The sequence below is a fragment of the Paenibacillus sp. B2(2019) genome, from assembly GCF_008370385.1.
Taxonomy (GTDB): domain Bacteria; phylum Bacillota; class Bacilli; order Paenibacillales; family Paenibacillaceae; genus Paenibacillus_AQ.
In genome coordinates, this window is sequence record NZ_VTZR01000011.1 from 173,014 (window position 1) to 282,817 (window position 109,804).

79 protein-coding genes, 11 tRNA genes and 1 riboswitch (1 of these 91 cut by a window edge) are annotated in these 109,804 nt (G+C 43.9%); of the genes, 16 read left to right on the forward strand and 74 right to left on the reverse strand.

What is annotated here, in order from left to right; translation table 11 throughout:
• The 6 genes from PAENI_RS09130 to PAENI_RS09155 form a co-directional block, all read right to left on the reverse strand.
• Window positions 1-1,232, reverse strand: partial view of a glycosyltransferase family protein gene (locus tag PAENI_RS09130; RefSeq protein ID WP_149645027.1) — the 5' portion only. 223 nt of this gene lie to the left of the window's left edge; 1,232 of the gene's 1,455 nt are visible here — the first part of the coding sequence; it begins with the start codon at window positions 1,230-1,232; its stop codon lies beyond the left edge, outside the window.
• Between the two features lie 69 nt (window positions 1,233-1,301).
• Entirely contained in the window at window positions 1,302-2,384 is a 1,083-nt protein-coding gene (gene yunB, locus PAENI_RS09135) for a sporulation protein YunB (protein WP_410477461.1), read from the reverse strand.
• 145 nt (window positions 2,385-2,529) lie between these two features.
• Entirely contained in the window at window positions 2,530-3,141 is a 612-nt protein-coding gene (locus PAENI_RS09140) for a TVP38/TMEM64 family protein (protein ID WP_076285278.1), read from the reverse strand.
• A 264-nt stretch (window positions 3,142-3,405) separates the two neighbouring features.
• A complete protein-coding gene (locus PAENI_RS09145) occupies window positions 3,406-4,275 on the reverse strand; it encodes a glycine betaine ABC transporter substrate-binding protein (RefSeq protein WP_149645028.1) in 870 nt (289 codons plus the stop codon).
• A gap of 15 nt (window positions 4,276-4,290) precedes the next feature.
• On the reverse strand, window positions 4,291-5,124 hold the full coding sequence (locus PAENI_RS09150) for an ABC transporter permease (RefSeq protein WP_042191673.1): 834 nt from the start codon (window positions 5,122-5,124) through the stop codon (window positions 4,291-4,293).
• Window positions 5,124-6,320: a quaternary amine ABC transporter ATP-binding protein gene (locus PAENI_RS09155; protein WP_042191675.1), complete on the reverse strand. Its 1,197-nt coding sequence runs from the start codon at window positions 6,318-6,320 to the stop codon at window positions 5,124-5,126. Before PAENI_RS09155 ends, PAENI_RS09150 begins: the two co-directional genes overlap by 1 nt.
• Window positions 6,321-6,579: 259 nt before the next feature.
• On the opposite strand from PAENI_RS09155, the gene PAENI_RS09160 reads away from it, so the two are divergent.
• Window positions 6,580-7,140: a GbsR/MarR family transcriptional regulator gene (locus PAENI_RS09160; protein ID WP_042191677.1), complete on the forward strand. Its 561-nt coding sequence runs from the start codon at window positions 6,580-6,582 to the stop codon at window positions 7,138-7,140.
• A gap of 61 nt (window positions 7,141-7,201) precedes the next feature.
• Here PAENI_RS09160 and PAENI_RS09165 read toward each other — a convergent pair whose 3' ends face one another.
• Window positions 7,202-12,391, reverse strand: coding sequence for a carbohydrate binding domain-containing protein (locus PAENI_RS09165; protein ID WP_188114512.1), 5,190 nt, complete (start codon window positions 12,389-12,391; stop codon window positions 7,202-7,204).
• A 307-nt stretch (window positions 12,392-12,698) separates the two neighbouring features.
• Between PAENI_RS09165 and PAENI_RS09170 the strand changes: the two genes are divergently transcribed.
• The gene (locus tag PAENI_RS09170; protein WP_149645030.1) at window positions 12,699-13,715 is read left to right on the forward strand and encodes a LacI family DNA-binding transcriptional regulator; all 1,017 of its coding nucleotides are present in this window, start codon (window positions 12,699-12,701) and stop codon (window positions 13,713-13,715) included.
• 114 nt (window positions 13,716-13,829) lie between these two features.
• Here the strand turns inward: PAENI_RS09170 and PAENI_RS09175 are convergent, their stop codons facing one another.
• From PAENI_RS09175 to PAENI_RS09190, 4 genes are all read right to left on the reverse strand, one after another.
• Window positions 13,830-21,350 carry an S-layer homology domain-containing protein gene (locus PAENI_RS09175; RefSeq protein WP_188114513.1) on the reverse strand — a complete coding sequence of 2,507 codons (7,521 nt, stop codon included), beginning with the start codon at window positions 21,348-21,350 and terminating at the stop codon, window positions 13,830-13,832.
• Between the two features lie 454 nt (window positions 21,351-21,804).
• Window positions 21,805-22,815 (reverse strand): ketoacyl-ACP synthase III, encoded by a 1,011-nt coding sequence (locus PAENI_RS09180; RefSeq protein ID WP_149645032.1) that lies wholly within the window; start codon window positions 22,813-22,815, stop codon window positions 21,805-21,807.
• A gap of 136 nt (window positions 22,816-22,951) precedes the next feature.
• Window positions 22,952-23,620, reverse strand: coding sequence for a hypothetical protein (locus tag PAENI_RS09185; protein ID WP_223178927.1), 669 nt, complete (start codon window positions 23,618-23,620; stop codon window positions 22,952-22,954).
• A gap of 557 nt (window positions 23,621-24,177) precedes the next feature.
• On the reverse strand, window positions 24,178-25,575 hold the full coding sequence (locus PAENI_RS09190) for an MATE family efflux transporter (RefSeq protein ID WP_149645034.1): 1,398 nt from the start codon (window positions 25,573-25,575) through the stop codon (window positions 24,178-24,180).
• Between the two features lie 160 nt (window positions 25,576-25,735).
• On the opposite strand from PAENI_RS09190, the gene PAENI_RS09195 reads away from it, so the two are divergent.
• Window positions 25,736-26,617, forward strand: a complete 882-nt coding sequence (locus tag PAENI_RS09195) for a helix-turn-helix transcriptional regulator (RefSeq protein WP_149645035.1) — start codon at window positions 25,736-25,738, stop codon at window positions 26,615-26,617.
• Window positions 26,618-26,686: 69 nt separating this feature from the next.
• On the opposite strand, the gene PAENI_RS09200 is transcribed toward PAENI_RS09195, so the two are convergent.
• From PAENI_RS09200 to PAENI_RS09210, 3 genes are all read right to left on the reverse strand, one after another.
• Window positions 26,687-28,288 carry an extracellular solute-binding protein gene (locus PAENI_RS09200; RefSeq protein ID WP_410477462.1) on the reverse strand — a complete coding sequence of 534 codons (1,602 nt, stop codon included), beginning with the start codon at window positions 28,286-28,288 and terminating at the stop codon, window positions 26,687-26,689.
• Between the two features lie 75 nt (window positions 28,289-28,363).
• The gene (locus PAENI_RS09205; protein WP_149645037.1) at window positions 28,364-29,257 is read right to left on the reverse strand and encodes a carbohydrate ABC transporter permease; all 894 of its coding nucleotides are present in this window, start codon (window positions 29,255-29,257) and stop codon (window positions 28,364-28,366) included.
• Window positions 29,258-29,268: 11 nt separating this feature from the next.
• Window positions 29,269-30,147 (reverse strand): ABC transporter permease, encoded by an 879-nt coding sequence (locus PAENI_RS09210; protein WP_143759548.1) that lies wholly within the window; start codon window positions 30,145-30,147, stop codon window positions 29,269-29,271.
• A 500-nt stretch (window positions 30,148-30,647) separates the two neighbouring features.
• On the opposite strand from PAENI_RS09210, the gene PAENI_RS09215 reads away from it, so the two are divergent.
• Window positions 30,648-32,882 (forward strand): AraC family transcriptional regulator, encoded by a 2,235-nt coding sequence (locus tag PAENI_RS09215; protein ID WP_149645038.1) that lies wholly within the window; start codon window positions 30,648-30,650, stop codon window positions 32,880-32,882.
• Window positions 32,883-33,120: 238 nt separating this feature from the next.
• Entirely contained in the window at window positions 33,121-34,869 is a 1,749-nt protein-coding gene (locus PAENI_RS09220; protein ID WP_149645039.1) for an exosporium glycoprotein BclB-related protein, read from the forward strand.
• Between the two features lie 139 nt (window positions 34,870-35,008).
• Here the strand turns inward: PAENI_RS09220 and PAENI_RS09225 are convergent, their stop codons facing one another.
• From PAENI_RS09225 to PAENI_RS09335, 24 genes are all read right to left on the reverse strand, one after another.
• Window positions 35,009-36,121 (reverse strand): cysteine desulfurase family protein, encoded by a 1,113-nt coding sequence (locus PAENI_RS09225; protein WP_149645040.1) that lies wholly within the window; start codon window positions 36,119-36,121, stop codon window positions 35,009-35,011.
• A 51-nt stretch (window positions 36,122-36,172) separates the two neighbouring features.
• Window positions 36,173-37,210 carry a tRNA 2-selenouridine(34) synthase MnmH gene (gene mnmH / locus PAENI_RS09230; RefSeq protein ID WP_076285291.1) on the reverse strand — a complete coding sequence of 346 codons (1,038 nt, stop codon included), beginning with the start codon at window positions 37,208-37,210 and terminating at the stop codon, window positions 36,173-36,175.
• A 57-nt stretch (window positions 37,211-37,267) separates the two neighbouring features.
• On the reverse strand, window positions 37,268-38,326 hold the full coding sequence (gene selD / locus PAENI_RS09235) for a selenide, water dikinase SelD (protein ID WP_149645078.1): 1,059 nt from the start codon (window positions 38,324-38,326) through the stop codon (window positions 37,268-37,270).
• Between the two features lie 156 nt (window positions 38,327-38,482).
• Entirely contained in the window at window positions 38,483-39,310 is an 828-nt protein-coding gene (locus PAENI_RS09240; RefSeq protein ID WP_081383015.1) for an alpha/beta fold hydrolase, read from the reverse strand.
• An 88-nt stretch (window positions 39,311-39,398) separates the two neighbouring features.
• A riboswitch (cyclic di-AMP (ydaO/yuaA leader) is annotated at window positions 39,399-39,583 on the reverse strand.
• Window positions 39,584-39,804: 221 nt separating this feature from the next.
• Window positions 39,805-39,978 carry a hypothetical protein gene (locus tag PAENI_RS31785; protein WP_170880375.1) on the reverse strand — a complete coding sequence of 58 codons (174 nt, stop codon included), beginning with the start codon at window positions 39,976-39,978 and terminating at the stop codon, window positions 39,805-39,807.
• Window positions 39,979-40,062: 84 nt separating this feature from the next.
• Complete coding sequence (locus tag PAENI_RS09245) at window positions 40,063-40,857, reverse strand: Nif3-like dinuclear metal center hexameric protein (protein ID WP_262495563.1); 795 nt, start codon at window positions 40,855-40,857, stop codon at window positions 40,063-40,065.
• A 114-nt stretch (window positions 40,858-40,971) separates the two neighbouring features.
• Window positions 40,972-41,991 (reverse strand): endo-1,4-beta-xylanase, encoded by a 1,020-nt coding sequence (locus PAENI_RS09250; RefSeq protein WP_149645041.1) that lies wholly within the window; start codon window positions 41,989-41,991, stop codon window positions 40,972-40,974.
• A 45-nt stretch (window positions 41,992-42,036) separates the two neighbouring features.
• Entirely contained in the window at window positions 42,037-43,569 is a 1,533-nt protein-coding gene (locus PAENI_RS09255) for a glycoside hydrolase family 43 protein (protein WP_149645042.1), read from the reverse strand.
• 47 nt (window positions 43,570-43,616) lie between these two features.
• Window positions 43,617-44,519 carry a carbohydrate ABC transporter permease gene (locus PAENI_RS09260; protein ID WP_143759544.1) on the reverse strand — a complete coding sequence of 301 codons (903 nt, stop codon included), beginning with the start codon at window positions 44,517-44,519 and terminating at the stop codon, window positions 43,617-43,619.
• Window positions 44,520-44,578: 59 nt separating this feature from the next.
• The gene (locus PAENI_RS09265) at window positions 44,579-45,547 is read right to left on the reverse strand and encodes an ABC transporter permease (RefSeq protein ID WP_076285296.1); all 969 of its coding nucleotides are present in this window, start codon (window positions 45,545-45,547) and stop codon (window positions 44,579-44,581) included.
• An 84-nt stretch (window positions 45,548-45,631) separates the two neighbouring features.
• On the reverse strand, window positions 45,632-47,335 hold the full coding sequence (locus PAENI_RS09270) for a type 2 periplasmic-binding domain-containing protein (protein WP_149645043.1): 1,704 nt from the start codon (window positions 47,333-47,335) through the stop codon (window positions 45,632-45,634).
• Between the two features lie 115 nt (window positions 47,336-47,450).
• Complete coding sequence (locus PAENI_RS09275) at window positions 47,451-48,989, reverse strand: response regulator transcription factor (RefSeq protein WP_149645044.1); 1,539 nt, start codon at window positions 48,987-48,989, stop codon at window positions 47,451-47,453.
• A gap of 15 nt (window positions 48,990-49,004) precedes the next feature.
• A complete protein-coding gene (locus PAENI_RS09280; protein WP_076285332.1) occupies window positions 49,005-50,810 on the reverse strand; it encodes a sensor histidine kinase in 1,806 nt (601 codons plus the stop codon).
• Window positions 50,811-50,838: 28 nt separating this feature from the next.
• Window positions 50,839-52,368, reverse strand: a complete 1,530-nt coding sequence (locus PAENI_RS09285) for a response regulator (RefSeq protein WP_149645045.1) — start codon at window positions 52,366-52,368, stop codon at window positions 50,839-50,841.
• A gap of 194 nt (window positions 52,369-52,562) precedes the next feature.
• A complete protein-coding gene (locus tag PAENI_RS09290; RefSeq protein WP_149645046.1) occupies window positions 52,563-53,627 on the reverse strand; it encodes a bifunctional transcriptional activator/DNA repair enzyme AdaA in 1,065 nt (354 codons plus the stop codon).
• Window positions 53,628-53,634: 7 nt separating this feature from the next.
• Complete coding sequence (locus PAENI_RS09295; RefSeq protein WP_149645047.1) at window positions 53,635-54,423, reverse strand: isocitrate lyase/PEP mutase family protein; 789 nt, start codon at window positions 54,421-54,423, stop codon at window positions 53,635-53,637.
• Between the two features lie 159 nt (window positions 54,424-54,582).
• Window positions 54,583-55,509, reverse strand: coding sequence for an EamA family transporter (locus PAENI_RS09300; RefSeq protein WP_149645080.1), 927 nt, complete (start codon window positions 55,507-55,509; stop codon window positions 54,583-54,585).
• Window positions 55,510-55,752: 243 nt separating this feature from the next.
• Window positions 55,753-58,416, reverse strand: coding sequence for a copper amine oxidase N-terminal domain-containing protein (locus tag PAENI_RS09305; RefSeq protein WP_188114514.1), 2,664 nt, complete (start codon window positions 58,414-58,416; stop codon window positions 55,753-55,755).
• 177 nt (window positions 58,417-58,593) lie between these two features.
• Entirely contained in the window at window positions 58,594-60,666 is a 2,073-nt protein-coding gene (locus tag PAENI_RS09310) for a peptidoglycan D,D-transpeptidase FtsI family protein (protein WP_262495564.1), read from the reverse strand.
• Between the two features lie 550 nt (window positions 60,667-61,216).
• Window positions 61,217-63,286: an iron ABC transporter permease gene (locus PAENI_RS09315; protein ID WP_262495565.1), complete on the reverse strand. Its 2,070-nt coding sequence runs from the start codon at window positions 63,284-63,286 to the stop codon at window positions 61,217-61,219.
• Window positions 63,283-64,305: an ABC transporter substrate-binding protein gene (locus tag PAENI_RS09320; protein WP_042191724.1), complete on the reverse strand. Its 1,023-nt coding sequence runs from the start codon at window positions 64,303-64,305 to the stop codon at window positions 63,283-63,285. The genes PAENI_RS09315 and PAENI_RS09320 overlap by 4 nt, the downstream gene beginning before the upstream one ends.
• A gap of 205 nt (window positions 64,306-64,510) precedes the next feature.
• Complete coding sequence (gene licT / locus PAENI_RS09325; RefSeq protein ID WP_042191726.1) at window positions 64,511-65,350, reverse strand: BglG family transcription antiterminator LicT; 840 nt, start codon at window positions 65,348-65,350, stop codon at window positions 64,511-64,513.
• Window positions 65,351-65,630: 280 nt separating this feature from the next.
• Entirely contained in the window at window positions 65,631-67,502 is a 1,872-nt protein-coding gene (locus tag PAENI_RS09330) for a beta-glucoside-specific PTS transporter subunit IIABC (protein WP_149645050.1), read from the reverse strand.
• A gap of 208 nt (window positions 67,503-67,710) precedes the next feature.
• Window positions 67,711-69,123 (reverse strand): glycoside hydrolase family 1 protein, encoded by a 1,413-nt coding sequence (locus tag PAENI_RS09335; RefSeq protein ID WP_149645051.1) that lies wholly within the window; start codon window positions 69,121-69,123, stop codon window positions 67,711-67,713.
• A 113-nt stretch (window positions 69,124-69,236) separates the two neighbouring features.
• Here PAENI_RS09335 and PAENI_RS09340 point away from each other — a divergent pair, with 113 nt between their 5' ends.
• The 6 genes from PAENI_RS09340 to PAENI_RS09365 all read left to right on the forward strand — a co-directional run bounded on the left by PAENI_RS09340 (window position 69,237) and on the right by PAENI_RS09365 (window position 76,214).
• On the forward strand, window positions 69,237-70,205 hold the full coding sequence (locus tag PAENI_RS09340) for a LacI family DNA-binding transcriptional regulator (protein WP_149645052.1): 969 nt from the start codon (window positions 69,237-69,239) through the stop codon (window positions 70,203-70,205).
• 94 nt (window positions 70,206-70,299) lie between these two features.
• The gene (locus PAENI_RS09345; RefSeq protein ID WP_149645053.1) at window positions 70,300-70,971 is read left to right on the forward strand and encodes a response regulator transcription factor; all 672 of its coding nucleotides are present in this window, start codon (window positions 70,300-70,302) and stop codon (window positions 70,969-70,971) included.
• Window positions 70,968-72,047, forward strand: a complete 1,080-nt coding sequence (locus PAENI_RS09350; protein ID WP_223178928.1) for a HAMP domain-containing sensor histidine kinase — start codon at window positions 70,968-70,970, stop codon at window positions 72,045-72,047. Before PAENI_RS09345 ends, PAENI_RS09350 begins: the two co-directional genes overlap by 4 nt.
• Window positions 72,044-72,529, forward strand: coding sequence for a GNAT family N-acetyltransferase (locus PAENI_RS09355; RefSeq protein WP_149645054.1), 486 nt, complete (start codon window positions 72,044-72,046; stop codon window positions 72,527-72,529). Before PAENI_RS09350 ends, PAENI_RS09355 begins: the two co-directional genes overlap by 4 nt.
• A gap of 167 nt (window positions 72,530-72,696) precedes the next feature.
• The gene (locus PAENI_RS09360; RefSeq protein ID WP_149645055.1) at window positions 72,697-74,454 is read left to right on the forward strand and encodes an ABC transporter ATP-binding protein; all 1,758 of its coding nucleotides are present in this window, start codon (window positions 72,697-72,699) and stop codon (window positions 74,452-74,454) included.
• Window positions 74,454-76,214 (forward strand): ABC transporter ATP-binding protein, encoded by a 1,761-nt coding sequence (locus PAENI_RS09365; RefSeq protein WP_149645056.1) that lies wholly within the window; start codon window positions 74,454-74,456, stop codon window positions 76,212-76,214. The genes PAENI_RS09360 and PAENI_RS09365 overlap by 1 nt, the downstream gene beginning before the upstream one ends.
• Window positions 76,215-76,286: 72 nt before the next feature.
• Here the strand turns inward: PAENI_RS09365 and PAENI_RS09370 are convergent, their stop codons facing one another.
• A complete protein-coding gene (locus PAENI_RS09370; protein ID WP_042194519.1) occupies window positions 76,287-77,075 on the reverse strand; it encodes a TrmH family RNA methyltransferase in 789 nt (262 codons plus the stop codon).
• A gap of 98 nt (window positions 77,076-77,173) precedes the next feature.
• Complete coding sequence (locus PAENI_RS09375) at window positions 77,174-77,833, reverse strand: potassium channel family protein (protein WP_149645057.1); 660 nt, start codon at window positions 77,831-77,833, stop codon at window positions 77,174-77,176.
• A gap of 136 nt (window positions 77,834-77,969) precedes the next feature.
• Here PAENI_RS09375 and PAENI_RS09380 point away from each other — a divergent pair, with 136 nt between their 5' ends.
• The gene (locus PAENI_RS09380; protein WP_042191747.1) at window positions 77,970-78,206 is read left to right on the forward strand and encodes a small acid-soluble spore protein SspI; all 237 of its coding nucleotides are present in this window, start codon (window positions 77,970-77,972) and stop codon (window positions 78,204-78,206) included.
• Window positions 78,207-78,304: 98 nt separating this feature from the next.
• Here PAENI_RS09380 and PAENI_RS09385 read toward each other — a convergent pair whose 3' ends face one another.
• A complete protein-coding gene (locus tag PAENI_RS09385; protein ID WP_042191749.1) occupies window positions 78,305-79,903 on the reverse strand; it encodes a peptide chain release factor 3 in 1,599 nt (532 codons plus the stop codon).
• Between the two features lie 1,124 nt (window positions 79,904-81,027).
• Window positions 81,028-82,578: a glucose-6-phosphate dehydrogenase gene (zwf, locus tag PAENI_RS09390; RefSeq protein WP_149645058.1), complete on the reverse strand. Its 1,551-nt coding sequence runs from the start codon at window positions 82,576-82,578 to the stop codon at window positions 81,028-81,030.
• Window positions 82,579-82,931: 353 nt separating this feature from the next.
• Between zwf and PAENI_RS09395 the strand changes: the two genes are divergently transcribed.
• From PAENI_RS09395 to PAENI_RS09405, 3 genes are read left to right on the forward strand one after another with little or no spacing between them, the layout of a single operon-like run.
• Entirely contained in the window at window positions 82,932-84,359 is a 1,428-nt protein-coding gene (locus PAENI_RS09395; protein WP_149645059.1) for a spore germination protein, read from the forward strand.
• A gap of 32 nt (window positions 84,360-84,391) precedes the next feature.
• Entirely contained in the window at window positions 84,392-85,486 is a 1,095-nt protein-coding gene (locus PAENI_RS09400; protein ID WP_149645060.1) for a GerAB/ArcD/ProY family transporter, read from the forward strand.
• The gene (locus PAENI_RS09405; RefSeq protein ID WP_149645061.1) at window positions 85,483-86,610 is read left to right on the forward strand and encodes a Ger(x)C family spore germination protein; all 1,128 of its coding nucleotides are present in this window, start codon (window positions 85,483-85,485) and stop codon (window positions 86,608-86,610) included. The genes PAENI_RS09400 and PAENI_RS09405 overlap by 4 nt, the downstream gene beginning before the upstream one ends.
• Window positions 86,611-86,628: 18 nt before the next feature.
• Here the strand turns inward: PAENI_RS09405 and PAENI_RS09410 are convergent, their stop codons facing one another.
• The 21 genes from PAENI_RS09410 to PAENI_RS09510 form a co-directional block, all read right to left on the reverse strand.
• A complete protein-coding gene (locus PAENI_RS09410; RefSeq protein ID WP_149645062.1) occupies window positions 86,629-87,441 on the reverse strand; it encodes a YwmB family TATA-box binding protein in 813 nt (270 codons plus the stop codon).
• Between the two features lie 162 nt (window positions 87,442-87,603).
• Window positions 87,604-88,257, reverse strand: a complete 654-nt coding sequence (locus tag PAENI_RS09415; RefSeq protein ID WP_179085807.1) for a response regulator — start codon at window positions 88,255-88,257, stop codon at window positions 87,604-87,606.
• A gap of 18 nt (window positions 88,258-88,275) precedes the next feature.
• Window positions 88,276-89,310, reverse strand: coding sequence for a sensor histidine kinase (locus tag PAENI_RS09420; RefSeq protein WP_042191761.1), 1,035 nt, complete (start codon window positions 89,308-89,310; stop codon window positions 88,276-88,278).
• 30 nt (window positions 89,311-89,340) lie between these two features.
• Complete coding sequence (liaF, locus tag PAENI_RS09425) at window positions 89,341-89,988, reverse strand: cell wall-active antibiotics response protein LiaF (protein ID WP_042191763.1); 648 nt, start codon at window positions 89,986-89,988, stop codon at window positions 89,341-89,343.
• Window positions 89,989-90,157: 169 nt separating this feature from the next.
• Window positions 90,158-90,862, reverse strand: coding sequence for a PspA/IM30 family protein (locus PAENI_RS09430; RefSeq protein ID WP_149645063.1), 705 nt, complete (start codon window positions 90,860-90,862; stop codon window positions 90,158-90,160).
• A 3-nt stretch (window positions 90,863-90,865) separates the two neighbouring features.
• Window positions 90,866-91,333, reverse strand: coding sequence for a PspC domain-containing protein (locus PAENI_RS09435; RefSeq protein WP_042194525.1), 468 nt, complete (start codon window positions 91,331-91,333; stop codon window positions 90,866-90,868).
• A 4-nt stretch (window positions 91,334-91,337) separates the two neighbouring features.
• The gene (locus PAENI_RS09440; RefSeq protein ID WP_149645064.1) at window positions 91,338-92,015 is read right to left on the reverse strand and encodes a PspA/IM30 family protein; all 678 of its coding nucleotides are present in this window, start codon (window positions 92,013-92,015) and stop codon (window positions 91,338-91,340) included.
• Window positions 92,016-92,059: 44 nt separating this feature from the next.
• A complete protein-coding gene (locus PAENI_RS09445) occupies window positions 92,060-92,362 on the reverse strand; it encodes a LiaF transmembrane domain-containing protein (protein WP_149645065.1) in 303 nt (100 codons plus the stop codon).
• A gap of 227 nt (window positions 92,363-92,589) precedes the next feature.
• On the reverse strand, window positions 92,590-93,615 hold the full coding sequence (locus tag PAENI_RS09450; RefSeq protein ID WP_188114515.1) for a sensor histidine kinase: 1,026 nt from the start codon (window positions 93,613-93,615) through the stop codon (window positions 92,590-92,592).
• A gap of 2 nt (window positions 93,616-93,617) precedes the next feature.
• Window positions 93,618-94,295 carry a response regulator transcription factor gene (locus PAENI_RS09455; protein ID WP_149645067.1) on the reverse strand — a complete coding sequence of 226 codons (678 nt, stop codon included), beginning with the start codon at window positions 94,293-94,295 and terminating at the stop codon, window positions 93,618-93,620.
• Between the two features lie 65 nt (window positions 94,296-94,360).
• Window positions 94,361-96,859 carry an ABC transporter permease gene (locus tag PAENI_RS09460; RefSeq protein WP_149645068.1) on the reverse strand — a complete coding sequence of 833 codons (2,499 nt, stop codon included), beginning with the start codon at window positions 96,857-96,859 and terminating at the stop codon, window positions 94,361-94,363.
• Window positions 96,859-97,533: an ABC transporter ATP-binding protein gene (locus tag PAENI_RS09465; protein WP_042191775.1), complete on the reverse strand. Its 675-nt coding sequence runs from the start codon at window positions 97,531-97,533 to the stop codon at window positions 96,859-96,861. Before PAENI_RS09465 ends, PAENI_RS09460 begins: the two co-directional genes overlap by 1 nt.
• 184 nt (window positions 97,534-97,717) lie before the next feature.
• The gene (locus PAENI_RS09470; protein WP_149645069.1) at window positions 97,718-98,545 is read right to left on the reverse strand and encodes a MetQ/NlpA family ABC transporter substrate-binding protein; all 828 of its coding nucleotides are present in this window, start codon (window positions 98,543-98,545) and stop codon (window positions 97,718-97,720) included.
• 71 nt (window positions 98,546-98,616) lie between these two features.
• Window positions 98,617-99,279, reverse strand: a complete 663-nt coding sequence (locus tag PAENI_RS09475) for a methionine ABC transporter permease (protein ID WP_149645070.1) — start codon at window positions 99,277-99,279, stop codon at window positions 98,617-98,619.
• On the reverse strand, window positions 99,272-100,033 hold the full coding sequence (locus tag PAENI_RS09480) for a methionine ABC transporter ATP-binding protein (protein WP_076285323.1): 762 nt from the start codon (window positions 100,031-100,033) through the stop codon (window positions 99,272-99,274). The genes PAENI_RS09475 and PAENI_RS09480 overlap by 8 nt, the downstream gene beginning before the upstream one ends.
• Window positions 100,034-100,409: 376 nt before the next feature.
• On the reverse strand, window positions 100,410-101,807 hold the full coding sequence (locus tag PAENI_RS09485; protein WP_149645071.1) for an ADP-ribosylglycohydrolase family protein: 1,398 nt from the start codon (window positions 101,805-101,807) through the stop codon (window positions 100,410-100,412).
• Window positions 101,808-101,810: 3 nt separating this feature from the next.
• Window positions 101,811-102,764 (reverse strand): nucleoside hydrolase, encoded by a 954-nt coding sequence (locus PAENI_RS09490; RefSeq protein ID WP_076285325.1) that lies wholly within the window; start codon window positions 102,762-102,764, stop codon window positions 101,811-101,813.
• 44 nt (window positions 102,765-102,808) lie between these two features.
• Window positions 102,809-103,747, reverse strand: a complete 939-nt coding sequence (locus PAENI_RS09495) for an ABC transporter permease (protein ID WP_042131005.1) — start codon at window positions 103,745-103,747, stop codon at window positions 102,809-102,811.
• Entirely contained in the window at window positions 103,744-104,790 is a 1,047-nt protein-coding gene (locus PAENI_RS09500) for an ABC transporter permease (protein ID WP_042131006.1), read from the reverse strand. Before PAENI_RS09500 ends, PAENI_RS09495 begins: the two co-directional genes overlap by 4 nt.
• Window positions 104,783-106,345 (reverse strand): ABC transporter ATP-binding protein, encoded by a 1,563-nt coding sequence (locus tag PAENI_RS09505; protein ID WP_149645072.1) that lies wholly within the window; start codon window positions 106,343-106,345, stop codon window positions 104,783-104,785. The genes PAENI_RS09500 and PAENI_RS09505 overlap by 8 nt, the downstream gene beginning before the upstream one ends.
• A gap of 101 nt (window positions 106,346-106,446) precedes the next feature.
• Window positions 106,447-107,586, reverse strand: coding sequence for a BMP family ABC transporter substrate-binding protein (locus PAENI_RS09510; RefSeq protein WP_076285326.1), 1,140 nt, complete (start codon window positions 107,584-107,586; stop codon window positions 106,447-106,449).
• Window positions 107,587-107,912: 326 nt separating this feature from the next.
• On the opposite strand from PAENI_RS09510, the gene PAENI_RS09515 reads away from it, so the two are divergent.
• The gene (locus PAENI_RS09515) at window positions 107,913-108,662 is read left to right on the forward strand and encodes an AraC family transcriptional regulator (RefSeq protein WP_042191790.1); all 750 of its coding nucleotides are present in this window, start codon (window positions 107,913-107,915) and stop codon (window positions 108,660-108,662) included.
• Window positions 108,663-108,792: 130 nt separating this feature from the next.
• On the opposite strand, the gene PAENI_RS09520 is transcribed toward PAENI_RS09515, so the two are convergent.
• The 11 genes from PAENI_RS09520 to PAENI_RS09570 all read right to left on the reverse strand — a co-directional run bounded on the left by PAENI_RS09520 (window position 108,793) and on the right by PAENI_RS09570 (window position 109,803).
• A tRNA-Leu gene (locus PAENI_RS09520) sits at window positions 108,793-108,871 on the reverse strand.
• A gap of 14 nt (window positions 108,872-108,885) precedes the next feature.
• Window positions 108,886-108,959, reverse strand: a tRNA-Cys gene (locus PAENI_RS09525).
• 12 nt (window positions 108,960-108,971) lie between these two features.
• Window positions 108,972-109,046: transfer RNA gene (locus PAENI_RS09530), tRNA-Gly, on the reverse strand.
• Between the two features lie 6 nt (window positions 109,047-109,052).
• Window positions 109,053-109,127: transfer RNA gene (locus PAENI_RS09535), tRNA-Gln, on the reverse strand.
• Between the two features lie 21 nt (window positions 109,128-109,148).
• Window positions 109,149-109,221, reverse strand: a tRNA-His gene (locus tag PAENI_RS09540).
• 40 nt (window positions 109,222-109,261) lie between these two features.
• A tRNA-His gene (locus PAENI_RS09545) sits at window positions 109,262-109,337 on the reverse strand.
• A gap of 36 nt (window positions 109,338-109,373) precedes the next feature.
• Window positions 109,374-109,447, reverse strand: a tRNA-Trp gene (locus tag PAENI_RS09550).
• A gap of 8 nt (window positions 109,448-109,455) precedes the next feature.
• Window positions 109,456-109,541: transfer RNA gene (locus tag PAENI_RS09555), tRNA-Tyr, on the reverse strand.
• A 5-nt stretch (window positions 109,542-109,546) separates the two neighbouring features.
• Window positions 109,547-109,622: transfer RNA gene (locus PAENI_RS09560), tRNA-Thr, on the reverse strand.
• A gap of 20 nt (window positions 109,623-109,642) precedes the next feature.
• Window positions 109,643-109,718, reverse strand: a tRNA-Phe gene (locus PAENI_RS09565).
• A 7-nt stretch (window positions 109,719-109,725) separates the two neighbouring features.
• Window positions 109,726-109,803 (reverse strand) — tRNA-Asp (locus tag PAENI_RS09570).
• Window position 109,804 lies beyond the last annotated feature (1 nt).

Here is a 109,804-nt window from a genome sequence, read left to right on the forward strand (position 1 = left end):
ACGATCAGATCAGCGGAGCCTTGGGTTATGGCCTTCACCACCCGCTCAATATAATGTTTCTCATATTGGATAGAAGTGGACAAATACAGAATGATCTCACTCTCATATAATGCAGATGCGTTCTTTAACGCCCGTAGCCATACATCCTCACCATGAACCGTTATCACTACATCATGTTCGCTAACCGGAAACTCAGGAGCAGCGTCCACCAAAGTATCTCTGATCCAAATCCAGCGAATAGACTTGTAGCTCTGCTGCTCCCGTGCAGCTATCCATTGCTCCTTCAGCTCATCACAATCCCAAGCTTCATCACAATACACTATGGCCGTTACCAACGGAGAAGCTAAGGATATCCTGCCCAATGGTATAACCGGCTGTGGAAATTTTAGGGATTCAGTAGGCGGTACTAAAAGTCCTTCGTTCTCTATCCCGCTTTCAAGTGCCCATTTCTTGTAGTATGTCTGCCAGCCATTCGTCTGTTTGGATTCGTCCTTCGTTCTCAGGTATCTATCCAGTGACTGAATAGCATGAACATACACAGCTTCACTCAGTGCCAGTTTCGCTCCAACCTGCCGCGCTCGGAGACACCAGTCAGCTATCATGAGATGCCGCGCTTGAAGCGAGGTGTCAAAGCCGCCAATTCGCTGAATCAATTCCTTAGTGAATAGAAGACAAGATCCGGTTAGCACTTCCACCTCGCGCCATTCGCCTTGATACCGCCCAAGACTGTAGCTTACATGCTCAGCTAATTCATGATGAGTACCAAAGTGAAGCCGTTTCTTCCCTTCTCCCCTCTCGGTAGAAGAACGCGGAGCAATGACTCTAACGGAAGCATCATCAAAGGAAACCCACATTAACTCGCTTAACCAGCCAGGCGATACCATAATCGAATCTTCAAGCAGAACAGCAAAGGTGGTCTCGATATGGGCCAGAGCTAGGTTGGGCATATACTCCTCCTTCTCATAGGGTAGGAAGAGCACTGGTTCCTCTGGCGAGAACTGTCTTGCTAATACCTCCATGGGGAAATCGGGCGTCATTGAAACAGCAATAATGCGCACAGCCACTCCCGAGTGACGCAGCAGCAGGGGTAAACAGACCCTGGCACATTCCATACGGCTAAGCTCAACTACAATAGAAATCCCATCTTCACTAGGCAAGGGTAGAAGTCCGGCACGTTCAAGGAAACCATATCTCCCTGCCAAGCGTTCCATATTCAGCGATTCATGTGACATTAGGACTCACGCTCCATTTATTTAAAGCAACTCTACCTATAGTCTATGAGCGGTTAAGCACGATATCCCTTAATTCCCTCCATTTACACCTTTGCCGCCTTCTTCTGTATGAGCTGCGCCTGTATTCGAAGAATTGGGTGCGGCTGGTGATGAATTGCTATCCTCTTGGCTATTCCCAGGGGTATCCTTGCTCTGATCTGATACTCCATTTTTATCTCCACTTACAGATGGTGCAGGAATAGCAATTCCCGGGGCACTGCTGCCATTAGCTCCGACAGGCTGACCCTGATTATCGTAGTAATACATAGGCACGTCTCCGACGACCATCAAATATGACACAGGAATTTCCGTATCCACTACTTGGGGTTCCATGTCAAAAGGAATAACCACCGCTACCTCCGTAACAATATGGATATAGACCTCAACTAAAATCATATTAATTCCGGCATTTTGCTGGCGAGTGCTGAGTTCAACCTTAACAGCACCTTGCGGTTCAATCTTGATCGGGATATCAGGTCCATAAGAGGCGATGAGAGGACTACCTAGTGCCTGACCGAGCGGAATATATTCTGTCTGATTATGCAAATCCTGCAACGTGGTCTGGATTACCTCTGCTGCTTGCGAAGTAATACGCATATGCTCCGCATAGTTCAACATAAAGCCTGATATTTTCCCGTTCTTATCGGTCTTCCAATCAATTAGTTCCTCCGCATTTCCTCCGTTCGCAACTTGTGAAGTGATCGCTTTATTTATCGACTCTGTTGCGATTTGCTTCACACGAATTTGCGCTAAATGCAAGATAGGTGGCTTCATGTGCAGCTCCACGTATCGCAGTGCTTGTAGTACAAGCACAATCAATACCAAGGATGCAATCAACCAAAATTTGCGCCGGCTTCTTGGCTTACGCGTGTTTCCGCCGGAAACGGTCATCTTTCTCTCTGACCTACTGGATGATCTCATATGACTTCTACTTCGCTTAGCTTCAAAGCGTGCACTCTGTGGTCTTGCCGCTGCCCTACTAGGTTTTGACTTGAACGCGGAGCTTCTTCCAGAGAACCTCGGCGTACCGCCCCCATTTATTTTTGGCAGCCGAAGCTGACCTAGATCAGGTAATCTTAGCCCTCGGTTCCCCCATTTTCTTAATCTCCCCATTGCGATAGTCCCTCCCACCTTACGTAGAGGTCAAGCCACCTCCACTTAGTTTAAGGTATTCGGAAAGAAGACAAAAAAGAAGAACGTTCCCTCCGGCAGATAATGCCAAAGAAACGTTCTTCATTCATTTGATGATCAAATAATATTAGTGCATTCTACTCCGTTTATCTTCCTGTAGATGGTCCCAGTGCCGCCGTATAAAGATACCGATTAGAATAGCGATAAACACGGCATACCAAGTAATATATCCATTCCATTCTTCCCTAGGGACGATTAAGCTTGAGCCGATCGTACCGAATAGCCAAATGTAGGACAGATTCCCAAGCACGGTTCCCCAAATAAAAGATGATGCTTTTATCGGTGAAACAGCGGACATAAAATTGATTACATTGTTCGGAATAATGGGAATCGTACGTAGAAGGACCAGCGTCCAAATTCCATATCGGTCCAAGTAACGCTGCCATTTGTCATACCTTTTCAGCTTGGACCTCCATTTTCGATCAAACCAATTGTAAAGATATCGTCGAATCAGGAAGTACATCAGTATTCCACCCAGATTACAAGCCAGCCAACTAATTATCATACCTCCAATAACGTTAAATACAGACACATGGAGGACAATCAAAATTACGAACGGAAAAAATCCTAATATACTCTGCAACAGCGCCAATGGAATCGTCACAAATAAAATAGAGGGTCCACTAAGGCCAAGCGTTTGCAGCAGCCAATCTATCCAGGTATTTATGGTCTCTGTCATGAAGCAGTCTCCTCTCTTGACTCCTTGCAGCAGCTGCCTCCTGATTTACTTCGCTAAAGCATAAGTGTGAGCATTAAAATATATGCAAAGTATAGATATTCCTTTTAATACTTTGCTTATATTCCCAAGAAAAACACCCCTTCCGGGGTGTTTTATTGAATGATTTTGCTTATGAAGTGCATTTGTAAAGAACAGTGGTTAGCGTACAAGTTACACTTTTGTAATCCATTGATTCTTCACATCATACCACAGAATTCTATCTACTTACAATTCTACACCTTGAATCCACGCATTCACTTTATCCGGGTTGTTTTCTACCCAAGTTTTAGCAGCTTCTTCTGGTGACTTCCCACCTTGAACCTCAACCATTACTTTCGCCATGTCTTCTGCTGTCCACTCGAATTGATCCAAGAACTTATAGACATTCGGCATGTCTTCTTTCAGACCTTGACGAACCATCGTATGGATTTGCTCATCCGCACCATATACACCTTTTGGATCTTCCAGATATTTCAGGTCCATATTGGCGAACATCCAGTGTGGTGTCCAACCTGTTACAACGATAGGCTCGTTGTTGTCATAGGCTTTTTGCAGCTCCTGAGCCATCGCTGCCGATGAACTTTCTAGAAGCGTATATTCACTAAGACCATATTCCGCAATAGCCTTTTCAGTCGTCGTCATAATACCAGCACCAGGCTCAATTCCGATAATTCGATTGCTCAATTTACCTGCCAGGTCACTGTTCTTCAAGTCTTCAATAGAATTAATATCCATGTACGCTGGAACCGCTAAACCAACTTTAGTTCCGTTCAAATTAGCACCTAAATCTTCGATTTTCGAACCATACTTCTCTAAATAAGCTGCATGCGTGCTTGGTAGCCAAGCTGCGACCATAGCATCCGCACTACCATCAGCAACCCCTGCCCACATTGGGCCTGCATCTACCTGTAGCATTTCAACGTTAGCTCCAAGCTTAGTTTCAAGTACTTCTTTAACAACATAAGTACTCGCAATTTCGGAATCCCATGCCACATAAGCCAATTTCACTTTTTCTTTACTAGTGGATGAACATCCGGCAATAACAGTAATCATCATAATCACTAACAGGAATAAACCTATATTTTTTTTCTTCATATCTATTTAAAACCCCTATCTCTGTTTTGGTTTTAGTGCGTTCTGCGTTAAACGGTCGAGTAGAATAGCTATAATAACGATAGCAATCCCCGCCTCGAACCCATCTCCTGTCTTAGCCTGCGATACCGCGCGGTATACATAGGCACCTACACCTTGCGCACCGATCATAGATGAGATGACAACCATAGAGAGTGATAACATAATCGTCTGATTGACGCCTGCCATAATCGTTGGCAGTGCGATCGGCAGCTGCAATTTAACCAGCTTCTGAGTTGGTGTTGAACCGAAAGCATCGGCTGCTTCAACTAACTCCTCTGAAACTTGACGAATACCGAGATTGGTCAAACGAATTGTCGGTGGAATCGCAAAGATGATCGATGCAATTACACCTGGAACTACCCCAAGTGAGAAAAAAGATACCGCTGGCAATAAATACACAAATGCCGGCATCGTCTGCATAAAGTCCAAAATAGGCGTAACTGTATTTCTAACCGCATTTCTCTGCGCACACAAAATACCAATCGGTACGCCGATTACTACAGCCAATATCGAGGCGGTTAGAACAAGGGCTAAAGATTGCATCGAAGGTCCCCATAATCCGAGATTATCGATTAAGAGCAGTCCGATTACCGCAAATAAAGCCATGCGCCATTTCCCAATCCAATAAGACAAAGCTGCAATAAGTACGATAAGCACTAATGCAGGCAGGAAGGTCAGCGCACCTTCAATTGCAGAAACCATTCCACCGATTATTGTAGCGATAAAGTCAAACAAGGGGCCACAATACGTAGTTAGCCAGTTTTCCAACCACTCGAGGGCCTTTCCTAAAGGCAGTTTTGGAATGTCCATTAAGATCCTTCTCCTTCCGGTACCGCGTTACCCGCGAGTGCGGAAAGAACGGCTCCCTTAATCACAATGCCTTTTAATTTATCCGCTTCATCTACGACGGCTACAGGCAAATGTGTCTCAGATATTAGTTCAAAGAAATCATTGAGCAGCGTTTCTGGATATACACGAGGGATCTCCCGCCGTGTAACCTCTAGGATGGATTTATTATCCTTTAGTGCCTGTGCTGCGTCCTCAGCTGTAATAACACCCAAGAGCTTGTTTTCTTTGTCTACCACATACAAGCTGAATATGCCGCTATCACGCATTAATTGAAGTGCTACCCGAGGTCCACGCTCAGGTCTAACCGTTTCCGGTTGCCGCATCACATGAGCTGCTGTTAGCACCTTGGACAAGTCCACATCCTCCACGAACCGCTCTACATATTTATTGGCAGGTTGAATGAGAATCTCTTCCGGTGTACCAATCTGCACGATAACACCGTCTTTCATCAGTGCAATCCGATCACCAATCCGCAGGGCTTCGTCTAGATCATGAGTGATGAACACAATCGTCTTCTTCACTCTGGACTGCAATTCCAGCAGCTCCTGCTGCATGTCTTTACGGATCAGCGGATCCAGTGCACTAAAGGCCTCGTCCATGAGCAGGATATCTGGGTCATTAGCAAGTCCTCTTGCTAGTCCCACACGCTGCTGCATCCCTCCGCTAAGTTGATCCGGGCGATGGTTCTCCCAACCCTTTAGACCCACTAGATGCAATGCCTCCATGGCCCGTTCAGTTCTCTTCTTTTTATCTACGCCCTGAACCTCAAGTCCGTATTCCGCATTCTCCAATACCGTCCGGTGTGGAAACAATGCGAACTTCTGAAACACCATGCCGATGTTCTTGCGCCGAAATTGCCGAAGCTCCTCCGGGTTCATTTTCACGACGTCTTTTCCTTTAAAAAGGACTTGTCCCCCTGTAGGTTCAATCAAACGGTTCAATAAACGAACCAACGTTGACTTCCCGCTGCCGGACAATCCCATAATGACGAATATTTCTCCTTCTTCAATGCTGAATTCGGCTTTGTTGACTCCGACCGTCAACTTTAATTCCTGAGCGATCTTTTCCTTCGACCACCCTTGCTCTAATAATGGAATCGCCTTTCCCGCATCATGACCGAATACTTTGGTTAGCTTTTTCACCTCTATAATAGCCATGCCGTCCTCCTTCTCCCGAAGATATATCCGGGTTTAGTTCACTTATAGTAGTGTACCGGACTATTGAAAATTCATGCAAACACCATATACGGATAAAATTTAGTGTACAGTTTTAACTTTACGTACTTTATGTATAGAATACTCTGTTTTACACCAAATTCCTTTCTTCATGATTTCTTTACTTATGGAGGGGGATTTGATTACAATACATTGTATAAGGTTGCAGCAGTCTATCGACCTATTCCTCAGGAGGGACATCATGAACGATTTAGAAGGGTTAACACCCGAACAAATAGAGAAGATTAGTAAGGCCCGTGAACGCGTGATAGACTCTATCGGTAAAAATATGGACCTATACGGCATCACTTTATCCATTGGGCATTTATACGGTTATATGTATTTCAATCAAGGTCCAGTGACATTGGACGAGCTTAGCAAAACAATGGGAATGAGCAAAACGTCCATGAGTACGGGAGTCCGTACCCTCCTAGATCTGAAAATGATCGATAAAGTTTGGGGGAGAGGGACTCGCAAAGACCTGTTCACCACTGTGCCTGACTGGCATCAGAACTTCAGTGATTACTTCTCTATTAAATGGAGGAAAGCCGTCGAAGGAAATATGATTTCACTAGCGAAATCACTTGCAGAAATTAACGATATGAAAAAAGAGTATAGTGACGATAGTAAACTTATGCAGCTCTTAAATACAGATGAAGAGAAGATTACCGAATCCATTAATTACTACCGCTGGTTGCTAAAATTAATAGAATCCTTTGAGAATGGTAAGATCTTCGAATTTATCCCTAAAGAAGAATCTTAATTCCAAACCAAAAAAAACGACAGTGCTCCTGTAAAAAGGAAAACACTGCCGTTTTTTTCGTTCAACTTTCGATTAAGCTTACATCATCCAAATAAATCGTGCTGCCCGCACTAATTTCACTATTCGTCTCCGTACTGTTCCCATCAATAAGCCCTACTAAAAATACCAGATGAGCCCCTGCGTCTGTCGCACTGTTCATGGTAAATGTGTAGCTGAATTCTTTCATATTCTGGGTCAAAGCTATAAGCTCAGCTTCCAAATATTTGGTGTAGTCCCCGCCTTTATGCTCCACAGCTACCTGAATATTACGGTTTACCGTAGAACGGGCCTTAAACTTCAAGGTGTACGTCTTTCCCTGAATAAGCTTCAGGTTTTCGTAATCCACTTGTGCGCTGTAGGCAGCTTGCCCTGTGCCCGTCAGGTCTATCGTAAATTCCCCATCTTTTACAGCAGCAGATCCAATTCCATCAAAATACTGGCTCCACCCCTTGGAATCCACATCAAAGGTTCCATTATCCAGCGTGCCGCTTGGTGGTGTCACTGGCGGACCACCTTGTACCTCCCGGACCACAATATCGTCAAAAGAAATCGTATGTGGCGTACTGTTAGCCTTAGGATCAGCGCCCAGCGATTTGCCGATCAGATAATTCAGCTTCAGCGGATTGCTGTTAGACACCGTAAATTGTGCGCCATACGTTGCCCAATCGGCAGTAATATCAAACTTAGCTTGAGCGGAAGCTGCAGAAGTATTGGAGTATTCTAGGATGATCTGCCGCGGAACCGTTGATTTCGCCTTAAAGCTCACCTCATACGTTTTTCCGCCTTCCAGTGGGATACCCTCTTGGTAAAATTGTGTATGCCACGCCTCCCATCCTGCTGACGTAATCAAAATTTCTGCCTCGCCATCCTTCACATCAAACGCAGAAACACCACCTTCTCCAGACCATGTAGACCAACCCGTCTTACCACTGCCGAACGAGCCATTTATGACTAGATTGTTATCGTTAGCAAGTATCGTCTGAAGCACAGATCCATTTGCGTAATGGTCAGCTTCTACAGTGATGGTATAGCTGCCCTCGGATGGAAATACTGCTGCATCGATTATGATTTTTCCAGGCTCAATGGTGTACTGTTCGGTTTCAAGTGTTATACCATTAACCTTCACTGCAACGATTTTCTTTCTCCAATCCTCATGGTCTATGAAGGTTAGCTCAATCGGCTGCGAAACTCTGTTATTGCTGCTATCGCTTAGTAATTCCTGCGGTTTGGCCGGTGCATTTTTGATTTCAAATTTCACATTATCGATGATAATATCATGGCTTTGAGGAATACTAATTCCCTCAACCTTTCCAAGCAGGAATTTAAGTGACAATGTGTCCTTACTGCCTTGACGGAATTCGAATGTGTAATGATTCGTTGCTGGTGTGAGCTCTACATTTTTTGTAAACGAAGCCTGATAAGACGCATTTTCAACATTCACACCGATTTTTCGGGCAATGGTTGAACTGGCATCAAACTCTAGCACATAATCTATTCCGCTTGCAGCTTTCAAGTTATTTTGAAACAACATCACGGAATATGGCTGGCTACCCGTATTCGTAATGTTAAACTTCGCTGTTCCATCTGTAGCAGTAGCAGTGCTCTGTCCGCCCTGCTCCGTCAACAGCCGATCCCAGGCATGAAATTCAGTGTTGAATTCACCATTCACCAGCGGGTAGTAAACAAGTGATGGATCATAATAAAAGCTCGTGCGCAGCAACTTGAAGTTATCCAAGATGACTGTATCGGCAGCACCGTTCAGAAGTAATACAAATTGTCCCTCATGATCCGTCGCACCTGCAAGGTTGGTGAAGACTGCTTTTATTTCTTGTTCACCTTGGGCTAAGTTAACCGACTGCTGCGCATGTACGCTGCCGTCTTTTCCAAGAAGCTGAACTGTGGCAGTACGTGCAGAGGATACTGCAGCATTAAAGGTAAGCTCATAATCTTGGCCCTGTATGAGCTGAATTCCCTTTTGAAGCAATCGAACTTCGCCACTTTCGCTGCCGCCAATCTGCAGATTCAGCTTTCCTGTATCATCTACATTGGCAGTGGTCGTTGCACCATTGGCTGTTTCTACGTGCCAATAGCTCATCCGATTGGGCTCACCAAGATCGAAAGTGCCATTGTACAGATGATTACCGCTACCGAGCGGTGTCTTTATTCCATCATGATCAAAAGGAATACTATCTATCTCTTCCAGACGGACATTACCTAACCAAGCTGGTGAAGCGTTAGTTCCCATATTGAACTCTATCCGTGCTGCAATATCAGAGTTGTCCTTCATTTGAAACATCGTTTCGTAATGGGACATCTCGGAAGTCAGCTCTGCCTTAAGTGCTGGAGAATAAGCCGCAAAGCCACGTGATTCTCCCCCCGTTAATTTAACGCTAATATTACGTGACACATCTGTTTTCGCATCGAAGCTGAGCTTATAGAATCTACCTTTTGCAACGGATACGATCGCTTGAGGTTGAACGGAATAGACATTGCCTCCAGCATTACTGATATTTACCTTTAGGAAGTTGTGTCCCCCAATCGGTACAGTGGAAACTGTAGCATCAGCTCCTGGTTCTTTAAACAAAACCCAATGTGAAGTATTCGGTATACCCATTCCATCATCTCCCGGAACCTGCTCCGTGAAGTTGTTGTTATAGACAAGGTTTCCGTCAGGAAGTGCTAGCTTTGAGCCTTCCAAGTATGGCTCCTTATCCAGCGTAACTGGTACCGGCTCACGATACTCACGGCCTGTCAGTTCATAGACTCTGACATAATCAACCTGCATTGATTTTGGAAACACGGTTTCTGGTGTTGGATCACCATCAAAGTTGCCGCCGACAGCCAGATTTAACAGCAGGTGGAACTCCTGATTGAACGGTGCTGGATAAGCATTATTCGCAGGCTGGCCATTGCTGATGCTGTACCAGTCATTTTTGGTCAAGAACAGCTCACCATCTACATACCAGCGAATTTCTCCCGGTTCCCACTCAATGGAGTACGTATGGAATTGTTCTATCGTGGAGCCTTCCGGGAACACGTACTCTTTGCCAGAGTATACATTGTTAGGCCATTCGCCGCCGTAATGAATGGTACCCGCTACCGTATTAGGACGGCTGCCCCAGCCCTCCATGATATCAAGCTCACCAGAGGAAGCCCAATTTCCGTACTCGTAGTTCTCCGGCAGCATCCAAATCGCCGGCCAGTATCCTTTTCCGGTAGGCGCTTTAGCCCGAATCTCAAACTTCCCATATTTCTTACTGAACAGACCTTTCGTTTTAAGTCGCGAAGAAGTGTACTCCTTGCCACTTACTGCTTCTTTACGCGCAGTAATCACTAGATTACCATCCTGTACCTTTGCGTTCTTCTCATCACTTGTATACCATTGCTTCTCGTTGTTGCCCCAACCTGGATTGTTAAATTGCGAACCATCTCCAAGGTCATAGGTCCATTTGGTAGGATCAATGCTTCCTTCATTGAATTCATCACCCCAAACCAGCGTCCACGGATCATTGGTTGGCGTTGCCGTTGGTGTTGGTGTTGGTGTTGGTGTTGGTGTTGGTGTTGGTGTTGGTGTTGGTGTTGGTGTTGGTGTTGGTGTTGGTGTCGGCGTTGGCGTTGGCGTTGGCGTTGGTGTTGGTGTTGGTGTTGGTGTTCGTGTTGGTGTCGGTGTCGGTGTCGGTGTCGGTGTCGGTGTTGGCGTTGGCGTTGGCGTTGGCGTTGGTGTCGGTGTCGGTGTTGGTGTTGGTGTTGGTGTTTCGGTTGGTGTAGTAGTTGCTGTAGCTGTTGCTTCAGGTGTAGAGGTTGGCGTTGATATTGGACCTCCATTACCAGAACTGCTTGAGGCTGAAGTTGCTACTGGCAGCGTCGTTTTACTAGTGTTTCCTTTCTTTAATGGCGAGCCGCCAATCGTTACTCCATCGGCTTTGTTATCTATTGAGGTTACGCTTCCGCTTCCTTGAATCGCTGTGCCTCCAGCGCTCGTAGTCAGGATTAACGCGGCCACCTGTGCATTGTTCTCCAGAGTCAATTGCGTTGAGCTGCCCACCGTAAGACTGGCAACAGTTCCTGAGATTCTTAGCAAAGAACCGCTGACTGCTGAGTCTGCCGAGCGAACCGCTGCAAATATCCCTCGAAGTGAGATAATATGAGGAACGACGTTCATCTCAACATCCCCAAAGCCCGCTCCCGTAAGATCGCTACTCTCTTCCAAGATAGCCCCGGATTGCAGCTGCACAGTACCCACAGCTGTTGACCCGCTGGTATAAATTCTAACCTTACCGTTAGGTTTGGCTACTTGAAGCGGGCCAAGTGAAGTATTGTGTAAGCCAATACTCTGCTCACCGCCACCTCGTACAAACGTAGTCCCTGTTACCTTTACACCTTCAAGCTTCGCATTCCCTTCGGCAATCCCCTCCGTTAAATAGAGATTGCCTTGGATGACAGTATCTTTAAGAACCACATCGGCATGATTAATGATTACATTGCCCTTTACTGTTCCAAGCGAAGTCTCTCCAGATTTTAAGATGAGTCCCGAAACCATTCGATCAGCAAGCTGAGCAAGCTCTGCACGTGTAATTCCGCCCTCAGGCTTAAACAAACCTCCAGGATAACCTTTAATAAAGCCAGCACTCGATAGGGCTGCTATCGCTTTCGCAGTTTCATCACTGACTCCGTTCAAATCAGTGAATGCTGCTGTGCTACTTTTGTCCGTATTGAAACGAAACACTTTCTCCAAGGATAGTGCCGCCTCAGCACGCGAAAGCGCATGTGAAGGATAAATATTGTTATTCTTATCACTGCTTAAATATCCAGCTGTAATCCCTTTGGCAATATCACTCTTATACCAGTCTGTAGCCAGCACATCCGCTGGAAGCTTATCCGATTGCTCCTGATAATTAAATATACGATTCATAATAGCCGCGAACTCTGCCTTTGTGACTTCCTTACCCGGTCGAAACGACCCATCGTCATATCCACTTATAATCCCATTTGCGCTCCAACGCTGTAATGGACCTGCAGCCCAATGGCTTGGAGATACATCCGTAAACGCTTTCAATACATCGATTGTTTCATTTTCCACTTTCGTTGCCGCTGAATCAGGTGAGTTTCCCTTTAATGGCTCTGCCGCTGAAGCATTCATGCTCCCAACCGGTGATAGCAGCCCGGTGACAAGGAGCATAGCAGCTAATGCTGCCGTGAAATTCCTCTTCATCCTAAACATCACTCCTCGAATTTCGTAATATTCGTAATTCAAGCGAAGAATCGAAATCGGTTTCGACAATGTTATTGTTGCTTAGATTTCCATATTTGTAAAGATATAATTTTGAATTTTTTTACATTATTTTTTTCGGAATATATCTCAGTATTAAAATATCCGTTTGACTTGTTTCGGCAATAAGAATAGACTTAAAATAACTGTTTTACTCTTCACTCCATTCAAAAAAACTCATAAATAACCGCTCTACTACAGTCTTTCCCCCATATTCCAACTATTAAGCGGAGGGTGGCTTATACTACATATGAATATCAAAATGATTGCCGAAATGGCAGGCGTTTCTGTCTCGACCGTTTCGAAAATTATGAATAATTACAGCGATGTTTCGGAAAAGACCAAGAAAAGAGTCCTGGAGATCATCGAGCAAACTGGATATTCACCATCCAACTCCGCCAAGACACTTGCAACCAAAAAATCAAATCTGATCGGTGTGATTTTCGCGGGTGAGCTTAATGTAGAATTTACGCACCCTTTTTTCGTTGAGGTATTAAACTCCTTCAAGAAACAGATGGGTGTACTGGGATACGATCTCATCTTCTTTTCAAACGAAAAATTTATTAGCAGCGGAGATTACTTCGCGCGCGCTGTTCATTTTAATGTGGATGGCTGTGTCATTATATCTGGACAGAAGATGGAGCCAACGATCCACGATCTGGACATGAGCAGTATCCCTTGTATCGGGGTAGATCTCGAACTAACAGGGAAGAAGTCAGGCTTTGTTATGTCAGATAACTTCCAAATATCCTCTAAGGTCGTAGAGCATTTTTACCTTCTTGGTTATAGGGAGCTTGGTTTTATAGGAAGTGCCGCGGATTCAGAAATATCCAATCTACGGGAAGCAGGATATACCAAAGCTATCGAAAGTTTCGGTCTCCCTTTGAACCGGCGTTGGTTTGTACATGGCGACGATTTCTTTGAGTCCAGCGGGTATACGGCTATGCAACAATTAATTCAAAGCGGCAGTTTACCAAAGGCCATTTTTGCTGCCTCTGATTTGCTGGCTTTAGGAGCCATCCGTGCATTAAAAGAACATGACCTCCGGGTCCCTGAGGATATCGCCATCATCGGCTGTGATGACATCGAAGCCTGCAAATATACTACACCAAGACTGTCTACCATCCGTCAAAACAAACAACGCCTTGGTATCCTCGCTGCCCATATGCTCTATGACTTGATTAACAATCAGTCAGGTGGCGGTTCATTTGTTGTGGAGCCAGTGCTTGTTGTGCGCGAGTCCTGCGGAAGCCAATTGAAATTTTAAGGTATAACATGAATAAATCCCCTCAAAGTTTACAACGCCTCAGACCTCGATAAGATGTCTAAGGCATTGTCTAACTTGAGGGGATTTTTCATGTAGGGAACTTACAATTTCATTTTAGAATTTCGCAAGTAGATTTGAAATACTCTGAGCTGCCTCGGCACGGGTTGTCATCGATTGCGGAAGGAAGTTACCATCCTGATGACCCGTCAGAAGCTTAGCTTCTAGCGCACCTTGTACATAGGTTACTGCCCAAGAACTAACTTTAGAGCTGTCATTAGTCGCATGGAATGAGCTTGCTTCCGGCTTAACGCCCGTACGATATGCATAGGCTCTTACCAGCATAGCTGCCATTTCCTCGCGGGTAATCTGTTGATTCGGGTTAAAACGATCCTCGGATACGCCTTGAATAATACCTGCTTCAAAGGTTGCATTGACCGCCTCTTCGTACCACGATCCAGCGACTACATCTTGGAATGAAGTCGGACGACTCGCAGTTAAGGAAAGCGCTCTGCTGAGGAGAGCTGCATATTCTGCTCTTGTGATGGAACCCGATGGGTTAAACATAGAGTCAGATTGTCCCTTCACAATTTGTTTAGCAGATAGTTCCTGAATAGTCTTGTATGCCCAGTGACTTTCAGGTACATCTCGATAGCTGCTTTGGAACGAAAGAACAACGTATTGGCTAAAATGATTCAAATCTACGGTAAGACTGGTTTTGGACGGATTCATCGTCCCCCCTAGATAGGTAAAGCTGCCATTTTCCTCAATACGATAAATACCCGCTAGAGCTGGATTGGTTCCATTTAGAATCGGTAGTGTTATCTTCACGGGTACTGGGAATTGCTTCAGTGAATATTTATTACCAGACTCATCTGACATGATTAATGAGAAGTCCATGATGTCACTAACCCGTGAATACGGTGTAGTTATTGTAAGTTGATTCGATTGAATGGCTTCCATCTTCAAAAGTATTGTTGCTGTCTTCGCAGTTGATGGCAGAAGCTTACGAAGCTCGTTCAATACTTTGGAGGACATAATGGCACGAACCCCATTCACTTGAATCTCTAGATCCCTATTGCCGATCTGATCGAGTTGATCGATCGGAATCATAACTTGATTCTTATCCGCTTGAAGCTGCAAGATGATGTTTCCTTCAGCACTCTTCGTTAAGAGTTCATCTGGGATAACAACCGCCCCTGCAGGCAGCTCCGGCTTCACCACCACTGGCGGCGTAACGCTTGATCCTGGGTTCCCCCCACCCGTTGGTGGTGTTGTCGAGGTATCATTTTCGCGCATAACAGCAATAGTGTAAATCTGTTTGGTTCCATCTTGAGCTGTCACAGTTACGGTGATCATATTAGTGCCGACTTGTAAATCTCCACTGCCTGTTATCGATACAGTAGCCATAGGATCCGCTGCTGTATAGGTTACTTGCGTAACGGTTGTCGAGTAAGGTACAGTCAGTTCGTAGTTGTATTGCCCAGAGGCAAATCCACGAATCGTAGTTCCATTAACGCGAAGATCTACCAGATCTGCATTGCTTGAAGACTCCGCTTCAGGCTGACGCGTAATGATGATCGTATAAATATTTTGTAATCCGTCTTGAGCTGTCACGGTAACCTTCACGACGTTCCTACCAACCTCAAGGGCTCCACTACCCGTAATCTTAACTACGCTAGTCGGATCGTATGCCGTATAGGTAATATCCGTTACCGACGTACTATAGGGAACCGTTACGTTATAGTTCAACGTACTAGGTGCAAAAGCTGGTAGAGTTTCCCCATTCATTCGTAGATCGGACAGCAGAATTTGGTTAGGTAAGGATTCTGACTCACGGATGACGATAATGGTATACACATTCGAGCTGCCGTCTGGAGCTTGGACATGCACTTCCACCAGATTCTCGCCTACTTGCAGAGATTTACCACCTATGACATGAACGCTTAGTAAAGGATCTGCTACCTTATAAGTGACCTCTGCGACCGAAACATTATTCGTTACACGAATCGCATAGTTCATTTGATCCGGTGTGAAGCCGATCAACGATTGACCGTTTACCTGAAGATCTACTAGTGTTGCCTGAGAGATCTGTACTTCTTTAGTTGCAGTGGTCAAATTCGGCATCGTTTCATGCCCTTTCGCATCTGCAATCATCGCTTGCGTAATTTGTACAGCAGTAGCCTTTTCTTGTGGTGATACTCGTAGCTTAAGAATCGGAGCATCTGCTTGAATGCCATTCGTTGAGGTTAGAATGATTCTTGTCATTCCATTAACCGTCTCTTTGCGCATAATCTTAACGCCAGGTTGAGCCGGTTCAATCGATGAGAAGATGAGACTGCTGGAGTCTACATTCAAATCGATGGCTGTCACATCTGAAGTCGCATTGTTGATTGATACTTCATAACCGTTAACCTTTTGTGTAGCAGCATCAACTAATTTTGTGAATCGCAAGTCCGAAGCACCCGATTGTTTCTGTTCGGTTTGAGGTATGAACATACCGTCAATGACATGAGAATCTCCAATGGATGGGTTCAGGCCAAGTGCAGTTAGAACTGTTGCAGCCAAGTCTCTTGTATTCCCACCTTGCAATAATTTTTCCTTCCCGTCTTCGGTGGCTACTGTTCTACCATTCGCCGCGAAGAAGATTGTGGTGGCAAGGGGCTCGTCTTGCCCATGACTTGTTGCCATGCCCAAAGTTCCGTCTGCATTCTCTTTACCCCCACCATGGTCAGGCAGCATGAGGATGAGCGTATCTTCCAACAAATGATTGTTCTTTAAAGCATCATAGATGGTCTGGATGTTCTTATCCGTCTTCTTTATTTGCTCATAAAACGACTTCGTATAGAATCCATCACCGTGGCCCGCCCCATCCATATCATCCAATTGGAAGAAAATTAACGAGGTATCTTTCGCTTTGCCGCTAGCTGCGTATTGCGTGAACGCCGCTACATCAGCTTCATCTCCTAGGGAATAACCTTCGACACCAACAGAAGGTTCAATATGCCCCTGAACAATGTTGCTCCAGGTGGAGAATACCGTTTGTTTAGTAGCAGGCAATGCCTCCCTAATTTTTTTGAATACCGTTGGGTAGTCCCATGATTCACTGTATGTGTAGGCTGCGGTATCGTCATTATATAGACCATGCTTTTCATAACCAACACCATTAATCATCGAACCCCAGTTTGGGGATGAGCTGGAAGGTAAAGTAGTTTTAGCCGTATAGCTAATAGCTCCATGCTCGATAATGTTCCGAATGGCTGGAATTTGCAGGCGATCGCCTACCTTTTCTTTCTTGGAGCCAGGCGTCTCCCAATAAGGAGCATCCTTGGAGACCGCTACACCCCCACCATCAATCCCGATGACAACTACACGTTTATAGGGCTGGTATTGGGCTTGGGCTGCCATATCTGCCAGCTCTTCATCCGAAATGCCTTTCGCAAGTGCAAGGTCACCTATTGTAACATAACCATCTGCATTAAGATCTTCGGAAGCTTTAGCATGGATCTGAATAACGGCAGGCGCCGAATCAAATGCCTTAATCGTTAGTTTTGTTGATCCAGTATAGAAATCCGCATGCTTAACTTCAATGATGCCTTGGCCGGAAGCACCAAGCGTATTGAATTTGAGCTCCGAGATTCTGGACTTTGCATACTCCAGCGGATTCTCGATGTTATAGACATTACCTCCTGGCAGTTCTAGTCTAACGATACCAGGGGTCGAAGCGTCTGTCTTCGTTGCGCGAGATGCGCTGACAAATTCGAACTGTTCTGGATCATAAGCTATCTCAACGACAGCTTTGTCCACTTTAGTCGTCATATCAGGTGTACGCAGATCTAGATTATATCGGAATTGCGTACCTTGAACCGTGTGCTTAGCTCCGATCAGATTTAATGAACCTGAAAAATCCTCAATGGAAGCAAGCGGTGGAGCACTGTTATACATATTAGAAACTTCCTGCGCGGTTAATGTTCTTCCATACATATGAAGCTCATCAAGCTGTACTTGCAGCGCATTGCTGTAATTGCCTGTACCATCATTTCCGATCATGGTTGACAATCCTGTATCCAGCGTGCCCGTTCGACCTGCAATGGTCATGGTGCTTGCTATACCCTGATAGTTCATGCCATTAACTTTGGTCACATTTACAGGAACACCATCTTTATAAAAATCAACTCGCCCTGAAGCACGATCATGCGATATGGCGATATGATGCCAGGTGCCATCTACAACATTTGGAATTTGGGCATCTGCACGCGATTCGCCGGATGTATTAAAGTTCCATTGGAGTGCACTTCCCTTCAGCGCTAAGGCATAACCTACATTTGCACCGGAATCCCAATTTTTGTTGGATAGAATCGCAGGGTCTCCTGAGACAGAAGGCGATTTAACCCAAAATGCGAACGAGAAGTTCTTGTCCTTACCGAATTGCAGACTTGTTGGCTTGCCAAGATCAACATATTGCAGCGCTGAGCTCTTGGAATCGATACTCAAGGCTTGTCCGACGCGACCTTTCACGAACTGTGGATCTTTAACCGGTGTTGCCGGTATAGCATTTACAGATTGATCCTCCAAATTATTCTCGAAGGACATCTGTAGAAGTGTATCCGCAGAGAGCACTGAGCTACCAGTAAAATCGATTTCACTCATACTGGTGAATAAAGCGGTTGGGTTATAGGTGCTCGTGACAACAAATTTCACATATCTACCTTGTATCGCTTTATCCAGAATATTGAAGTCTTGATAGCTCGTGCCTTTCCAGGTTTTCTGGAATGTGCCGATCGCTTTATTCGCCGGATTGCTCAAGTACGCCGGATCGGTCAAATCCGATAATTGATCCGAGGCGTAGAGTTCAAAATCCTTTGGAAATTCCAGAGCCGTCTGACTTAAGCGGCTAGTGCGCCCAATACCAGTTAAGTTCTTACTACCCTTCATGTCGATAATCACCCAATGTGGAAATGAGGCTGCAGGCTCCTGCCATTTGGAATGCCAAATCGTAGCGGTATCGTTATCTAGGATGTTCGCAGCATTGGCATTTTCATTGTCCGCATAAGAACTAAAGGAGTTGATAGTGAATGCGTTCTTAGGAATAAAGGAATATATTGCTGCCTGTTGTATTTTTTTATAGACCCACTGAAGCTCGACATAAGCAAGGTCAATTTCGGTTGGGCTATTACTTGCCGTCAGTTGTCTGGCTTTCTGAAGTTGGTTCGCAAGCTCGTCCAGCTGGTCTTTCGGGTAAGATACACCACTGACTTTATCGCTGTTCTTTTGGAAGGATGCAGCGTCATGAATTAATGTGGTGAGCTGTTCAAAGGTAAAGAGCTGAACACCCTTATAGGAATCCGACAATGCTTTGTTTTCCGTAGCTGTGAGCGATCTCTTCCAGATTCTCAGATCATCTATGGTAATCGTTGCTCCGCCATTTCCTTTGTTTCCATCCACACCAATCAGCGTGTTAAAGGTTGTATCTACACTTTGAGTACCAAGCGAGGCAATACTCCCCGATGCCTTCTCCGTCCCATCTACATAAACTTTTGCTAAGTTGTTTGTTCTGTCCACTGTAATGGTAAAGAGATGCCACTCCGTTCCTACACTTGATGCTGTAATATCCGCTCTTTTCGTTCCATCACTAATATTTAAGGTCATACCATTGGTGGAGGCAGGTCCAATATACCAACCTAGATTACCGCCACTATTCCAGTTTTTATTGGAAAGGATAGTCTGATCCCCGGAAAGATTGCCTTTGTGCCAGAAAGACACGGTGAAGCTTCCTGCTCCGAATTTCAAATCATCACGCTTGCCCAAATCAATATAATTACTATTACCCGCTGCAATGAGCGCAGCTTTATTGGATTTACCATCGACATACGTTACATTGCCTGCTAGACTTGCAAGCCCTGTCACGTCTTTAGCTTCATCGGATAGGTTACCATCCAATCTCATATCGACCACTAGATCCTTCCACATGGTTGATGGATCAATTGGCGTCAGTTCAGGTGCTTCATTGCCGGCTGTGAACGATTGCTCTAGCGTTGCAGAGCGATTCCCGTAGGCATCAACAGCTGTCACTTGAACAATGTATGAAGTTTGAGGTGCAAGTCCTTCGAGTGGAATATTCATTGCATTCGGAACCGGGGAAAAGTAATAGTCAGAGAATACATTCACAGATTTGCTGCTAACTCCAGACCTTTTATCGATAACATTGATTTCATAATGATGCATAGATTGATCATCTTTCGCTTGCTTAAAGGAAAGTAAAGGTACCGTATCCTGATTCGTTATGTCGAGTTCACTATTGAATACAGGAGCAACCTTATTACGGTTAGCTGTAGTGTACTTGAAATTGCTCTTAATTGCTTCATTCGTCGAGCCTTTTAGCTGAATGACCCACTTGTCTCCAGCAACTGTACCCGCACTGTTGAATGGAGGCTGCGGCTCAGCCGTCCATTTACCGTCTGTGTAGATATCTCCAGGATCTGCGTTAAACGCAATCCGATCCACCTCAACCCGATCCGCATATACCTCAACGAAGTCGGCCTGACTGACAGGAAATTCAAAACGTCCTTCAAGTCCCTTCTTAGTCACTTGGGAGTAACCGCGATCGGATTCAATGTAAGACATGGAGCCAAGGTTAACTGAAGTGAAATCCTTCTGGTAAATGGAGCGATCATCACTAATATTCAGATGGGAATGTCCGGAGAAGGTAATCACTTGAGGATAGTCTTTGAGATCCGTATAAAGATTAGGATTCGATGCCTGTTGCCCATCCATTACCGTATTCGATATAGGTTGGTGCACATTCACGAAGATGGGGGTATTCTGATTCTTCGGATCAGCTGTAAGTTCTGCAAGTCTACCCTTTAGCCAATTACGCTGACCTGTATCTGAGTTGTAGTTGTTCCCGTTTAAAAATAAGAAATGATAGCCACCGATTTCAGATTCATAATAGCCATTCGGCTGGCTTGTGAACCAGTCCGTGGGATAATGTTCGTTGACTTTAGCAACGGTGGAATCGTGGTTACCTATAGCCATTCGGATCTGGGTGTTATTCCACTGCTTTCTAGCTAAATTTTGTTCAAAAATTTCCCGAACCATCACATGGTCATTAGGCTTGTCGTTCCCATTATCATTAATCATATCGCCAACGACGAGTATCGCATCCGGGTTCGGGAAAATCGACCCTATCGTATCAAAGAATTGGGTATAACGTGCATCTGCTGAAGCATGTGAGCCCACATGTACGTCTGACATCGCTACAAACTGGAGCAATGGCTTTTCTTTGGTCTTGATGATATAAGAGAAGGTTACTCCTTTACTTGCCACACCATTTTTGATCGCAATGGCTGACAAATTCGTTGTTTTGGAGATCGAGATCGGCCCGTTATATTTCAAACTATGAACATCCGGAAGCGTGCCGTCGAGTGTATAGTAAATGTCAGCATTCTGCGTTGCAGTTGTGAGGTGGATCGTCTGTGCTTCTTCATATCGGCCGGTGGGTACAGAAGTCGTTGGTTGATCTACAGATAGAATCTCAGATTCTTCAGCTGCAAACACAGGGGTGATATTCGGCATCGTAGAACAAATCACTGTGAGTGCCAGTAATAATGCAACAAATTTCCTACCTTTTCTGAACAAAATCATCTCTCCCAAGCATTATTTTATAGTTTTGAATCCCATGAAAACTCTCCATCAACAGATGAGCTAGCTACCCTTATCTCGGATATATTCGATAACTCCTCCTTTCTTCATCCCATTCAACCCATACTTTTTTTGGGTAGACTGGAGTCTGCTGTGTATATTGTAGGTATGGTTTATTTGCCTAGCATTAAATATCTGTAAAATTCAAAAGATGCATCCTAAGACTGTGATATGGGTCAAAACGCCTAACTCAATCCCAAAAGATGCCTAATAAATGAATAACATCTGCATATCATTAGCCGAATATGATCACAACAGTAGCCTAATACATGCATAATATATGCCCAAAAATACTTTTAGTAATGAAACAAAAACGACCATCCCTCGGAAAAATACCGAGAAATGGTCGTTGCTTTAACAATGTTTTATTATTTATGTTTACCTGAACAACTCACAATAAAGTCGGCTCCCCTACTTGCTCATCCAAGTTCAGCTCTACCAGTTGACCGGCCTGCGTCAGCCCCGCACCAAAGCCATACATCAGAATCTTGTGCCCGTTCTTTACTTTGCCTTCACGAATGCCCAAATCAAGAGCTAAGGGAATTGTTGCGGCAGAAGTATTGCCAAAATTCACAAGACTATGCAGCACTTGCTCCATCGGATAGTTCATACGCTCGCAAATCGGCTCAATCATTCTCATATTTGCGCTGTGTGGAATAAACCAATCGACTTGCTCCAGACCCACTTCTGCTTTTTCAAGCAGCTGCTGTACACCGAGAGGAACGGTTCTGACCGCCCAACGAAATACCTCGCGTCCGTTCTGTACGAGCATCTGTGTATCTACCAGTTCAATATTATTCACCGTATGGGCTAGACCCGTGCGATACACATGATGTGCGCCGCTGCCATCACTAGCTAGCTGAAAGCCTAAAAATCCCGTCGATTGCTTATCACTCTCCACAAGCACTGCACCGGCCCCATCACCAAAAAGGATACATGTACTGCGATCAGTATAATCTGTAATCTTGGAGATCGTATCCGCACCAATCACTAGAACCTTACGGTGCATCCCTGAAGCAACATAGCTATGAGCTGTATGAAGTGCATATACAAAACCCGCACAGGCTGCGCTCAAATCTATAGCTCCTGCAGTCTGCGGAATATTTAAGCGGTCTTGAATCAAAGAAGCTACTGAGGGAAAGGAAAAATCAGGTGTACTAGTAGCTACAAGGACCATATCCACATCCTCAACGTTTTTTCCATAACGTTTCATTAGATCCTGTACTGCCGATACACATAAATCGCTTGTGTATTCATCCTGCCGACTAATTCTGCGTTCACGAATTCCAGTCCGCCCCACAATCCACTCATTATCAGTATCCACCATCTGCTCAAGATCGGCATTCGTCAGTCTTTTTTCCGGGACATAAGTTCCGATAGCTGTAATTTTTGCACCTGTCATTCCAATCACCTCTTCATTTAGTATCTGATATTAGTACTTGGTACTAATTATAACTCTACACCTGCTATAAAGTAAAGAAAGCCGGTAAAGCAGCATGGCTTCCCGGCACTCACTATCAATACATATCTCGAACCACTTAAGCACGATTTACTTTACGGTATTTTCTTTTTCTGACGAAAAATAGAATCGCAGCAATGATCACCACCACTAGGATGATTAACACGATCACTATATTCCATACATTTGGCACATAAAGCTGCATTTTGATCGGCTCTGTATCCCCCAGGGTAACATTCCAGGTAAGTGTTCTGCCTTCATCAACAGCTGCATTATTATCACCAATTAGATCTATTGGCAACGTTAGTTTAAAATCAAATGCCAAGTTTTTCAGCACCGCCCGAATAATCGGCTTTGATAAACTCAATGTCCCCATGTTATCCATAATGGTATCCATATAACTATTAAATTGAGGCTGTGCCTCAACATCATACGTGGTATATAACAAATTCTTTTTAGTAACAAGCTGTAGATCCACAATATCCAGCCCCATAGAGGTTGAACCTATATCCTCAAATGAAGCGTAATTTTTCTGGATTTCATAGACTGTAGACTTACCTTCTTGTCGTTTTTCTAGCTGAATCCCTTCCTCCTTCAATTTGTCTGTCAGACTCTTCTCCATTTTATCGTTGATCAATGCTTCTGTTCGGGAATCCAATTTCACATTCATTGCTAAATCTACGCTTTGATTCTTATTCACCGTGACGTGAACGGTACCATTAGAACATCCCGATATTAGTATCATCATTAAGAGCAGTGTTAGGATCGTCAAGCCTCTCCATTTTAACGGCATTTTCCTCAAACCCTTCAGTAGTATGTATTCATAAAACAGGTACCCATGCTCTAAAGGCTAACTCATTTATATCATAGAATCAAATTCTATATGAATGAATAATCAAATTTCAGAACCATCAAACTTAAATTTTATACTCGCACAAAAAAGAGGCTAACCCTTAAGTAATTATTTACTCATGGGTAGCCTCTCTCCAAAAACATCACCCAACATCCACAGCTCGGTGAGCGATTGCGCAGCAGATGGGGATTGGTGCTTGGCGCACTTAGGGTGCTCAGTGGTGCTTGGAATGCTTGATGCTTGTTGTCGTTCGATGTTACTTGCAGTTCTCAAACTTTCTATTGGACTCCAGAGTCGCTATTTTCGAAAAAACGGCTCTTTTGGGCAACTATCGGACCCCAGAGACACTATTGGTGCAAAAAGACATCATTATGGGCAATTTTCCGAGGAATAGCGCCTCTCCAGTCCGAAAGCACTCCATTGCCCACCATGGTCGGCTTATAGAGTCCCGCTCATATAGTTAACGAAGTACTCCTTTTTCCGGCTCCATGTAGTGAGGCATTCCCTTCACTCAAACCGATATCCGCCTGACGGATAACTTTCCTCCCTCTCCAGCGCATTAGAACAAGAATCCCCCGCACAAATTCATCAGCAATCATACAGCAGTATATCCCTGTGAGCCCCCAGCCTAAGCTGATTCCAAACCAGTAAGAACATCCCACTCCAATAATGGACATAGACACGATGGAAGTATACATCGTATAACGGGTATCGCCGATGGCGTTCAGCGCATTACCCATGCCCATGTTCAGCATTTTGCAAGGTTGTAGTAGGAGATTTAGGGCCAATAGGGAAATCCCAATCGCAATAATCCGCGGGTCGGAAGTGAAATAGCCTAGTAGGTTCCTGCCGAAAAGAAATAGCAGTAACATGTTCGCTGATACAATAGCCAAGCCGATATACAGCGTACGATATGCACTACGATAAGCCTCTTTCAGCTTCCCTGCCCCGAACAAATGCGCGATCTGTATCTGTCCAGCCAGCGCGATTGCATATCCTAACGTGAAGCAAAAGGACTCTAAGGTATTGAGATAAGTCCGTGCGGCTAACGCTTCTGCGCCCAGTGCAGCTAGAAAGGAATAGACAATCAACTGAGAGAACACCCAGCAGGAAGAATTAATTCCAAGTGGCCAAGCAATCCTTATAATTTCCTTGAATAGCTTGCCGTTGAATATACGGAAATCCCTAAGTCTAATCTTAATCTCGAAGGAACCTCTAAACATGGTATACAGCATGATCACACCGACCAGTCTACTGATAATACTTGAGATTGCGATTCCCGCAAGCCCTAGCTGTGGCAGACCGAACATCCCGAATATAAAGGTATAGTTCAGAATAATGTGAATGACATTTATGATGACCCCTGTGTACATTGGTCCTCTGGTGTTCCCTGTATTACGAATCGCTGTTCCAAGGGAAGCAATCATCCCCACCAAAAACAGACCGCCACCGACATACGAGATATAGATATTGGACAGCGATAATAGCTCAGGCGATATATTTAGAATCCCCGCTATTGGACCCGCATAGAAGAACAGGATGATACTCACGACAATACCAAGAATGAGACTAACCGATACGCCCATAATTGCAATCGTACGCGCTTCGCTGAAACGTTTTGAACCCATTCTTTGCGCGATCAGGATCCCCGCCCCGCCCGCAAAGGTGGTAAAAAGTGTGGTCAACGCACCGAACAATTGATTGGAAATGCCGACTACGGCGACTGCATCATCTGAAATACGGCTGACCATGAGTGTATCTACCGTACCTAGCAGGGTCTGAAGAAACACCTCTATAAATATAGGCCAAGCCAATACCCATAGTCCAAAGCCCTGTCTTTCTTTTTTCACTAAATAAACCTCCCCTTAAACCAAACATGCATACTGGACCTAAGAAACAGCATATTTTTTCTTTAGGTCAGACTAAATTATAGATGATATACTTTTGGTGATGGTACAGATTTCAAACCAATAATTTCATTATTTCAACCTCATAAAAGGAGATCTCTCCATGAACATTATTAATTTTACCGTCCCGCCAATGCCCTATTATATCGTAAGTGGATTGCACACCTTCTCACCAGGGCATTACCACATGAGCCGCCACAATATCAAGGTTTTTGACTTGCTTGTAGTCAAGCAGGGCTGCCTATATATGAATGAAGGAGGCCTCACCTTTCAGGTACGTGCAGGTCAGGCACTGCTTCTTCGTCCAGATAGCCATCATTTCAGTACGGACAGCTGCAAGGAACACACCTCTTATTATTGGCTGCATTTTCAGACAGTGGGCGATTGGAATATCTCCGAGGCTACGGCTACAGCACCAGAGACAGAACACACCAGAGTGGAGCATCCTCTTCATTCAGACGAATTTAATATACGCACTTTTACCTTACAGCTGCCCCAATATACCTCTCTGCTGCAACCGTCCAAGATGGAAGAACTGCTCTCGCAGCTGAATCAACTAGCGCCTAATTCCCATTTGAGCGATACTCCATTTCAGCAGCAGCTGCTATTCCAAGAGGTTCTCCAGCAATTATCTGCCTCTCTGCGCCATGAGCGTCCCTCTCCCTCCAAAGTATGTGCAGAGCAAGCTGCCTCCTATTTGCGCAGTCATTTCCGTGAGCGCATTACAGCACAGCAGCTAGGGGAGAACCTGAACTTTCATCCTGTATATATCGCTCGTTGCATGAAAAAGGAATACGGCTGCACACCTATGGATTACCTGCTGCACTACCGAATTCAGCAGAGTAAGCTATTGCTGATGCAGACCAGTTACACGATTGCCCGGATCGCCGAGGAGGTCGGCTTCAATCAAGCGCCTTACTTCAGCTCCAGCTTCGTCCGCATTGAGGGAACCACTCCGCGGGAATTCCGCCAGCGCTTCTCGTAGTCTCCTAAAATACAAAAAAGGGATGTCCCCCGCCTTTATGGCTTAAGGAACATCCCTTGCTCTTTTTTATTACAGACCCTTCTCCTGTACGTAAGCATTCCATTGCTTGATATATTCCGCCTGAATTTTCTCAAGGCCGGCTTGCTTAGCCTTCTCCATGAAGGTAGCTAGACCCGCATCAACATCCTCTACCAATCCGGCTTGCAGCGGATACAGGTATTGCTTCTCTACCTGCTCCAGTGCCGCTTTTTCAGCCTGATAAGAGGTGTAATCTTCTGCAAATCCTGTGAAAATATCCGGCTTCTGAATCTTATCAAGCTCAGCGAAAATCTCTTTGACGCCATCATAGGATTTGTCGAATAACATAAATTCCGGGTTCCGCCATGCCCAGCCGTTCATCCCTTCACGAGTGAAGCCGTTCGTAGAAGCATCTCCAATAAGCTCATAATAGCCGTTTGCATCAACCTTATAATTTTTTCCCTCAACACCGTATTGTGTCAGCTGGTTATAACGTTTATCCAAAACCATCTTCTCATAAAAGGCTAATGCACGTTCTGGGTTTTTGCTGTTCTTAGGAATGGCAAACCCATTATGAATGGGATGAACCGGAGTGGCGTAACCAATCGTTTTACCATAAGGATAGTAACCCAGCTCCCAATCCGGATGGGCTGCTTTAAACTTCAACAGCGTATCGTTGAAGCGGGTCGGGTTATCTCCGAAAATAGTTGCCGCCTTTCCTGCAATAATTGGAGCCTGAATAGTATCTTTCACATTCAATACATTCTTGGAGATTAAGCCTTTTTCCTGCCAGCGTCTCATGGTCAACAGTTCTGCTTTATGTTCCTCCGAACCCCAGTAAAGGTAGGCCTTTGATGGATCGCTGTACTTGATTCCAATACCATAGGGTAGCGGACCTCCGACCATAGCGTTAAGTGCGGTGTAAGCATCATGCAGACTCCCCTTCACATCACTGTTAAAGGATCCTGGCGACATCTTCGGTTCGTTCTTCTTTATCCCTTCCATATAGGCTTCATAACTGGCCAAATCTGTCGGCTGAGGCAGATTGTATTTCTTGCGCAGATCCTCACGCCATACGAAACCATTCGTTACATATTCCTTATAAGTCGCGGGTACAGTGTAAATCTTGCCATCAATCTTAACTGCCTCCCACATATCCTGCGGTACAAATTGCTGGAGCGCTGGCGCAGCCGTCGGCAGCAGATCATCGATAGCCAAAAAAGCTCCTTTTTTAGCATAAGCTTGATACTGTGTCCAATCCGCAGTAAAAATCAAATCAATCGATTGTCCAGAAGATAGTAGCAATTTGTACTTCTGATCCCAGTCTGTCCAAGTTGTATAGTTGAATTTAACGGTTGCATTCAGATCTTCTTCAGCCATCTTGTTAATTTGCGATTCAATACTTGAAAGATCTTTCGGGGCATCACCCAGCATATAAAACTGCAGCTCTACCTTCTTCGATGTATCCAGCCCCGACTTCTCCTCAGTCTCAGCATTGGTGCTCTGAGCCGTATTCCCGCCGCTATTACTCTCTTTTACCGCTGCATTTTCCCCGTTCGTGGAACTAGAATTCCCCCCACAGCCTGCCAGTAGAGCTAAGCTCAGTACTGACGTGAGCAGAATAGACATGCTTTTGCCTCGTAGTTTGTTCATCTGAATCCTCCCTTTTCACTATGCTTCTATGTTAGCCGACTATACCTAAGCCTGGGTAGGGGCAAGGTTGCGGTTCTAACCTTTTACAGCTCCGATGGTCAACCCTTTGACAAAGTAACGCTGAACGAACGGGTACAGAAATAGAATCGGTCCAGTCACAACAATCGCCATCGCCATTTTGGTAGACTCACCAGGGACTTCTGTAGCCAGCGACACCCCAGTTCCAGCACCCATCTGTGCAATGAACTGCGCTGAATTGATAACATTGTACAGATAGAACTGCAGTTGATATTTATGGGTATCATTGATGAACAGTGAAGATGTGAACCAGTCATTCCAGTAATACAATGCAAGGAACAATCCGACTGTAGCAATCCCTGGCATGGAGAGCTTGAGGACGATCTGCCAGTAGATTCTGAAATCACCGGCCCCATCGATTTTCCCAGAATCAAATAGCTCCTCAGGGACTGCTGATTTAACGAAATTCTTCATTAAAATAATTAAGAACGGTGTCATCAGGCCTGGTAGCACCAATACAGCATAGGAATCCAGCAGACCGAGGTATTTAGTAATCATGATGTACCAAGGAACAAGTCCTCCACCAAACAAGGTCGTAAAGTATATATAGAAGGAAAAGGTATTGCGGTATTTGAAATCCTTGCGGGCCAGCACGTAACCAGCCATCGTCATGAAGAAGAGTCCTAATGTCGTTCCCACTACAGTGGTGACGATGGTGACCGTGTAAGCACGCAGTACTTCATCCGGGAAAATGAACACCGTCTTGTAGCCTTCAAGAGAGAACTCACCCGGAATCAGATGATAGCCATCCCGGATAATAGATTCATTGCTGGTTAATGATGCGGATATAATTAGCAGAAAGGGCAGCAGGCAAGCAACCGACAGTCCAATGATGACCACATAGGCGATTGCATGAAGCACCCGTGTATATTTATCCTTTTGAATTTTCATTTCTTGTCCTCCTAGAACAGGGCGTAGTCATCATTTATTTTGCGAATAATATAGTTAACCGTCATGATGAGGACAAAACCGAACAAGGACTGATAGACCCCGGCAGCAGTAGCCATGCCCACATCAAACGTTACTTTAAGCGAGCGATAGACGTAGGTATCGAGAATATCCGTCGTATTATAGAGAAGCCCGTTGTTTCCTATTAATTGATAGAACAGATCAAACTGCCCTTTCATAATACTTCCGAGCGCAAAGAGCAGCAGCACCACAAAGGTTGATTTCAGCATTGGCACTGTAATATACCAAATCCGCTGAAAAATATTAGCGCCATCGATCTTAGCCGCTTCATAATATTCATCGCTAATCCCCGTAATCGCTGCTAGATAGATAACCATGCTATAACCGAGATTCTTCCATAGATAGAAGATAATAATTAGAAAAATCCAAGCCCAGGGTTTGCTGTAAACGTCCACCGGATCAAGCCCAAATTGTGTAAGCATTGTATTTAAGAAACCGCTGTCATAATTGAACAGGTTGTAGACAATAACACTTAGAATGACGAAGGATACGAAGTATGGTAGAAACATTATCGATTGGCTAATCTTTTTAAACCATTTCCCATTCAGTTCACTTAAGAGAATCGCACAAGCAATCGCCAGCACATTCCCAAGTACAATAAAAGCGATGTTGTAACCTATCGTGTTCATCGTCAGCTTCACCAGTGTGCCGGATCTCCAGAGAAACTCGAAATTCTGCAAGCCGACGAACTTGGAATTAAACATACTGCTGTTGAAGTCAAATTGAGTGAACGCATAATAGATACCTACCATTGGAAAATAAGAATTCACTAAGAAAAAGATCAAGGTGGGCAGCAGCATCAGAAACATCATCCGATTGTGTATCAGTTCATAAATAAATCCCTTCTTCTTTCTTGTCGTCCGTAAGCGTGCTCTTCCATCGGCCTGGATGCCAAGTTCGACGGTTGAGATTCCTTTGGATGAGGTTTGGCTCAAGGTCTCTCACTCCCTTTAATGTAGAAACTGCATAATTCCACTATAGGGTGGTTCTTTTGAACACAGAAGTGAAGCTTCATAGCTTTCCTGCACAAACTGGAGAAATCGCTGTTGAACAATAAGGATGTTTATGAAGAAACGATGAATAGTGTTAATGCCAGTGTACATAGGGGAATGCACTCGAATATCCCGAAAATAATGATGATAAGTGCACAAATATTTATTTTCTTCACAGCTATATATTGGTAAAATACAACATTCTAGTGTTACTCCACTGTTCTGTTCACTCTAGGGCAATTATAATAAGAGGACTTCATATCTAGAGTTCATCCAGAGCCTTATCCAATAAGCCGCATACATTTCGGGGGAGGGCTATTATGAAGAATAATGATATACGGAGAAAAAGACTGCTGTATGGCAAGCTGCTAACAACGATTACACTATGTATTTCGTTAACTCTTCTGGTCTCTACAATCGTGTACTATACATACTACATCGGCGTCGAGAAGACTCAGACCTTCCGTTCCGATCTAAGAGATCTAACTCAGACTGGCAAAAAAGTAGTCAACATGGCTGAAGTAGCTCAAACGCTTTCATTTCAGCTATACAGGACCTCCACTATTTCCCATCTGTTGTTCTACAACAAACCTTCCATTTATGAGGTTACGGCTGCAATGTCGGATCTCGGAAACTATCTGAACTCCATGCCATACATTGAATCCATCTATGTTTATAATCCGAATAATGACACTATATATATCTCAGCGGCGCAAGGGCAGAATGGTGTGTACTCCACAGGAGAGTTAGAGGATACTGAAATCATACAGATGTTGAATCATTATCAGGATTATAAAACATTCACTCCGATCCCACGCACCTATTCCATCGGTGAACCCAAATCAGAAGCTATCGCTGTCTATACTTATCTCTGCTATGATGCGATCAACTGGGACCGTGCCATCAATTCTGCAGTTATTGTTAATATATCAGCAGCTTGGATAAACAAGGAGTTGGCTAACAGCAATACCGCCGGTAGTGGTAATACTTATCTTCTTGATGACCAAGATCGGTTTCTATCGGGGAACAAGCTGACATTAGAGAAGCTCTCGGGGGATGAAAGCAGCTGGATAGAGAATAAAGTTAAAGCCCGCTCCGCAGGTTATTTCACAGCTCCTTTTAAAGGCCAGAAATCATTAGTGTCCTATACTTCACCAGATTCTCTTGGTTGGCAGTATGTTCGCATTACTCCTTATGATGTAATCACAGAACAGACTAAGCAAATCCGTAATACAACACTACTGATTTCTTTGATTATTTTAATATTCGGACTTATCATTTCTAGAATGCTGTCCAAACGCCTCTACCTTCCTATTGATTCCATTGTAAGCCGAATGAATAGCCTTGAAGCTGACAAGCGCAACAGTATGTTTACGATTAGACAGAATTCATTACGTAATCTTGTTCTCGGTATAAAAGCCCCCCACAGCAGCCGGCCTAGTGATTTCGAGCAACTAAGCATTGCTTTCAACTTAAACGAAGGTTATCGGCTTGTATTGCTGCGTATTGATGAATACAATCCCCTGCGACAAGACCGAGGTGCTTATCTACTTGCATACAAGTTCGCGATCATGAATATTGCTTCGGAAATTTGCGGTCAGACTTATCAAGTTGAAAGCGTAGATATGAACGACGACAGCGTAGTTATGTTACTTAGCAGTATGACGTCCGCTGAATCTCTCGATACAGAATTGATCGAAGTACTGCTGCGACAAATCCGTGTGGCTTGCTGCGATTATCTGAAAATAGGATTATCGCTAGTATACAGTCCCGTTAGTGATAATCCAGATCGATTGAACCACCTATATAGCCAGGCCAAAGAAGCTTCTAAACATAGACTTTTTTATGGGCATGGCTGCCTAATCAACGCGGAGAAGATTAACGAATTGCAGAATAACCTATACTCTTACCCTGCGGATAACGAGAAAAAGCTGGTCGATGCCCTCACCAGTGGTAGAACAGACGAAGCCCGTAGCCATTTCTCTGACATCGTGCGCGAATTGGACCAATACCCCTACCATGTACTAGAACTAACGCTATCCAGGGTGACGCTAACGATTAAGAGAATCATCGATAATATCAAAAAGCTCAGCTCTACATCTGTGGAAGATATCCTCAAGATACCTTCACTTGAGAATTACGAGACGATGAAGGAGCTTGAAGAAGCTTTTTACCAACTCTTCGATGATATTCAGGAATTACAGGCCGATAAACGTAGCTCTAAGCAAAGTGATCTGATCCGTCAAATTAACCAAAAAATCAATCAATCTTACATGGACCCCAGCCTGGGCCTGAATCAGATTGCTGATGAGCTTAACCTGTCACCTATATATGTCAGCCGTCTTTATAAGCAGCAAACAATGACAGCTATTGTGGATGTCATCATGGATGTACGAATGCAGGAAGTATGTCGCCTCTTGAAAGAGAGCGATCTGTCCGTATCGGATATTGCTGAAATGACCGGTTTCACGAGCAGTTCTTATCTCCATCGGATGTTCAAACGCAACTTCAGCATCACGCCGATGGAATACAGGCGTTCTAATACTCGTTCATAAAACTGAAGGCTGAGTGAGAAGGCGAACGGAGTACAGATCAATAACACTACTAAACTACTCTATCAAAAAAGGCAGGCTACTGTATTAGCGGTGGTTTGCCTTTTTAATGTAGGTTCATGTGTATCGACTTCCAGAGCGATTACCGTAACAACTTCAGCTTCTCTGAATATGCTGATTGGGCAGGTTCCCAATTTTTAAAGGTATGAAAAGGAGAAGCTCAAGGAGGAGATACAGAAGCATGTCGGATCATTATCATAGACCATTCAAAGGTGACGCTATCCTAAACAAACAAGGAAGAATAAGCAGTCCTGTTAGAAAAAGAGAGTGTGCTGCACTATTAAAAATAGTCACAGAGCTTGCTACAGTGGTACCTCCCGCACTTACGAATCCCACTACACTTCATATTTCCAATCTTCAAAGAGTGTTAAGAGAACTCATGGAATTCTTGCATGAGGCTAGGATATGCAGCCCTTTTAGAACGGAGCTTCTTTCTGTAGTAGAAATAACCATTGTAGCTACTGAGGTCAGTCCCTTCTCCGTCGTGAGCGTGGGTACTAATCTTCAACAGCTGTTAGCCGAGTTATTATCTTTTATCCTCGCCACGAAAATAGACTCTCATTGCAAAGATCAGTTAGTAATTCAAATCAGACATATTCAAGCTTCTATTTCACAAGCGCTCGGCTTACCTATTAAGGGTGCGACGGGGCCACAAGGTCCTCAGGGACCCCAAGGAACTCAAGGGCCTCAAGGACCTCAGGGTCCTCAAGGAGCCACTGGTGCTGGGCTGCAAGGTATTGTAGTCTTTAATCCGGCACAAAGCTCATTGTATCCAGCGGGTCAAGTAGTAACCTTTAATGGCAGCACTTATATAGCTACTGTTGCTGGACCCAAAGGAACACCAGGTAGTTCGTCAGATTATTTACTAATTGCTGGTGGAGCGACAGGCGCGACTGGAGCGCAAGGACCTCAGGGAATTCAGGGACCTCAAGGTCCGCAAGGTCCTCAAGGAGAATATGGTGGTGGTGGGACAGGCGCAACGGGTGCAACTGGGGCGCAAGGTATACAGGGACCTCCAGGTCCTGGAGCAGGGGCAACTGGAGCGACAGGCGCTACAGGTACTGCCGGGCTTGTTGGACCGACAGGCGCTACAGGTACCGCCGGGCTGGCTGGACCGACGGGCGCTACAGGTGCGGCCGGGCTTGCTGGCCCGACGGGGGCGACGGGTACTGCCGGACTTGCTGGACCGACGGGCGCTACAGGTACTGCCGGACTTGCTGGACCGACAGGCGCTACAGGCACCTCCGGGCTGGCTGGACCGACAGGTGCTACAGGTGCGGCCGGGCTTGCTGGCCCGACGGGGGCGACGGGTACTGCTGGCGTTGCGGGGCCGACTGGTGCTACAGGTACTGCGGGAATTGCTGGACCTACGGGGGTTACCGGAGTTACAGGAGTTACTGGGGCAACCGGTGAGGGCGCAATCATTCCACTGGCATCTGGTGGACCAATTATTATGACCACGGTTTTAGGTGGCTTGGTTGGAACAACAAGCCTCATAGGCTTCGGAAATTCAGCTACTGGCATTTCTCTTGTTAGTGGAAATATTGATTTGACAGGTACTGTTCTTGGACCTCTTATCAACTTTGCCATGTCGGTTCCTCGTTCAGGAGTGATTACATCTATTGCTGCTTACTTCAGTAATACCATAGCTTTATCGCTTCTTGGTACTACGTTAAATGTAACAGCGCAATTGTACCAATCTGCCACACCAAATAACACATTTACTCCTATTCCAGGCGCAATAGTACCACTTCCATCTATCACCGGTACTATTAATTTAGGAACTTTTGTCAGCGGAATTACGAATGGTATCAATTTCGCTGTAACACCGCAGACACGTCTTCTTATGGTATTCTCAGCCACTGCTACAGGTCTTACCCTTGTAAATACAGTCACTGGTTATGCAAGTGCAGGCTTTACTATTGTATAATCACTAATACAACAAAAGCATCTGCCCTCTCTACTAAAGGAGTGACAGATGCTTTTGTTAAAATATGCGATTTCAATTTCTTAATCTTTCGATCCGGAGAGACGCTATTGAGCAAACTTAGCTATCCCTGGCAATCTACTCACAACAAATACTCTTTCAGCTTACCGATAACCTCATCGATCTCCGCTTTAGTCGTATACCGTCCCACACTAAAACGAACCGCTCCCTGCCCAATACATGCTGAGACATTCATTGCCTTTAGAACAGGTGAAATCAATGTTTCTCCAGAATGACAAGCTGAACCTGTTGAGGCAGCCACATCTTCCAGCGAAGCAATCACTTCGTGACCCACCGCTCCAAGAAAACTAACGTTAAGCGTGTTGGGCAATCGTTTATCCCTATGACCATTCAGGTGAATTCTGTCGCCAAATGCGTTCTGCAATCTATCGTAGAAATAATCCGCTACTTCTTTCACACGCTCTCTGGAAGCAAAGTCCGAAGCAAGCTCACAGGCTTTTCCTAATCCAATAATATAAGGGGTGTTTTCCGTTCCGGCACGTCTCCCCTGCTCATGACCCGCTCCGTGAATTAATGGCTCGATGTGAATGCCCTCTCGGATGTACAATGCTCCAATCCCTTTTGGCGCATATAATTTATGGCCTGCCAGCGTTAGAAAATCCACCCCTAACTCAGCCACATCAAGCTCTACTTTTCCTGCGGACTGCGAAGCATCGGTATGTATAAGGACACCCCGTTCATGGCAGACCTCGGCTATTTCTTTGATCGGCTGAATCGTGCCCGTTTCGTTGTTAGAGTGCATAATGGAGACTAGTATAGTTTGGTCTGTAAGCTGATTTTTCACATCATCTACCTGCACCTTTCCATACGCGTCAACAGGTACATAAGTAATCGTGTAGCCCAACTGCTCCAGATACTGACACGGTTTAATTACCGCAGGATGCTCCACAGCAGACAAAATAATGTGATTGCCTTTATGTCGATACGTTTGGGCGACGCCCTTGATGACGGTATTATTCGACTCGCTGCCCCCGCCTGTAAAAAGCACCTCACCCGGCGTACAATTCAGGAAATTAGCCACCTGTGTTCTTGCTCGCTCGATTCCGACTTTAGCTTCTTGTCCCAAAGAATGACTGCTTGAAGGATTGCCAAAATGACCATAAAGATAAGGAATCATAACCTCTGCTACTTCCTTATCTACAGGTGTTGTAGCGTTATAGTCTAAATAGATCATTTGTTAATCCGAGCCTCCTCTAAACCCCTCATACTTTACGATACATAAAGCTTATACCTTCTGATTACTTAAAAAAGAGATCACCGCAGCCTCAGCTTCATCCAAATTGTTCACCTTAAAGGTAACTCTCTCAATGCCTTCATACTGAGTAGACGTATAATCGTATTTAGGATCATAGTAGTATTCTAACAGCAGCGCAACAGCCTCTCCGAACATATCAGCTTGCAAGCAACGCTCGATTTCCGCCGCAATGGGGATATGAATTCGCGATTTGATACTTCGAAATGCTGAAATGCACTGTTCTTTATATTCTTCTGGTCGATAATCCTCAAGGATTTGCTGCACTCTGGCTTGTAGTGGCATCTCAATCCAAATTTGTGTTCCAATCTCTTTCTGCTCGGCCATGAATGGGGGCATTACGACCTTCCCAATCTTTTTGCTCTCCGCTTCAAACAGTACATAAGGAGCATCCCCAAGCTTAATTAATTCCTCCATAAGAAGACTATCGAACGTTTTTTGATTGTTTGCATGAAGTCCGATCTCGCCAAAGATAGAACCGCGGTGACCTGCCATTCCTTCCAAATCCAAAACAGGATAGCTCTGTGCCTTCAGGCGGTGCAGCAGGTTTGTTTTACCTGTACCCGTATTTCCATGAATGACATAAGGCTTCGCCTTGAATTCATAGGACTCCAGTTCATCGAGTACCCATTTACGGTAAGCTTTATAGCCGCCAATCAATCGGTAAGCGTGAATATCCATTAAAGAAAGTACGGTCGCAGTTGTACGGCTGCGCATACCTCCCCTCCAGCAGAATACAGCCTTGTCCCCTTGAATCGCAGCAAATTCTTTGACAAAGGAAGGTAGCTTCGCAGCAGCAATCTCCAAACCGCGTTCTTTCGCAGCCTGCACACTTGTCTGTTTATACAACGTACCTACTTCAGCCCGTTCCTCATCATCAAAAAAGGGAATATTCAAGCTATCCGGCAGCGTTGCATCTTTATATTCAGAAGGAGATCGAACGTCGATAACGGTGATCTGCTTCTTATTCTTTAACACTCTTAGTTCTTCCAGTGTAATATCCTGAAACAATGCGCTCTCTCCTCTGGTGGCTAACTTCTTAGGTCGCCTCTAAGCTGAACTCCAGCTTTATTGCGCAGCTATAACTGCAATCTGACCCGGATGTTCTTCCGTTACCTCTCCGATCAATGCTGCTTCTACACCTGCATCTACTAACTCTTTTAGCAAATCCTCACTTTGTTCAGGAGCAACAGAGATCAGCAATCCACCGGAAGTCACAGCATCACACAGAATATAGCGGCTTAATTGGTCCATCTCTTCCGGATAAAGAATACTGCCCTCCAAATGGGCAAAGTTATTCTTAGTGCCGCCTGGAACAAAGCCCTGCTCCGCGAGCTCTCTTACTCTTGGCAGCATCGGTACATCGCCTTGACGAATAATCAGTCCGTGATTGCTCCCTTTTGCCATTTCCGAGGCATGTCCAAGCAACCCGAATCCGGTAACATCTGTACAAGCATGTACATCATAAGGCTCCATGATTTCTGCCGCTTTTTTATTCAGTGTAGACATGACTGTCGTAAGGCGTGTAGTTTCTTCTGGGGATAGCTGATCCTTTTTAATAGAAGTCGTTAAGATGCCCACACCGATAGGTTTAGTCAAAATCAGCTTATCTCCTGCCTGCGCACCTGCATTCGTTCTTACTTTGTCCGGATGCACAAGGCCCGTAACGGCCAATCCAAATTTAGGCTCTTTATCGTCGATGGAATGTCCGCCCACAAGCGTTGCTCCTGCTTCCTGCACTTTATCTGCTGCACCGCGCAAAATGTCACCGAGAATACTTTTGTCCAAAACAGAAATAGGGAAGGCCACAATATTAAGCACTGTAAGCGGCTTGCCGCCCATAGCATAAATATCACTTAACGCATTAGCTGCTGCAATTTGCCCAAAGGAATAAGGGTCGTCCACGATCGGCGTGAAAAAATCAACAGTTTGCACTAACGCAAGATCATCACTTAATCGATATACCCCAGCGTCATCACTGGTATCCAGACCTACAAGTAGATCCGGATTAGGAACGGTTGGTGGTAGACTGCGAATAACCTGCATGAGATCGGCGGGACCGATTTTGCAGCCGCAGCCCCCTTTTGAAGATAATGAGGTCAATTTTATGGTTTCGGCTTGAGACATCATGACTCAGCTCCTTTAGATAGTTAATCTCGAATATCTTTAATCTTACATCAGTAGACAGCATTGTACAAAATACAGACATACAGAAGAACGCCCCGTAGCCAGTACATACTCCCCGGCTATGGGACGCCCCTCATTTCTCACTTACCACTAAGATCAACTAATCTGCTGAGTTTCCTGCTGTTTCTCCAAAAACCGCTGAAGTATAGCATTAAATTTCTCCGGCTGACACAGATTACTAGGATCTAATGCGTTAGGGATGATCACTAACTGAGCATGTGGCAGCTGAGACACCATATCCTTCATACAATTAACTCCAAATTCACTAAAGTCACCTACAATACATAAGGCGGGACGCTTAAAAGACTTTAAGCATCTAGTGTAATCCACATGGCTCGTAGCCAGCCTTTGCCGATACAATTCCCGTGGACGTTTATCGAGAAGTCCTCTTCTAATCTCGTTATAAGCCAGATTCCAGCGTTCCCGGTACATCATACGAATCGAAGGTAGTACAAGCTCACTTGGAGCGTAATACATTAACCAACTGCAATAAGCAGCCATAAGCTGGATTTTACCGATTATCGTTGACGCCTGACTTCTACAAAAGCTATCCGCGACAACAATCGCTTTTACTCGTTCTGGATATTGTTTCGCAATATGTTGAACGACGAGCCCCCCATAGGCACTCCCAACAAAAACAGCCTCACGAATACCCAAATCATTTAATAGCATTATTATATCTAGACATTGGGTTTCAATAATCTCATTTGGGGCCTGCAGTAGTTCACCTGATTTGCCATTCCCCCGTAAATCACACAGAATCACTTTATATTTATCAGAAAAATACTCCAATTGTGGCTTGAACATACTATGTGTTAATCCATGTCCATGGATAAACACAACCGGAGTCCCTGTTCCATTGATTTCGTAATAGAGCGAAGTTCCATTCAGTTTAGCAATAGGCAAAGTTAACACCTCTTTCATAGATAGGTTCTACAACTATATCTGCTTTTTAACGCAGCAAAAAACCACAGAGGGATTCTCTGTGGCTATTCATCATCAAATACGCCATTCATCCTCTCTCCATACGCTTACGAGGTTAGCTGTCGGATTCGGGCAGTGAGAGTTGCCCTACCTGCATGGATGCATTTATGCACCTGGAACAGGATTCACCCCATAACTAGTACCGATTGTTACACTGGTTCCCAGTTGTTGGTTCCCCCGCTTTCCTTAACGGAAATTAAGCGGACTTCTTATGTAATTGTCAGTTATGTGATGAATCATACTCCGTGTAAGGTTTCTTGTAAAGTTGAGCCGTGGGCAAAATAATGTTGAAAGCCATGCTTTTCATTTCATATTGAGCATACACTTCGTTTTCTCTTTCTTTTTCTCTTGTTTACTCAATATATCTAAAAAAAGCCGAGCGGCCATCAGAGATCAATCCCTGAACCACTCGGCTTCGTTATACAATCATATGGCTACAACAGATCGGCGTTTTTCAATGCATGCTCCCAGCTCGGAAAAAAGAACAGCGCACTTCTCATAAGATCAGGATCGCTTTGCTTCACTTGTTTTTTGCTGATCGAGCTTCCATCGGTTTGAAGCTTTTTGATACGACTTAACACTTCATCAGCCTCCAAAGGAATTTCCATTGAAACACTCCTTTCTCAGTGACCTGGTTTCCAATCATTTTCTCCATAATATGCAAATTTATTCTTCATTTCGGTTTATACGAATTAAACCAGCTGATAGACCGGTTGTTCAGCAATAAAATAAGTAGGAATCATTGGGTATTTCTGTGCCAGAACTTCAGCTAAATATTTCATTCCTGGAGCTTCACTTTCCGCATGACCTAACATAATCAGCGCTTTTAATCTGCCTTGGTGGACAGCATCCCTCACATATTCTGGAGTTTCCCATTCGGGGCCCTCGCCAGCAATAATTAAATCAAGATTGTGCTGATTAAAAAGAGGAATAGCCATCGTCCCACCTCCTCTGTAACCTACTAATATCCCCACATGTCTGCATATCTGGGATAGGTCTCCGGTAGCACGTACATAGGAGATGCCTAGCTTTCTTTTTATATACAGAGCCGCTTCACTTACCGTCATAGCTGGAATCGATAGGATTGTAGCAGTGGATTGCTGCTCAACCACATAGGCTGACCATTCAAGCTCTCGTAGCAAGCCCACCATGATCCCATCCGGTTGATGCCGATGCCAATAATCATGATAACGAAAAATAGCCAGTTCAGAACGCTCAATCAAACTCCGTTTCGCGCGAGACACAGGGTCATCCTTTAACCACTTGCTCGTCTCATGATGACTGTAAAACACACCTTCATGTGTGATCAACAAATTGGCGTTCATAGCAATCGCTCGTTCCACAACATATTGCGTTGCGCAAAATGCCGTAACCATCCCTGTAATCACCATTTCTGGATTCCCCGGCTTAAGAGTATCCACAGTCCCATCTATCTGTTCCATAGCTCCTATTAAATCTTCCAGAATCGTTCTAATTGTCACGCTCACTTTAATCCGCCCTTTGAGATCTATTCTACCTACTAATCTATCAACGTATAAATAACCCGCCCTTAACGATATAAGGACGGGTTCACAGTTCATTATTTGAGCAGCTTGCCCACTCTATGATTTCGTAGCAGAGGTGATAATTCGATGGAAAGCTGGCTTCGGCTTATGCGCTTCATCGAATAGGAACGGCCAGTTCTTCCGCCCACGAACAGGGAAATCATCCAGCCAGGTATAGTCATCCGCTGCTCCCCAGAACGTGACCGAACTAATCACGTCCCGGTATTCTCTCAGCAGTGCGAACATCGCTTCATATCGATCTGCTTGAAGCTCGAGCAGCTCAGCAGGTACTGCCTTTAAGTCCATTCGTCTATCATCGAAACGGAACATGGATACATCCAGCTCTGTCAGTTGGAGCTGAAGTCCTAAAGATGCATATTTTTCGATCGCTGCACGAATATCATCCAGACTAGGATCGTATAAATTCCAGTGTGCCTGCAATCCGACGCCATGGATCGGCACGCCTTGTTCCAATAGCGACTTCACCAGTTTATAGATTTTGTCACGCTTTAATGGATGGGATTCGTTATAGTCATTGTAGAACAACAAAGCCTTTGGATCGGCTTCATGCGCGAATTCAAACGCTTTGGCGATAAAGTCTGGGCCCACAATGTCGAGCCACTTCGACTGGCGAAGAAGTTCTTCTCCCTCATCAGCGATTACCTCGTTTACAACATCCCAAGCATAAATTTCTTCCTTATAACGTCCTACAACGGTCTGAATATGTGATTTGACTCGTGCAAGCAAAATCTCTTTGCTTACAGGTCCTCCGCCCTTATCCTCAAACAGCCAGTCCGTTGTCTGGTTGTGCCAAATCAAGGTATGTCCGCGCATCGCCATATGATGTTCCCTGGCGAAGGCAACCAGCTGGTCTGCTGCCCTAAAGTTATAAGTGTCCTCAAGTGGATGCAGACTTTCAAATTTCATCTCGTTCTCAGCGGTAATACTGTTGAAATGATAAGCAAGCAAATGCTCCTGTGATTGGATAGTTAATGGGTTGACGGCTGCGCCAATCTTGAAATCCTCTGCGAACACTGTCTTTAGTGCAGGCTCTGTAAAATCACTAGCTTGTCTCAACAATCTCCCTCCTAACAAACGTATTTATATTCCGTACTCGAAACATTATGAACGATAATCGAACCAATCAAAGTAGGCAGGTATCTCAGCCACTTTGCCACGACCTGTCGTATATAGGCCGATAAGGACACCCGTAAAACCGTTCCCTTTTACAGCTTGAGGAGATAATGGATACGCTGCCGCTGTAGATAGCTCAATCCACTCCTGCCCATCCAAAGCGTACAATAAGGTATATTCGGTTAGCTCCGCTCGAATTTTCAAATACAGACGTCCAGCTGTCGTTGGAACCTCTGCCGCCACCTGTGTTATTCCATCAACGGTTAAACAAGCTACAATCACTCTTTGTCCATTTCTTTGCGATAGAGCAATCTCATAATGTGCATCCTCGTCCAATCTGGCACAGAGTCCAGCCTCTTCACCGTCCACGGTAGGGTTAAAATCCAGTAATGTACTCCATTCTGCTGAAGTATGCTGCTGTCTTCTTCCTATAAAGGCCACCTGTCCTATATCACTGAGCCCCTTAGATTGACCCCGAAGAGATAACCATCCCGGGCGTTCATTTAGAGACCAGCTTGCCTCAGCGGGATTACGAAGAAAGGTCATTGCGAATGGTAATACATCGTCTTCAAAGTCATACCTTCCGCTTAGTGCAGGCTTTGGTGATTGACCCGGTACACGCGGAACCTTCATATCCAGTCCTACGATATCTTCGTTATTATCAATCATCGGCCATCCGTCTTCATTCCACGCTACAGGGGCAAGGAAGGTCTCTCTTCCTAGCACTGTATATTTAGAACCTACTAGTCGTACTCCAAGGAATACGGCCCACCAATCCCCGTTACAATCTTCGATCAAATCAGCATGTCCTAAATACTGAATAGGATTGTCGGTACCGCTATGTGTTAATATTGGATGAGGTAACCGCTCGAATGGCCCATACGGCGAGGAGCTTCGACCAATGATCTCACGATGTTCCTTCGCCGTACCGCCTGAAGCAGACATGATATAGTACATTCCATTTATTTTGTACAGGTGTGGTCCTTCCGTCCAAGGTCCACCATCACCAGTCCAGATGACAACTGGTTCTGATAAAGCTGCGCCCGTAGCAATATCAATCTCATATTGAATGGCGTGGGAGTCATAGTCTGCCCCCTGCTGGGTAGTTACATATACCTTTCCATCCTCATCAAACATTAGAGAAGGGTCAATGCCTCCATAAGGAATAATGATTGGATCTGACCACGGACCCGCTGGGTCCGTAGCCGTAACATAGAAATTTCCCTTCCCGTGTATTTCGGTCGTTATCATGTAAAACGTTCCTTCATGATATCGGATCGTTGGTGCAAATATACCTCCAGAGCTTTTACTCTTACGTGTATCTAGCTGACTTACACGATTGAGCACATGACCAATTTGTGTCCAATGAATTAAGTCCTGGCTGTGAAAGATAGGTACCCCAGGAAAATATTCAAAGGAGCTACAAACCAAATAGTAGTCATCCCCTGCCCGTGTGATGCTTGGATCGGGATAGAAGCCTGGAAGTATTGGGTTCGTGTATGTGATTGGAGATTGGGTCATAATTTAACAAACAACCTTCCTATTCCTTAATAGTGATTGCAAGCTGCTTATTCCTTCACGCTTCCCACGTTCATTCCAACTACAAAGTATTTTTGCATAAATGGATAGACTAGCAAAATCGGAACCGAAGCAACGATAGTAACGGCTGCACGAATGGACTTTGGAGTTACCATTGACCCCGCTGACTCCGCAGTTACCCCTGCCCCGTTAGCTACACTTGCGCTACTGTTCGCATTCATACTAGATTGTATTAGTTTCATTAATTCATACTGCAATGTACTCAAGTGCTGGCGGGAAGAGGTGTAGATAAAAGCATCAAACCATGAGTTCCATGCACCTACCGCGACAAAAAGGGCAATGGTAGCAAGAACAGGTTTGCATAAAGGGAAGACTACTTTCATGAAAATCTTGAATTCCCCGGCACCGTCGATTCTCGCGGATTCCATAAGACTTTCATGTATGCTACCAATATAAGTACGGATGACGATCATATTAAATGCACTTATCATAGTCGGTATTACATATACCCAAAATGTATTAAGCAAATGAAGATCCTTAATTAGGAAATAATTTGGAATCAGACCCGCATTAAAATACATGGTTAGGACGAAAACAAAGGTAATCTGCTTGCGGAAAACATATTCTTTCCGGCTTAAAGTATAAGCAAGCATTGTGGTTAAAAATAGATTCAGGATCGTAGATATCACTGTTCGTGCTACCGAAATCCAAAAAGCAGGAATAATTGTACCAGAGGCAAAAACAGCTTTGTAGTTCTGTATAGTCCACTCCCTAGGCAATAGATAAATGCCGCCGCGGATGGTATCATTTCCCTCATTTAAGGAAACTGCTATAGTATTCAAGAATGGATACAAGGTAACAATGACTAGACATATCATAAAGATAGTATTGAAGGTACCGAACACTACTGGTTCGATCCCTATAATTCTCATACGTTTTCTACTATTACTTTTTGGAGATTTCTGAGGTATTAATTGAGTTTTTTCCATGATTATAACAGCCTCTCTTCCCCTAGCCGCTTCGACGTCCAGTTAGCTAAAAGCAGTAACGTTACACTTACGACTGTTTTAAATATGCCTCCCGCAGTGGCTAAGGAGTAATTCCCTTGCCCAATCCCGTATTTCAATACAAATATATCAATCGTATCCGACCAGTCTACAGTAAGCCCGTTCCCTAACAAGTACGGAACCTCAAATCCGACATCCAATACATGTCCTATGGACATTATCATCAGGATTACAATGGTTGGTTTAATTCCCGGCAATGTTACATTGAACATTTTTTTGTACCGGTTAGCCCCATCAATCTCAGCAGCCTCATATAAAGCTGGATCTATAGAAGCCATAGCAGCCAAATAGATGATTGTACTCCATCCAACCTCTTTCCAGACAGTTGAAGCACCCACAATACCCCAGAAATACTTCCCTTCACTCAACCAAAGGATTGGTGAATCGATAAGATGTAATTTCATGAGCACGATGTTGATAATCCCGTCGTTAACCGAGAGGGAGACACCTACAATCCCTGTTACAATAATCCAGGAAAGAAAGTGAGGTAGGTAGGATATGGTCTGCACGGTTCTTTTCCAAAATACATTTTTGATTTCATTAAGAAGTAAGGCCAATGTTATCGCGGTTATAAATCCTAGAAAGAAATTAATTAATCCCATAGCCAGTGTGTTTCGTAGTACCCTTAAAAAGGTATCATCCGTAAATAGAAACTTGAAGTGTTTCAAGCCGACCCATGTCTGTTCGCCAAATGCCTTAGCTGGTTTATAATCCTGAAAAGCCATTGTCCATCCCCAAACAGGTACGTACGCAAATAGTACAATATACAGCAGCAATGGAACTGACATCCAAATCAGCTGTTTCTGATTCTTAATCAAGGTCATAGTAATCGGTTGCTTCTTTTTTCTTTTAGGATGCCGGTTAACTTTTTTTCCCGTTAAAATCTCATCCATATATTTTCTCCCCACATCATCCATATATTTCAGAAAGTGGTTGGCTAATAAGCCACCACTTTCTGATTTTTAAGCAAGCTCTAACTATTTAACACTCCAAGTATCAAATCTCCATTTAAGCTGTTCATTGATTCTGTCTTCGTAAGCTTTAATATCCGCTTTATGAAGTTCTCCAACAAATTCAGTCCAAACTTTATCGAAATCGGAAGGGCTAGCCAAGATTGCTTTTGGCAGGTACTTGGTTTTAACTTCTCCCATCTTCGTATCGGCAATTTTTGCTGGAGAATTTTCAACAAGATCTATCGACCAAGCTGGATAAGCCACTGGGTTCGGTCCAGGCTTACTGAAGAAATCTACATAACTGTTGAATCCATATGCGTCAAGGACTTCCTTGTCATACGCTTCCAACCCTGCTTTATATTCTTCTGGTTGGGCTGCCGCATCCGTTGAGTTACCGTCTGCAAAGTACCCTTGCATTTTCGGAGCAGTAGCATACCAAGCTTCTGCTTTGTTACTTAGCTTCCATGTTGCATCAACTGCGTTGTCCCGTTGTTCTTGGGTTCTTATAAAGCGACCGTCTACCACTTGATAATCTTCGCCTTCAATCCCCCAAGTAAGAATTTTTTGCCAATCTTCTTGAATTAATGTGTCCATAAGTTTAAGGATTCTCACTGGATCCTTAGCATTGACAGTGATCCCGAATCCATTATTTAAGTTAAGAGCAGGGCGATCCAGATAATAATCCTTGGTGTTAGTATCATATACAAGAGGCAGACCTACATAAGTGCTCATATCTTTCCCTTGTGTCTTGAGTGAATCTTCTGCTTTACCAAAGTTCCAGTGCTGATCAAACATTCCCAGTACGGATCCGCTGGACAATTTAGCTAAATATTGGTCATAATCCATTACAAACGCTTCTTTGTCAATAATACCCAATGCATTCATATCATTAAGCTTTTTATAGTACTGCTTAGCATAGTCTTTATCCGCAAAGATTTCTGCTACGTTATCCTTAACTACTACTCCGCCATCATTAGGATGCCCGATCAGATGCTGAGGAGCGTTAAACAATCCCCAGTTTCTCCAGTCTTTGTTATGAATCTCAAACCCAATTGTTGGTTGACCATCAATGGTTGGATTTTTCTCTTTATATTTCACGATAAGATCGAAATACTCGTCCAAAGTTTTAACGGTTGGATAACCGGCATCTTTAAGTACGGCTTTCTGAATCCAGAAAGCTGGGCCAGAGTAATAGGTTGTATTCATCTCACCGTTATACGCACCATAGTTTGGAAGTGTATAAATGTGTCCATCATTGGGATCCTTCATCATGTTCCAGTAAGCTGCGTAATGCGCTTTCAAATTCGGAGCGTGTTCTTCAATCAAGTCCTCGAGAGGAATAAATGCACCTGCTGCCGTCAGTTGGGTATTGGAACTCATCAGATCTGGATAATCCGAACCGGCAATCATAACGCCAAGCTTCTGTTTAAGGTCTCCAGCCAAGAATTCAAAGTTGAATGATGCGCCTGTTTTTTCTTTGATCATCTTGTAAATTTTGTTATCTGGTGTGGGTTGCTGACCTGCTTCTCCAAGAAAGATACTAACTTCAAAAGGCTCTATCTTCTTGTCATCGGTTCCAGCTGCAGTTGCAGCTGTTGTTTCTGCCGGTTTGTTTTCCCCCTTAGCAGTATTACCGCTGTTATTTCCACCGCACCCTGCTAGAGCAAAACTTAGGGATAACACAGCAATCAGACTAAGTTTGAACTTTGATATTGACTTGCCCCCCATAAAGCACCTCCATATTTTGTTGGTGTAACCATATTGTAAGCCCTTACAAGTTAAATTATAGAGGTGATGATGCCATTGATAATACACCAGAACTAAAGGTGTACCCCCAAAAAGTTTAGGTATTCGTATGTTTAAATTCATTAGGGCTCATCTTCATCTTCTTTTCAAATTGTTTGAGAAACTGACTATAATTGGAATACCCTACTTTCTCGGCGATCTCACAGTTTTTCAGCTTATTGTGTTGAAGTAAACGCGCAGATTCCTTAATCCGGAGGTCATGCAGTTGCTCATTAAAATGAATGCCATTCTTCTTGATCAATAATTGTCCCAGATACACTGGATGCAGGAAGAATACCTCCGACAGCTTTTTAATTGTAAGATTTTCGTGATAATGCGCTTCAATATAGTTGTTGATTTCCTGTACAATCCCCTGTGATTTTTGGATTTGTTCTTTTAGAAGAATATCAATACTCGCCTCACCACATGATAAAAGATTACGCATTAAATCGTTCAACTTCATCATCGAGTCCCGCATTTCGGGGATTGTTATTTGGGTTAACAAGGAGGATACCTGAACTTCACTAGCTTTCGAAGTAAACTCAACGATCTTATACATAATATGAATAACGATCTTCTTCACAACCTCTGGAGCGATGCGCATCTCACGAAAACTGCGAGAGGCCAAGCCCACAGCTTGTTTAAAGCCTTTTATGTCCAGTGTGTTAATGGGTCTCATTAAGTCATCCATCAGTTGAATTTGATCATAGTGATAGCTGAAGGGACTATCTTTGGTTCCCTGATAGGTCAAGAATCCTGAATGATCCGAATTATAAAAATAATACATTAACGCTTCTTTCGCCGTTCGGTAGCTATTCGCAATTTGAAGCAAAGAGCCCTCGCTATCCCCTACTGCAATATACATGGCTTGCTTAGGGTGTTCATTCAGCAAGGGAGCTACTGCAGGATATATTGCGGCACCCTCATCAGACTCCGAAGGATAGCCGTATACGATTCCAAAGCAAAAAGCCTCCAGATCGATCAGAAACATCGATTCCGTATTCGTTAGGAGAGCTACTGCTTTCTCTCTGATTTCCGTATACATCGTCGGGTCTGTCTGTAGTAAACAAATATTCCAAAGGCTTTTGCCTTCCGATAGACGTGTAAGTACTGTAAAGTCTGACTTATCTTCTGCCTTCTCATTCAGAATGCTCTTAAGAAGAGAGACAACTTCCTCTGAGTTTGCCATTTGATTTAAGCTTCTCTTCTGAGTTTCCTGTTCTAATTCCCGATATATCTCCTTCAATTCTTCTGACGCCTCTTCTTCGAAAAGCGGTTTCATCAGATAATGGTTAATGCCATAACGTATAGCTGTCTTAGCATATTCAAACTCACTATAACCGCTTAGTATGGCAAACTTAATCGGTTTAGTCTCCTCTTGCTGCCAGGCGGAAACCATTTCCAGACCATTCATTAGCGGCATATTTACATCTGTAATGACAAGATCCGGCAGTAGCTGCTTTATTAACTGTAAGCCCTCTTTGCCATTACTGGAGGTTCCACATACTTCAAAGCCAAGCGCCTGCCAGTCTATCCATAGCTGCATCCCCTCAAGAGCACTAGGCTCATCATCGATCAACAATACTTTGTATTTCATAGGCTCCCTCACCTTCTAGCTATTTTTTCGTTCCAGGAGCTTTAGCGGAATGCCAAACGTGACAACAGTCCCTTCATTCGGGACACTGCTGATTTCAAAGCGAACCTGATCTTCATAATATAGTTCCAGTCTGCGATACACGTTGCGGATTCCGATATTCGTTCCTGAGGAGGCTTCTTCATTTTGAACATTAAATAAAATTTCTTTAAGCTGGCTTGGTTCGATCCCTTTGCCGTTATCTGAAATCGTAACTTGCAAACGACCATCCTCGATTTCCGTCTTTACTTTAATGATACCGAGTCCTTCTATGGCCTGCAGACCATGCTTACAGGAATTTTCTACTAACGGCTGCATGCTTAGCTTTGGAATTTTATATTGCAGCGACTGCTCATCGATCTCAAATTGATAGTCAAATTTATCTCTGAACCGGAATTTTTCTATTTTCAGATACATCTCAATGAACGTCATTTCTTCTTCCAATGTAACGAGATCTTCTTTCCAGCTAAGTAGTCTTCTGAGCAACTTGGATAAACTCTTAATGATGTCTGTAACGTCCGAATAATTATTTTTGGTACAGACCACTAAAATGGCATTTAAAGTATTGAAGAGAAAATGGGGATTCATCTGACTTTGCAAAAAATTCAGTTCAGCCCTTACTCTTTCCATCTCCAGGTTATTCTTTTGAATCTCTAGTTTGTATACATCGTTAATTAGAGAATTAATTTTAGTGGTCATTCTATTAAAGTTGTGAATCAAGTCACCAATCTCATCTTGTCCTTCATCGATTTGAATAAGATCGAATTTCTCATTCGTTACTTTCTGCATATGCCTAGACAACCGTTTCACCCGATAATTGTACGATCTTAACATCACATATAAAAAGGCGGTTGTGAGCAAGGTGACAATGGACGCCAAAATACCCGCATAAATTCGAATCTCCATAATCGCCTGAGCAATACGCTCCCCTTGCGTAACCCCTATAATTCGCCAGCTTTTTATATAACTAGCCCCGCCAACGGGTACAATATGTATGTCTTCCTTGTGCTCATCATCCTGAAGCTCGAACACAGGATAAGGATCCTTCGTACCCCTCTGATACCCGCTCTGAGCAGACATAATGATTTCATCCTGCCCGTTAACCAGGTAAAGACTCAAATAATCCTTTTCTCTAATTATAATGTCATATATTTTACTGAGATCCAGGTCAATTCTAAGCAGCTTTTCATAGGTATTCAGTGAGCTGTATACATCCATTCGCTCAATTACACTTAAATACGGGGCATTAGAAGCCACATTAGGCGCTGCGCTCATTTGATAAGCAGCAAGAAACATATGTTTATTCGCAGCACTGAACTGCTTATACCACTCACTCTCCCTTACCTTGTCCGTGATGACCTGATAGTTACTACCGGAAACAATGGAGTCATTATTCGTAAATACAGTAATTCGTTCAAGTTGATTGTTAACTGGCATATAACTGTTCATCCGATCTCGAAGCTGTTCGTCGAAGGTGTCATAAAATTCAATCAAGTTCCCATACCTCCGCTCTAGCAATTCATACAGATTCTTATCCGAGGACAGCGTATAACTAACTGCTACTCCACCCTCAATGAAATCTTGAATATCCTTTCTGGCCCTCTCTAAAGAGATTTCTAAGTTTTGCTGTTCTCTGGATTTGATCAAATCGGAAATCCGATCCAAAAAAACAAGGTTAATAATAATAATAGGGAGTAGAACGCCTATAACGTAAATGAGGGAAAATTTGTAGTTCAGTGGAATGTCATTCACTACTTTTCTAAATCTGAATTTTTTTCTCTCCATACGAAACACCTTGCTTCCCCTAGAGCTATTAGTTTTTATTTTCATTTTTATAAACCGATGGGACTACCCCTACAATCAGCTTGAACTTATCAATAAAATAGTCTGTGTTTGAGAATCCCACCTGCACCGCAATATCCGATATTTTCAGCTGCGTTCGCTTAAGCAGACTTTTGGCTTCCTCAATCCTTTTGGCATTTAAATATTCACTAAAGCCCTGACCCGTTTGTTTCCTGAATAGCTGTCCCAAATAGGTAGAATTGATATGAAATTGCCGTGCTAAATCCTGAAGCTTCAATTTATTCCGAAATTCACAATCCACATACTGAATCACCTTGTAAATCGTATTTTGTTCATTCTGCTGCTCTAATTCAGATAGATAGACCGTCGCCAGCATACACAGACTTTGAACATAACGGCTTAATACAAAATAATCATTTAGTTCACCTAGATTTCCATACTCTTGCTGAAGCTTTATCATCATCGTATCCGGGATACCATTCATTTGGGCTATCAGTGTACAGATCGTAAGCTCTAAATGAGCCACCTGGGCTTGCACGACCTCAATCGTCAACAGATTCTCTACGAAAGAGGCGAACGCTTCTTTTACACAAGGTTGTATCTGTTCTAAATCATTTGCCAGGACCTTATCCATCAGCTGTTTGAAGTGATCTTCATGGTGTTCCTTCTTCTTTAGAATCCTAAGCTCGCTATAATAAAAAATCCCCCTCTTCTGCTGATGTGTCTTTCGTTTCCATACATCAAGTGCTTGCAAATAGATTTCTCGAATCGAACATATGCCTACCATTCTAGTGCTAATCGCTAGGAGTACCGGTTCATATAATTGTTCAGCGATATCCGAACGAATCTGGTTGACGATAGCGTCCAGACTCTCATTCCCAATGAAAGCAGACTCAAGAATGATCCCTGTTCTTCCCGATCGATCCTGAAAGAAACGGATACATTCCTTGGGAAAATAGTCGACGATCCGTGGATGCAATGGATTGATAGACATGGCTGGTTCGATAAGAATACACATTAACTCTGCATTCGCTTGAAGCTTCAACGTGCTCTGGGTTAGAAGCTCTAAATTTTCGTTATACTCGCCTTGTATTAGGCGGTTGACGATATTATTTACGACAAAGAATTGCTTCTTATCAAGCTCCTCATTGGAAGCGATTTCATTTTGGATCATAGGCGTAATCCTGCTTAATAAGGACTCTATTTCTTCATCATCAATAGGTTTTAATAAATAGTCATTCACTCGTTGCTGCAATGCCGTACGCGCAAGTTTAAAATCGTCATACCCGGTCAATACCACAAATTTCGGAGGCTTTGGCATCAATTCATTCAACTGTGTGATAAGCTCGAGACCATTAATAACCGGCATATTAATGTCAGTTAGAACCAATTCCGGTTTATATTCCTGTATAAGTCTCATAGCTTCTGAGCCATTATGGGCTTCCGCGCACACTTCAAAGCCGTATTTTTCCCAGTCAATCATCGTTCTCAGCCCTTCAAGTACCCAGGGCTCATCATCCACGATCAGAACCTTCAGCATGATGCTCGCTCCAATCTCTTAAGATAAGGCTGCACTTTCTTATGAAAATATATATTATGCTAACACAATTGGATATTGTTGTGAATTCATAATTTTTCCTTCTTTTGCTTAAAACAGTACTTTTAAATCTGGTAAAAGCATAAAAAAACGACGTATCCAGACTTTCAGACACATCGAGTTCAGTATGTTTTTAGTTAATAAGCTACCTTCGAACTAAGGTTGTTCTCGTGATTGATTAACCATTCTTTTCTTGCAATGCCGCCGCCGTAACCCCCTAATTCACCATTACTATTGATCACGCGATGACACGGAACCAAGATCGATAATTGATTCGCTCCATTAGCTCTGGCTACAGCTCGACAAGCCGAAGGGTTGTTTATATTCTCTGCAAGCTCCTTGTAAGAGACCGTCTGGCCTACAGGAATTCTTCGAAGTTCATTCCATACCTTTTGCTGAAAATCAGAGCCTAAATAACGAATCGGTGATTTAAACTCCGTAAGTCCCCCTACGAAATAAAGAGTTAATTCCTCTTCAATTTGCTCTAGCACCGGTACTTTTTCAGGCAAAATAGTTGCATTCAAGCGAGTACGTAATTTCTTAATTTCGTTCTCAAGTCCCTTTCGATCCACAAATTCCAGCAGTAAAAGGCACTCTTCATCTGAGATCGCAAGCATAGACCCTAATATCGTTTCTATCCAGGTACAGTACAGTACTTTAATCTGCTTAGAGTGATTCGGGACCGTTCCCATCGTTCTTGAAAAAGCATCCCTAAACCCATTACTCGAATCATACCCGCTGTCCAGTTGTACGTTTATGATAGAATCCCCATTCCTGATATGTTTGAATGCCAGCCCTAAACGTCTGGAACGTGCATATTCAATAAAGGTCATCCCAAATTGCTTCTTAAATTGCCGGCGTGCTGTATTTGCACTTATCGACAGCTCATCAAAATCTTTATCGGTCCATTTTCTTTCCGGATTATGCTCAATAGCTTCGACAAGAAGCTTTACTTCTAAGGACATTTTCGTGGGATTAGACAAAGGCTGGCATCTTTTACAAGGTCTATATGACGCTAACAAAGCTTCTTTGGCTGTTGCAAAAAACTCGCAATTTTCTTTATAAGGCTTTTTAGCGGGGCAAGTTGGCCTGCACATAATACCTGTTGTTTTTACGCCGACAAAAAATACACCTTCATAATTGGAGTTTTTTTCGACTAACATCTCATAATATTTATCGATTTGCTGTTTATTAGTGATCATAGTGTTGTTAGCTCATTTCTGAATAATGTGCAGGTAGCTGCAGAATGGCCCGAGCATCTTCTTGAAGATTATGCTGTGCTTGAAAGTAACTATACGGACCATAGCTAATTCTTTTTACGCCAAGCTCTTGCAATTCAACATTTGAAATCATACCATCCATTACCATAACATTTACAGGCAGTGGTGACTGCTGCACAAAATATTCAATCAAGTTTCGATCGGTGAGTCCCGGTATAAAAATTCCATCCGCTCCAGCAGCAGCGTAAGCACAGGTACGCTCAATTGCTTCATTCACTAAATCCAAAGAATGCTCCCCATTTTTGAAAAACAGATCGGTTCTGGCGTTAATAAACACGCTCTTCTGAAGTTTGGCTGCCACTTGCTGTATAGTTCGAATACGATGACTTTGTTCCTCGATTGCCCATAATTCATCATTCGGATGATTCACCTTTTGATCTTCGAAATTGATCCCACATATATCTAATTGGAATAATTGTTCTATGTTATTGGCTAAGGACTCTTCATTTACAGCATACCCACCTTCAATATCTACCGTCAATGGCACAGATACATGTTCTGCTATTCTAGAAAGAGCCCACAGTAGCTGCTCAAATGAGAGCTGTTCACCATCCGAATACCCCCATGCATCCGCCATAGCGAAGCTGCTTGTGGCTATAGCTTTTGAACCGGCTTTTTCTATCGCTTTAGCCGAAGCTATATCCCAGCAGTTATATAGCATTAGCGGATTTTTTTGATCGTGCAAAGACTTAAAATAGTCATAGTCATTTCTGTTCATCAGTGGTCATCTCCATTAAATAGAATAGCACCACTATATAATAGACAATGATTCGCTATACCAGAAAAATTAACACCAATCTTTTTTCTCAAAAAAAAACACCGATTGATGATCTCATCCTATAAGGACCTGATCATACCATCGATGTTAGTATACAGTTTAAAGTTCTACCTTACGGAGTGATGGTTTGGAGGATGGTTTGGGTGACTTTTTCCCTGTTCCCATCGGTATGATTTGAGGTGCCGCGATTCCGATCAGAACAACGAAAATTCCAACCCACCGAAGCAAAGACACTTCTTCTTGCAGGACTAACACGGAGGCTACTACAGCTGCCGGCAACTCCGCCGCACCAAGAATCGTTCCCAGACCTGATCCCAGTTTCGGAACACCAATAGAAAAGAAAAGCACAGGAATAACTATACCAAGCAACCCTAAAGGAAGACCATACTTCCAAAGTCCATCTGTAAGTGCTCCGTCATAAATAAAGGAAGGGGAAAAAACAACCATAATAATAATCATTGCACTTGTAGTCATATACAAGCTTTTATTCACAGCAGGTACCTGAGTAGCCACTCTTCCACTAACAAAAATATAAAAGGCAAACGACACCGCAGACATCAAACCGAAAACAATACCACTCGTAGTCATTTCGCCTACACTAGGTTCTAGAATCCCCCCAGCTAATATGGTTCCTATCAGAAGGATAACCATTGAACTTATTTTCTCTCGACTAGGCCATTTTCTATCTACAACAGCCTCCAGAATCACACCAATCCAAGTAAATTGGAATAAGAGAACGATCGCAATCGAAGCAGGTAATTGTTCAACGGCAAACCCATAGAAAATACCCGTCATACTAATGGTAATCCCCGCGCCTAATAACGAAGCACCTACCTTTAATCCGAGTTTTTTCCGGGAAAATAATACAACTAACAAGAGCAACATGCACCATCCAAAAAAGTATTGCGACCCGACCAGTTGCTGCATTCTAAATCCATCGTTCATTCCAAGCTTGACGATCGTAGACAGCGATCCATAACTACATGCTCCTATAAATACTAGTAAAGCATATTTGAGTAACTTCATATTCATCGTAATCTTCTTTCCTTTCTGTTGAACCGTCCTATTGAACCGTCCAAATCACATAATAAAGCCCCTTGTCATCGAAATGACAAGGGGCGACTGAAACCAAAGAATACATCTTTGACAAAATTCCGCCACTCCATCCACTGGATAGAGTTTGGTTTATTTACTTATAACAATACGAATTATAATATGATAAATCACACAGGGTGTCAACTTGAAATGTTTACAATAACTTAATTTCGGTTATATTTCAAACTCTTCTGTTGAATTTGAAAGACCACCATTCTGTACACCACTATTATTGGCTACAGCAAGAACATACACTTTATATTTGACACCTTTAACAATTGAATCGCCGTTAACATCCCTTGTCGCAGTGAATATTGAAGGATTCGTCCCGTTAGGGGTTACAGACGTGTAATACGAGGACTTCACCTCAATAGCATCCGCAGAACCAAAACCTTGTTTGGAAGGAACCACCAACACTCGGTATTCTGAAATGTTGGACTCATTAGCTGATTTGACGAAACTGATCAGGATTCTACCGTTATCCTCTTTATACGTTACATTAGTTACAGAGATCACTGGGCTCTTAGTCGTAGACAACGTAATGACCGATGACTCCCAGGACAAAGCATTTGGACCGGCATAATTCCCACTACCGCTAGATAACACATACACTTTATAGCTGGTTCCAGCCTTTATCAAATTGCCACGTACGTCTCTGGCTGAGGATTCTAATACTTGACTGGTACTGTTGCCTGATGTACTTACCGAAGTGTAGTTAGAACTGGATACATTATTCGCTTCGGATAGGCTAAAGCTGCTGTAATATGACGTAGGTACCACCATAATTCGGTATTGGTTAATGTACGTTTCATCTGTGGCATGGCTAAACGACACCTTCAAATCTCGGCCATCGCCATAGTCATTAACATCGCTAACACTCAAGTTTGTAACAGCTTTTACGCTAGCATCATTCAACAATGTAATGACCGATGAAGCGGAAGAGAGCACATTCGAATCCCAATAAATCCCGCTTCCGATGGATAACACATACACTCTATAGCTAGTTCCATTCTTTATCAAAGCTCCGAGAACGTCTCTAGTTGAAGAATTTAATACTTGACTGGTAGAAGACCCGGATGTGCTCACCGATGTATAATTGCTACTTGATACATTATTGGCTTCGGCTAAACTAAAGCTACTGTAATAGGATGTAGGTACTACCATAATTCGGTACTGGCTAATATAGGTTTCGTCCGTCGAATGAGTGAATGACACTCTCAGATCTCGGCCATCACCATAGTCGTTAACGTCGCTGACACTCAAGTTTGAGACGATACTCACACTGGAATCATTCAACAACGTAATGACCGATGAAGGAGACGAAAGCACATTGCCTCCTGTATTACTGCCGCTTCCAATAGATAAGATATATACTTTATAGTTGACTCCATTCTTTATCAAAGCTCCACGTACATCTTTGGTTGACGAGCTCAATACTTGATTGGTTGTAGTACCAGTTGTACTCACCGCTGTATAGTAGCTACTTGATACATTATTAGCTTCGGCTACACTAAAGCTGCTGTAATATGACGTCGGAACTACCATGATTCGGTACTGGCTGATATAGGTTTCGTCCGTCGCATGAGTAAATGACACCCTCAAATCTCGGCCATCATTATAGTTGTTAACGTCGCTAACACTTAAGTTAGAGACCCCTATGTTGGACAGCGTTATTGCAGATGAAACAGAAGACAACACATTATTTGCTGCATTACTGCTATCAATCGCCACGACAAACACTCTGTAGCTCACGCCTGTTTTAACAAGAGCTCCGTCCACATCTCTGGCTCCTGAAGATAAAATTTGGGTGATATTATTACCCGTCTTGCTGACTAGCGTGTAATTAGCACTGGACACATTATTTGCTGCCGCTAAATTAAAATTCGAATAATTAGTAGCTTTGACAACGAATATCCGATAAGAACTTATCTTCGACTCATCTGACAGCTTATTGAAGCTAACCGATAAATCTCTTCCATCCCCAAAATCACTTATATCATTTACTTGTACATTGTTGATTACTGCGACAGTCTTATTCACTAGTGTCATAGTGGAGGACCCACTAGAAAGTGTACTGGTATTACTTCCTTTGCCAACCGTTAAGACATAAGCCACATACGCTTGATTACTCATAATTAATTCACCATCAACAGTCCTCGAAGCAGAGGTCAATTTAATCGAAGGATTAGTACCTGTTGGTAATACAGTAGAATAATTGTAAGAGGCTATCGTTTGTGCGGACGACAAGTTGAGAATATTCCCTGATTTTACAATCAGAACACGGTAATGATCCACTAGTGACTCATTTGCCGCTCGAGTGAAACTAACCTGAAGATCACGACCATCACCGAAATCACTCACATCCTGCGCTACTACGTTGGATACGGGGCCTGCATTTCCAACGTTCGAGGATGAAGTCGTTATGGTTACAACTTGCGTCTTGGGGTTCCATCCCACTTTATGACCCAGTGCTTCACTGACGAACCTTGTTGGGACCATTGTTCTCCCCTTCAGATTCAAACCAGGCACATCTAGAGTTACAGCTTTATTGTTAATTGTGGCTGTCTTTGCGCCAATCTTTAACATAATCGTTGTATCATCTTTAGTTGCCGTTACAGTTTGTGCTTTTTGATTCCACTTGATGGTGGCATTAAAGGCTTCAAAAATAGCCCGCAGCGGTACCATCGTCCGCCCATTCACCATCACCGGTGCTTGATCTGTAGACAATCGAACCCCGTCAATAATAATACTGATCGGAGTAGCAGCCTTCACAGAGGATTGAAACATCATCGGAATGACTACTAAAACTACTAAAATTGAAATCCATAACTTCTTCACAGATCCACCCTCCTGGAATGACGAATACATTTTTTACCTACTCATTTGACGCTTCTAATTATATAAAAGTTTCATGATTTATTGGTTACAAAAAAATAATCTAGATTCTACCCCTCCATCCTCCACAACCCTCTTGGAAAAAGAAAAAGGAAAGAGCGGTGTGCTCTCTCCTTTCGATTAATCGTTCATATTTTCAACAATATTTTTTTTCGGAATTCCATCTAATCCATACTCCCAATCATAAGCATCAAAAATTTTTCTAGCTACAGGTGCGGCGCTATTTGATCCGAACCCACCTTCAGGAATGACTACAGCCACAGCAAGTTTTGGATTATCACGTGGTGCAAAGGCTATGAACACTCCGTTATCCCGGTTAATTTTTTTATCATCCGTTTGTTGTGAAGTCCCTGTTTTACGAGCAAAATCATAGGGGAAATCACCGAAGGCACTTTTAACGTCACTGTTCATCCCTTTCTTGATTTCCCGCCAAAAGGATTTATCGAAATGGGTCACTTCATCAAGCACTTCCCGTTTGAACGCTTTGATAACCTTCCCATTTGAATCAGTGATTTTACTTACCAACTGCGGTTTGATTCGTTGCCCTTCATTGGCTAAAGTAGCTGTATATTGCGCCAGCTGAAGAACTGTGTAACGCCCTTGCTGTCCAAAAGAAGCATATACAAGCGCAGACTGAACTGATCCAGCTTTCGCTTCAACCTTATAATTCAAATCGCCCAAGTATTCTCTAGGTAAACCTATACCTGTTGGAACACCAAGGCCGAATTCTTTCATATATGTGTCCCATACATCAATACCCTTAGACTTGTATTTGTCGTACAATTTTTTCCCGATCATATCAACCATATATACGTTTGAAGATTTTTCAATTGCCGTGCGAGGATACAAAGAGTTGTATACATGATTCGATGAATTCCTTACAAAGGTCTCATGTCCCTCTCTACCAAACGAGGTGATTCCTTTATCTTGATAAGTAGAAGATGTATTTATAAATCCCTCTTTTAATCCAATCAGTACACTTAATGGTTTTATTGTCGAGCCGAGCAGTACCGTGGACTCGAAATTATGCCCTGATCTTCCTGATGAAAAGGGAGTAATCGTTCCGTTTTGGTAATGCTTTTCGATTTGTTCGTACTTCTCCGGTAATATCGAACCCGTAGCCCAATAATTGGTATCATAGTCAGGCATACTCGCCATCGTAATAATATTGCCTGTATCGACCTCCATGGCTACAGCGTAACCTGTTAAAGCATCGGGATGTGTTTCTCCCTGTACTGTGTGCGAATGCAACCACTGAATCTGATCTTTAATAGTCTCTTCAGTCTTCATCTGAATTTTTTTATTTATCGTAGTCCAGATATTGCTCCCTTTAACCGGCGGTTCAATACTGACGATTTTCTCCGCCATGTTCTGCGGATCTACTGAGACTTCCTTATAACCATTCTGTCCCCGAAGCTCCTTCTGGTATTGCAGCTCCAAGCCATCAAAGCCTACGAGCTCATCCTCTTTATAGTTAAGTCCAGGATTCTGATTATTTTTCATTGCCTGAAATACATCCTTATAAAAATCTAAACTAGTAGAAGATTTAAAAAATTTCACATAGCCAACAGCTTGTACAGCCACCGTATCGGTATCATAATGCCTAGAACTCTCCTCTAACACCTCAAGATTGGGATATTCGTTTTTGTGCTCCAAAAAATAAGCGATTTCTTTCTTGGATAAGCCTGATTTAATTCTTCTTGCCACATAACCAGAAGACTTTTTAGAATATAAATCCATAGACTCAAGGATCTCTTCTTTTGTTATTTTTTTATCATTAGGATCACCATAGGTTTCGAAGGCTCCTGCTAACTTGCTAGCTAGTGCCATCGATTTATAATTTGCCTCAGTAGTTAATGTAGTTTTTTTTGTCGTTTCATCTGTTTTTGTGGCGGTATATTCCTTTTGTAAGGTGAGATATAAAGATTGAACAGGCGTAGAATACGCCAATTCCTCACCTTCAACCGCGAGGATATTCCCTCGGATAGCCGATAATGGCACTATTTTCGTATCCCGATTAGCCTCGGCTTCAGTTAGCGTAGATCCTTCGACAAATTGCAAGACAGCAAGACGAAGGATAATCACACAAAAAATAATAAAAGTGCTAAAGAAAAAAATATTGATTCTTAATTCACTAGAGTTATTTATAGTTTTGCTATCATCTTGTATTCCTTTTTTGTCAAAGAATCTCACATAATCCCACTCCCTGTTCCCAAAATTATACAACATAAGATTCAAGTATAAACTAGCAAACTCAAATATACAAAATTAAGAATAATAGTTAAATAATTGTTCACAATCGATAATATCCAATTAAAAAGCAGCGATCCTCGGGATGGGAGAATCGCTGCTCTGTTTTTTTGGGCGGTGGTAGCCTGCACCTATGAATTGTCATCATTCGCTGAAGCTTACGGACCCAGATGACGTAATTTAATTTGCAAGATTTTAGTTTAGCCTTTTGAGCTTGGTTTCGGACTCCAGCGACGTTATTCCCTTGGAAGAGGGGCAAATTGAGTACTCTTCATGCCCATAGCGGCTTTGCGGTCCGTTGTCACTTCAAATGCGAAATAAAGCGGTATTTAAGGCCAGCTGTGTCCGATAGCTAGCATAAGCGAAAGTCTTAATCGAATGAACCGAAGTTGGAGGAGTTCTAGATCGAGTAAGCTCTAACTAATCAGGGTTGCCCCATAAGCCATAAAAATGGCCGATGGGGCAACCCTGATTTTTTTCTTATAGCAAAACCTTACACCTTTCTGACTTGCGACCGATACATTAAAAACAGGAAATACGGAGCTCCGATCAACATTATTATAAGACCCGATGGAATTTCTTTCGGCGCCATAATGGTTCTACCCAGCGTATCCGCAATCACGAGCATCAATCCGCCAAGTAATCCTGACAGAACAATAGATCGTCTCGTGTGATGCCCAATCATCATCCGTACTGCATGGGGCGCCATAAGTCCGAGAAACCCAATGGTTCCTACACTTGCAACAGCTCCCGCTGCAAGCATCACACCGATAATCATCGCCCAAAGCCGAGTTCCGCGAACGGGTAAGCCCAGACCTGTTGAACTCTCATCGCCAAATGCTAGTAAATCGAATCTACGTCCCAAATAATAAGCAAAAGGAACGAGTACAATCAGGAAGATAAACAAGCTATTAAATTGATTCCAGCTTCGTCCGTAAGTCGAACCCGTTAACCAAATTAAGGAGCTGCTGCTCCATAAACTGCCCTTGACGATCATGACCTGTATTCCCGCAGAAGCAATTGCCGAGACTGCAATTCCAAGCAGAATAAGGACCGATGGATTCAAGGCTCTACGCCATGCCATAACAAACACAAAGGCTGCAGCCAAAGCACCACCCGCAATTGCTGCAATAGGGACTGCTAATACCGTCAATGCCGGAAAAACGACCATTACGGTTAACGCCCCCAATCCAGCACCCGAGGTCACACCAATAATGGAGGCGTCAGCCAGCGGATTTCGGACAGCGCTTTGAATCAAGACACCGCTAATGGCAAGCGCGATACCGCCTCCAGCCGCAACGAGTGTACGCGGAAGCCGTAAATTCAGCAGGACGGAATAAGATCCATCTCCGCTGTGGATAAGACTGCTCAGTAGCTCACTAATCGGTATTCTCGTTCCCCCAAGTGACAAACTCACAAGGATAACCGCAACGAGCAGTACGGTCATGGTTATCACCGCCGGAACAAAGCGCATCCGAAGCGCAGTTCCACCTATATTCATAGATGACTGACCTGAGCCTGAACCCGATATATTCTTCATCTTGGTGAGCACCAGCCATATGAGCCAAGGTGCTCCAATAATCGCCATAACCGCCCCAACTGGCATCTCACCTACACTGCTACGAACCATACGCGCAAGCGTATCCGCTGCCGTAATGAGCAGTGCTCCCCACAGCGCACTTGCAGGAATGAGCAGGTGATGCTTTCGAATACCGCTAAGCCGAACCAGATGAGGAGCCACCAGACCAACAAATCCGATCGGACCGACCACGCTGACCACGACCGCAGCCAACAATACAGATAAACCTAGACCTAACCCCCGTGTCAATCCAACACGTTGCCCGAGTGAACGAGCAGTGGACTCATCAAGCTCCAACGCGTCAAAATGCCTACCTGCGAGCATAGCTGCTATTAGCAATGGAATAACAAAAGGCCAGGCATACTTAACACCGTCCCAATCTAGCTGAATCAGTGAGCCTGAGCCCCATAAAAATAGGTTTTGCGTTTCGTTCTTGTTAAAAATATGTAGGGCCGATGTAAACGCGCCGAGAACCATAGACACGATCATACCTGATAAAGCTAATCGGACAGGCGTGGCCCCCTTACCACCACTCAACAAATAGGCAGCCAGTGCAGCAAGCAGCCCCCCTGCTACTGCAAGCAAAAATGGGAACTCATGCTGCAAAGCTGGAAAAGTAACCATACCTAGGACAACCATAAAATAAGCTCCAGCATTAATCCCCAATGTATCTGAGGAAGCAAGCGGGTTCTTCGTTATCGTTTGCAATAATGCTCCAGCCGCAGCTAGAGCGGCCCCAGCCAGTAGGCCAATCACCGTACGCGGCATCCGGATATCCCAGAGCAGATTATGTTCCATCACATCCTGACGATTTAGCAATCCCTCCAATACCATAGCTGCAGGGATTTTGGCTTCACCGAAGCCTAGGCTTAGAATGGACAGAACAAAGAGGGCGGCAAGGCCGCCCCCAAATATTCCAATGATTCGCCAAGTCATTCCACTTGAGGCTTCTTTGCTGCTCTTCCCGTTCATAAAAGCACTCATTTCGTTAATGTATTTATAACTTCATCCACGATAACTTTGGAGGATATCGGACCGCCGAACACCCAAGTAGTACTGCTCAATCCGAAGGTACGATTTTCTTTCACAAAGTTAAGGCCGTTCCACACGGAATTATCCTTCAGCTCTTTCGTGAAAATATTATCATCCTTCTGAACGATATACATCAGGTTAGTATCCTGAACAGCCGGCAATGCTTCAACCGTTGATGTAGTGAATCCGTAAGCTTCGAATTTTTCGGGTTTCCAGTCGTTCTTCAAACCAATCCGTTCCAATGTTTGTACAGCAAGTGAGTTATCTGTAAAAAGACGCAATGTTGCCGCATTCTGATAGCTGTAAGCTTGCGTCAGCACGTAATTCAAGCCTTCTTTACCTGCTTCAGCCAGCTTTGCCTTCGCTTCCGCATAATGTGCATCCAGGTCAGCAAGAACCTTATCGCCTTCCGCGGTTTTACCTACAGCCGCTGCAATTGTTTTGAAAGTATCTTCCATCAACGTATACTGATTGCCTTGTCCTTCTTCCGGATACAGACCGAAAATCAGTGTTGGAGCGATGCCTTTTAATTGATCATAAATTCCTTCGTGTCCGCCCGTATTCGCAATAATCAAATCTGGCTTTAATGAAGCAATGGTCTCTAGATCCGGCTCATCACGTGAACCAACATCCGTTACGCTTGCATCGAGTGGCACTTCAGAAGTTACATATAACTTGTAATTTTCGTTATCGGCATTCCCCACCGGCTGCATTCCGAGCGCAATAATATCTTCCGTAAATGTCCACTCCAGAACTACAACCTTTTGCGCAGGCTTATCCAGCTTAACCTCGCCTTTAGAATCTTTTAATACGATCGGACCGCTTGTAGATTCACTACTTGCGTTTTCAGAAGCTGGTTTGTCATTTGCTCCCGTGTTTGATGTTGAATTATTCTTTTGGTTAGTACCACAGCCTGATACTACCAATATGATAGCAATAACCATAAATAAACTAATTAACCTTTTGTGCATTCTCTTTATCCCCCTGTATATAACGCTCGAAGTTATATTCTATGATAATTGTTATCATTCTATTGATAATGATTATCATAGATAACATAATAGTTATCTTATACGTGATTCCACCGAAAGTCAAAGTTAAAATTTAATATAGCTGGACTTTTTTCTAAAAAAAATCCTAATAAATCAAGGGCTTCCTTGATCATTAGGATGTTTGCTACTCCATTTTTTGGTTTGTAATTCTTTCAATGTGTATGGTGAGATACAACATTTCATCATTTGTTAATTCACGATTGTATGTTTTATCAATATAGATTTTTATTTTCTCAACGCTGGCGAAAGCTTCTTTGTATTGCTCCTTCACTAAATTAAATAGGCCATTCTCATTATCCGGCGGTGGAGTGCCATTAATGAGACGTTGGGCAAAAAATTTCAAGTGAGTGATAAACCGATAATAAGCGAGTGACTCCTCATCATACTCTAGTCTAAAATGATGCTTCACGATATTTAAGATGTCATTCATAATCTTCGTAATATTGACCATATTCGGCATCTCTTCATTCAGTTCAGCATTCACCAGATGGAGAGCAATATGTCCAGCCTCATCCTCGGGAAGCATAATGCCAAACTTTGAATGAATAATTTGAAGTGCAGCTTTCCCAACCTCATATTCTTCCTTATAGAACTTTTTGATCTCCCAAAGCATGGCGTTTTTAATCTTCATTCCTTTTGAGAATCGCTCTAACGCAAAGCTGATATGATCGGTCAGACTGATGTAGATACTATCATCCAGCATTTTACCTAGTTGCAGCTTGGCGAAATTGATAATCTCTTCTGAAAGCTCCATATGCTCTATTGGAATCTCAGAAAGCAGTGTTTTTAGCTTATCAGAAAGCTTTTGATTGCTTAAAGTGAAGATCTTTTCAATTTTGTCTTCTTCTAAATAGTCCCCTTGTTTTTTCTTAAAGGCAAGTCCTCTTCCCATGACTACCAGTTCAAAATTAAGATCATCTATGACAGTAACAACATTGTTGTTTAACACTTTTTCGATCCGCATACTGCAACCCCTTGTACCAAAAATTAAAAAAGGCAAAACCAAAAGTAACCATTAACAAATGGCTTAACTTCGGGTTTTGCCTGCACGACCAGTAACAATCCACAATTATTAATTTATAAAAATCATACCATGGACTTATTTAATCGACAAGCATCTAACAATCCTTTCCATTATGCGCAGCTAGCTATATTTTTATAATGTTTTTCATAAAAAAAATCGACCTCTCAGCATCCATACTAAGAGATCGATTTCGTGTTAATTCTTATGGCCTGCCATTAAATCAAACGACAACAGTCATCAAATCTTCCCCCGGTGTGATCGCTGCTTTCTTGGTGCCAATGACGTCACTATAGTTAGCTGTATTGGTGATAATGATCGGCGTTGTGCTTTGATAGCCTTCATTTTTTATTTGTTCGAGATCAAATTCAATCAGTAAATCCCCCTGTTTAACCGTTGCTCCTTCTTCCACTTTCACATCAAAGTATTTCCCTTTTAACTTCACAGTTTCTATACCGATATGGATTAGAACTTCAACGCCATCATCCGATACAACTGCAATACAATGACCTGTTCTGAAAATGGTGGATACAACCCCGCTTACCGGGGAGTACAGCTTACCTTCTGAGGGTTCGATTGCCATACCCTTCCCCATTGCTTCAGAAGCAAATGCAGCATCATCTACTGAGGATAGAGGGATTACGTTACCAGCAAGAGGGCTTACAACCGTTGTACTTTTTACAGCGTGTGGGAGAATATTCTCGCTCTTTTCAGTAATCGTATTCGTCTTTTCTTCTACACCATTCGATGTTTCTTCTACAACATTAACTTTCTTTTTGTCTTCAAAACCAAAGAACATCGTAATCACCATAGCCAATATAATCGTCCCAAGAGCTATGATCGCTTGAATAGCCAAAGGATTGAATGCTGGAAGACTTAATACGCTCACAAATGCGAATACTTCCATTTTTACACCAGCAAGACCCGACATTGCTCCACCTAGACCACCGGCAATGGATACATAAATAAAAGTCCGTTTGTAACGTGTCAACAATCCGTAAATAATAGGTTCAGTTACGCCTGAGAGCGCGCCAGGTAAAAAGGTGCTTCCTGCCAATGTTTTCAACTTTTTGTCTTTTGTTTTCAAGAAAATCCCTAAGGCGACACCAAGTTGAGCGAAAATAGCCATACCTGCCATTGCATAGATCGGATCTCCACCCTTAGCAATGTTTTCAAGAATAATCGGAACGAGTCCCCAGTGCAAACCGAGCACGGTCAGGTACGTCCAGGAAATCCCCACAATTGCACCCGTAATAATACCACTCTTACTGCTGAGGAACACAATAGCATCTCCGATTAAGTTCCCTACATTCACTCCAAACGGTCCGAAAACCAAAATGGTTAAAGGAACAATTAACATCAAACATAACATAGGTACCAAGAACAATTGTAAATCCTTGTGTATAAATTTTCTTAGTTGCTTATCTAGTAAAGCATATATACAGATGGCGATGAAAATCGGAAAAACGCTCGATGAATAATCCGACATTACTAAAGGAATACCTAGAAAATGTGGAGATTCAACACTGGCTAATCCCGTAATATTAGGTTCGAGTAAGGCCGCACCGATAGCGCCCCCTACATAAGCATTTACACCAAGTCTAATCGATAACGTAATGCCTAGGAAAATTGGCAGAAAGTAAAACACAGCATTACTAGCGCCGGCTAATACTTTGTAAGTTTCTCCATCCGCCGCTAAAACATGTAACGAAGTCAGTACAGTTAATAGCGCTTTCAACATACCCGCACCCGCTAAGGCACCAATTAAAGGCGAGAAGCTTCTAGAAATCACATCAAAAATCAGGGTTCCTATAGGTTTCTTAACCGTATTATCGCCAGAATTACTACTAGGGGATATGGATTTGCTTATCTCTTTATAAACATCAGCAACATGGGTACCCACAATGACTTGGAATTGTCCCCCTTTGCTAACTGCACCAATAATCCCTTCCATTTTATCCAGCTTTTCTTTATCAACTTTCTGTTCATCATTAAGCGTGAATCTTAGTCGAGTAGCACAGTGAATTACGTTGTTAATATTTTCCTCTCCACCGACAGATTGAATGATGTCTTTACCTAGCTGTTCATAACTCATTATCCTACACCCCTTTGGTAACCGATATATTAATCAATCGAGAAGGAATGAACGCAAAAAAACCTAAATCACATTCATGCACGAGAGAGAAATCTCCCGTAAACATAAATGAAACTTAGGTTTTGCCTGCTATGCAGTAGCAATCCTGATATCCGATTAATTGTTATTTACAAATTAACATGTTCAATTCATGATGTCAACCGACATCCTAGAACAGGTTCTGTCCATTTGATTCAATCACTTCTTTGTACCAGTGGAAGGACTTCTTCCGGTATCGTTCAAGAGTACCTGAACCATCATCATGACGGTCCACATAAATGAAGCCATAACGTTTCTTTAGTTCGGCGCTCGTTGCGCTAACCAAGTCGATGCAGCCCCAGCTTGTATAGCCCATGACTTCCACTCCGTCGGCAATAGCCTCCGCGACCTGAACCAGATGATCTCGTAAATAATTGATCCGATAGTCGTCGTTTATTACCTTTTCGCCGTTCCCATCTAATACCAGCTGATCGACAGCGCCAAGACCATTTTCCACGATAAACAGCGGTTTCTGATATCGGTCGTAGAACATATTCATAACATAACGCAAGCCTTGTGGGTCGATCTGCCAGCCCCATTCGCTCGCTTCCAGATACGGATTAGGCACCCCACCCAGCAGGTTCCCTTCTCCTCTGATCTGTTTCTCTGGATCAGCCGTTTCACAAGTGCTCATATAGTAACTGAACGATATGAAATCCACAGTATGCTTCAGAATCTCTTCGTCCCCTGGTTCAAAATGAATGTGAATCCCATTTTCTTTGAAGAACCGCTTCATATAGCCAGGGTAATACCCTCTAGCATGAACATCCGCAAAGAACATATTTTTGTGATCACTTTGCATGGCCTTGATCAAATCGTCCGGATGCGGAGTGAGCGGATAAATCGGCATACTGAGCACCATACACCCGATTTGGAAATCAGGATTGATTTCATGGCCGATCTTCACAGCCAGAGCACTTGCTACGAACTCATGATGAATGGCCTGATACAGATCCTGCTTGCTCAATTTCTCCAACGGCGTATTGATCCCGCCACTCATAAATGGGAACTCAAGAATGGAGTTAATCTCGTTAAAGGTCAGCCAATATTTAACCTTGTTCTTGTAACGATTATATATCGTTCTCACATAGCGCTCGTAAAAATCCACCATCTTACGGTTAACCCATCCATCATATTCTCGTGCCAGATGCAGCGGAGTCTCATAATGGGAGATAGTCACCAGTGGCTCGATGCCGTATTTATGACACTCATCGAACAGGTCGTCGTAAAACTGCAGACCTATTTCATTGGGCTCCAGCTCGTCCCCTTTCGGAAAAATCCGGGACCAGGCAATAGACGTCCGGAACACTTTAAAGCCCATTTCCGCGAACAGCTTAATATCTTCTTTATATCGGTGATAGAAATCGATTCCCACCAGCTTCATATTATCGTCGGTAGGAACCTCTGTAGGCACAGACTTAATCCCCTTCGGCATAACATCTTGGGTGGACCATCCTTTACCATCCTCCTGATACGCCCCTTCAAGCTGATTGGCTGCTACAGCACCGCCCCATAAGAATCCTTTTGGAAATTGCAATTCCATATTTTTTCCCGCCTTTGCTATTGTGATAGTATAGGATTACTGTTCTAATTCGAATCCTAAACCTTGGAACGCGTTACATGTCAAGTACTAATCATGTGAAGGAGAACAAGCCGATGTCCACTCTTGACGAAATTGCTAAGCTATCGGGCTTTTCCAAAGCCACGGTGTCCCGCGTCCTGAACCAATCGCCTCATGTTAGCAAGGAGACTCGTGAGAAAATTCTCGCCATCATGAAAGAAACGGACTATGTTCCTAACCGAAATGCCATTTCTTTATCCAAAGGTCAAACACAACAAATCGGCATGATCACCATGGACCTAAACGAGCTTATTCTGAGTTTTATGAACAGCTTCGTCGAAATTTCAGGTCGTTACGGATACCAGACGATTATTTATACTACCGGCGGGGATAAGCAGAAGGAGCTTCAGGCTTTTGAAGATCTCAAAATGAAACGGGTCGACGCCCTGCTCATCCTAACCTCCGTCAACGAACAAAATGTTATCTCTTCCTACTGCAAATATGGACCCATCGTATCCTGGCAGCGTATGGACCATCCTGAAATACCGTCCGTTGCCATGAACCAATATGATGGATACACACTCGCTTTGGAGCATTTGATAGAGCGGGGGTATAAGCGCATCGCTAATGCTTTTGGCCGTCCCAGCAGCATTAATACCCATAGTAGACGCCTGGCCTATGAGCAAATCATGACCAAATATAATCTTCCCGTTATGGAGAAATGGTATTACTCTACGATTTACAGTATCCACGACGGAGAGCAGTTGCTGCGCTCCCTTATGGATGAAACAGACCGGCCAGATGCGATTCTGTGCTCCAATGATTTGGTGGCAGCGGGTATTCTCAACGAAGCACGCAGGCAGAAATTGGACGTGCCCGGGGATCTCGCCATCGTTGGTTTTGATAATTCAGAGCTATCGCGAACTCTTGGAATCACGACCATTCTGAATCCGATTGCGGGACAAGCGGAGAACGCTTTTCTTCTGCTAGCTCCAGTTCTGCTTGAGCGGGATATGGAGCTGCAGCCACTTTCGTTTACATTGGTGGAACGAGAGACTACTTAGTTTGCCCAACCGCTAAAGATTTTGTTTTTAGCACTTTTATCAATTAGAATTATGGGAAAAAGCGGTCAAAGCCGAAAACTATTGGAGTGAAACCATGATTAAGATCCTCGTTGTGGAAGACGATAAGCATGTCAGAAAGCTGATGAACGCTGTCCTGAAACGGGAAGGTTATGAAGTATTAACCGCCGAGAATGGAATCCAGGCACTGGAAGTTCTTGAAGTCCAGCATATTGATCTAATTATTCTCGATATCATGATGCCGGGAATGGATGGTTATGAATTTGCCGAGGAGCTAAGGAATGCGAACAACATGATCCCGATCCTCATGGCCACGGCCAAACAGCTTCCAGAAGATAAGAAAAAAGGCTTTCGCCTCGGAACCGACGATTATATGACCAAACCTGTAGATACAGAAGAAATGCTGTTGAGAATACAAGCCCTTCTGCGCCGCTCGCAGATTGTAAGCGCCCGTAAGCTTGTAGTCGGTAAAATTATTCTTGATTTCGATGCGTTAACAGTAATTCGAGACAATGAAAAACAGACACTTCCCCAAAAGGAATTCCATCTCCTTTATAAGCTTTTATCCTACCCTGAGCGCATTTTCACTCGAATCCAGCTGATGGACGAAATCTGGGGGATGGACAGCGAAACTACGGACACTACGGTTAATGTACATATCAACCGCTTGCGGAAACGGTTTGAAAACTATCCGGAATTCGAACTTGTGTCCGTCCGCGGTCTCGGATACAAGGCGGTGAGAAAATGATCAAAAAGCTAAGCAGCAAAATCAGTCTGCCAATCTACTTCTCGCTTGCTGTATTCATTATTTTCCTCATTACAGTGTTAATCACCGGAATTCTGACCTACTTGTCCTTAGCCTTCGGCCTACTCGATGAGCGGATTCTTCAGGACAAAAAAATTCTCACCTTGATTATATTGATTGCCTGCATTATTATCGGCACCTTCACATCAGTAATTACCAGTCGCAGGATGCTGAAATCAATCCGCACATTTATTGATGCTATTGACCAACTGGCCGGAGGCGATTTCTCCATGCGGCTGCAGCTCAAGCACCCTCCGGAATTCAAGATTCTTTCCGAGAATATTAACCGGATGGCCGAGGAACTGGGTGGCATTGAAATTCTGCGAACAGACTTTGTAAACAATTTCTCCCATGAATTCCGTACTCCGATTGTGTCGATTAAAGGGTTTGCTGAAATCCTGAAGGATGATGAGCTGAGTAAGGATGAACGGAATGAATATCTGGATATTATTATCGAGGAATCTACCCGTCTGGCTACACTAGCCTCCAATGTATTGAACCTCTCCAAAGTGGAAGCACAGGCCATATTAACTGATCGACAGCCCTTCAATGTCGGAGAACAAATTCGCCAATGTGTCCTGTTACTGCATACTAAACTTACGAAAAAGCATATTTCCTTCAAAGCCAACGTACAGGACTATATGGTACCTGGAAATAAAGAGATGCTGAACCAGGTCTGGCTGAATTTATTGGACAATGCGATTAAATTCACTCCCGAGCACGGCGAAATCGAAGTTACTATGAGGCAGATGAAAGATCAGGTTGAAATAACTTTCCGTGATAATGGAGCAGGCATCAGTCCAAGTGCACTTCCCAAGGTCTTCGACAAGTTCTATCAGCAAGATACCTCTCACTCTACTGCCGGTAATGGCCTGGGGCTTACGATTGTCCGAAAAATCATTGAGCTGCACGGCGGAACCGTCACCTGCGACAGTGTTCCAATGCAAGCAACCACTTTCACCGTGCTGCTCCCCGATTTTAAAAAGGTAAATAAAGAATTGGGGGTTACCAGTAAATGAGTGTACAATTCAAAAAACTGAGCGGCTTTAACCGGGGAATTCTTCTTGAATTATTGACTGATGCGTATTCATTTGATCGCAGATATGAACAAAGCTCTATTTCTGATTGGCAGAATTTTGACAACTTTTTCTTTGACCATTTACAAATTGCAGATAAATATGCTTTTATCACAACTGTAAATGATGAACCCATCGGATTTGTGGTGTGGGACCCGAGAAACATGCCTGAGTATGCAGAAATTGGGCATAATTGCATTGCTTCAAAACATAAAGGCAATGGCTATGGTAAAATCCAGCTTCAAGAGGCGGTTAATAGAATCACCCAGAATGATGTAACAAAAATTATTGTAACCACGAATGACGATTTAAACCCTGCTCAACGGATGTACGAAAGTGTTGGATTCACAATGTATCAAAAAAGGAAAAGTGAAACTGGCGCAGACTTTATTGAAGAATTCATAGATTATGTGTATTTTTTATAAAATGCTAATGTGTTCACGTATATCTGCTCAAACAGAAGAGACCACCCCAAGCAGTCATTCTATGGCTTAAGGGACGGTCTCTTCTTTCTTTTCATAGCAAAAGTTAACTTTCAGTTTATCATTCTCCGTTAAGATCATAGCAACGATAATGCAAAGGAGTCATTCTTATGTTGAAATTACTCAAGAATCTGGAACCCAAAGAATGGTTCTTATTCGGTATCAGTCTCATGTTCATTATCGCTCAAGTCTGGCTGGATTTAGAACTGCCTGACTACATGAGTGATATTACCCGGCTGATCCAGACACCAGGGAGCGAAATGAATGAAATCCTTGTCGCAGGCGGTTGGATGCTGCTCTGTGCTCTTGGCAGTCTGGCGACCTCGGTTGTTGTAGCGGGCATTGCTGCGAGAATAGCGGCCGACTTGTCTGCAAGATTGCGTTCCAAATTGTTCGATAAGGTACAATCCTTTTCGATGGAGGAGATCAGCAACTTCTCAACGGCCAGTCTAATTACCCGTTCCACGAATGACATCACGCAAGTACAAATGCTGATTGTGATCGGCTTACAGCTACTTGTGAAAGCACCCATCCTCGCAGTGTGGGCGATACTCAAGATTTCGGGCAAAAGCTGGGAGTGGACTCTTACGACAGGTGCCGCGGTCGCATTGCTAGTGGTTATTGTCGCAGTCTGTATCGTGCTCGTCCTGCCTAAATTTAAAAAGCTGCAGCTGCTTACAGATAATCTGAATCGTGTATCCAGAGAGAATCTTAACGGTCTTCGTGTCATCCGGGCGTATAATGCCGAGGAATATCAAGAACAGAAGTTCGCTGTAGCTAACAACGAGCTTACCAGTACCAACCTATTTGCCAACAATGTAATGACCCTATTGATGCCGAGTATTACTTTGATTATGAGTGGACTCAGTCTCTCCATCTATTGGGTGGGTGCAGTGCTCATTCAAGCAGCCGAGGGTACTGCCAAGATGGGCTTGTTCTCAGATATGATTGTATTCTCATCTTATGCCATGCAAGTGGTTATGGCCTTTATGATGCTGATTATGATCTTTATTCTACTGCCCCGTGCTCAAGTATCGGCTAAGCGTATCAATGAAGTGCTAGAAACAGTACCTAGCTTGAAGAATGGATCAGTAACTCAATTCCCTGTGAAGCGAGAAGATGAAATTGAATTCAGGGGGGTTAGCTTCAAATATCCAAATGCAGAGGAATATGTGTTGGAGAACATCAGCTTCACGGCGAAGCAGGGGGAGACGGTTGCTTTTATCGGATCTACAGGCTGCGGGAAAAGCACACTTGTTAACCTCATTCCCCGTTTCTATGATGCTACAGAAGGCGAAGTGCTGGTAAATGGTATCAATGTCAGAGAATACGACCAGCAAGCGCTGCGGAATAAAATGGGCTATGTCTCTCAGAAGGCTGTTCTATTTGGTGGAACAGTGTCCTCCAATATTGCATTTGGTGAGAACGGATCCGGTCAGGTCCTCAGTTCAGATATTGTAGATGCGGTGTACACTTCCCAATCCTCTGAATTTGTAGAAAAGCTAGAGGGGAACTATGATGCCCATATCGCCCAAGGCGGAACGAATCTGTCTGGCGGGCAAAAACAGCGGCTGTCGATTGCCAGAGCGATTGCCCGGCGTCCAGAAATATTAATCTTTGACGATTCTTTCTCCGCGCTTGACTATAAGACTGACCGCAAACTGCGCAGTGAGCTTAAGAAAGACGCGCATGATTCAACGATGCTGATCGTTGCACAGCGTATTGGTACGATTAAAGATGCCGACAAGATCATTGTGCTGGAAGCCGGACGAATCGCAGGTATGGGAACCCATGACGAACTAATGCAGTCCTGCGACGTCTATCAGGAAATTGCTTATTCTCAGCTTACGAAGGAGGAGCTTGCATAATGAAAACCAAAAATAAAGGCCAGAATACATGGAGCAAGCTGCTCCGCTACTGCCGTAAATATGTTCCGGTTATTGTGATTGCGCTTATCTGCGCGGCAGCTGGAACGGTGCTCACGTTATTCGGTCCGGACAAACTCTCCGAGATCACCGACAAAATTACAGCTGGTCTTGCCGGCAGTATCGATATGGACGGCATTACTACCATTGGCATTACCCTCGTCGTAATTTACGGCGTCGGTGCGTTGTTGTCACTCTCGCAAGGCTTGATCATGTCGATTATTACCCAGAAGGTCTCGAAGAAATTAAGAACTGATCTGGCTCATAAAATGAACAAACTTCCAATCTCATACTATAATAAATCGGCCACAGGTGATATTTTATCCCGGGTAACGAATGATGTAGATACCATCGGGCAATCGATGAATCAGAGTATTGGTAATGTCGTAACCGCCTTAGCTATGTTCGTCGGTTCGATCGTCATGATGCTGAAGACCAATGTAATTATGACCCTTACCGCTATCGTGGCAACGATCATCGGCTTTGGCCTTATGGTGGTCATTATGAAGAAATCGCAGAAATATTTTGCTAGCCAGCAGGAGTTTTTAGGTAAAATCAACGGTCATGTCGAAGAAGTGTACACAGGACATAATGTAGTTAAAGCGTATAATGGCGAAGCGCAGATGCGCACTACCTTCCAGGAATTAAATCAGGGACTGAAGAACAGCGCCTTCAAAGCGCAATTCCTCTCTGGGCTGATGCCACCCCTGATGGGCTTTATTGGTAATCTAGGATTCGTTGCTGTCTGTATCGTTGGAGGTGTACTCGCCATGAACGGTACGATTTCATTTGGGGTTATCGTCGCCTTCATTATGTATGTACGTTACTTTACCCAGCCGTTGTCCCAGATTGCCCAGGCCGCGCAGAGCCTGCAAGCTGCATCTGCAGCTGGCGGACGCGTGTTCGAATTTCTGGAGGCTGAGGAAATGGAAGACGAGAGCCACAAAGAGAACACACTGCCAACTGCTAAAGGTAAAGTAAAATTTGACCAAGTACAATTTGCGTATGAGACTTCAGAAAAACTGATTATCAATAACTTCTCGACAGATGTAAAACCTGGGCAAAAAGTGGCGATCGTTGGTCCTACCGGCGCAGGCAAAACTACGCTGGTCAATCTGCTCATCCGGTTCAACGAATTAACGGGCGGAGAAATCTACATCGATGATACGCCGATCAGCAGCCTTACGAGAGAGAACATTCATGATCTGTTCTGTATGGTCCTGCAGGATACCTGGCTGTTTGAGGGTACCATCAAAGAGAACCTGATTTACAATCAGCAGAACATTACAGACGAGAAGCTTATAGAGGCTTGCAAGTCCGTTGGCCTGCACCGCTTCATTAAATCCTTAAGTGACGGATACAACACCGTACTGAACGATAAAGTTAATCTGTCCGCCGGACAAAAGCAGCAGCTGACCATCGCTCGCGCGATGCTGAAAGATGCGCCAATGCTCATTCTTGATGAAGCTACAAGCTCAGTGGATACCCGTACAGAGCTGCTGATTCAACAGGCGATGGATAAGCTTATGGAAGGCAGAACCTCTTTCGTTATCGCACACCGGCTCTCAACGATCAAGAATGCTGATGTGATTCTGGTCCTGAAGGACGGCGATATCTTGGAAAGCGGCAGCCACGCAGAATTGCTGGCTCAGAACGGATTCTATGCAGAGCTCTACAATAGCCAGTTTGAGCAGGCTTCTTAAAAACGACAAAAAAACTGCAACTCAATCATGAGCTTGCAGTTTTTTATCGTCCGTTCCTTTTTTAGAAGCAGCTTATGCCTCTCGCTGTCTCATTCCCTCAAACAGCAAAATCGTCGCGGCCATCGCCGCATTTAGTGATTCAGCGCGGCCTGCCATCGGGATGATGATACTCTTGTCCACGAGTCGCGCAGTTTCCGGCGAAATGCCTTTGCCCTCACTGCCAATCAGCAACCACTGACTACCGTGAAAATCATGCTGATAGCACGATTCTTCTCCCTGCAGCGAAGTACTTACCAGCAACGCCCCGCGTTCCCGGGCCTGTGGCAAAATCTCACTTAAATCTCCCTCCACCACCGGGAGATGAAACATCGAGCCCATCGTGGAACGAATGGTTTTCGGATTGTAGAGGTCGGCACAGCCTTGGCCGAGGATCACTCCGTCTGCTCCCGCTGCATCCGCGCTGCGGATGATGGTACCGACATTACCGGGGTCCTGGACACCGTCCAGGACAACCACCAGACTATCCTTCTTCGCGAGGATAGCCTCTACCGCCTGCTGTTCCTTCCGCACGATGGCGAACACTGGCTGCGGTGTATTAGTGCTGCTGCATTTCGAGATGATCGCCGCTGTTACGCCGATCACATCCATGCCCTGAACGGACTGAAGAAGCCCCTTGAGTTCAGCGGGCATTCCCTTGTCCAGGTCATAAGCAAGGCATTCCACATCCGCTTCAGCCAGCAGCGCTTCCTGTACCAGATGAACGCCTTCTACGATATATTTACGAGCCTTGTCACGGTGCTTTTTCTCCTGCAGCCCGGCCCACTCTTTAACCCGCGTATTTTGCGGAGACATGATTTCCATAAAGTCTTCCTTTCTTATGCCTTGCCATTTATTCTTGCTCTTATATCTTTGCTATTTGTTCTTCTAATCCCATATAAACCTGATGATTACGTTACCACCTACTGATACGCGATCTCCAGCTTCGTCAGGTTATCTTTATGCCCAACGATTACAAGGATATCCCCATCGATCAAGCGATCCTCCGCGCGAGGGGAGATGTTCATCTCTTCACCTTGGCGAATAGCCATTACGTTACAGCCATATTTTGCACGGATATCGAGCTCTTGTAGATTTTTCCCGAGCATCGATCCGGATACCTTTATGTCCAAAATACTATAATCAGGCGACAGCTCGATATAATCTAATATATTAGGCGAAGCCAAATGATGCGCAACCCGCATTCCCATATCCCGTTCAGGATAAATCACCTTGTCTGCACCTATTTTTCCTAATACTTTGCCGTGCAGCTCACTTTTTGCTTTTGCGATAATTGCTGGTACACCAAGGTCCTTCAGGATTAAAGTTGTAAGAATACTTGCTTGAATGTCCTCACCAATAGCCACAACCACCACATCAAAATTGCGAATACCAAGTGCGCGTAGCGCTTCTTCATCCGTTGAATCTGCAGATACGGCGTGTGTTACTATATTTGAAATCTCCTGTGTCCGCTGCTCGTCCGCATCAATCGCAAGTACGTCAAACCCCATACCGCTGAGTGCTCTCGCAACACTGGATCCGAAACGCCCCATGCCAATGATGGCATATTGTTTTTTGGCCATGTCTTATGTACCTCCCGTAGCATTTCTATATCTAAAACAGTATAGCATACACGAACAAAAACTTGAATTTCCAGCACCTATACAGGGTACATTAAAACGAAGTGAATATCACTATATTTCAAAAAGGAGGTACTTTATGTCGGTTACTATTGACTTACGCCAGGCGATTATTCATAAAGTGCATGGTCAATCTGAAGAAGATTTGCGGCATATGATCGAAGGCTCGGTAGACGGACCGGAAGCAGCACTCCCGGGACTTGGCGCCGTGTTTGAAATGATATGGAAGGACTTAGACACCGCTAAGCAAGATAATTTGGTTTCTATGCTGCATGATCACCTGGAGACGATTACTCCCGGGAATATCACGTCATAGGTAGCCGCAACTAGTCAAAAACCTCCGCTTTCCCATTGTGCAGTTGCACGCTGAAGGCGGAGGTTTTTATTAACAATCAGAAAGTTGTAGCTTCCTTACTATAGCAATGCTTTTGGAGCCATCTCTAGGAACGTAGCTGTCGGGTTCTTATCCATCGCTGTCCGCATAGCATATTCATTCTCGAACAATACGACAAAATTGCCCTTCTTATCTGTAACGAGCGTAGAGTTAATACGGAACTTACTCGCATCCGGTTTAGCCTCATCTACGATCCAACGCGCGAACTGGTATGGCATACGCTGCAACTGAACATCCACACCATATTCACCCTTCATGCGGTACTCGAACACTTCAAACTGCAGCTGTCCAACTACACCGAGCAGAATATCGTCAAAGTTAACCGTACGGAATACTTGAATCATACCCTCTTCAGTCAGCTGATCGACACCCTTTTGGAACTGCTTCGATTTCAAAGCATTTTTAATACTCACTTTAGCAAAAATCTCTGGTGAGAATGTTGGCAGCTCATCGAATTCCAAATCTCCGGCCTGACTCAGTGTATCTCCAATTCTAAAAATACCTGGATCAAACAACCCGATAATATCTCCCGGATAAGCTTCCTCTACGATATCACGGTCTTGCGCTAAGAATTGTTGCGGCTGGGCCAGCTTAATGTCCTTACCCGCACGTACATGCTTCACGCTCATACCTCGTTCGAACTTCCCGGACACAATACGCAGGAAAGCAATCCGGTCACGGTGAGCCGGGTTCATATTGGCTTGGATTTTGAACACATAGCCTGTAAACTTCTCGTTCATTGGTTCTACCAAACCTGTAGTACTACGGCGTGGTTCAGGCTTCGGTGCCAGATCCAAGAAATTATCGAGGAAAGTCTGTACGCCGAAATTATTGATCGCACTACCAAAGAACACAGGTGTGAGTTCACCACTTAGTACTTTTTCATAGTCAAAAGCATCGCCTGCTACATCCAGCAGCTCCAGATCCTGACACAGTTGATCATGCAGATATTCTCCCGCCATTTCACGAATGATTGGATCACGATATCCGTCAACCTTTTGTACCTTGATTACGGAGTGATCGTCACCTTGGAACAGCTCCACCTGATTCTTCATCCGGTCATATACACCGCATAGCTCACGTCCACTACCAATCGGCCAGTTCATAGGCACAGAGCGAATACCCAGTACCTGCTCCAGCTCTTCCATTAGATCAAACGGACTGCGTCCTTCACGGTCCAGCTTATTGATAAAAGTAAAGATCGGAATCCCACGTTTAGCACATACCTGAAACAGCTTGGTCGTTTGGGTTTCCACACCTTTTGCCACGTCGATAAGCATGACCGCACTATCCGCTGCTGTTAGTGTACGGTAGGTGTCCTCACTAAAGTCTTGGTGACCCGGTGTATCCAAAATATTCACGCGGTGATTCAAATAATCAAACTGCATCACAGAGGAAGTAACAGAAATCCCCCGTTGCTTTTCAATTTCCATCCAGTCACTCGTTGCATGCTTGTTCGCCTTACGGGCCTTAACCGTTCCCGCCAGACGGATAGCACCACCGAATAACAGTAGTTTTTCCGTTAAAGTTGTTTTACCCGCATCCGGGTGGGAAATGATCGCAAAGGTTCTGCGTCTGTCCACTTCCTTTTGCAGCTTCTGATCTATTGCTTTGTTCATTACACATATCCCTTCATATATAAAATTCCTGCTTCTGCTTCAATTACACTGGGGTTATCTTCAAATCGGTGCTCTGCTCATCGTTCATACCCCTTCATTTCTGAATGAATAGCTATCTTAGGTCTAGCTCCAGTCCGCTTCAAGTGAAAGCATCCTCTAAAGTATATCAAAATCCGGCAGACATTATCTACTAAAAAGCTTTTGCAGCAAAATATCTCCCAAATCAGGTCTATATCCTGTTCACCAGTTCCCATAGTTCAAGAAGAAAAACGCCTGACTGCGTCCTTATTGCACTTATTCCCTAATAACAAGCCCATTCCCGGGTGATTCAGGGCAGATAACAGCGCTAGCTCGTTTACGTTACCGGAGGCACACTGTATTCGATTTTTCGCATACATTTGGCTCGATTACGTTACTGGCGGCACATTGTATTCGGTTTTTCGCATACAATCGGCTCGTTTACATTACCGGCGACACATTGTATTCGGTTTTTCGCATACAATCGGCTCGTTTACGTTACCGGCGGCACATTATATTCGGTTTTTCGCATACATTCGGCTCGTTTACGTTACTGGCGGCACATTGTATTAGGTTTTTCGCATACATTTGTCCGTAAGCTCGACTAAAACATGCATTTTGGAGGATAATGTCCGTTCGGTCGTCCCAAAGAGGTGTATGTTAATTGAAAACAGGGCTCCCCATGACCCCCCGTTGAATATAGGCCCTTCCCTTGATTTCGTTTCACATTTCTCCGCAGTCTCTTATAGTAAAATAGTTGTATTTCCTACACTTATAAGAAGTATTAGCATTTCCAATCGCCTTTAGTTGTATTTGATGCAATTAAAAATTCAATGTGCTAGCTTTTCGGCCTTATGCGGAGAAAATAGTTGCAGAGAATACACTTAAAAGACTAATTTCCACCCAATATGTGATTTTAATTGTACAAAGTGCAGTTATTTAAAAAATGCTCCTGTCGCCCGAGCGGCATTTGGAGCCAGAGTGGCCTTGGGAGGCTGAGTGACCTTGTTGGCCCAAGCGACCTGGGGAGGCTGAGTGTTCTCTAATCTCAGCATTACAAAAAATCTCCCTGCATCCTCTGCAGGGAGATAGCATTAACGCAAAGTTTAGTTATTCTTCAGCCATACTACATTATCTTCTTCCTGACCGTTTACCGGCCACCAATGGAAGCCATCCTGAGCAAGCAATTGATCCGCTTCAACCGGACCCCAAGTGCCAGCAGGATAAGCAGATAGATCACTCGACTCTTCCTTCCAAGCCTTCGCAATACGATCCACGAACGACCATGCCGACGATACCTCATCCCAACGAGTGAAATAAGTGGAATCTCCACGTGCCGCGTCATGCAGCAAGCGCTCGTAAGCTTCCGGGGAATTGATTCCAACCAAGCAGCTCTGACAGAAGTCCATAGCTAGTGGTTGAATTTCAGACTCGGAACCCGGCTTCTTGGCATTAATCTTTACATAAATGCCTTCCATAGGGTTCACACGGATAACAAGCAGGTTAGGCTCCAGCGTATGCTTTTGTCCCAAATAAACATTGGTTGGCATTCCCTTGAACTCAACTACCACTTCCGTTGTCTTCACCGGTAGACGTTTACCTGTACGAATATAGAAAGGAACTCCAGCCCAGCGGAAGTTATCTACAAACACACGGGCAGCAAAATACGTCTCAGTACTCGATTCAGGATCAACCTTATCTTCCTGACGATAAGCAGGAAGGGTCTTTCCATTATGCAAGCCTTGAATATACTGTGCTCTCACGACGTTCTCACGAACTTCGTCAGATGTACCATAAGGACGAAGTGAACGAAGTACCTTCACCTTCTCGTCACGAATATCTTCTGCAAGCAGACGGCTTGGTGGTTCCATTGCGATCATAGTCAGCAGTTGCAATATATGATTCTGGCCCATATCCCGTAACGCTCCAGCATGGTCATAATAACCACCACGCTCTTCAACACCTACGGTTTCGCCAAGTGTAATTTGAATATTGGCAATATGCTTGTTATTCCAAAGCGGCTCGAAAAAAGCGTTGGCAAAACGGATGACTTCGATATTCTGAACCATTTCTTTACCAAGATAATGATCGATCCGGTAAATCTCCTCTTCCATGAACACCTCACGGATCTGCTCGTTCAGCTGCTCAGCTGACTCCAGATTATATCCAAAAGGCTTCTCGATGACGAGGCGATTCCAACCTGTGCTATCCAGCATGCCGCCAGCCTTAAGGTTGAACGAGACACTGCCGAACAATTCAGGTGCCAGCGCAAGATAGAACATCCGATTGCCCGGAATTCTAAACTTCTCTTCAAGGGCTTCTGTTTGAGCTCTTAATTCACGGAAGCCATCAATATTGTTGATGTCCAGAGATTTGTATTCAAAATGCTGTACAAACTCATTCCATTCGCTCTCTTCTCCCGCTTTATAACGGCAGAATTCAAGGATGGATTCCTTCACATCACTTCTAAATTCTTCCTGAGTACGCGGGCGCCGCGCCACGCCAATTACCGCAAAATCATGTGCCAGCTTACCTTCACGGTACAAGCTGTAAATCGCCGGGAAAAGCTTACGCCGGGCTAAATCTCCGGTTGCCCCAAAGATAAAAAAGACAGCACCGGGTGTGTGCAGTGCATCAAGGGTTTGATTTTCAGCCATGGCTCCTCATCTTTCTGTATGTAATATAGTTTATTGACATTCTCAGCGTCGAGAAAACGACGTTATGTCATTTTAGCATATTCCTAAAAAGGATGCTATCACATTCCTGACAAATACTCTCGGGATTTCGCAAATTTCAATTAAAATTTCTTATTACTATTTTACTTCATCTTATTAAACTATCTATATTGACGAAGTGTTTGTCACTTTATCCATTAATATAAGTGAATCGTTTTGTTTCTCAAGCTGTGCAGACGAACCACCTATACCAATTAGTTACTTTCATTCAGGAATATTCTGCAAATCATCCGGGAACGTTAAAAGAAAAAAATTCGAAAGTCGAGCGCCCTTTAATGACTAACAAAACTCAGATCTCATTCACTACTGTAGATCAAAATGCCGATTACATCGAAGCAGCCTTGTTCTATACAGATGATCTCAAAAAAAGAACAATATCCTTTAACGGATCTAAAGGAATTCTCTTTTATCTGGAGTCCGTGGCAGACACAGAACTGATTGAGCGGAATGTGATTGCTCCCATTGACAATAACAAAGACAAAGAGCTTTCCAAGCTATTTACAACGCTCAGCTTCGGTATGGAAACAGAACTAACCAACGGCATTCAGGGACTTATTAACGGCGGATGCCTCTACTTTGTAGAAGGACTATCTGAATTTTATATCTTCTCCACTCCTGCCAAGCACGAACGAACCATAACCGAACCTTTAAATGAAGCAGTTATTCGGGGGCCGCATAACGGTTTTATTGAAGATATGACGGTTAACTTATACCAGATTCGTAAACAAATCACCACTCCAAACCTTACTATTCGCTACTTCACTCTTGGGAAAATCGCTCCCAAAAAGGTAGCCTTAGTCTATATGGAGAACCTTGCCAATCCTGAATTGGTAAAAAAAGTAGAGTCTAGAATTAAAAAAATCACTCTTGATTCGGTGCTCTCCACCGGCTTTATTCAGGAATTAACGGAGGATAATTCGTACTCTATATTTCCGCAACATATCAATACAGAGCGTCCAGACCTTACCTCCTTCTACTTGCTGAAAGGATACGTCACAATCCTGCTGGATGGAGATCCCACAGCTCTGATTGTACCTGCCAGCTTCTTTACCTTCTATCAGACGCCGGATGACTATAGCAATCGATGGCTTATTGCCTCCTTTGTCCGCTTTATCCGTCTAATTGGTTTTATAACAGCATTTCAACTGCCCGCGCTCTATATTGCCACCGTTTCTTATCACTCCAGTGTCCTTCCCTTGCAATTGTTTTTTACGATTCAAGGTTCACTGACCCGGATCCCATTTCCTCCGTTGGTTGAAGCAATGCTGCTTGAACTCATATTCGAATTGCTGCGGGAGGCGGGGCTCCGTCTGCCCAGCCGTGTAGGTCAAACCATTGGGATTGTAGGCGGTTTGGTCATCGGGGATGCCATTGTTAAAGCTGGATTGGTCTCTTACACAATGATCATCGTTGTTGCATTGACTGCCATATCATCCTTTCTCATCCCTTCCAACGAGATGAGCTCCGCGATCCGATTTATGCGGTTTCCACTTATGGTTGCGGCCTCTTTGTTCGGATATATTGGGATATCATTTGGGTTGACACTTATTTTTGTACATTTGTGTAAGCTTGAATCTTTTGGACAACCTTACCTTACACCGCTAAGCCCGATAAATATTCAAGGCTTGAAAGACACCTTTTTGCGCCTTCCGATTTGGTCCATCCGCAAGAATACAAGCAAATCAGGGGCAGAAGAAGAATAATCATTTAATCTGAACTGACAGGAGTTACAACAATGACTCAAAAAGAAAAAATGATAACAAGGGGGCAGCTTTTTTGTTTTATGGTTCAAGCCCAAATTGGGGTTGGCATTCTGTCTCTTCCCTTCAAGCTTAACGAAGTGGCCCAGGGTGGAGGAGCACTCTCTGTTTTGATTGCGGGCATCATTACCCAACTTGCCATCTTTCTTCTATGGGTTCTGCTGAAAAATTTTCCCGGACTCAACTTATTTTCTATATGCTTAAAGCTCGGAGGTCCAATTATCGGCAGGATACTTATAATTGCTTACATCGGTTATTTTATTCTGCTAGGCTCCAATATTATGTTCAGTGCGGTAGAGGTTCTGCAGAGGTGGATGCTGCAATCCACGCCAAGATGGACAATATTAGCCCTTTTCTCGATCATGACTATCTATTTGGCAAGGGAAAAGCTTACAGTATTGGCCAGATTCTTTACACTGGCAACAGTTCTCTTTGTCCCGCTTATCCTATTTGTCAGCTACGGTTTAACTCAAGCCCATCTGGAATTTATGCTCCCCCTTTTGGAGAACGGGTTCTGGAATATCATGAAGGGAGTACAGGATTCAACTATATCTATGTATGGTTTCGAAATGATTCTGATCGTCTATCCGCTTTCCGAAGGTACAAATAAACAAAGATTAATAACCATTAGTTTAGCCAGTGGGTTTGTAACCCTGCTCTATGTCTTCGTGGTCTCTACCTGTCTAATGGTATTTAACTCCGAGCAAATCAAAATGATACCCGAGCCCGTCATCTACTTAGTAAAATCTCTTAACTTTTATATCGTGGACCGTGCAGATATCTTGTTTCTGCCGATCTGGGCCGTTACGCTTGTTTGTTCTATTGTTAGCTACTGCTACGCAGCATCCATTGGACTCAGTGTTTTATTTAGTCGAAAAAGCCATAAACGTTTTACTCCTTTTGTAAAAATCATTTCATTTATGATTGCACTTGCACCTGTAACTCCTGCTGGTGCTCATCTTTTTGATACAGTTACAACCTATGCAGCCTATGTGTTTATTGCCGGATTTTCGATGGTATTGCTGATGATTTCCCTATTTATGAAGAGAAAGTCAGGTGGTTCTGCATGAAGTTTGATATGAAATTCAAGTCACATGTACTTTTAATTACCCTTATTTCCATCTGCCTTACTGGATGTTGGGACCGGGAATATTTGAAAGACCTGCATCTGGCTTATTGTGCAGCAATTGATTATACAGAGAATGGAGAGGTCAAAGAAACCATCGAATTAATCATTCCGCCCGATATTGAGCAAAGCGCTACCAAGAACGAAATCCATTCGAGTTTCGGACCGACCGTGCGCAATGCGAGCGATCAATTGCGAAATAAAGTCAGGGGAAACATTAGATTTATTAAATATGGCTTTGAGCTTATGGGAAGGACTACGGCTGAGAAAGGCCTGTACCCTATTCTGGATGTGAATTACAGGGATCCGAGCAATCCAACATCCAACGTTCGGCTAATTATTACGGAAGGTGAAGCTTCCCAAATTCTTGAACAAAAAAAGGTTGGGGAATTACAGATCGGTGAATTCCTTAAGCAAAAGATCGATAGTCTGGAAGAAATGAGTATTTTTCCAAAAGAAACGGCAGATACCGTGTTCCGCTCCCTGATGGATCCAGGGCATGACTTTGCTCTTCCATATCTAGGCAGAGATGGGAGCGAAATAATCACGAAAGGGGTAGCTCTCTTTCATGACCAGAATTACAGCGGAATGTTGAACCCCGATCAGTCAATCATGATGGTTCTGCTGATGGGAAAACAGGGGAAAAATGCCCGCTTCACTAAGAAACTTGATTTGGGACATTCCGATGATATTCGGAATTTCATTACTATTAATGTGGGTTCAAAAAAAATAAAGCGGCAATTCAAGGTAACCATTGCTGATGATGAAAGCATTGATGTGAATTTGGGCTTGGAGCTGCAAGCCGTCGTAGAAGAGTTTACAGATGTACTCGACGAGAAAGAACTTAAAAAAGTCAGTCAAGATCTTTCGGATTTGCTTACAAAGGAAGCCAAGACAGTTGTTAATGAAATCCAAAAGGCAAACTGTGATATCTTTGGTGTAGGAAGAAAACTTATTGCTTATCATCACAATGTCTGGAGCAACAAAAATTGGTCTGAGGATTACCGGAAAGTAAAATTCCATACCAAGGTTGATGTTAAAATTGTAAGTACGGGCATTCTACAATAGATCCTTGATTGGTCTTTTTCAATATTCTATTGTTATTAATGGTAATCCAATCGTAACGCGGCTGCTGCCCTCTTTTGCATCCTGATGAATAGCTGCCTGTAGGACTACCTCGTGGTTTCCGCTGATTACGGAATGCAACAATGCCGATGTACTATAAGTATGGCTGGCTGTTGTTTCGTCTTCGTAGCTTTCCTGTACTTTAAGATCGGGCAGCTGTGCGTACATATTCTGCTCCGTTAACAGTAGAGCCTTCTGAGGGTGCTCCTGCTCCTTCGCAGCCCCCTGAAGCGAGGTATTCCATTCCGCTGTGATGCCGATCTTCTGTAGTTTCGCGCCAGCTTCTTCTGCTTCAGCTTGCAGATCCGGAGCATTTAACAAATCGGGTGTCTCCAGGGTTACAATCACATAACTACGTCCGTTTCCAAGCTCACTCCAGAACATGGTGGTTTGAAAACCGGCTTTGTCGGCAGCCGAACGATAAGTAAGATGTTCACCCTCGTCTTCCCGGCTTGCTTCTCCCAACCCAAGATCATCGGATAGGTTAGTTGCAGTGAGGCCAGCCTCTAGACCATCACCATTGAATTCTCCCTGCCATTTTAAAACTAATCGAAGAGGGGAGCCGGGTACTGTAACACTTTTACCAAGGGAGGTCAGGAGAGGAAGTGACTTCTTCAATTGGGCGATCTGGCTGATCTCTTTTTCACCTTCGCCCCGAAAACCTGCCAAAAGTAACGCAGTACAGCATAGAATCAATACCAGCAACATTCCTTTAATACCACTTTTTCGGCCTGCACCGTGTCTCTTTCCCTTACTTTCTTCCACATACCCCACAATCCAACACCCTCTCAATCCTGTCTATTAATCTACTAAACAGGATGTCCGCTTTACAAGATTTTATACGGAGACAAGTATTTTCATATACTCGTGCACACAAAAAAACCAGCCCTTCTTACTCTGGCCAGTTCTTGTACTCACACCAATTGGGATATCCAATTATTCAGCTAGTCCATTTTTATATGCATAAATTGCTGCTTGGGTCCGGTCTTCCACACCCAGCTTCGCGAGAATATTCGTTACATGAAATTTCACAGTCTTGATCCCAATAATTAGTTGGTCCGCGATATCCTGATTCGATTTACCTTGCGCCAGCAGACGTAATACTTCCATCTCGCGCTCCGTAAGCTCTTTATATGCAGGGGATTCACCCTTTGCATTGTTTCGAAAACGATTCATCATTTTAGAGGCGACCTGTGACTCCAGTACAGACTGGCCCCTTGCCGCAGCGCGTATGGCATCTGCCACTTCACTAGCTCGTGAGGTCTTTAGTAGATAACTGAACGCACCTGCTTCAATCACCGGATACATTTTTTCATCATCCAGATAGCTTGTCAACACAATAACTTTGATTTCGGGATACTGCTTCATTAAGTGTTTGGTCGTTTCAATCCCATCCATCCCATCCATTACGAGATCCATCAGGACTACATCCGGATTGTACTCTTGTGCCAGGCGGATACCTTCTTCCCCACTTCCAGCTTCCCCTACGACTTCAATTCCGTCTTCAGTACCTAGAACAGCAGCTAGTCCGATCCGCACCATTTCATGATCATCTACAAGCAATACCTTAATGGCTTCCTCCATCTCCATGGTCACTCTTTCCTCCTATTATTCATTGACTAACGGAACGGTAATTTCAATCCGCATTCCTTTACCCGGAGCGGTAATAAACTGAATGGAACCTCCGATTTCATTCATCCGCTCCTGCATATTCGACAAACCGTAGGAAGTTTGTTTACTATCATCCAATTCAAAACCAATCCCATCATCACGGAGCGTCAAACGAACTGTATCTCCTCGCCGATGCAGCCTGATTTCCATCTTTTCTGCTTTCGCATGACGAAGCGTATTGGAGATTGCCTCCTGCACAATACGGAATAAGTGATTCTCTACCCCTTTTAGCAATTGTACATCAGGGTCCATCTCGAACACGATTTCAATCGGAACCTTAACCTTAAGTTCCTTGATCAACTCCTGCAGCCCCTGCTCTAATCCCTTACCTTCCAAATAAACAGGTCTTAAATGAAGCAATAGTGCTCTCATCTCTGATTGGGCTACAGCAGACATTTCTTCGATAAGTGCAATTTGCCGTTGCGCCTTGTCAAAATCCTTCTCCAGCGTCCGGCCTACAGCCGTGGCGGTCATAGAGATCGCGAACAACTGCTGTGAGACTGCATCATGCAATTCACGCGCAAGCCGCTGGCGCTCTTCCATAATAGCAGATACTCGTGCTTGCTCCGCGAGCTTCGCGTTATTTGTAGACAATCGCTGCAGTGTTGTCACTTGGTTTTCCCATTTTCCACTAATTCGGCCTAATTGTTCTCCGAGCCTTCCCAGCTCATCGTCACCCAAGTCAGGCATAGATAGCGTTAAGTTTCCCTTCTCCCACAATACGAGAGTTTCTCTCAGGCGTTCCAACTTTCGCTTTACTCGGAAGCTCTGATAGAAACCAAAGCCAACCCCGAACCCCATGGGCAGCAGAATTAGAGTAAATGCCGTGCGTAATCCAATCATCCAGCTTTCAAAAGGCTTTAAATAGCCATATGTATACATGGTGTACAATATCACAAGCAGCATGACAAAAGAGAACAGAGCCCCCTCACCCATACTGCGTGACATCATATTTTTGTTCTTTTTATCCATCCGGGGACCCTCCCTTCTGTATCAAACTAATCAGGATAATCGCACATCCAAATCTCCCATCAAATAAGACACACTAAACTTCACCTTATATTCACTGCTCTCATAGTTAGGGGACTTCCAATTCAGACGGTTTAGCATACCAGTATCGCGCCCATTACCGAATTCAATCGATCCAAAAAGCACAAAGGCTTCTATTTCTACACCATAATCATCTGACAATTGAATGTCCATATCACCAAAGATTCCTTGAAACAGCATAACCGTTTCCTTTTGCTCCGCCATAGCCAGTGAAAGATCAAGATCGGCCTCTCCAAGGATATGCCATGAGCTGAGGCTATGCATCACCCAGGGTGAGCGATCCCAGTCAAATCTAGACGAAAAGTTTTGCTTCTGCATAAACCCTTCCTTACGCTGAACTCTTTTGGATTTAGTAAAAAACATCCCCAATGAAATCAAACAAATCCCCAGCACGAGCACTAAATGATCCAGCAAAAGTAATATAGCGCCAATCCCGAGCAGCTTATAACCCTGCTTCACTTTTCCTGACGTCGTGCGGTAGACCCCTAGGAACAGGAATAGAAGCGCGACAATGGAGAAAAAGCCGAGCCATCTACCAAAAATCATCATGCAGCCAACACCGATCAGTCCGATGGCAATCAAACGGTTTCGTTTATCCATTTCGCACCTCCCAAAAGTTTTGCGTAGCAAAACTAACTTCGTAAGCAAAACTACAACCATCAATATATTATAGCCAGCCGCTACAAAAGCCATATCGGTATGGAGATCCATACCGTATGGCTTCTTCTTGTCCAGCATATCATATCTACTTAAGTTTTAGGAACAGGATTTATTCTTCTTTTTTGTTTAAAGAAGGAGCAGCCGGTGTATCATTCAGCTTGCTTCTCAGTGCAGCCAGTTGCTCATCCACTTTCAGTTGCTTCTCAACATCGACTGGTTTTGTGTAGGCAGCGGATGGGCTGTAAGGTGCCCGCATTACATCTGCTTCTGCTTCAAGCTGCATAATCTTCTCTTCCATCCGGTGGAATCCGAGTGACGCACTGCCACTTTCGATGGAATGTACGCTGCTGATTTGCGTCATTTGTTTCTTCGCTTTAGCCATTTGAGCACGGGATACGAGCTCGTTACGCTTGTTGCGCAGCTTGTAGAATTCATCCTTCATATCATGCAGCTGCCCAACCAATTCCTTCGCTTGCACTTCAGCTTGAGCATGAAGATCGCTGTATTCCACTTGTTTTTGATCGAAGTAGATTTTTTCTTCCAACAGCTTGCGAGTCACTTCTTCTTGGCCATTTTTCAGTGCCAATTCAGCTTGTGCTCCACGTTGTGCGGACATTTTTGCTGCTTCTTCCACGCGTTGTTTCATGCGGCGTTCATTCGCCATTTGCTTGGCAACTGTAACTTCTGCTTCGTGGATTTCAGCCTCCATATCGCGCAGATATTGGTTAAGCATTACGATTGGGTCCTCTACCTTATCCAACAAGTCATTTACCGACGCCTTAGTCATATCTTTAATTCTTTGAAATACTCCCATGATTTACAATTCCCCTTTCTCATATTTAGACAGTTTTTGTTTGAGTTCTTCTACTTCTTTTTGCAAAGCCTTCTTCTCGATATCCTTCATCATCGCATCCAAACCGGAATCCGGAGCTGAATATGCGTTGTTCTTCTCAAAATTAGGATTGTAGTTAGGTTGGCGTCCATAAGGTCCATGTCCGCCATTAGCATGCGGTCCGTGTCCATGTTCCGGTCTACCTGAGTAAGGACCATCGAATGGGCCACCCGGTGCACCAGGGCCTGGTCCGAAAGGATTATAATGCGTAGGCTCCTTCGGAATGACCAGCGCTGCAATGAAGTACACTGGAATCACGGCACCTCCTGTAAACGGAATGCTGACCAGTAACAGAATCCGGAATAGCGTGGAATCAATACCGAGTGTCTCAGATAATCCACCTGCAAGACCCGTCATCACTTTATCTCTAGTTGAACGATATAATCGACTCATAGCGCTACTCCTTTCCACCATTGTTCAGTTTCTCCTTTAAGCGAGCCATTTCTCTTTCGAGTACGGTTGCTACAGTCTCACCTGCTTGCACCGCATATTCCTGTCCCATGCGACGCACATCGCGCAAGCTCTTCGCTTCTAATTCCCAATCTGACATCCGATCTTCCAGACGTCCGAACATTTTGGGAACATCGCCGCCGTTACCATAAGCACTTGCTCTTTGGTTCATACGTTGCTGCAGTCTCAGCGACTCCATACGTGCTGCGTAATACTGACGTTTGCTATAAACTGTCTGATACTCTATTTTCAGCTCATTCAGCTGAGCTTCAAGTTCAAACAAGGATTGCTTACTTTGTTCAAATAGCCCGCTATACTGCTCCAACTTTTCCTCATGAATGATCTTTTCTTGCAAAGCCAGCTTTGCCAGATGATCTTCGCCCGCTTTTAGTGCGAGTAGCGCCTGTTCCTCACGTTTATTTCTCATGGCAGTCGCTTGGTTCACTTGCTGCTGCAATTGCTTCGTATGGGAAGCGTATTGCTGATACAGCCTTTCAGCTTCACTGATTTCCTCGCGAGTTGAATGCAGAAATTGATCAATTAGCTTCACAGGATCTTGGCTTTGCTCTAGACGTTCATTTAGATTAGCTACTGTAATATCCCTCATGCGACGAAAAACACTCATAATCTCTTGCTCCCTCCCTGCTTCTTGTTTAAGTACAATCCTTCTTAATAAGTACCATTTCTTCTACCCTTTAAAGCTGACACTCCCCATACGATCAACGCTACACCCAGAAGGGGTCCGATGATCCAGGAAAGCTTCGCGATCAGGGACATGACACCAATGAACATTAGTACCCAACCGATGATCTTGCGTCCACTCTTAATTCCGTAGTACCCGAGAACAACCAGCAATACTGGAAACAGTAGTCGGAAAACTCCGTGAATCAGAGGAAGCGCTAAACCGAGCAACATTATTGCACCAATCGCAATCAACACTACCGCTAATCCGTTTCCTTGTCTTCTTTGCATTATTTTCTCACCGCCTTTCGTTGTCCTTAACCTTATAGCCTTATTCTAGAGCAATTCGCAGACTTTCAAAACAGACCAACGACGGTTTTTGGTACTGGACCTTAGTCGAGGTAGCTGTGCGACTGCAGACCACTATAGGGCTAGCAAAGCACTTTTCCTCCATGAAATAGCGACTTTAATGAGAAAAACCCCCAATTTAGGGGGCTAAGCTTCGAGTACATTCAGAATCAGCGTAACGGCAAAAATATAGAAAAAACACTTCCTTTACTTAACTCCGATCTCACTTTTATATATCCACCCTGCTCGGTCACAATTTTACGGGCTAAATAAAGGCCTATACCAACACCTTCTGTTCCATTACAACCCGCTCCTCGGTAAAATCGTTTGAAAATGTCATTCATCTCAGTGACAGGAATTCCTATTCCACCATCAGCAATATCAATCCTTGCAAAAAGATCATATCTGCGAATCGTAATTCTAACACTGCAGGACCCGAGCGTATATTTCAGAGCATTATCGATGATGTTATAGATAGCTTCTCCCGTCCACTTGGGATCATGTTGCAGCGTAATCTCCTGATCCATTTCCAGTAAGATCTCTATATTCTTTTGCTCGGCTGCTGGAAATGCCTGTTTGATGGCTGACAGCACAGTATTCTCAAGATTATGCTTCTCCGCAGCATGAAGCTCTATAATACCGGATTCGAGCCGTGATAACTTGATCAGATTCTCCATAAGCCAAGACAGCTTCTCAATCTGACTACCCATATGGCGGGTAAATTCACTGCGTGTTTCAGCGGGGAGCCCTTCATCCATAAGAAGACTGTTATACATCCCTAAATTGGCTAAAGGGGTCTTCAGTTGATGAGAGATATCAGAGATCAATGTTTTGACTTCTTGACTCTCTTCACGGTAGCGCTGCTTCTGCGAAGACAACAGCTCAGATAATTGAATAACCTGATGCTGTAATTTAGAGAGGAGTGTATCCTTCTGTACCGGGAACATCTGAGTCATTTGTCCATTGATAAGATCTTGAATCAATCCCGACAATGAAGATAGCGTGTTTAGCATTTCTTTACGAAGCGCGAGCACAAAACTTATAAACAGCAGAGCCATCACGCTAATAAACACCACGCATCCAATAACTACATGCTTCTCAGGCTTATAATAGATAAGCATAGATACAAACAACACAACGACTACTGCCAAAAGGGTGAACGAGCTCCAAATAATTTTTCTAAAAGGGTTCTTCATCCTTACTCTCCCCATGTGTAGCCAATACCGAATACAGTTTTAATGTATTGACAATCTTTAGGATCATCCTCAATTTTGGCCCGTAACCTACGAATATTTACGCTTAGCGTATTCTCATCCACGAAATTACCTTCTATATCCCATAGCTTCTCCAGCATTAACCTCCGAGTTAGAACCTGACCGCTATTCTCGGTTAAGATAGCAAGGAGACGATGCTCATTGGTGGTTAGTTTTATCTCTTGTCCATATTTGTAAACCTTCATTTTGACTGAGTTAATTGTAATATCCTTGTATTGAAACAGCTCTGAGCCCCCATCAGTGCCTGTTCGTCGAAGAACAGCCTTAACACGCTGCAAAAGTACGACCATGCTAAATGGCTTCGCAATATAATCATCAGCTCCTAGCCCAAATCCAGCTACCATATCCTGCTCAGTATCGTTGGCAGTTAGAAATATAACCGGAATGGAACTCGTTCGCCGAATTTCCTGGCACAGTGCAAGACCACTCCCATCTGGGAGGTTAATGTCCAAAAGGACCAGACTGATGGTCTGATCCTGAATTCTAGAAGCCGCCTCCTGAAAAGAATAGGCCTGAATAATATTATAGTTTTCTTTTGCAAGCATGAACTTCAGCCCCTCGTTTAAGAGACGGTCATCCTCTACAATTAGAATGGTTGTCATTAAACTCACCTCTATACTTATCATTGTAACAAGCAGAGGAAGGCTACGCTGTTAATTAATTAGCTCTATTCCATTTGCCGCAGACGTTCCACAATGCTGTCCTTTTTGATTTGCTTATAAGCAATAAGCGGAACACTCAGGCAAACCGCAAAAACGAGTACAATTGCAATAGAAAGCGGAAGGGTTGGGAAGCTAAACACAGCATAAGTAGCTTCTTGGCTAAACAGGCTATAAGCACCGTAACTGATTAATGTGCCTATTGTTGAGATTAGCAGTGTCGATATGATCGCATAACCTGCCCCTTCAAACAGCAACAGCTTTCTCATCTGCTTAGAGGTCATCCCGATGCTCTCCATCACTGCGAACTCCAGCTTCCGAGCTACAACCCCTGTATACATAATATTAACGTAATTCAAAATTCCAATCAGCGCTAGAATGAGCGCAATTCCGCCACCCATAATGTAAAAGGTTAGCTTAGCCGATTCCATGAACTTTTCCATATACAGCTTCGACTCCAGCTTCAGCTCACCATCTCCGCCGATGAGTCCTTCCAATTGATCGGTAATCGGCTTCCAGTCTTTTGGGTCTGCATTAATATATACTTTACTTATAAGTGGGTCATTCATGAGTTTCTCCATAGCAGTATGGCTAATGTATACATTCGGAGCTACAAAGTGTGACGACCCTAGAGAGCTGAAATCAGCAAGCCCTCCAATTTCGAAAGATTGTGCTGCATCGCTATTTATAGGACTAATTTGAAAGTTATCTCCAATCTTAATACCACCGAGACTAAAATTGTCCAGCAAGGCAATCTCACCCTTTTCAAAACGTTCCATATCCACAGTGATTCCTAATTTTTCTTCCATCTTCTTGACCTGATCTAAATCTACCCCAACAACATCGGCCATTGAGAACATGCTTTGAGGCTCAGCCAATTGTTCGTCGGTAGGGCGATCTGTGTGATATGATTTTGCGAATTCATCCACATACTTACTGAACACCTCAGGATCATACTTGATCTGACCTATCCCAGTATAAGCTTTGAAGACCTCTTTTACTCCCTTTATATCCTGAATTTCCTTGATCATATCCCCTGTAATCTTGGCTTTCTCTTCCCCCTCAAATCCAAAGGACATCGTTTGATTGGACAGCGTGAAATCGTTATCCATGTATTCAGCAATAAAATGATCTGTACTCATACTAAGCACAAGTGTATTGATCACCAGAAAAGTTGTCAGTCCCAGAAATAAAGAGAGAAATACAACCATCGCCCGTTTTTTCACTCTAAAAATATTACGCCAAGCCAGTCGGTGCAGCTTAGATCCGCCAGTTCCCCGCTTCGTCTTAGCTTTAATCATCGTCCCTGTATATCTCACCGCTTCTATTGGAGAAACTTTGCCAGCGATAGAGGCAGGTTTGATAGCGCTAAACATGGTGGTCAACCAAGCAAACAACGCAGCTCCAATAAAGATTAACGGGTGAAAAGAAATCACCACGCCCGTATCCAAATCCATTGTACTCATAGCCAGCGGCACCATTACGAAGGAAGTCACAGCTCCTGCGGCAAGTCCCAGTGGTATAGCGATAAGTGCTAACCGTGAAGCCTGTGCCCTAACTATTTTTTTAATCTGCCGTTGTGTAGTTCCTAGCGTTCTAAGCAGACCGTAGAACCTTGTATCCCGTGAGACAGAAATATAAAGCACATTATAAATCAATAAATATCCGCTCAACATAACAAATAATATAATTCCAGCGTAACCAATCAAAGTTGCTGTTCTATCCGAAGAGGTAGACGATTGGTTAGAGACAGGTTCAAGCTTTTGATTTTTTCCCAAAGGAATATCCTGTTGCAAACGTGAGATAAGTACATCCGTATTTTTCTCATTAAATAGAATAGTGGCATTTTTGGGATTCTTAAGATCTACGCCATGAGCTGTAGCAAAAGCCCCCGATACCAGCATAGCTCCAGAATTTCCGGTTCGAACATGACTGTAATCGGTAAACCATCCACTTAGTATGAAATTGCTACTTTGCTGAGATTTCACCCCATCGCGGGTAACAGAGTAAGTTAACGGCAAGCTCATACCAATCTGTGGATCATCCATCCCCATTGACTGTAATATCCATAAAGGAACGGCGATTTCATTTTCCTTATCTGGATAAGTTCCCTTTAGACCATCGATCACTGGCTTACGCATCTCTGTCCATTCTGTAGAGTCATACCAGAGCAGAGCTAAATTAAGATCTCCAATTTCTGGCGTATTGATCACATTACCTACTCTGGACTGAAGTCCGATGGTCTTAATATAGGTGAGTTCCTTTAACTTGTTCATTTGTTGTTCTGACGGGGAGGTTAAGTAGACATCCGCCATGGTTCCGTTTATTTTCAATTGCTGCATTTCGAAGGTCTTATAGTTGCTCAGTCCAATACTAAAAAAAGAAGTAATGAGCCAGGTAGTAAGCACGATGGCCAGAATCACAAAACGATTTCGGGTCCGATTGGCTTTCAGGCTTCTGCTCGTCAGCTTTTTAACAACGGGCTTATTACTGTTTGGAAACATCATCACAATGCCCCTCCAGTAATTTTACCGTCCTCTATCCGGATGGTCCGGTCTGCAAGCTGAGCAATCTCTTCATTATGAGTAATCATTAGAATCGTCTGATTAAACTGTCTGCTTGTTACTTTGAGTAATCCAATGACCTCCTGGCTAGTGATGCTGTCCAAGTTCCCTGTAGGTTCATCTGCTAGGATAATGGAAGGTTTAGCTGCCAAGGCCCGTGCGATGGCTACCCTTTGCTGCTGACCGCCTGAAAGCTGACCAGGGAGGTTGTCCAATTTTTGCGAAAGACCTAACGTATTCACAATATGATCCACGAAATCCTTGTCTATTTTGTTTCCATCCAGCTCTATGGGCAACACAATATTCTCGTATACATTAAGAATCGGCACTAGATTATAGTTCTGAAACACAAATCCGATCTTTCTTCTTCTAAATACCGTCAACTCATCATCCTTCATCCCAAAAATATTTTTACCATCTATGATCACCTGACCCTCTGTCGCCCGATCAAGCCCGCCTAGCATATGTAAGAGCGTTGATTTGCCACTTCCTGAAGTCCCGACAATCGCTATAAATTCACCGTTGTGTACCTCTACGTTAATACCATCCAGTGCCTTGACCAGGTTAGTACCCTTACCGTAATGTTTTGTGAGATTAATTGCGCTGAGTACAGACATATTTCCCATCTCCATTCCGCTTTGTTATTCTACAACCCATTATATAGAGCAGTTCTTACATTCTAGTGACACACCAAAATATCCCCACAAAGTGGGGCCTCCCGATACATACTTTCTGATATGTAAAAAAAGACTTGCCCATAATGGACAAGTCTCGTTGAATTACTAATCTAACTATTTAAGCTTATTTAAAAGCAGGCAATGCAATATCCGCATAGTTATCTTCAAGGAATTTCTTCACTTCTGGTCCGCTAATCCGTTTAGCTAGCTTCTGGATCGCATCAGAGTCCTTGTTGTCTTCACGCGCAACCAAGGTGATCGTGAATTCAGAATCCGCGCCTTCAGTAATCAGTGCATCTTTCTTTGGTGTCAATCCAAGCGGGCTGGCATAAGCCGGAGTCATTGCCACTAGATCTCCATCATCCAGCATACGGGCCAACATCAATAGATCTACTTCCTCAAACTTAAAGTTTTTTGGATTCTCAGTAATGTCTGCTTGTGTAGCCTTGATGCCTACACCTTCTTTTAGCTTAATCAAATCAGCTGCAGCGAACATTTGTAAAGAACGGCCGATATTTGAAGGGTCATTAGCCATTACTAGTGTTGCGCCTTCCGGCAGATCCGCAACATTCTTGTAACGCTTGGAGTATCCACCGTAAATAGCGTCGTAGACAGGCTGTACCTCTACTAGATTGGAGCCTTTGCTTTCATTAAACTGCTTCATATAAGGAACGTGTTGAAAAAAGTTAGCATCTACCTCTTTATTCGCCAAAGCCTCATTAGGCTGTACATTGTCAGACAGCACAACGATTTCAAGATCAATGCCATCTTCCTTCAGAAGTGGCTTCACAATATCCAGAATTTCCGTCATTGGTGGAATCAAAGTAGCAATCTTTAATTTCGTTAGCTCATCGCTACCTTTTGCAGAATTGTTCTCGGCTGCTTTATTAGAGCCACAACCCGCTACGACCAATACCATTAACATAAGCACAACTATCATTAATTTTTTCATTACTACAACTAACCCCCAGTTTATATATTCAATCATTTTGTATTACAAAATTTGATGTACAGGTTGAACGATTAACGCTTATCTATCAGCCGTGAGATCGTACCTCCTGTGAATTGAACCAACTGAACCAATACAATCATCACAACAATCGCATAGATCATCACTTCAGTCTCAAAACGCTGATATCCGTAACGGATCGCAAAATCACCAACCCCGCCCCCTCCAACAACCCCCATTACGGTCGAGTAAGAGATAAAACTAATGGTGGAGGTAGTAAGTCCGAGCACTAGACCCGAACGAGCCTCTACATACAGAAACTTAAAGATCAACCCCAGCTTCGAGGCTCCCATAGACAACGCCGCTTCTATGACTCCTTTAGGAACCTCCAGCAAAGACTGCTCCACCAGACGAGAGTAATAAGCAATGGCAACAATGGATAACGGAACCGTGGCAGCCATTGTTCCAATCGCAGTTCCGACGAGGAAACGAGTGACCGGAATGAGTGCAACCACAAGCAGCAGGAATGGAAATGAACGGATAATATTTACGATGCTGTTGAGTACCAGTGACAATGTTTTATTCTCATAGAGCTGTCCTTTTCGGCAAAAAAACAACAACGTCCCGAGCGGAAGCCCCAGCAGCAGTGCGGCACCCACAGAAATACCGACCATTATAAAAGTTTCTCCGATCGATTCCCACATCTGTGCCTGATATTGAAGTACACTATCAAACATGCGTTTCCCCCGCTTTACCCAGAATTTGATCTCGGTAAGATCCAGTACGGACTGCAGCAGGCCGGAAATCACCATCTTGGCGTGAGAATGAATCTACGATTCGACCATTTTCCATCACCGATACGTGAGTGCATATGCTTTTGACAACATCCATCTCATGCGTAACAATCACTACCGTAACCCCAAGGCCCCCATTAATATGCTTCAGGACGTCTAGAATATCCGCAGTTGTTCCTGGATCTAGTGAGGATGTTGGTTCGTCACATAGCAATAGTCCTGGACTGTTCGAAAGAGCCCGGGCGATCGCCACACGTTGTCGCTGTCCTCCACTTAGCTGTGCGGGATATTGCTCTGCCTTATCAGCCAATCCGACAAAATCGAGACATTCCTTCACCCGCTTCATCCGTTCACGCTTCGGCACCCCTGCCAGTTCCAGAGGGATCGAAATGTTGCGGCTTACCGTGACGTTATTGACCAGATTAAATTGCTGAAAAATCATCCCAATCTTTTCCCTAGCTTTCCGTAGCTGTTTACTCGGCATTTCGGTTAAATTATGCCCTTCTACGGTAACTGTCCCTTGATCCGGCTTTTCCAGCAGATTAATCAATCGTAGCAGCGTGGATTTCCCTGCCCCGCTTTCACCAATAATCCCGTGAATCGATCCCTTCTTCACATCAAGCGATACATCATCTACCGCCTGATATGTGCCGTCCTTCAGCTTGAATCCTTTACTCACCCGACTCAGCGATAGGATTGCAAACTCCCCCTTCCTTTCCGTTTATTCTGAAACCTTCTAAGCCAAGGTTTGTACTATAATTATTTAAAAACTGTTTTACTAAAAATCTCTTTAAATAATAAGGCATTTTATGTTCTGTGTCATCATTTTTATTTTAGTAATATATCAGATTAAAAGGATTAAAGAATAAAAGCCCATTATATCGGACTATTTTTACGTCCTTATCTCCCAATAAATGACCGAGCTTAATCCCTCTTCAAATCAGGATTCTCCTGTTACCTAACTCCTAAACCCGCTGTTACATCTATTTCAAGAACTAGATCGCCACGAAAAAAAAAGGATGTCTAAGCTCGATAGCTTAAGACATCCTTTCATTCTTTTCGTAATCCTTGATCTAAGACTTTTCGCCAAGCTCTCCTCGAATCTTCAAGAAGACCTGATAGCTGCGCTCTGCGCATTCCGAAATCGCTATCGGATGAAAACCAGGTAGATCCGCATATAGCGTATCATGGAGCGGTTCAATCCACGAAGCCGGCAACACACTTGCTCCAAGCTTCGCTCCCATAATAGAACCCACTGTAGCACCATTACAATCTGTATCCATTCCTCCGTAAACGGATGTAACGACCGCTTTTTCAAAATCATTCCCGCCATAGACCAGCGAAGCAGCTACAAGAGCAGCATTATTATTGGTGTGCACCGCATCATAGTGGCTGAATGTATCCCAAATCTTACTTACCAACTCCCGCTCACTTTTGGCCTTCTGCGCAATATCTATACCTCGTAGAACGTCACTTGCCAGGCGACTAGTACTAGGGATCTCACTAAGACCAATCTCAAGAATACGCTCGTTATCTTTTTCAGCAAAAGCAGCCGAAATCATCGCCGCATTAAACATCTCACCATAGATTCCGTTCTTCACATGTGAAAAAGAAGCATCGCGCCAGCCTAACTCCGCTGCAAGCTCAGGATGGCCTGCTGCACCATAAGCCAGTCCATCTGCGCGTATAGCCGCACCAATCCACTCCCGGTAGGGATTCAAGTGCATCCGCACTCTTTCCTGCCGCGCCAGCCAATCCGCAGGCTTCTCACCATGCAGATGAGACGTTTCCTGCGCAAAATTCATATACGACTGTGTCTCTGCCGTACATACCTGAGCGTATGTCAGATGTTTATGCCAGAGCTTCCCGATATCCCAAGAATCCCAGCTCAGCCCCTTTTGCTCCAGCAGCATAAGGCCCAGTATCGTGTAACGAATATCATCATCGCTCTCCATAAACTTAATAGTCTCGCTGGTACTCGCATACGTCCAATCACTTAAACCAAGACCATATTCTGCTTCTGCCCGTGAGTGCCCTGGCGTATAACCAGTAATTGGCCATGCATCCGCACCCCGGAACCACAGCTCAATATTCTCCCAGCCCGGACGTCCATCTTTACCGTAGAGGTAGTCCCAATACTCCAGTGGTTTTCCAAGTGCGCAACCGACGCTTCTACCTAGCCAAGCTCCGTAGAACTTATCTCTCCATTCTGCTTCGCTCCAGTCAGCCTCAAGCTTACGTGGACCTTCTGGACGAAGACGACGAATCTCCTCCAGTGAAGACGGCTCTTCATAAGGAAAGTCCTCAGCAACCGTGAGCTCCATCAACTCGTTGTATACTTGCATCAGCTTAATCTCATCGGCACCTGCAGCGGCTAGTTTATCCGCGAAGCCTTCAATCTTGCAGCCTTCTTCTCCACGCTGAACCAATTCAAACTGAACCGTCTCCTGAAGTCTCTCCCATCCTGCCATAGGTTAGTTCCCTTCAGCCGCAAGCAGCTCTTGATCTAGCTTTTCCAGTGAATCAAAAATCAACTTCATAAATGCTTCCCGGTCTACTCCCACCAGGACTTCTACATTCGCTGGGCGATCCGTCTTCTTTCGTTTGTCTGCAACCGTCATTCCCCGCGTCAGCTTACCTTCTGTCTCTACCGTTACATATAGATGCTCGGATTCAAACAGTTCTGGGTGCAAGAGCCAAGCTACGGCGCATGGATCATGCAGTGCACTACCGACATAGCCCATTTTCTTTCCGAAGATCGAATAGAAATCTAACAGTTCTCCGACCATAGTGGACACTGGCCCACGCTCTTTCAATGCTACGATCTCATCTTCGAAAATGGCTGCCTTATCGGTCACATCCAGACCACTCATCGTAATCGGAATACCCGACTCAAACACGATACGAGCAGCTTCAGGATCTACATAGATGTTAAACTCCGCAGTAGAGGTTACATTTCCATAAGAAATTCCTCCGCCCATCAGTGAAATCTTTTCAATTCTTTCCTTAATCTCTGGATAAGCAGTGATTAATAGGGCGATATTTGTTAAAGGAGCCATCGGTACGAGCGTAATCTTCTCCTCCGAAGAACGGATAATATTCAGCATGAATTCCACAGCGCCTTCTTCTACAGGCCGGAATTTACTTGGTGGCAATAATGGGCCGTCCATGCCAGATTCACCATGCGCTTCCTCACCTGTAACAAGCTTGCCGAACAGCGGACCCGCAGCCCCTTTGGCTACAGGAATATCAGCATTCACAAAGCTGATCACTTTAAGTGCGTTTTCTGTGATTTTATCGAGGATCTGGTTTCCACCAACCGTTGTAATCCCGCGCAGATCCAGCTTCTCCGAATTTGCTATTGCAAGCAGGATAGCGATTGCGTCATCATGCCCTGGATCGCAGTCAATAATAATAGGTGTTCGCATAGTCATTCACTCCTTAGTTGTATAAATCCTCGTTACTCCTATCGCTATTTCACTAGCGGGCTTTTAAGTTTTTTATTCTTTTTCCTTGTCTCAGATACGGCATAGATCACTAGTCCAATTACCGTTGCTACATAAGGAAGCGTCGCGATCAGTTCTGCAGGAATCTTCAGGACCTGTAGCGCATTCGACAAGGCGTCTGCCGTACCAAATAATAGAGAGGTCAGTGCCGTGCCCACTGTCGTACTTCTCCCCATAGACTCTGCGGCAATCGCAATCCAGCCCCGACCAGCGATCATATCGCGAGTGAACAGTGACAGGTAACCCATCGACATGTAAGCTCCACCCAAACCAGCGAAAAATCCACTAAGCAGCAAAGCCATATACTGTATTTTCACAACACTTACTCCCACAGATTGAGCCGCATGTGGATTTTCACCCACTGAACGAATGCGCAGACCAAGCGGTGTACGGTTTAAGAGATAGTAGACAACAAACACAGCAATAATAGATACATACGTCAAAATGTGATGTCCTGATAGAATAGGCCCCAGCACCGGAATGTCCTTCAGCAAAGGAATTTCTACACTAGGTAGCACTTTACTCGCTAGAGAAGTAGAAGAACCCTTGTCTCCACTCAGCAGATAAAGAATAAACACGGTTCCTCCCGAAGCGAACATATTAATAGCTACGCCGCCGAGAATGATATGTGTTTTAAATTTCAGTGTGAAAAAAGCTAATATTCCAGCGATCAGTGTTCCGGACATCACAGCCCCAAGTAAACCTACCCACGCACTATGCGTGTAGCTGCTTACAATGACACCGGCTAACGCCGCGACAAGCATGATGCCTTCCATACCAATGTTGATGATACCAGCCCTATTAGAGATTAACGCTCCCAATGCGGCGAATAGAATCGGTGTCGTCACTCGAAGAACAGAAAACGCAAAGTCAGTCGTAAAAATTACATCAAACAAGCTGTTCACGCTTCCTTCGCCTCCTTCAAGAGCATCCGATTTTTCCAGAACTTCAGAAATTGTTCAGCCGAAATCAGAAGAATGATAATCGCCTGTATAATAGAAATCATCTCTGAAGGTACATCAGATAGACGTGCCATCATGTCGGCTCCGATCCGGATATATGCAAGGAACAATGCAGCGCCGATTACGGATAGCGGATTATTCTTGGCTAACATCGCTACAAGAGCACCATCTAAGCCATAACCTGGTAACGATGTCCATTGGAATCGATTGTACATCCCTAGCACTTCTACGGAACCACCCATTCCTGCGATAAAACCAGCAATCAAGTGAACCAGTATAATAACCTTCGCGGTCTTCATGCCTGAATAACGTGCAAAGTTCCGGTTGATGCCTGTCATTCGCAGCTCATATCCCCATTTAGTCTTGTATAGGAATAAATGCGCTGCAATAATAAGCACGATAACGATAATAAGTCCGGTATGAATACGGGTGCCAGGTACCATTTTACTCAGCAGTGCCGTTTTCTCGAATTTGTAGGATACATTGGCAAATGCTTTTGCATCACGTAAGTGATAGTTCAGTAGATATAAACCTACACCAAACAAAATATTATTGAACATCAAGGATGTAACCAGCTCATTGGCATTCCATTTGGCTTTGAGGATCCCGGGTATTGCCGAGAGCAACGCACCAACAATAGAACCCGCAGCAATAGCTACGATCGGATGAAGCCACCCGTCCAGCGTTAAATGAATAGCCAACACGGAAGTTACAACACCGGAGAAATAGAAAATCCCTTCAGCTCCCAAATTGAACATATTTGCCCGGAACAACAAAGAAACTGCTAGCCCAGTGAACATGAGCGGAATGGCCATCTCAATCACATTACCGATATGACCTTTACTGGATAGCGGCTCAAATAGGAATATCCCAATCGTCTTCACCGGCTGATTGCTGACCAATGAGATGATCAGAAAAGCAATAGCGAGTGCAATTACGATTACTGCCGATGTTCGAATGTATTCAAAATATTTTACTTTAAACATGATTTACGGCCCTCCTGATTTGCTCCTCGTCCTGTCGATGAATCCCTAGCATATAAAGCCCTAATTCTTCTTCACTAACCTTGGAAGGCTCCTCGAAAAAGGCAACAATCTTTCCTTCATACATCACTAGTAGACTATCGCTGATCTCCAAGATCTCATTTAAGTCTGCTGACACTAGCAAAATAGCGCAATCGTCTGAGCGCAGCTCCAACAGCTTTTGATGTATGAACTGCGCCGCTCCTATATCCACGCCCCGTGTCGGCTGCTCTGCAATAAGCAGTTGCGGTTCTGTAGAACACTCTCTAGCTACGACAACCTTCTGCATGTTACCACCTGATAACATACCTATTGGCTGAGAAGGTCCCGAACAGCGGACTTTAAATTCTTCTACAAGTGATACTGCAAGCTTGGCAATTCGTGATCCATTTAAAAAGGGACCTTTATTCATAGCTTTTGTACGATACTGAGTGGACAGCAGATTATCCGCTATGCTCGCATCACTGGCTATCCCTTGATGCATCCGATCCTCTGGGATATAGGAAACGCCTAGCTTACGAATATCTAAAATATCCGATTCACGAATATCTTTTCCCTTCACTAGCACAGAGCCTTGGCTTGAGACCCCTCTTAGGCTACCCGTAAGAGCCTCAATGAGCTGTGTCTGCCCATTCCCTTCTACACCAGCAATCCCGATAATTTGTCCCCCGCGTACTGCAAAGTTGATATCTGTTAGCAACGCTTTGCCGTGTGCATCATTTACACCTAAGCCCTGCACAGTGAGTACCGGCTCCCCAATAGACAGAATCTCCTTGTCATATTTCAACACGACGTCTCTGCCCACCATAAGGCGTGAGATTTCTTGCTCCGTGACATCCTTTGTTTGGAAGACACCTTCACTACGTCCACTACGCATGATCGTAATTCTGTCACAGATCGCTTTAACTTCTTTCAACTTGTGTGAAATAAAAACAATCGTATGACCCTGCTCTCTTAACTGCTTAAGCTCCCGGAACAATTCCTCTGTTTCCTGTGGGGTCAACACTGCGGTCGGCTCATCCAGAACGAGGATTTTTGCACCACGCAGCAGCGCCTTCAGAATTTCAACCTTTTGCTTCATACCAACCGTGAGATCCTCCACTTTTGCTTTTGGATCCACTGCCAGATTGTATTTCTTCGCAGTCTCTTCGGTCATGCGTACAGCTTTTGCATAATTGATGCCAACGCCCTTACGAGGTTCCATGCCCAGCACCATGTTCTCTGCTACCGTAAAAGAAGGGACCAGCATAAAATGCTGGTGAACCATACCAATCCCTCTATCAATGGCATCCTGAGCAGATTGCAGCTTCACTTTTTCACCCTTGATAAAGATTTCACCTTCACTAGGCTCTTCCATGCCGAACATGATCTTCATTAAAGTTGATTTACCAGCGCCGTTCTCGCCCGCAATCGCATGAATTTCTCCCTCACGTAAAGAAAAATGCACGTCTTTATTTGCAACGACACCATTGGGATACACCTTGGTAATTCCCCGCATTTCCAGCAGTGCTTTGTTCATAGGTCTCAACGCCTTTCGACTTGGAGGTCTGCAAAAATATACAGCTGGAATTCTTCTAAAGAAGAATCTCCAACTGTAGGTTTATCACTTTATAGCTACACTTAAGGCTTAACTGCGTTACGAATGGCTTCTACTTCAGAGGTTTCCATTCCCATCGCGTTATCTACTGTAATTTCTTTATTGATCAGCTTTTGCTTCACTTCTTCAACTTTAGCCTGAAGATCGGCAGGGAAGATATTTTTATAGATCTCATTCTCTGCAATGCCTACACCATCATCTACAAAGCTCAACACATCACGTTTACCCATCTCAAGTGTACCGTCTTGTAATCTCTTCACGGCACCCAGAATAGCACTATCAATCTTTTTAATAGAAGAAGTAACGATCAAGTTTGCTTTTTCGCTATCTGTATCGTTAAGCAACATCGCCTGATCGGAGTCTACACCGATAGCATATTTCTTCTTCTCCTTAGCTGCGTCAAAGATTCCAAGACCTGTACCCCCAGCCACGTTAAAAATAACGTCCACACCGGAGTTATATTGAATCAGCGAAAGCTCCTTGCCTTTAGCCGGGTTAACGAAATCACCAGCATATGATACTGCGACCTTCACATCAGGATCAACATATTGAGCGCCCTGAATGTAGCCTACCAAGAAAGCGTTAATTCCTGGAATGTCCATGCCGCCTACAAAACCGATCACATTCTCAGGATTAGCATTTTCCATATCCGATTGTGTAGCTAGCGCCGCTACAGCACCTGCTAGAAAAGATACTTCATTTGTTGCATAAGACATGTTGTACATATTCTCTGGTGCTTCATCTATATCGGTATCATAGTTAATGAACTTTTTGTCAGGATATAATTCAGCCGTTGCATTAAACATCTCTGTAATTTCCGATCCGCCAGAAATAATAACATCCCAGTCCTCAGCGGCGATATCGTTAAACGTAGGCTCCCATTTCGTTTTATCGACACCCATTTCTACAACTTTTGTTTCTGCACCCAGCTCATCCTTAACCTTTTGCAAACCGCTATTCGCAGAGTCAAAGAAAGATTTATCTCCAAGCGTTCCTGGAATCAGAAGTACAACTTTGAGTTTATCCCCTGAACCTGTTTCTCCACCTTCAGCTGCGTTAGATCCTGCATTCGCGGAAGATCCATTACTCGACGTATTATTTCCACAGGCTGTGACCATTACCATTACTACTAGTAACAACAAAGAAAGAACTTTCTTATTCATTTTTCTATTCCCCCTATTTATAGTTGGTTAGTAATTTGAGAGATTCTCCTTCTTAGTCCGTTGTATATTTCACGATTTAGATGGAAACTCTCATTTTTCATGTAACATTGTCAAAATTTTAATGATTTTAACGAATACACTCAAAAAAAGAGAGAAAATTATAATTTTTACGAATAATCCGACTAATTTCCGAACGAGATGGCCAGTCAGGTTGCTAATCTTCGGATTTATTGATACGATCATATCAAATATTAATGAAAATAATTATATGATTTCGGTCATAATTTTGTACGATTCGGCTAAAACATAATTATTGGAGGCTCATCATGGATCGTGTTCTATATATTGTAAATGCAGCACATGAGGTTAATACCTATATTCCACCACACCAGCATGAATGTTATGAACTAGTCTATTATTTAAACGGATTAGGAACTACCAATGTAGGTTCGCGAAGTTATCATTTTCGTTCTTCTTCATTCGCGCTGATACCACCCAATCATAAACATGACGAGAACCATCGCGAGGATGCTACTATACTATTTGTAGGCTTCCATTCAAATCACCCAAATATGGAGAATTTGCAAGGCGTATATGAAGATGATAAAGACCATACTGTTCTACAGATCTTGCTTCGAATGAAAGCAGAGTTTACGCGCAAACAAGATGGATTCTCTGAACTATTGAACCTTCAAATGAGCGAAATCACTGTTCATCTGATACGGCTTCTTAGCGCCTCTGGGTTTCAATCACCAACGGAAGACAGAGTCCAATATGTTCTAAACTATATGAATGAGCATTACCGCCATAAGCTATCGGTCGCAACACTTTCTGAGATGTCTGGATACAGCTATGATCGTTTCCGCCATTTATTTAAAGAGCGATTCGGTTCTTCACCTCTGCGCTATCTACTATTGAAACGTCTGGATTATGCAAAGTCTCTCTTGCAACATACCCAAATGCATATCTCTGAAGTATCAGCTGCTGCTGGATTTGTGAATGACGCCCAATTCTGCAATATGTTTAAACGTGAAATTGGTCTCACCCCACGAGCATTCCGACTAAGCAGTCAATAAAACAACTCCACACAAAAAGGCCGTTGATTAGAGACGCCTCTAATTCAACGGCTTAGGAATAAAGCTCAAAGACAAAGAAAAAAGGTTTGTAAAGTTGCTTATACAAGCGACTTTACAAACCTTTTTGATATACCGGCGAGAGGACTCGAACCTCCACGGTTTCCCTCTCGATTTTGAGTCGAGCGCGTCTGCCATTCCGCCACGCCGGCACATATGAAATTAATGGAGGCGCCACCCAGATTTGAACTGGGGATAAAGCTTTTGCAGAGCTTTGCCTTACCACTTGGCTATGGCGCCATATGAAAACTTTGGAGCGGACGACGGGAATCGAACCCGCGACCCTCGCCTTGGCAAGGCGATGCTCTACCGCTGAGCCACGTCCGCATAAAATGGCTGGGGATATAGGATTTGAACCTATGCGTGACGGAGTCAAAGTCCGTTGCCTTACCGCTTGGCTAATCCCCAATAACATTTTAAAATAAAAGGGGCGACTGATGGGTCTCGAACCCACGAATGCCGGAACCACAATCCGGTGCGTTAACCACTTCGCCACAATCGCCATATTAAACTAATATTGTTGCTGTTCTTCTTAAAGTAAATGGGGCGACCGATGGGACTTGAACCCACGAATGCCGGATCCACAAACCGGTGCGTTAACCCCTTCGCCACGACCGCCATATTAAACTTTAGAGAAAGACTTTAGATAAAGATTGGCAGGGGCAGCAGGAATTGAACCCACACCAACGGTTTTGGAGACCGTTGTTCTACCTTTAAACTATGCCCCTAAAAAAAATGGTGGGGGATGATGGATTCGAACCACCGAACACGTACGTGAGCAGATTTACAGTCTGATGCGTTTGGCCACTTCGCTAATCCCCCAAAGATGGTGCCGGCGAGAGGACTTGAACCCCCAACCTACTGATTACAAGTCAGTTGCTCTACCAATTGAGCTACACCGGCATATTAAGTTGTATACTATATGGTGGCTCGAGACGGATTCGAACCGCCGACACGAGGATTTTCAGTCCTCTGCTCTACCGACTGAGCTATCGAGCCAAGAAAATGGCGGAACCGACGAGATTCGAACTCGCGATCTCCTGCGTGACAGGCAGGCATGTTAGGCCAACTACACCACGGTTCCA

Bases quoted from the DNA above. Each gene is read 5' to 3' on its own strand.
- PAENI_RS09315 (WP_262495565.1), bottom strand. From the start codon at position 63,286: ATGAGTGCTTTTATGAACGGGAAGAGCAGCAAAGAAGCCTCAAGTGGA.
- PAENI_RS09275 (WP_149645044.1), bottom strand. From the start codon at position 48,989: ATGAAATACAAAGTATTGTTGATCGATGATGAGCCTAGTGCTCTTGAG.
- PAENI_RS09505 (WP_149645072.1), bottom strand. From the start codon at position 106,345: ATGAACAAAGCACTGCTGGAAATGCGGGGAATTACCAAGGTGTATCCC.
- yunB (WP_410477461.1), bottom strand. From the start codon at position 2,384: ATGGGGAGATTAAGAAAATGGGGGAACCGAGGGCTAAGATTACCTGAT.
- PAENI_RS31785 (WP_170880375.1), bottom strand. From the start codon at position 39,978: ATGGAAATTCCTTTGGAGGCTGATGAAGTGTTAAGTCGTATCAAAAAG.
- PAENI_RS09405 (WP_149645061.1), top strand. From the start codon at position 85,483: ATGAAGTTTGATATGAAATTCAAGTCACATGTACTTTTAATTACCCTT.
- PAENI_RS09455 (WP_149645067.1), bottom strand. From the start codon at position 94,295: ATGACAACCATTCTAATTGTAGAGGATGACCGTCTCTTAAACGAGGGG.
- PAENI_RS09285 (WP_149645045.1), bottom strand. From the start codon at position 52,368: ATGCTGAAGGTTCTGATCGTGGATGATGAGCCCTGGGTACTTGAAGGG.
- PAENI_RS09205 (WP_149645037.1), bottom strand. From the start codon at position 29,257: ATGAAAATTCAAAAGGATAAATATACACGGGTGCTTCATGCAATCGCC.
- PAENI_RS09510 (WP_076285326.1), bottom strand. From the start codon at position 107,586: ATGAATAAGAAAGTTCTTTCTTTGTTGTTACTAGTAGTAATGGTAATG.
- PAENI_RS09140 (WP_076285278.1), bottom strand. From the start codon at position 3,141: ATGACAGAGACCATAAATACCTGGATAGATTGGCTGCTGCAAACGCTT.
- PAENI_RS09165 (WP_188114512.1), bottom strand. From the start codon at position 12,391: ATGAAGAGGAATTTCACGGCAGCATTAGCTGCTATGCTCCTTGTCACC.
- PAENI_RS09170 (WP_149645030.1), top strand. From the start codon at position 12,699: ATGAATATCAAAATGATTGCCGAAATGGCAGGCGTTTCTGTCTCGACC.
- PAENI_RS09210 (WP_143759548.1), bottom strand. From the start codon at position 30,147: ATGATGTTTCTGATGCTGCTGCCCACCTTGATCTTTTTCTTAGTGAAT.
- PAENI_RS09160 (WP_042191677.1), top strand. From the start codon at position 6,580: ATGAACGATTTAGAAGGGTTAACACCCGAACAAATAGAGAAGATTAGT.
- PAENI_RS09445 (WP_149645065.1), bottom strand. From the start codon at position 92,362: ATGCAAAGAAGACAAGGAAACGGATTAGCGGTAGTGTTGATTGCGATT.
- PAENI_RS09255 (WP_149645042.1), bottom strand. From the start codon at position 43,569: ATGACCCAATCTCCAATCACATACACGAACCCAATACTTCCAGGCTTC.
- PAENI_RS09490 (WP_076285325.1), bottom strand. From the start codon at position 102,764: ATGCGAACACCTATTATTATTGACTGCGATCCAGGGCATGATGACGCA.
- PAENI_RS09375 (WP_149645057.1), bottom strand. From the start codon at position 77,833: ATGGCCAAAAAACAATATGCCATCATTGGCATGGGGCGTTTCGGATCC.
- PAENI_RS09475 (WP_149645070.1), bottom strand. From the start codon at position 99,279: ATGTTTGATAGTGTACTTCAATATCAGGCACAGATGTGGGAATCGATC.
- PAENI_RS09180 (WP_149645032.1), bottom strand. From the start codon at position 22,815: ATGACAGGTGCAAAAATTACAGCTATCGGAACTTATGTCCCGGAAAAA.
- PAENI_RS09450 (WP_188114515.1), bottom strand. From the start codon at position 93,615: ATGAAGAACCCTTTTAGAAAAATTATTTGGAGCTCGTTCACCCTTTTG.
- PAENI_RS09220 (WP_149645039.1), top strand. From the start codon at position 33,121: ATGTCGGATCATTATCATAGACCATTCAAAGGTGACGCTATCCTAAAC.
- PAENI_RS09355 (WP_149645054.1), top strand. From the start codon at position 72,044: ATGAGTGTACAATTCAAAAAACTGAGCGGCTTTAACCGGGGAATTCTT.
- PAENI_RS09485 (WP_149645071.1), bottom strand. From the start codon at position 101,807: ATGGCAGGATGGGAGAGACTTCAGGAGACGGTTCAGTTTGAATTGGTT.
- PAENI_RS09280 (WP_076285332.1), bottom strand. From the start codon at position 50,810: ATGGAGAGAAAAAAATTCAGATTTAGAAAAGTAGTGAATGACATTCCA.
- PAENI_RS09500 (WP_042131006.1), bottom strand. From the start codon at position 104,790: ATGTTTAAAGTAAAATATTTTGAATACATTCGAACATCGGCAGTAATC.
- PAENI_RS09360 (WP_149645055.1), top strand. From the start codon at position 72,697: ATGTTGAAATTACTCAAGAATCTGGAACCCAAAGAATGGTTCTTATTC.
- PAENI_RS09145 (WP_149645028.1), bottom strand. From the start codon at position 4,275: ATGAAGAAAAAAAATATAGGTTTATTCCTGTTAGTGATTATGATGATT.
- PAENI_RS09365 (WP_149645056.1), top strand. From the start codon at position 74,454: ATGAAAACCAAAAATAAAGGCCAGAATACATGGAGCAAGCTGCTCCGC.
- PAENI_RS09300 (WP_149645080.1), bottom strand. From the start codon at position 55,509: ATGAAGTTACTCAAATATGCTTTACTAGTATTTATAGGAGCATGTAGT.
- PAENI_RS09420 (WP_042191761.1), bottom strand. From the start codon at position 89,310: ATGGATAAAAAGAACAAAAATATGATGTCACGCAGTATGGGTGAGGGG.
- PAENI_RS09370 (WP_042194519.1), bottom strand. From the start codon at position 77,075: ATGGAAATCATGTCTCCGCAAAATACGCGGGTTAAAGAGTGGGCCGGG.
- PAENI_RS09195 (WP_149645035.1), top strand. From the start codon at position 25,736: ATGAACATTATTAATTTTACCGTCCCGCCAATGCCCTATTATATCGTA.
- PAENI_RS09335 (WP_149645051.1), bottom strand. From the start codon at position 69,123: ATGGAATTGCAATTTCCAAAAGGATTCTTATGGGGCGGTGCTGTAGCA.
- PAENI_RS09290 (WP_149645046.1), bottom strand. From the start codon at position 53,627: ATGATCACTAATAAACAGCAAATCGATAAATATTATGAGATGTTAGTC.
- PAENI_RS09225 (WP_149645040.1), bottom strand. From the start codon at position 36,121: ATGATCTATTTAGACTATAACGCTACAACACCTGTAGATAAGGAAGTA.
- licT (WP_042191726.1), bottom strand. From the start codon at position 65,350: ATGCGGATCGAAAAAGTGTTAAACAACAATGTTGTTACTGTCATAGAT.
- PAENI_RS09155 (WP_042191675.1), bottom strand. From the start codon at position 6,320: ATGGCTATTATAGAGGTGAAAAAGCTAACCAAAGTATTCGGTCATGAT.
- PAENI_RS09295 (WP_149645047.1), bottom strand. From the start codon at position 54,423: ATGAACAGAAATGACTATGACTATTTTAAGTCTTTGCACGATCAAAAA.
- PAENI_RS09400 (WP_149645060.1), top strand. From the start codon at position 84,392: ATGACTCAAAAAGAAAAAATGATAACAAGGGGGCAGCTTTTTTGTTTT.
- PAENI_RS09185 (WP_223178927.1), bottom strand. From the start codon at position 23,620: ATGATGATACTAATATCGGGATGTTCTAATGGTACCGTTCACGTCACG.
- PAENI_RS09320 (WP_042191724.1), bottom strand. From the start codon at position 64,305: ATGCACAAAAGGTTAATTAGTTTATTTATGGTTATTGCTATCATATTG.
- PAENI_RS09380 (WP_042191747.1), top strand. From the start codon at position 77,970: ATGTCGGTTACTATTGACTTACGCCAGGCGATTATTCATAAAGTGCAT.
- zwf (WP_149645058.1), bottom strand. From the start codon at position 82,578: ATGGCTGAAAATCAAACCCTTGATGCACTGCACACACCCGGTGCTGTC.
- PAENI_RS09435 (WP_042194525.1), bottom strand. From the start codon at position 91,333: ATGAGTCGATTATATCGTTCAACTAGAGATAAAGTGATGACGGGTCTT.
- PAENI_RS09515 (WP_042191790.1), top strand. From the start codon at position 107,913: ATGGATCGTGTTCTATATATTGTAAATGCAGCACATGAGGTTAATACC.
- liaF (WP_042191763.1), bottom strand. From the start codon at position 89,988: ATGGATAAACGAAACCGTTTGATTGCCATCGGACTGATCGGTGTTGGC.
- PAENI_RS09150 (WP_042191673.1), bottom strand. From the start codon at position 5,124: ATGGACATTCCAAAACTGCCTTTAGGAAAGGCCCTCGAGTGGTTGGAA.
- PAENI_RS09470 (WP_149645069.1), bottom strand. From the start codon at position 98,545: ATGAAAAAATTAATGATAGTTGTGCTTATGTTAATGGTATTGGTCGTA.
- PAENI_RS09415 (WP_179085807.1), bottom strand. From the start codon at position 88,257: ATGGAGATGGAGGAAGCCATTAAGGTATTGCTTGTAGATGATCATGAA.
- PAENI_RS09330 (WP_149645050.1), bottom strand. From the start codon at position 67,502: ATGAGTTATGAACAGCTAGGTAAAGACATCATTCAATCTGTCGGTGGA.
- PAENI_RS09440 (WP_149645064.1), bottom strand. From the start codon at position 92,015: ATGAGTGTTTTTCGTCGCATGAGGGATATTACAGTAGCTAATCTAAAT.
- PAENI_RS09345 (WP_149645053.1), top strand. From the start codon at position 70,300: ATGATTAAGATCCTCGTTGTGGAAGACGATAAGCATGTCAGAAAGCTG.
- PAENI_RS09430 (WP_149645063.1), bottom strand. From the start codon at position 90,862: ATGGGAGTATTTCAAAGAATTAAAGATATGACTAAGGCGTCGGTAAAT.
- PAENI_RS09340 (WP_149645052.1), top strand. From the start codon at position 69,237: ATGTCCACTCTTGACGAAATTGCTAAGCTATCGGGCTTTTCCAAAGCC.
- PAENI_RS09385 (WP_042191749.1), bottom strand. From the start codon at position 79,903: ATGAACAAAGCAATAGATCAGAAGCTGCAAAAGGAAGTGGACAGACGC.
- PAENI_RS09200 (WP_410477462.1), bottom strand. From the start codon at position 28,288: ATGAACAAACTACGAGGCAAAAGCATGTCTATTCTGCTCACGTCAGTA.
- PAENI_RS09260 (WP_143759544.1), bottom strand. From the start codon at position 44,519: ATGAGAATTATAGGGATCGAACCAGTAGTGTTCGGTACCTTCAATACT.
- PAENI_RS09240 (WP_081383015.1), bottom strand. From the start codon at position 39,310: ATGAAAGAGGTGTTAACTTTGCCTATTGCTAAACTGAATGGAACTTCG.
- selD (WP_149645078.1), bottom strand. From the start codon at position 38,326: ATGTCTCAAGCCGAAACCATAAAATTGACCTCATTATCTTCAAAAGGG.
- PAENI_RS09270 (WP_149645043.1), bottom strand. From the start codon at position 47,335: ATGGGGGGCAAGTCAATATCAAAGTTCAAACTTAGTCTGATTGCTGTG.
- PAENI_RS09265 (WP_076285296.1), bottom strand. From the start codon at position 45,547: ATGGATGAGATTTTAACGGGAAAAAAAGTTAACCGGCATCCTAAAAGA.
- PAENI_RS09215 (WP_149645038.1), top strand. From the start codon at position 30,648: ATGAAGAATAATGATATACGGAGAAAAAGACTGCTGTATGGCAAGCTG.
- PAENI_RS09460 (WP_149645068.1), bottom strand. From the start codon at position 96,859: ATGATGTTTCCAAACAGTAATAAGCCCGTTGTTAAAAAGCTGACGAGC.
- PAENI_RS09465 (WP_042191775.1), bottom strand. From the start codon at position 97,533: ATGTCTGTACTCAGCGCAATTAATCTCACAAAACATTACGGTAAGGGT.
- PAENI_RS09350 (WP_223178928.1), top strand. From the start codon at position 70,968: ATGATCAAAAAGCTAAGCAGCAAAATCAGTCTGCCAATCTACTTCTCG.
- PAENI_RS09395 (WP_149645059.1), top strand. From the start codon at position 82,932: ATGACTAACAAAACTCAGATCTCATTCACTACTGTAGATCAAAATGCC.